Source organism: Phreatobacter sp. (assembly GCF_051860605.1).
Lineage (GTDB): Bacteria > Pseudomonadota > Alphaproteobacteria > Rhizobiales > Phreatobacteraceae > Phreatobacter.
On sequence record NZ_JBHYDR010000005.1, the window covers coordinates 164,938 to 277,611 of the forward strand.

Below are 112,674 nucleotides of genomic sequence, written 5' to 3' on the forward strand. Positions count from 1 at the left end.
CATGGGCGGTCGATGACTGGAGCGGCCGTGTCGCCTGGAACGGGTTGAAGAACGCCGTGGTCACGGCCGACCACCTGTTCCTGTTCATCGGCAAGCTGGAGGCCATCCCGCTGCCCCGTCGCGGTCTGGCGGGCGGCGACTGGGAGGGCTTCCTCGCCTTCGCTACGGAGCGTCTTCCGCAGCCGCCCGTGCGCGGATGAAAAAACGCGGCTGCCGGAGCAGCCGCGTCATGATGCTGTCAGGATGCTTGCGGAAGCAGTCCGTCAGACCACCTTCAGGCTGATCTCGCCGAGACCATCGACCGTCGCAACCATGGTCTGGCCGCGCGTCACCGCGCCGACGCCGTCCGGCGTGCCGGAAAAGATGACGTCGCCCGCGCAGACCTCGAAATAGGTCGACAGGAAGGAGATCTGCTCGGCCACCGACCAGATCATGTCGGCAAGGTCCGCCTTCTGCTTCACCACGCCATCGACGGAGAGCGAGAGCGGGCCGCTGCCCTTGTGGCCGACCATGGCGACCGGATAGAGCGGGCCGACCGGGCCCGACAGGTCGGAGGACTTGCCGAGTTCCCACGGGCGCTTCAGCGCCTTGGCCTCGTCCTGAAGGTCGCGGCGGGTCATGTCGAGGCCGACCGCATAGCCGAACACGCAGTCGAGCGCCTTCTCGACCGGGATATCCTTGCCGCCGCCGGACAGCGCCACGACCATTTCCAGCTCGAAATGGTAGTTGGCGGTCTTGGGCGGGTAGGGGTGGTCGGCGGTCTGGCCGTGGGGAACCGGCTGCAGGGCGTCGGCCGCCTTGTTGAAGAAGAACGGCGGCTCGCGGGTCGGGTCACCGCCCATCTCGCGCGTATGGGCTGCATAGTTGCGGCCGACGCAATAGACCCGGCGCACGGGGAAGAGCTTGTCGGTGCCGACGACCGGCAGGGCCGGACGGGTGGCGGGCTCGAAGACATAGGACAAATCAGCGCTCCGCAGGCGTTTCACGTGGCCGGAACGCGGCCGACAGTGGTGTTGAGGACCGGCGCAAGCTAAACTCCCCCGACCAAATGTCCATGGCGCAGAGGCTCATGTCGCATACCGAAAAGCGGGACCTCGCCCCCCTCCCGAAGCTGGCCCTCGAAATGGGGCCGCTGGTCATCTTCTTCCTGGTCAATTCCTACGGCGACCGCTGGTTCGGTGTCGAGCCGGCCCAGCGGCTGTTCATGGCGACCGGCGTGTTCATCGCCGCCGTGCTGGTGTCGCTGGCGGTGACCTGGACGCTGGTGCGCAAGCTGCCGGTCATGCCGCTGGTCTCGGCGGTGGTGGTCACCGTGTTCGGCGGGCTGACCCTGATCCTGCACGACGAATTGTTCATCAAGCTGAAGCCGACCATCGTCAACACGCTGTTCGGCGTTGTGCTGATCTGGGGCGCGCTGACCGGCCGCAACCTTTTGAAGATCGTGCTCGATTCCGTCTTCGACCTGACGGAGGAGGGCTGGCGGCTGCTGACCTGGCGATGGGGCCTGTTCTTCTTCGTGCTGGCCGCCATCAACGAGGTGGTCTGGCGCACCCAGACGACCGATTTCTGGGTGTCGTTCAAGGTCTGGGGCATCATGCCGCTGACCATGGCCTTTGCCATCGCCCAGATGCCGCTGATCATGCGCCACGATGCCAGCGGCGGGCGCCAGGAAAATCCCTGACCGCAGCCCGGTCGTTCCGCCACGGCCGGTTCCCGTGTAGAAGGCCCGGTCTCCAGCCGGAAGGTCCCCTTGCTCCGCGCCGCCCTCATCGCCGTCGCCTTCGTGCTCGCCGTCGCCATCGCCGTGATCGCCGTGTTTCCGGAAGACGACCTCGCCGTCGCCCGGCTGTTCTTCGCGCCGGAGCGCGGCTTCTGGCTGGCCGACCACGGCTGGGCCCGGTTCCTGCGCCAGGTGAGCATGTGGCCGACGGTCGCGATCGGCGTGGCGGCACTGGTCTCGCTCATCCAGCATGTCGTCGCCCCCCGTACCCGCCAGTTCATGCGCGCGCGGACCGCGCTGTTCCTGACCGCGACGGTGCTCGCCGCCCCTGTCATCCTCGTCAACGGCGTCCTCAAGGAGCACTGGGAGCGGGCCCGTCCGGTCCATGTCGCCGAGTTCGGCGGGCAGGGCAGCTTCACGCCGTGGTGGCGGCCGGGCGACGGGCGGTCGTGCACGACCAATTGCTCGTTCGTCTCCGGCGAATCCTCCGGAGCGGCGTGGCTGGTGGCCCCGGCCATGCTCGCCCCTCCGGCCGTCAGGCCGGCGGCGCTGGCGGCGGCCGGTGTCTATACGGCGGCGATCTCGGCCCTCAGGATCGGCTTCGGCGGGCATTTCCTGTCCGATACGCTGATCGCGACGCTCCTCACCCTGCTGATCGTGGTGTTCGGCTGGCGGCTCGTCTTCGTCCGCGGGCCCGACGAGGTGGTGCTCGCGGCCCGGCTGGCCGCCATCGGCGCGCCGCTGCGCCGGCTCACCGGGCGGGCGGACTGACGCCTGGACGAGGTCATTCACATCGCCGACGGCCCCGCCTTGCGCCGCCTCGCTTGCCACCCGCGCGGCGCTTCTTTATGCGGATCGGCCAGACCCGCCCGCCCTCACGGAAAACCCCCCATGGCCGCGCAAAAATCCGTCAAGAAAGTCGTCCTCGCCTATTCCGGCGGCCTCGACACCTCGATCATCCTGAAATGGCTGCAGACCACCTATGGCTGCGAGGTGGTGACGTTCACCGCCGATCTCGGCCAGGGCGAGGAACTGGGGCCGGCGCGCGACAAGGCGCTGCTGCTCGGCATCAAGCCGGAAAACATCTTCATGGACGACCTGCGCGAGACTTTCGTGAAGGACTACGTCTTCCCGATGTTTCGCGCCAACGCGATGTATGAGGGCCTCTACCTGCTCGGCACCTCGATCGCCCGCCCCTTGATCGCCAAGCGGCAGATCGAGATTGCGGAAGCCGTCGGCGCCGACGCCGTCTCCCATGGCGCCACCGGCAAGGGCAACGACCAGGTCCGCTTCGAGCTGACCTATTACGCGCTGAAGCCCGATGTCACGATCATCGCGCCCTGGCGCGAATGGGACCTGTCGAGCCGCACGAAGCTGATCGAGTTCGCCGAGGCGCATCAGATCCCGATCGCCAAGAACAAGCGCAACGAGGCGCCCTTCTCGGTGGACGCCAACCTGCTGCACGCCTCCTCCGAGGGCATGGTGCTCGAGGACCCGGCCGTGGAAGTGCCCGACTACGTCTATTCGCGCACCGACGGACCGGAGAACGCGCCCGACAAGGCGACCGTCATCAGCATCGACTTCAAGGAAGGCGATGCGGTCGGCATCGACGGCAAGGAACTGTCGCCGGCGACGCTGCTCACGAAGCTCAACGAACTCGGCAAAATCAACGGCATCGGCCGCCTCGACCTCGTCGAGAACCGCTTCGTCGGCATGAAGTCGCGCGGCATGTACGAGACCCCCGGCGGCACGATCCTCTCCATGGCCCATCGCGCCATCGAGAGCATCACGCTCGACCGCGGCGCGGCGCATCTGAAGGACGAGCTCATGCCGAAATATGCCGAGCTCATCTATAACGGCTTCTGGTTCTCGCCGGAGCGCGAACTGCTGCAGCTCCTCATCGACAAGTCGCAGCAGTTCGTGACCGGCACGGTCCGGCTGAAGCTCTACAAGGGCAATGTGATCGTCATCGGCCGCGAGAGCCCCTATTCGCTCTACGACAAGGAACTGGTGACCTTCGAGGAGGGCGCGGTGGCCTATGACCATCGCGACGCCGAGGGCTTCATCAAGCTGAACGCGCTGCGCCTGCGCACGCTCGCCCAGCGCAGGAAGAAGCTGGGGCTCTGAGCGGGCCGCAAACCGGAACGACGAAGGCCGGGGCGACCCGGCCTTTTTCATGCCGCCGGAGCGCTGTTCACCGGGCGACGGCCGCGCCGGCCTTCGGGCCGGGCTGGCCGACGAAGCCGTGGAAGCGGTTGGCCGGACGGGTCAACCGGTGGGCGTCGGTGCCGGCACCCTCATGCGTGCCATATTCGGCGATGGTGCGGATCGACGGGGCGGCAAGGTGGGCGGCCGCTGCGAGCGGGGATGCGTGAACCTGGGAGGCGAACCCGGCAGCCGTCGACAGAACTGCGGCAGCAAGCAGGGTGAGAGCCGACTTTCGAATGTCGCGTTGAGCATGCATGGGTCGCCTCCCTGGTTCCGGCCCCGCGGCGATCGGCCGCGAAGTGACCATGGGTGGCCGCAGGCGGCGAAAAGGTTCAGGACGAGCGCAAACATTCGTGCCTCCCGTGGAACGCCGTTGGCGGACACTGAAAACGACGACGCCCGGCCAGGGTTTCCCCCGCCGGGCGCAGTTTTCGAACATAGCGGGAATCTACCAAACCATCGTCACGTTGTCAAGGCGTATTGTCATATGAAAAGAAAATAATCCGCGTGAGGCTGTTGGCCGCTGTCCGGACTTTGCGTCCTTGGAGGCTCGCTTCGCTCGCACCTCAGGATGAGGACGCACGGGATGGGTGCAGGGCATCCCTTCCCCGAAGGCGAGGCCTCCTCAGCCCAGCGCCTTCAGCCAGCGCCTGGCCTGCGCCCGCACATTCCTCGGCGCCGTGCCGCCATAGCTGACGCGGCTCGCCACCGATTTCGCCACCGACAGCACCGAGAACACGTCCGCCGTGATGCGCCCGTCGACCGACTGCATGTCGGCGAGGGTGAGCCTGTGCAGCGGCACGCCCTTTTCCGATGCGAGCCCCACCGCCCTTGCCGCGATGTGGTGGCTCTCGCGGAACGGGATGCCGAGCGCCCGGACGCACCAGTCGGCGAGGTCCGTGGCGGTGGAATAGCCCTGGCCGGCCGCCTTCTTCATGGTCGCGCTCTGAGCCTGAATGTCGCGCACCATGCCGGCGGTGGCGGCGATCGCCAGCGAGAGCGAGGCGAGCGCGTCCATGGTCGGCTCCTTATCCTCCTGCATGTCCTTCTGGTAGGTCAGCGGCAGGCCCTTCAGCACGACCACGATGGCGTTGAAGGCGCCGAGGATGCGGCCGACCTTGGCGCGCACCAGTTCGGCGGCGTCCGGATTGCGCTTCTGCGGCATGATCGAGGAGCCGGTCGAGAAGGCATCCGACAGCTTCACGAAGGAGAAGGGCGAGGAGCACCAGATGACGATCTCCTCGGCGAGGCGCGACAGGTGCACCGCCGTGATCGTCGCCGCCGCCAGCACCTCCATGACGAAGTCGCGGTCGGCGACCGAATCCAGCGAATTGGCGGTCGGACGGTCGAAGCCGAGCGCCTTCGCCGTCATGTGGCGGTCGATCGGGAAGGACGTGCCGCACAGCGCCGCGGCGCCCAGCGGGCTCTCGTTGAGGCGCCTGCGGGCATCGGCGATCCGCCCTCGATCCCGCCCGACCATCTCCACATAGGCCATCAGGTGATGGCCGAAGGTCGTCGGCTGGGCCACCTGCAGATGGGTGAAGCCGGGCATGACGGTCGCGGCCTCCGCGAGGGCCTTTTCGGCCAGCGCCGTCTGGAGATCCTTCAGCTGGGCGTCCAGGCCGTCGGCGGCATCGCGCACCCAGAGCCGGAAATCGGTCGCCACCTGGTCGTTGCGGGAGCGGGCCGTGTGCAGGCGGCCCGCCGGCGCGCCGATGATCTCCGCAAGCCTTGCCTCCACGTTCATGTGGATGTCTTCCAGGCTGCGCCTGAAGACGAAGGTGCCGCCCTCGATCTCCGCCAGCACCTGGTCGAGGCCCTTGGTGATCGCAGCTTCGTCATCGCGGCTCACGATGCCTTGTTCGGCCAGCATGGCGACATGGGCTTTCGAGCCGGCGATGTCCTGCCTATACAGGCGCCTGTCGAAGTCGATCGAGACGTTGATGTCCTCCATCACGGCGGCAGGGCCGGACGCATAGCGGCCGCCCCACATGGTGTTGCCGGCTTGGTCGGCTGCGGTCATCGTCTCGTCCTCGGGCAAGGGAGATCAGGGAATTGGCGCGCGCTGCAACACTTGTCATCGCTGCTGGCGTGATCGGTCTCGCGGCGGGCGCAGCGGCCTTCTACTGGACCGGAGGCATGGCAGGCAATCCGGCCAGCGCATCCTGCGCCGCCGCCCGGGAGGTCTCGGCCCGCATGGCGCCGCATGCCCGCGGCGAGGTGGCCGCCTTCACGGTGACGGAACGGCCGGCCCCGGCCCCGGACCTTGCCTTCAACACACCGGACGGGCGCGCCGTGACGCTGGCCGATTTCCGCGGCAAGGTGGTGCTGCTCAACCTATGGGCGACCTGGTGTGCCCCGTGCCGCCACGAGATGCCCGCCCTCGACCGGCTGCAGGAAACGCTCGGCGGACCGGGCTTCGAGGTGGTGGCGGTGAATATCGACACGCGCAATCCCGAGCGGGCCCGCACCTGGCTGACCGACACCGGCATCCGCCATATGGCGCATTACAACGACCACTCGGCCAGGATCTTCCAGGACCTGCGCAAGGTCGGCCGGGCCTTCGGCATGCCGACCACGCTGGTCATCGACGCGAAGGGCTGCGAGCTCGGCTATCTGGCAGGTCCCGCGGAATGGGCGAGCGAGGATGCCCTCGCCCTCGTCCGCACCGCTATCGGGACCTCTGCGCCGGCGCGCTGACGCCCTTACCGGAACAGCAGCGAGGACAGCTTGCGGCGGCCGGCAATGGTCGCCTCGTCCATCGGCCCCCAGGCCTCGAAGAACTGGACGAGCTGCTTGCGGGCGCCGTCCTCGTTCCAGTTGCGGTCGCGCTTGAAGATGTCGAGCAACTGGTCGGTCGCCTCCTCCCGCTGGCCCTTGGCATTGAGGGCGACCGCCAGGTCGAACCGGGCCTGATGGTCGGCCGGGTTCTCGACGAGGCGTTGCTCCAGCTCGTGGATCGGCCCGAGATCGGCGGCCTGTTCGGCCAGATCCAGCGCGGCACGGGCGGCAACCACGGCCCTGTCGGTCTGCTTGTCGGCCGGAACCTGGTCGAGAAGCGCCTTCGCCTGTTCCAGTTCGCCGGTCTCGATGGCGCAGCGGGCAAGGCCGGCCAGCGCATGGAGGTTGTCGGGCTCGACGCCGAGGATCTGCGAATAGATCTGCGCGGCGCCGGCCGCATCGCCCTCGACGAGCGCGGCATCGGCCGCAGCCAGCGCCTCGGTCAGGTCGGGATTGGCCGCGCCCCCGGCAAGCTTCTCGACGAAAGCCGTCACCTGGCTCTCGGGCAGGGCGCCCATGAAACCGTCGATGCCCTGGCCCTTGTCGAAGGCGAACACGGCCGGGATCGACTGGATGCCGAGCTGGCCGGCGACCTGCGGGTGGTCGTCGATGTTCATCTTGACCAGCTTGACCTTGCCCTTGAAGGCGCGGACCACCTTCTCCAGCACGGGGGTGAGCTGCTTGCAGGGGCCGCACCAGGGGGCCCAGAAATCGACGATGACAGGCTGCTTCTTCGACTCCTCCAGCACATCCCTGACGAAGTCGCGCGTGGTCGTGTCCTTGATCAGGCCGTCCTCGCCGCCGCCTGCCGCCTGAGGCACCGGTGCGGATGCCGCCGGGGGCGTCATGCCATAGCCGCCGCCATAGGACGCACCGAACTGGCCGCCGATCTTCGCCCCGCCATTGCCGCTCATGAATGTCTCCCTGCGAGCCACCCGCAGGGCCCGCGCTCATGGTTCGTTCGTCCGCATAGATGGCCGCTCGGGCTCAAAATGCAACGCCGAAATGGTCGCGCCAATGGTCACGCCAAGGGTCGCGTGCCCCTCGCATCGGCCTTACGGCGGGGGCCGGCTCCCTTGACTTGAGGGGGACCGTCTTTAGCGTTTCCGCTGGTCCGGCACGATGGTCGCGACATGATTTGCGCGACACGGCATGTGCAGCACCACGATTGCCCCGACGGGCCGGAGGACAGGGTGGCAGGAACCGGACCACTTGCCGGCGTGACGGTGATCGAGTTCCAGGGCCTCGGCCCCGGACCGTTCTGCGGCATGATGCTGGCCGATATGGGCGCCGAGGTCATCCGCATCGACCGGGCAGGCCCCGTGCCGTGGGGCGCGGGCGATGCGCTGGGACGTGGGCGTAAATCCATCGCCGTCGATCTCAAAAAGCCGGGTGCCGTCGATCTCGTGCTGAAGCTGGTGGCCGGCGCCGACGCGCTGTTCGAGGGCTTCCGCCCCGGCGTCATGGAGCGTCTCGGCCTCGGGCCGGATGTGTGCCTCGCCGCCAATCCGCGGCTCGTCTATGGCCGCATGACCGGCTGGGGGCAGGAGGGGCCGCTGGCCTCCGCTCCGGGCCACGATGTCAATTATCTCGCCCTCTCCGGCATGCTCTGGCCGCTCGGGCCGGCCGACCGGCCGCCGGTGCCGCCGCTCAATCTGGCGGCCGATTTCGGCGGCGGCGGCATGATGCTGGCGCTCGGTCTGGTGGCCGGCATCCTGTCGGCACGGACGACAGGGCGCGGGCAGGTGGTGGATGCCGCCATGGTGGATGGCGCGGCCGTGCTCGGCTCGATGATCTTCGGCATGGTCAATGCCGGCCAGTGGAAGGTCGAGCGCGAGGCCAACATGCTGGACGGTCGCGCGCCCTTCTACGGCGTCTATCGCACGAAGGACGGCGGCTATGTCTCCATCGGCTCGCTGGAGCCGCGATTCTATGCCGCGCTCGTGAAGCTCGCCGGGCTGACCGATCCGCGCTTTGCCAATCAGTGGGACACCGCCATGTGGCCCGACCTGAAGGCGGCGCTGACCGCGACCTTCGCCTCCCGGACCCGCGACGACTGGTGCGCGGTGATGGAGGGCACCGACGTGTGCTTTGCTCCGGTGCTGGACATGAACGAGGCGCAGGCCCATCCACACAATGTGGCGCGTGGCACGTTCGGCCCCTCCGATGACGGGCCGATGCCGCGGCCGGCGCCGCGCTTCTCCGGCACGCCTGGCGCCATCGCACCGGCCTCGGGAGCGATCGGTGCCGACAGCGGCGCGGTGCTGCGCCGGGCCGGGTTCACGCAGGCAGACATCGAAACGGCAGCCAATGCCGGCATCATCGCTGGGAGGATCGAGGCATGACGACGACCTACGAGGTGAGCGAGGGGCTGGCGACGCTGACGCTGAACCGCCCGGACCGGCTCAATGCCTTCAACACGGAACTGGTGACCACTGCGCTTGCCGCCATCGAGGAGGCGCGGGTCGATCCCGAAGTGAAGGCGCTGGTGCTGACGGGCGCCGGGCGCGGCTTCTGCGCGGGCGCCGATCTTGCCAGCGGCATCGCGCCGTCCGGCGAGAGCGTCAACGCCGCCATGCGCGATCTCTACAACCCGCTGATCCTCGCCCTCGACACCTTCCCGAAGCCGACGGTTGCCGCCATCAACGGCGTGGCCGCCGGCGCGGGCGTCGGGCTGGCGCTGGTCTGCGACATTGCGGTGGCGGCGCGCTCGGCCTCCTTCGTGCTGACCTTCGGGCCAAGGCTCGGCCTGGTTCCCGATCTCGGCGTGACCTGGTTCCTGCCGCGCGCCATCGGCCGGGCCCGGGCCCGGGCGCTGGCTCTGCTCGGCGACAAGCTGCCCGCAGAGACGGCCGCCGAATGGGGGCTTGTGTGGACCTGCATCGACGACGAGGCCTGCCTGCCGACGGCGCGGGCCCTGGCGGTGCGCCTCGGTGGCGGCTCGGCCGATGCCTTCTTCGGCATCCGGCGGCTGATGGACGCGGCCGAGACCAGCAGCCTTGCCGCCCAGCTCGATGCCGAGCGGGAGACGCAGGTCGGGCTGATCATCCGACCCGCCTTCCGCGAGGGGGTTGAGAACTTCCTCGCGAAGAAGGCAAGCTGATGCCGGCAGGACCGGGCCGGAACCCGGCCGCTTCCGGGAGGCAGGCATGGCAGACGACTTCGACGACATCATCGCACGGGCGCGTCCGCTGATCGCTTCGGCCCCGGTCTCGGACGCCCTCGACGAGCACGGCCTTCACCACCAGATCCTGCCCGCCGCGATCCGCCCGGTGGACGAGGGCGCGGTGCTGTTCGGCCCGGCGCGCACCGGCTCGTACCGCCCGATCTGGGAGAAGATCGAGACCATCTACGATCTCGAGATCGCGCTGGTCGACGACCTGAAGTCGGGCGAGGTCTGCGTCATGGCAACGGCCGGCAATCCGCGCATCGGGCCATGGGGCGAACTGCTCTCCACCCGCGCGCGGCATCTGCAGGCCGCCGGCTTCCTGACCGATGGCGCGGTGCGCGATGTCACCGCCATCCGCGCCATGGGCTTTCCGGTGTTCACTGCGGCGCTGTCGCCGGCCGATACCCAGCACCGGGGCATGATGGTGGCCAAGGACGCGCCCATCCGGATCGGCGAGACCGATATCCGGCCAGGCGACATCATCGTGGGCGATGTCGACGGCGTGGTGGTGATTCCGCGCGGCCAGGCGCTGCCGGTGCTGTCCACGGCGCTTGCCAAGATCACCGGCGAGCGGCGGATGCGGGCCGATATCGAGGCCGGCATGACGCTGGCCGACGCTTTCAGGAAGCACGGGCTTCTCTAGGGCGCGCCGGTCAGGCCACCGAGTCCAGCGGCGGCGCCTCGGCATGGCCGCTGGACGGCCCGCCATCGGTCAGCGTGTCGCCCCATTTGAGCTTCTTGTAGTTGAAGCCGCGCTGGATCGTCGGCTTGACGATGGCGAAATAGGGCGAGATGTCGAAATCGCGCGGGGCATACAGCGAATGATGGCGGATGTGCAGGACCTCGCGCCGGGCAGCCTCGCCCCTGACGCGCATCTCCCCGTCCTTCGCGCTCCGCTCGACCTTGGGCAGGATCGGATAGCGCACCGACTCGAAGGCCTGGGCGATCAGCGTCGAGCAGATGGCGCGCGTCGGGTCGCCCGATCCGAAGGCGATCATCCGCCGCCGCCAGCGGACCGGGATCGGCATGGGAACGAGGAAGCGCATCATGTCGAGGATGTTCTTCACGTCGTAGTCGAGGCCGATACGGTCGATCAGGAAGCAGCAGACCTGCGTCTGGTCCTCGGGTGTCAGGCCCACCGGGCGGCAGATGCGGGTGTGGAAGTCGCGATATTTCGACAGCGGCGCGGAGATGACGCCAACGCCCAGATAGGCCTCGACCAGGACATGCGGCTCGCCGTCCGGCTCGCAGGCGCCCTCGATGGGGCCGACATACATGGCCGCGTGCGACCAGGTCGACTGGGTCAGATATTTGATGACCGCCGAGATGTGCGTGTCGCCCTCGACCAGCAGCACGTCGCCGGGCCTCAGCGAGGCGCGCAGCGCCACAGGGTCGCTCGGTGTGGTCGGCTCGTAGCCGGGCGAGCGCTTGTCGAGGATGGCGGCCACGCGCCGCCCCAAGGCATCGAGAATGCGGTCTCCCATGATGTCCCTCCCCAGGGACCCCCGTCTCCTGGAGGTCAAGTGTCTGTCGCCAACCGTTGCCAAGCGGTTCACAGGCGGGGCCATCAGGCGCGCGACGCTGTCGCAGGGCTGTGATAGGCGTCACGGATGATCGGGATTCGCCGACCAGGATGAACGGACCCTTGATGACACGGCGCCGGCTGCTCGCCGCTTCCGCGCTGCTTGCCCCCGCCGAGGCGCTGGCCCAGCGGGGAGGTGCGCCGCGCCAGCAGGCGCCCGCCGCCGAGGTCGACGTGGTGGTGATCGGCGCAGGTGCCGCCGGTATCGCCGCCGCCCGCCGGCTGGTCGCGGACGGCCGGTCGGTGACGGTGCTGGAGGCCAAGGACCGCACCGGCGGACGCTGCATCACCGACAATGTCCATTTCGGCATGCCGATGGATCTCGGGGCTCACTGGATCCACGCACCCGAGGACAATCCGCTGGTGCCGCTGGCCCGGCAGGCCGGTTTCGACCTCTATGACGACCCCGATCGGCCGCGCCTGCTCATCAAGGGGCGCGATCCGCGCGAGGGCGAGCGCGAGGCCTTCGCCTCGGCCCTGCGCCGCTCCCAGCGGGCGATCCTGGAGGCCGGCGAGGCCGGCCGCGAGATTTCGGTGGCCGAGGCACTGCCGCGCGACCTGCGCGACTGGCGGGTGACCGTCGAGTTCCTGAAGGGCGCCTGGGATTCCGGCAAGGAGGTGGGCGACATCTCCTGCGTCGATTACTACAACGCGCTGGAGACGCGCGACCTGTTCTGCCGGCAGGGCTATGGCGCGATCCTCGCCCGGCTCGCCGAAGGCCTTCCGGTGCGGCTGGCGACGCCGGTGACGCGCATCGACTGGTCCGGGCGGGGTGTGTCGGTCGAAACGCCGGCCGGCACGGTGAGGGCGCGCGCGGCCATCGTCACGGTCTCGACCGCCGTGCTCGGTTCGGGAGCCCTGCGCTTCCATCCGGCCCTGCCGCGCCGCCAGCAGGAGGCGGTGCAGCAGCTGACCTGCGGCGCCTACGAACACCTCATCGTCCGGCTGCCCGGCGACCCGATGGGCGCCAAGCCGGATGAGCCGTTCGTGGTCAAGGCCGATACGGCGGCCACCGCCAAGCCGCTGGCGCGCATCGCCGGCTCGGACTGGTGGTATCTCGACATCGGCGGGCGCTTCGCCCGCGACCTGGTCGCTGCCGGCCCGGCGGCGATGAAGGCCTTTGCCGCCGAGTTCGTCGGCAACGAGTTCGGCCCGCAGGCCCGTCGGGTGATGGAGGACGTGCACGTCACCTCCTGGACCACGGACCCCTTCGTGCGCGGCGCCTGGTCGGTGGCGGGGCCGGGCAGCACGCCGCAGAGGCTGCGTCTCGCCGAGCCGGTCGGCCAGCGGCTGGTGATCGCCGGCGAGGCAACCGACGAGGGCCTGTGGGGCACGGTGGGCGGTGCCTGGGCCTCCGGCGAGCGGGCGGCGGGCCAGGTGCTCGGCTGGCTGCAGCCGGCCGCCGCGCCCCAGCGGCGGCGGCGCTGAACATGCCGTCTCAACGGACCGTTAACGTTAACGGATTATGACCGGGGTGGGGATCGGTCCCCCCGCCGTCCGGAGTTCGCTGATGTCCGTCGCCACCGCCGCCCCTGCCGTCCTCGCCCGTCGGGCCGTCCTGATCGGCCTTGCCGTCGCCTCGCTCGCGCTGGGCGGATGCCAGACATCGGCGCGGCGCGGCGGCGATGTCACCGGCTCGATCTCGAACGTCCGCTATACCGAGCAGCAGGCCCGCACCGAGATCAACACGCTCGCCACCCGCTACCAGTCCAATCCGCAGGATGCCGCCAATGCCATGCGCTATGGCCGCGCCCTGCGCGCCACCGGCCAGGCCGGGCAGGCGGTGGCGGTGCTGGAGCGCGTGGCCGTGCGCAACCAGACCAACATGGCTCTGCTCGGCGAATATGGCCGGGCGCTGGCCGATATCGGCCGCCACGAGCAGGCCCTCGAAGTGCTCGGTCGCGCGCACCGGCCGGACCAGCCAGACTGGCGCATCGTCAATGTCCAGGGCTCGATCTTCGACCAGATGGGCCGCCCGGACGAGGCGCGGCGCCATTACGAGCACGCGCTGAGGATCTCGCCCGGCCAGCCGACCGTGCTGGCCAATCTCGGCCTGTCGCACGCGCTGTCGCGACAGCTGCCGCAGGCCGAGCAGGTGCTGAGACAGGCCGCCGCCCATCCGGAGGCCGACCAGCGCATCCGCCAGAACCTCGCCCTCGTCGTCGGCCTCCAGGGCCGGTTTGGCGAGGCCGAGGAGATTGCCCGCAAGGACCTTCCCCCCGCCGAGGCCGAGCAGAACGTCGCCTATCTCAGGCAGATGCTGTCGCAGCAGAACTCGTGGGCGCAGATCCGCCAGAACGAGCGCCGGCGGCCCGGTGCGCCGCAGCAGGCAGGGGGGTCGGCCCCCGCCGCTCCCGCCCCGCCGCGGGGGTGAGCCAATCGGCTTTCATGCCCCACCCTTAACCCTCCCCGCGCTCCGCGCGGAGAGGGAAACTCTGACCTCGCGTCTCATTGACGACCGTCGTGCCGCGGCTCCCATGGACAAGCCGTCCTGCATCGGGCACCTTGCGTCCTTCGAGGCGCGGGCGAGCCTCGAAGGACGCACCTGGCTGAAGCAGGGCGCAGTACCGGCAAAACGGGACCACCAACGAAAAGGCCCGGCGCGATGGCCGGGCCTTCTCAGTCGGACAGGCTGCAAGCTTACTCGGCCGCGAGGCGCACGGCGGGAGCGGCCGCCTTCACGTCGGCGTCCACATAGGGCTCGAACTTGGCAAAATTCTCCTGGAACATCTCCACCAGCCGGCGGGCCGTGGTGTCGAACTCGGCTTTGTCGCGCCAGGTCTTGATCGGATAGAGCATGTGCGGGGGAACGCCGGGCACGGAAGCGGGCACCGCAAAGCCGAAATAGGGGTCGCGGCGGAAGTCCGCGCGGTTGAGCGAGCCATCCAGCGCCGACCGCAGCAAGAGGCGGGTGATCGAGATGGGCATGCGCCGGCCGACCCCGTGCTTGCCGCCGGTCCAGCCGGTGTTCACCAGCCAGCAGTCGACATGGTGCTTGGCGATCAACTCGCGCAGCAGGTTGCCGTATTCGGAGGGATGGCGCGGCATGAACGGCGCGCCGAAACAGGTGGAGAAGGTCGGCTGCGGCTCGGTGACGCCCTTCTCGGTGCCGGCGACCTTGGCGGTGAAGCCGGAGAGGAAGTGATACATCGCCTCGGCCGGGGTCAGCTTGGCGATCGGCGGCATGACGCCGAAGGCATCGGCGGTCAGCATCACGATGTTCTTCGGATGGCCGGCGCGGCCGGTTTCCGAGGCATTCGGGATGAAGTGCAGCGGGTAGGCGATGCGGGTGTTCTCGGTCTTCGAGCCGTCGTCGAAATCCGGAATGCGGCTGACCGGGTCGATGACCACGTTCTCCATCACCGAGCCGAAGCGCTCGGAGGTGGCATAGATCTCCGGCTCGGCCTCGCGGGAGAGCTTGATCGCCTTGGCGTAGCAGCCGCCCTCGAAGTTGAAGATGCCGTCCTTGCCCCAGCCGTGCTCGTCGTCGCCGATCAGCGTGCGCGAGGCATCGGCCGAGAGCGTGGTCTTGCCGGTGCCGGAGAGGCCGAAGAACACGGCGACATCGCCGTTGGGGCCGACATTGGCCGAGCAGTGCATCGGCATGACCTTCTGCGGCGGCAGCAGGAAGTTGAGCATGGTGAACACGCTCTTCTTCATCTCGCCGGCATAGGAGGTGCCGCCGATCAGCACGATCTTGCGGGTGAAGTCGCAGGCGATCACCGTTTCGGTGCGCACGCCGTAGCGTTTCGGGTCGGCCCTGAACGAGGGCAGGTCGACGATGGTCATGTCCGGCACGAAGGAGGCCAGATCCTCGCGTTTCGGGCGGATCAGCAGGTTGCGGATGAACAGGTTGTGCCAGGCGTATTCGGTGAAGACGCGCGTCTTGATGCGGGTCGCCGGATCGGCGCCGCCATGGAGGTCCTGGGCGAAGAGCTCGCGGCCCTTCGCGTGCTCCAGCATGTCGGCCATGAGCAGATCGAAGGCCTGGGGCGTGATGGCGCCGTTGTTCTCCCACCACACCGTGTTCTCGGTGGTGGCGTCGCGGACGACGAACTTGTCCTTCGGCGAGCGGCCCGTGTGCTGGCCGGTCTCGGCGACCAGCGGGCCGCCTGCGGAGAGCTTCGCCTCGCCGCGGGCCACCGCCTCCTCGACGAGTTGCGGTTCCAGATAGTTCCAGTGGACGGCCTTCAGTCCCGTGAAGCCAAAGGCTTCCGCCCCATGCGCCTTGTTCCAGGTTCCGGTCTCGGCCAAGGAAAGCCTCCCTCAAGAGTCTTCAGGACAGCGCGCCCCGCGCCTGCCAATGCCATGCAATATCGGCGCCGGAACTGGGTCGCAGCGAGAGGGACCCCGTAATCCAAAGGTCCCTGGCCGGCAAGTCCGCCCGTCGGCCAGGGCCGCTTTTTCCGTGCCATTCTTTGGGATGAGGGTGAATGGACGCGGCGGAGCGGGCTTGCCTTCGGCGCGTCGAGGGACCAAGAGGCGGCATGAACCGCAAGGACATGGCCGGCCGCGACCGGACCCTGAAGACCGCCGCAGACCTGGTCGCGGCCGGGCTCATCGCGCCCGGCCGGGCGGACGAGGCCGCGCAGGTCGGTGCCCGCTATGCGGTGGCGGTGACGCCCGCCGTCGCGGCGCTGATCGCGCCCGGCGACCCGGACGATGCCATGGCCCGCCAGTTCCTCCCCGACATCCGCGAGCTCGACATCCGGCCGGAGGAGCGCGCCGATCCGATCGGCGACGAGGCCCATTCGCCGCTGCCGGGCATCGTCCACCGCTATCCGGACCGGGTGCTGCTCAAGATCGTCCATGTCTGTCCGGTCTATTGCCGCTTCTGCTTCCGCCGCGAGATGGTCGGGCCGAAGGGCAAGGGAAGCCTCGGCGAGCCGGAGCTGGCCGCCGCGGTCGCCTATATTGCCGGCAATCCAGGCATCTTCGAGGTGATCCTGACCGGCGGCGATCCTTTTGTCCTGTCCGCCCGCCGGGTCCGGCAGGTGACGCGGGCGCTGGCCGCCATCCCGCATGTGAAGGTCATCCGCTGGCATACGCGCGTGCCCATGGTCGAGCCGGACCGGGTGAGCGCCGATTTCGCGCGCGCGCTGCGGGCGCCCGGCAAGGCGGTCTATGTCGCAGTCCACGCCAATCATCCGCGCGAGTTCACGGCCGGGGCGGAAGCCGCGCTCGCCCGGCTTGCCGATGCCGGCATCGCGCTGGTCAGCCAGTCGGTGCTGCTGAGGGGCGTCAACGACGATGCGGAGACGCTGGAGGCCCTCATGCGCGCCTTCCTCGCCAGCCGCGTGAAGCCCTATTACCTGCACCATCCCGACCTTGCGCCCGGCACCGGTCATTTCCGCCTGCCGATTGCCGAGGGCCGTAGGCTGATGCGTGGCCTGCGCGGGCGGCTCTCGGGCCTTGCCCAGCCGACCTATGTGCTCGACATCCCCGGCGGCGAGGGCAAGGTCCCTGTCGGGCCCGATTATGGCGGGGACGGCGAGGTCGCGGACTGGCGCGGCGGCCGCCACGCCTATCCGCCGCGAGGGCACGAGGACTGACATGGACGCGAGAGATTCGAACGGTGCGGTGCTGAAGGACGGCGACGCCGTCACGCTGATCAAGGACCTGAAGGTCAAGGGCACGTCGGTGACGCTCAAGCGCGGCACGCGGGTGAAGGCGATCCGGCTGACCGCCGACCCGGCCGAAGTCGAGTGCAATGTCGACAAGGTGAAGGGTCTGGTGCTGCGCACCGAGTTCCTGAAAAAGGCCTGAGGCCGGATCGCTAGTCCGCGATTGCCACCGCCCGCTCCACCACGATCTCCTGCGGTGTCAGGCGGCAGGCCCGGGCGAGCATTTCGACGCCGCGCGCGCGGGCCAGGTCGAAGGCCCTGCCATAGGCCGGGTCGAGATCGCGGGCGAGCGCGAAGCGATCCGCCCCGCCATACTGGATCAGGAAGACCATCACCGCCCGGTGGCCGGCCTCGACCATGGCGCCGAGCTCGTCAAGATGCCGCGCCCCGCGGGCCGTGACCGAATCGGGAAACTCGGCAAGGCCCGGACGGCGCATCAGGTGGACATTCTTGACCTCGACATAGCAGTCCGGCCTGCCGCCGCCGGCCAGCACCATGTCGACCCGGCTCGCCCGTCCATAGGCGACCTCGCGCCTCAGGCTCCCGTAGCCGGCAAGCTCGGGAATCGTGCCGGCCCGGACGGCCTCCTCGACGAGGCGGTTGGGATGGGCGGTGTTGATGCCCACCATCTCCGGCCCGCGGCCGAAATCGACCTCGGCCAGTTCCCATGACCAGGCCAGCTTGCGCTTCGGATCGGCCGAGCGCGACAGCCATGTCCGGTTGCCTGCCGCCGTCAGGCCGAGCATGGAGCCGGGATTGGCGCAATGGGCGGTGACCGCTTCCCCGTTCTCCAGCACCATGTCGGCCAGGAAGCGCTTGTAGCGACGCACCAGACGGGCCGGGACCAGCGGGGCGGGAAAGCGCATGCGGTCCTGCCGGGGTCAGCGCGGTTCGCCGGGGGGCTGGTCGCGGTCGCGCTTCAAATAGGGGTAGCGATCGGCGAATTCGCCCGTATAGCCGAGGTTGCGCACGGTCGGCGAGCGCTGCAGCGTCTTCCTGTCGACGATGCGGGTGCCGAACAGCCGGTCGGCAATGGCTGTGGTGATGCCGTAGTTGCGGTTCTCGTCGACATAGTGGTGCAGGGCATGTTCCTGCCGCCGCCGCGTGAAATAGGCCGAGCGCGTCTCGCCATCCATGTGGCAGGCGAAATGGACGATCTCGTAGAAGGCGAACAGCGCAAAGCCGACGGCAACGAGCGGCGCGACCGGTGCGAGGCCGATGAACCAGACGATGCTGGCCACCACGGCGATCAGCAGGACCGCGCTCGCCGGATGGGCGAGAATGACCCGCGTGTCCCTCGGTTCCATGTGATGGGCATAGTGGGCCCGGTTCCAGAACGCGGCGGTCGGCGGCGTGCGGGCCAGTTCCAGCAGGTGCAGCACGTATCTGTGGGTGACGAACTCCACGACCGGCAGAATCGCGATGCCGATGGCGGCCGCGACCAGGGTCCACACCAGTCCGGCGGTCCATAGCGCACCGATGAAGAAGGCCAGCGACAGCACCGAATAGATGACGACCGCGCCGCGCGCGTCGGGATGGCGCATGACCGCCAGCGCGTCGGCGGCAAGGGCTCGGATCTCGGCAAGGATGGGCATGGCGGGTCTGGTCGGGCCGGCGGCGCGGCCCGTTCCGCAGGCTGCGCGCTCTTCCTCCAGCCTTATAGTCGGATGGCCGATTGACCGGAAGAGAGAGTATCGGTCGAGCTGAGGGTTTTCGTGCGGTCGGGCGTGAGGCGGGACGCGCCGGACCCTTGCGGCATCCTCGCCCATGGGCTCGACTTGAACCAGCCGACCACGAATGCCGTGGCGACGACCAGGGCAATGCCGGCAAGGTTCACCATCGTGGAGACGGCAAGGCTCGTGCCGGCCAGCTGGAACACGATGGCGGAGGCACGCGCCGCCACGAGGCTGGCCAGGAATGTCGCGAGGGATTGCTGCCCGACCCGCACGATGATCGCTGCCGCACCCACGGTCAGCCGGTCGCGCCAGGGTTCGATGGCCGACAGGACGAGATAGGCGAGCGCCAGGAAATGGACATAGCGCAGCCAGTGCAGGTCGGTCTTCTCGTTGCCCGGCAGGATCGCGGCGTGAAGCGCCTCGAGAACCGGGCTCTGGGTGCGGATGCCCCAGAACGCCACCGGGACGGACAGCAGCACGATGACTGCGGCCGCAATGACCCCGCGCCGGTCCCGCAGCGGCGGCGGGCGCAGCCAGCCCATGCCGATGGCAAAGCCGGTGAAGAAGACGAGCTGCCAGGCGAAAGGGTTGAAGAACCAGCCGGCGCCCGTCCACGGATAGCCGACGAGATTGATGCCGGTGATCCAGACCGCGGCATGGAGCGCAAACGCGGCCGCCAGCGGAAGCAGCCGATGGATGGCAGCCAGCCCCATCGCGACCGGCACCAGCGCCAGGATGACCAGATACATCGGCAGGATGTCGAGATAGGGCGGGAGCCAGCGCAACGTGACGAGGCCGAAGATCGCGGTGGCCGGGTCGGAGAGGAGTTGCGGCAAGGGGTCGAGATCGAGCCCGCGATCCGGCCAGAAAAGGCCGGCCGCGATCATCAGGCCGATGACGGCCATGACCACGCCAAGCTGGGCCCAGTAGACCTGCCAGATGCGATGCGCGATGCGCGCCGTCCCGAGCCCGAAGCCCTGCCTGACGAAGATCGAGCCGAAGGCCAGCGCGCTGGCGAGGCCCGAGCAGAAGACGAAGAGCTCGGTACCCGAGGAGAAGCCGAAGCGGGCCGGAATCCAGTTGTTCCAGGGATTGAGGTCGGCATGGGCGATGAAGATGATGAACATCGTCAGGCCGCGGAAGAAGTCGAGCCGTTCGTCGCGCGGCCGACGCGCCGGCGCGGACGGCCCGGTGGACCGGTTCCCGGCCGGCGGCGCCTGCCCGTTCGGGGCGGAGGGGGTCGCGGCGATCACGGCATCTCTCATGGTGAGCCGGCGGCAGGAAGGCTGCCCTCGCTCGTCGCCTTGCCATGGGCATCCGCCAGCATCGTCGCCTGCTCCTTCCGACCGGTGACTGGCGCAGCGGCGACATGGCGCCGGTGCCTTCCCGTGGTCATCCCGATTTCGCGGGCAGGCCGCCGGACGTTTCGGTCCGGCGGACGCTGTCACGGGGTTGTGAACGGCCGGCGGCGTCAGCGCGAGGGGGAGGCCCTCTCCAGGCCCTGGAACACCACGGCCAGCACATAGCCGAAGATCGCGTGGCCGATCAGGCTCATGAACGACAGGGGGTTGTTCTCGCCGATCAGCAGGAAGGGCAGGCCGGCGAGCGGGGCCCAGAAGCCGAGCGCGATGAAATAGGTGATGACACCCCAGATCCAGCCATCGGCCGGATGGCCGAAGGGGCTCACCCGCGTCACCAGCCAGTAGCCCAGCGGATAGAACACGACGCCGGTGAGGTAATGCAGGGCCTTGGCCATGATATCGCCCACGCCCCAGCCGAGCTGGTGGTGGAACAGGGCCTTCACCAGGGCGGGAGGCTCGAGCGGATAACCTGCGAACAGGTGGGTCGGCCAGTTGGCCCAGACCTCGTAGAAGCCGGTGGCGGCAAAGCCTCCCAGCACGAGATGCCAGGCCTGCCGTGCCGTCGGCACGAAGCGGGCGGCGGGACTGTCCATCGTGGTCGTCGTCATGCTCATGGCGGCCTCCCTCCAGATCACCGGTCCGGCATCGACACGACGCCGCCCGGTCCTGCCCGGCACAGCGGGTCCTGGATGGCAGTTCGGGCGTCCACGGCCAGCCGTTACGGCGGCGGGGCGATCGCGGCAGAGGCATCGCAGCCGGTCGCCTTGTCGTGGATCAAGGCTGGCTGATGCGCGCTGCCGGCTTCATGATGGCGCCGAAGGTCGGGAAGCGTGGACGGGACGTCAGGTCATGATGGGTTGGTCGATATCGCTGGGACGGATCGCCGGGACCGAGCTGCGCATCCACCTCACCTTCTTCCTGCTCGTGGCCTGGTTCGCCATTGCGGCCGGCATGCGCGGCGGGCAGGAGGCGGCCATCACGGCGGTGCTGTTCGTGCTGTCGGTGTTCGCCTGCGTCGTCCTGCACGAATACGGCCATGTGCTCACCGCCCGCGCCTTCGGCATCGGCACGCGCGACATCACGCTGCTGCCGATCGGCGGTGTCGCCAATATCGAGCGCATGCCCGAGAAGCCGGGACAGGAACTGCTGATCGCGCTTGCCGGCCCCGCCGTGAACGTGGTGATCGCGATCCTTCTTGTCGTGGTCTTCGGGGCGAGCCTGTCCACCGAACGGCTCGCGGCAGCGGTGGAGGACCAGCGCATGGACTTCGCCACGCGCCTTGCCGTGGTCAATGTGGTGCTGGTCCTGTTCAACATGCTGCCGGCCTTCCCGATGGATGGCGGGCGCGTGCTGCGGGCGGTGCTGTCCATGGGCCTCGACCGCGCCCGCGCGACCCGGATTGCCGCCGGCATCGGCCAGACGGTCGCCTTCGGCCTCGGCTTCCTCGGCCTGTTCGGCAATCCGCTGCTGATCTTCATCGCGCTGTTCGTGTTCCTCGCGGCCAGCCACGAGAGCTATGCGGTCGAGCTTGAGGAGGCGACGCGGCAGGCCTCGACCCGGCAGGCCACCATCACCTCCTTCACCTCGCTCGATACCGCCGCAACCGTTGGCGAAGCCACCGAGGCGCTGATCGCCACCTCGCAGCGGGAGTTCCCGGTCACCGACGGCGCCGGCCGCCTGCGCGGGGTGCTGACGCGGGACGGGATGATCCGTGCGCTCTCGGCCAAGGGGCCGTCCACGCCGGTCGTGGAGGTGATGGAGCGCGATCTGCCGGTGATCAACCGGCGCGCGCCGCTGAACCAGGCGGTGGCGCTGCTGCAGCAGAAGGGCGCGCCGCTGGTCGGCGTGATCGACGACGACGAGCGGGTCGTCGGCATCATCACGCTGGAAAATCTCGCCGAGTTCATGATGGTCGACGAGGCGCGGCGGGGCTGGCGCCGCACCGGGGGCGGGGAGGGCTAGCTGCGTTTGCCCGGTCCGGACGGCTTCCGCTAGGCTGCCCGCCCGCCCAACGGGCAAGGCGCGCAGGGTCTCATCCCTCAACGGAGGCAGTCTCATGGACGAGGCGCGGCACGACGGGTTCCGGCCAATGGCCCTGGGCTGCCGTTCAGACTTGATGTCCCATGTCCTTCGCCCCTGACGTCGCGTCCCAGTCACTGCGCCCGGGATGGGACCACGACATTCTGTTCCTTGTCGGCCGCTGGGCCTGGCCAGTCCATGCCGCCGTCGTCGGACTGACCTTCTTCCTGCTCTCGGCGATATACCCCCGGGCAGAGATGGGTCTCTGGCTCATCATCATGATCTCGGTTTCGCTCCTCCAGTTCGTGCTGGCGCTCGACTATGCGTGGCGCCTGCCGCCTCCGGAGCGCGCCAGGCTATATGGGCGGGCGCACCTCCTGCTGACCGGCCTTGCCGCCCTCGGTTGGGGCGTCGGTGCCCTGGCACTGCGAACCGGTCCGGAGACGGCACTGGTCTATTATTCGATGATCCTCGGGGCGACCGCTCTGGCGGCTGTCGGCACGCAACTCACCCGGCCGGCCAGTTGCATGACGTCGATCTGGCTGTCGCTGACGCTGCTGGCCCTGGCCCATGGGCTTCAAGGCTCTGTGGCAGGCGCCTCGATGGCGGTCATGGTGCTGCTGTTCGCGCTGTCGCTGAGTGTTGCAGCCGCCCTGATGCAGCGCTTTCTGGAGCAACGGGCGGTACTCATCGAGCAACTTGGAGAGCAGAACGATCAGCTTCGGACGCTGGCGGGCGAACTGGCCGAGGCACAGTCCGCGCGGCTGCGTTTCCTCGCCCAGGCCAGTCACGACATCCGCCAGCCGATCCATGCGATCAGCCTGTTCGTCGAATGCCTCAAGACCGCCGGGATGTCCGCCGAGGATCGCGGAATCCTCGGGCAGATCGACCGGTCCCTGAAGGGGCTTGCCCTGCTGTGCCGCTCGCTCCTCGACCTGTCGGCGCTGGACGTGGGCCGCATTCGTCTCGCACCATCCGATCTGCCGCTGCAGGATCTGATCGACGATGTTCTGAGGCAGGCTGGCGAAACCGCGCGCGAGCAGAACGTCCGGCTGCGCAGCCGGCCAAGCCCGCTCTGGGTCCATGCCGATCCCGCCCTGCTGCACAATATGCTCCAGAACCTGGTTTCCAATGCTGTCAAATACGCGCCGGGAGGAACGGTTCTCGTGGCCGCAAGGCATGTCGGCGGCCGCATCGCCGTCGATGTCGTCGATACGGGCGGAGGCATCCGTACCGAGGATCAGGCTCGCGTCTTCGACGAGTTCGTGCGCCTGGCCGGGCGTGAGAATGGCGCCATCGAGGGGCTTGGCCTTGGCCTGACCATCGTGCAGCGGCTTGCCCATATGATGGGGCTGGTGCTTACCCTGCGGTCGTGGCCAGGCCGAGGAACGCGGTTCAGGATCGGCGGGTTGCGGGCTTCTCCCGCGCCCGCCCGCCCGCGTGAAAGCCCAACTGACCGCTACACCCGCCAACTGGAGGGCCTGCGCGTCCTGGTGATCGATGATGATCCCGCCGTCCTGCTGGCAACAACCCGGCTGCTGGCCCGCTGGGGCTGCGTCGTGCTGCCGATGGACATCGTACCCGAAACCGAAAGCCGGGCCCCGGGTCGCGACTTCGACCTGGTCCTCTGTGACGAGAATTCGGGCCGAAGCAGCGGGTTGGCCTATATCGCGGAGGTCAAGAAACGCTGGCACCGCGCGTTCCCGGCCATCGTGGTCACCGGACAGGATGTCGAGCGGCTGCGCGCCGATCCGGGGGCACGCGGCATTCACGTCCTGTCCAAGCCGCTGAACGCCGCGCGCCTGCGCAGTCTGCTGCAATCACTCCATGCCGACAGCCGGATCGAACCGCTCGACGTCAGATAAGGCCACGCTCGGCAGCCACGCTGACGGCACCGGCCCGAGTGCTGACCTGCAGCGCGCGCATCAAGCCAGAGACGTGAACGCGCACCGTAAAGGGTGATATGCCGAGTTCACGGGCGATCTGCTTGTTCGTCTGGCCCTGTCCGACGAGGCGCAGGACCGTCATCTGGCGTGGCGACAGCGGCATGGCGGGAGATTGTCGGACGCCGACGATGCCGAGTTCCGACGCGGTCCTCAGCACGATCTCCCCCGCCATGATCTGGACGAAGCCGTCCGCAATGTCCGCCGCCGGAATTGCTTTGGACAGGAAGCCGTTTGCTCCGGCGTCCATCACGGCCTCGATCTGGTCCGGATCATCCACCATCGAGACAACGACCAGCGCAGTGTCCTGGAGATTGCTGCGCAATCGCGCCACGCTGTCGGCGCCGGAAAAGCCTGGAAAGACGAGGTCGACCACCAGCATCAGCGGCGGTGCGCCTTGTCCGATGGCATCCAGCAGGTCGTCGAAGGTTCCCACCTCCGAGACATGGGCCTCGGGCGATGCGCGCTGGACAATCCGGCGCAGACCATCGCGGAAGATCGGATGATCGTCGGCAACGATGATGCGGTCCGGCATCGGCGGGCCTCTTCCAGCGAGTCTCTCTTCCGCAAAAGGCGATCCGATCCGGTCCAGGGCGCCTACGGGTCGGGTCAGTCAATCCAGGCACCGTCAGACACGTCAACTAGCACATCTGTGCGAATTGCCCGGACGGGTCGCCGACCGGACACTCGTGCCAGCCACAGAGGGCTCGCCAGCCCGATTGAGGTTTGCCGGAGGGAGTGAAAGATATGCGCATCTCAACGATCGGTGTGGTAGCGGTTCTCGCCACGCTCGCGGTACCGGCCCTCGCCCAGAACAATTTCCGAATCCTGCGGGAGTTCCACCAGCCCCAGGCACCCAATGTCGAGCGCGCCGACATCACGATCGTCCAGTGCCAGCGCAATCAGTACTACATCTACCGCTACTATCGCTCGCGCGGCCCGAACTACCGGGCAATTGCTCCAGGCTACTGGGGCAACGCCATTGGCGGACGCGATCACCATACCTTCGATTCGGCCGTGCGCGCGGCCTGCAACTGGTAGCTGTCAGGCTGCGACCGGCGTCCCGAACTGGAGACGGAGAGACCCGATGTCCCTGTACCGGATGCTGTGCCTTGGTGGTGCCCTGCTCATCGTCGTCACTGCTCCGGCCGGGGCGCAGACCCAGCGCTCCGCCCGCCAGGTCCTCAGCGTCTTCAACGACATCTGTCTCGCAACGATCGGCGATGCTTTTGCATCAGCCGGTGAGAAGGCACGCGAACTTGGGTTTCGGACAGTCAGCGCGAGCCCCTTCGTTGAACTCCATGCCCGCGGTTACTCGGGGGGCTGGTCGCAGCCTTCGGTGCCGCGGGCTGAAAAATACTGTGAGATCGGCTCATCAACCGCCAGTCGCAGGGAACTCGCCGGGCTCATCCAGCAACGTTTGCGCGAGAACAGCGGACGCGAGCCGCGCAGGGCGCGCCACCCCGATCCGCAATCCCTAGCCTGGTGGATCTCCTCCGAGGGGCGCCGGCTCTACTATACGGTCACGGTCGGCATGAACGACGACCCCGCCACCGGCGCTACTGCCCGGATCACATTTGACCTGCCGGGCAATTAGGCGATTGCAGCCAAACGGTCCGTTTCCCTTCAGGGGCCGACGGGGGAGGAGCGGTCGCCCTCGCCGAGCGGGCGCTGCATCAGCACGCAATCGACCCAGCGGTCCAGCTTCCAGCCGATGGAGGGCAGGACGCCGACCACTGTGAAGCCGCAGGCCCGGTGCAGGGCGATGGAGCCGTGATTGCCCAGATTGCCGATCACCGCGATCATCTGCCGGTAACCGAGCGCGGTGCAGTCATCGATCAGCTGGTCGAGCAGGGCGCGCCCGACGCCCCGGCCCTGCGCGGCAGGCGAGACATAAACCGAGTTCTCGCAGGCGAAGCGGTAGCCGGGCCGGGTGCGGTAGGCGCTGGCATAGGCATAGCCGACGACGGCGCCGTCGATCTCGGCGACCAGATAGGGATAGCCGCCGGCGAGGATCGCCGCCTGGCGCCTTTCCATCTCGGACGCGTCCGGCACGTCATATTCGAACGAGGCGATGCCGTCCCGCACGTTCGGACCGTAGATGGCGGTGATGGCGGGGATGTCGGCGCCCGTTGCCGGGCGGAGGATCACGTCGCGTCCGGCTGACACGGCGGCGCCGCAGGACGGCGTCAGCTCACGCGGACGAAGCGGCGGATGCGGGCGCGCGGCCGGGCCGAACGGCGGCTGATCGTGATGCCGCGCGAGGCGATCTCGATGCGACGGTCGGGCGACAGGACGAAGAACCGGGCGGTCTCGGAGGCGCCGTCGACGCGGATGGCGTCGCCATCGAGCGCGCGCATGAACGACTTCATCGAACCGAAGGTCATGGACCGACTCCGCCCAACAAGCGTGACGAAAGAAAACTGGAGCGGGCGAAGGGATTCGAACCCTCGACCCCAACCTTGGCAAGGTTGTGCTCTACCCCTGAGCTACACCCGCATCCGTGGGTCCGCCGGCACCGGGGCGCCGGGGAGGCGTTCCTATGCCAAAGGACGCGGCCGAATGCAATGGCCCGCTTCGGCTTTTTTTGGCGCCTGCTCCAGTCGGCCTTTGACGCGCCGCGGCATGCCGGGCTATTTCCGGGCACTGCGGCGCCGCTGCCGGCGCCGGCACGATGTGCGACGCCGCGGGAGACGTGCATGGGATCGGGCTTTGCGTCCCTGCCTCGGACCGGCCGTTACCGGCTGGTGCGGGCAAGTGTTCCAGTCAGCCTTGCCGATGGCGCCACGCTGGCGTCCGACGGCGACGGGCTGGCCCTTGCGGACATCGTTGTCGCCGACGGGCGGATCGAGGCGGTCGGGCCGCATGAGGTCGCCGGTGGGCCGGGCGACGCCCCCGAGGTCGATCTCGACCGCGGCATGGTGCTGCCCTGTTTCGTCGATGCCCATACCCATCTCGACAAGGGCCATATCTGGCCCCGCGCGGCCAATCCGGACGGCACCTTTCCCGGCGCGCTGGCGGCTGTCGGCGCCGACCGGGAGGCCAACTGGTCGGCGGCGGATGTTGCAGCGCGCATGGATTTCTCCCTGCGCTGCGCCTTCGCCCACGGGACGGCCGCGATCCGCACCCATATCGATTCGCTGCCTGCTCAGGCCGCCATTTCCTGGCCGGTTTTCGACGCCATGCGCGCGGCCTGGGGCGGTCGCATCGCGCTGCAGGGCTCCTCGCTGTGCGGCATCGATGTCGCGGTGGAGGCGGGCTACCTGCCGGCCATGGCCGGGCTGCTGAAGCGCCATGGCGGCGGGCTCGGCTGCGTCACCTACATGTCGCCGAACCTGCCCGGCGGACTGGAGGCGATTGTCCGCACGGCGCTCGATGCCGGTCTGCCGCTCGATTTCCATGTCGACGAGACCCTGGACGCGGGCGCCTATTCCCTGCGCCTGATCGCCGAGGCGGCGATCCGGCACGGCTGGTCGGGCGCTGGCAACGGCCCCATCGTGGTCGGCCATTGCTGCTCGCTGTCGACCCAGGATGCGGCCGAGGTGGACCGCACGCTCGATCTCGTCGCCGAGGCCGGCATTGCCGTGGTGTCGCTGCCGATGTGCAACATGTATCTGCAGGACCGTAACCCCGGCCGCACGCCGCGGCGACGGGGCGTCACGCTGCTGCACGAGATGAAGGCGCGCGGCATCGCCGTCATGGTGTCGTCCGACAACACCCGCGATCCGTTCTACGCCTATGGCGACCTGGACGTGCTGGAGGTCTATCGTGAGGCAACCCGCATCCTGCATTTCGACCACCCGGTGGGCGACTGGCCGCGCAGCGTGACGGCGACGCCCGCCGCGGTCTGCGGCTTCGACGGGGTCGGTTCGATCCGGGCCGGCGCCCCTGCCGACCTTGTCCTGTTCCGCGGTCGGACCTGGACCGAACTCCTGTCCCGCCCCCAGTCCGACCGGACCGTGGTCCGCGCCGGCCTTGCCATCGACACGACACTGCCCGACCACCGCGAACTCGACCCCTTGTGGAGCTGATCCGATGACCGAGGCCGAACCGAAGCCTGCCGCCGCGCCCGTTCGCCCGGCCTATGACATCACCGGGCTGAAATCGCGGCTCGCCGGCATCAAGACCGAGGACAATCCGGCCCTCGTCAAGCAGAAGAGCCGCGATTTCTACTGGTATTCGCCCACTCTCAAGCGCCAGCTCGACCATGTGGTCGGCGACATCATCGTCTCGCCGACCAGCGAGCAGGAGGTGATCGAGACGCTGGGGGCAGCCTTCGAGCTCGGCATTCCGGTGACGCCGCGCGGCACCGGCACCGGCAATTACGGACAGGCCATGCCGCTGTCGGGCGGCATCGTTCTGGACCTTTCCGGCATGAACCGGGTGAAGGCGGTGCAGCCCGGCCGCTTCGTCGCCGAGGCGGGTGCGGTGATCGCCGAGATCGACAAGGTGGCGCGGCCGCAGAACCAGGAAATCCGCATGCATCCCTCGACCTATGCCACGGCATCGGTCGGCGGGTTCATCGCGGGAGGCTCCGGCGGCATCGGCTCGATCACCTGGGGGGGATTGCGCGATGCCGGCAATGTCATCCGCCTGAAGGTGGTGACCATGGAGGAGGAGCCGCGCGTCCTCGAACTGAGCGGCGACGACCTGGCGCGGGTGACCCATGCCTATGGCACCAACGGCATCATCACCGAGGTGGAGATGCCGCTCGGGCCGGCCTATCGGTGGGTCGATCTGTTCCTCGGCTTCGACACGTTCGAGCGGGCGGCCGCCTTTGCCAACGAACTGGGCGAACAGGACGGGATCGCCAAGAAGAACATCGCCGTGGTGGCAGCCCCCGCGCCGCGGACCTATTTCCTGCGCCATCAGGACTACATTGCCGAGGACCAGCATGTGGTCATCGCCATCATCGCCGATTTCGCGGTGGATGCCGCGCTGAACCTTGCCAGGCGGGCCGGCGCCGAACTGCTGCTGCGTTCGGACAAGGTGCCGGAGGAGGAGCGCAAGAAGCTGCCGCCGGGTTTCGAACTGACCTGGAACCACACGACGCTGCGCGCGCTGCGCGTCGACCCGGCCATCACCTATCTGCAGGTGCTCTATCCGTTCCCCGACCAGGTGAAGCTGGCCACGGCTCTCCACGAACGGTTCGGCGAGGAGGTGATGGGTCACCTCGAATTTGTCCGTTTCGACGGCAAGGTGACCTGTTTCGGCCTGCCGCTGGTGCGCTTCACCACCGAGGAGCGGCTGGAGGAGATCATGCGCATCCACGAGGACCTGGGCGCGCCGATCTTCAATCCGCACCGCTACACGCTCGAAGAAGGCGGCATGAAGCAGACCGACGAGGTGCAGCTTGCCTTCAAGCGCGAGGCCGATCCCAAGGGCCTGCTCAATCCCGGCAAGATGATCGCCTGGGAGGACCCGGACTACGACTATCGCTCGGGCAAGACCTTCCTGTTCAAGAGCCTGGCGGCCGCGGGCGTCTCGCCCTGATGCGGGCGACGGCTGCTCCTTCCCGGCTGCTGCAATTCGTCATCTCCGGCCGAGCGCAGCGAGGGGAAGGGGATCCAGACGTGCAACCTCTCACCTCCGGCCGATTCTGGTGGCTGTCTGTGGACCCCCTTCCCTCGCCCATGGCATCGCGCGGACGCTGGCAGCGTTCGCGTCTCGCCACGGGCCTCGCCGGGGGTGACGGCTGGCGCCGTGCCCGAGTGTTGTCCTGATGCGGATCCTCGTCCTCTACTGTCATCCGAACCCGGAAAGCTACGGGGCGGCGCTGCACCGGGCGACGGTCGAGTCGCTTGAGGCGGCGGGCCATGACGTGGACGACTGCGACCTCTATGCCGAGGGCTTCGATCCGGTGCTGAGCCGGCAGGAGCGGCTCGGCTACCACGACCTCGCCACCAACACGGCGCCGGTTCAGGCCCATGTCGACAGGCTGAAGGCGGCCGAGGCCCTGGTGCTGGTCTTCCCGGTCTGGAACTTCGGGTTGCCGGCCCTGCTCAAGGGCTATCTGGACCGGGTGTTCCTGCCCGGCGTGTCCTTCGGTCTCGTCGACGGGCGCACCCAGGGACTGCTGAGCCATATCCGCAAGGTGGCGGTGGTGACGACCTATGGCGCCACCCGCTGGCGCGCCTTCCTGATGGGCGATCCGCCGCGCCGCTACTGCACGCGCGTGCTGCGAGCGGTGACGCGCTTCACGGCTTCCGTTACCTATCTCGCCCATTACGACATGAACCGGGCGACCGATGAGACGCGGGCGGCATTCCTCGAACGGGTGCGGTCGCGGCTCTCCGCTTTGTGAGCCGGCTCGCACCCGTCACGCTCTTGTCACCTTTGCCGAGGAAACATGCGCCGGCTGCCAAGTCGAGGCGCCCGCGGGCCGCAGCCGGTCCGCATCCTGGGGGGAACCTGCATGTCACGCAGCAAGGACGGCGAGGGGGCGGCACGCGATCCCTACCGCAAGACGATCGGTGCCCACCTCCAGCACGCCGCGCGGCTGCACCGCTCGCTGGTGGCCCGCAAGCTGGCGATCCTCGGCCTCTATCCGGGCCAGGAACAGGTGTTGAAGATCCTGGCTGACAATGGCGAGATGAAGATGGGCGACCTCGCCGCGGCGTTGCGCGTGCGCCCGCCGACGGCTTCCAAGACGGTCGGCCGGCTCGCCGCCCAGGACCTCGTCGAGCGGCGGAGTTCCACGGGTGGCGACGGCCGGCTGGTGCGCGTCGCGCTGACCGAGACCGGCGAACGCAGGGCCGCGGATCTGGACGACCTGTGGTTCGCCGCAGAGGACGAGATGCTGGCGGAGTTCGACGGCAAGGATGTCAGGCGGCTGCGCAAGCTGCTGCGGCGCGTCGAGAAGACGCTGCTGCCCCATACCGAGGCCGAAGAGGCGGCCGAGGACGAGGACGAGGCCGAGGAGGCCTGACCGCCTCGCCGCGCGCGCAGGTCCTGCGCGCCGGGACCCGGTTCCACCGCGGGAGACTGCGCACTAGACTGCGGTCCAAATCGTTTCAAACGAAGAGGACACGCCCGTGCATATCCTGATCATCGGAGCGGCCGGCATGATCGGCCGCAAGCTCACCGACCGTCTCGTCAGGGACGGCCAGCTCGGCGGCAAGCCGGTCACCGCGCTGTCGCTCGTCGACGTGGTGGCGCCCGAGGCGCCGGCCGGCTTTGCCGGCAAGGTGACCAGCTGGGCCGTCGATATCTCTCAGCCCTCCACCGCCGGGCCCATGGTGGCGGATCGCCCGGAGGTGATCTTCCACCTCGCCGCCATTGTCTCCGGCGAGGCCGAGGTCGAGTTCGACAAGGGCTATCACATCAATCTGGATGGCACGCGCCAGCTGTTCGAGGCGATCCGGCAGGAGGGCGTGAAGGCGCCCTATCATCCGCGCGTCGTGTTCACCTCGTCCATCGCCGTCTATGGCGCGCCGTTCCCGGACGCCATTCACGACGAGTTCTTCCTCACCCCGCTGACCAGCTACGGCACGCAGAAGGCGATCGGCGAGCTGCTGCTCGCGGACTATTCGCGCAAGGGTTTCTTCGACGGCATCGGCATCCGCCTGCCGACCATCTGCGTGCGCCCGGGCAAGCCCAACAAGGCCGCATCCGGCTTCTTTTCCAACATCATCCGCGAGCCGCTGGCGGGCCTCGAAGCCGTGCTGCCGGTGGGCGAGGACGTGGTCCACACCCATGCCAGCCCCCGCTCGGCGGTCGGCTTCCTCATCCATGCCGCCACCATGGATACGGGCCTGCTCGGCTGGCGCCGCAGCCTTGCCATGCCGGGCGTTGCGGCCTCGGTGGGCGAGCAGCTGGAGGCGCTGCGACGGATCGGCGGCGAGAAGGCCCTCAAGCTGGTGCGTCGCGAGCCCGACGAACTCATCATGCGGATCGTCGGCGGCTGGTCGAAGCGGTTCGATGCACGGCGCGCGGCCGAGCTCGGCTTCACCGCCGAGACGAGCTTCGACGACATCGTGCGCGCGCATGTGGAAGACGAACTCGGCGGCAAGGTGGCCTGAGACTTGGCGAGCGCTGGCCGTTGACAGGCGCGCCCGCGCGCGCGATGGCCTGATGCCGTGAACCATCGCCAGCTCGAAGCCTTTACCGCGGTCATGCGCACGGGAACCGCCTCGCGCGCGGCCGAGCTCATGGGCGTCACCCAGCCGGCGGTCAGCCGGGCGTTGTCGGAGCTTGAGCGGTCGGTGGGCTTTGCGCTGTTCGCGCGGGTGCAGAACCGGCTGTTGCCGACCCCCGAGGGCCGGCAGTTCTTCGAGGAGGTGGACGCCTCGTTCCGCGGCGTCGACAGGCTGAGGGCGGCAGCGGCCCGCATCCGCGATCGCGGGCAGGGCGCGCTGCGGCTTGGAACGCTGTCTGCGCTCGGCTCCTCGCTCGTGCCGAAGGCCGTGAAGCGGTTCCGGGACCAGCACCCCGACATCGCCGTCACCGTCATGGTGGCAGCCTCGCGCAGCATCCGCGACGGCGTTGCCGACGGCGCCTTCGACCTCGGGCTGGCGGCCGAGGAGATCGACCTGACAGGCATCGTCCACCAGCCCTTCCTGGCGCCGGAGGCACTCTGTGCCCTGCCGGCAGCGCATCGTCTGGCGGGACAGGCGGTCATCACGGCGGCGGATCTCGATGGTGAGGACTATGTCGCCTATGTGCCCGAGGACCGGGCGCGCCAGCGGCTCGACCGCGTGCTGGCGGAAGCCGGTGCCGCGCCGCGCGTCGTCGTCGAGACCATCTATGCGGCCACCGTCTGCGCCCTGGTCTCGGAAGGGGCGGGTTTCGGCTTCGTCTCATCCTATGCGGCCGGCGGCATGGATCTGTCGCGGCTGGTCCTGAAGCCCTTCGTGCCGGCCGTGCCGATCCGGACGCTGCTGATCCTGCCGCCGGACCGGCCGAAATCGCGGCTGGTGCGCGACATGATCGACGCGCTGATGGCCTGCCGGTGAAACGGGCGGCTCGGTCGGTCAGGGCGCCTTGAGCCCGTCAAGGAAGGCGACGACCCGCTTCAGCGCCAGGCGCCCGGCGTCGGTATCCAGATTGAACTGGTACTCGTGGGGCAAGGCCGGGCGGGTATCGTCGGGAAAGAACAGCGCGTCGACCCTGATGCCGCGGCGGCCTGCCTCGGTGACCAGCAGCCGGGAGTGGGCGAGGAGGAAGTCGCCGTTGCCGGCCGAGACGAACAGGGGCGGCAGGTCGGGCGACAGGTGGCGCGCGACCGAGAAACCTGCCGGCTCGGGGGGCGTGGTCAGGTCGCGCCGGCCGGTATAGGCCCAGCCGGTGGCGGCGAAGAACAGGCCACCGAGACCGCTGCGGTCGACGATGGCGATGTCGTAAGGCCCGCAGAACAGCACCGCACCGACGAGCCGCGCCCTGTCCATGCCCGGCGTCACGCCGACCAGCCGGGCATAGTCGGCGGAGACTAGGCTGTTGGCGGTCTGGGCGGCGATATGGGCGCCGGCCGAATCGCCGGCGAGCACGACGCGCTCCATGTCGATGCCCAGCCGCGCGGCGTGACCGACCAGATGGGCAAGTGCCGCATGGGTCTGGCGCACCGGCGTCGGATAGCGGTGTCCGGGAGCGATCGAATAGCGGATGCCGACCACGACGAAGCCCTGGCCGGCGAGCACCTTCAGGTAGTTCCCGATCTCCTCCTTGCTGCCGGAGACGAAGCCGCCGCCGTGGATCCAGACGATGGTCGGCCGCTGCCCCGGCGGCGGGGTCGCCGGGCGGTGGATGTCGAGATAGGCCTCCGGGTCGGACGGATCGTAGCGCTCGTTGGCGCGGGTGGTCACGCCGGGCGGCACGTGGCGGGCGAGGGCGGCGGCCGTGCGGGCGCCGCCGGCCTCGAAGGCCCAGCGGATCACCGTGGCGGATGGCCATGGGCTGGCGAGAAAGGCCGCGGCCGTGACGGCTGCGAGCACGGCCAGCACCGCCAGCGTCCGGACGATGATCCGTGCAAGGCGCCCCATGTCCTGTCTCCTCCGTTTGAATGCAGCAAGTGGCCAGAGCGGGTGATTGCGCAAGCCGGGGTCATTCCAGAGACACGCCGCGGTTGCCCTCGCCGCCGGGCACGGTCAGGTTGCAGTCCCTGCCCCGCTGATGGCGAGCCGATGACCGAACCTTCTCCGACCCGTGACATTCTGGAAGCCGCCGCGCGATGCTTCATGGAGCAGGGCTTCCACGCCACCAGCATCGACGATGTGGCGCGCCGGTTGAAGGCGACCAAGGGGCGCATCTACTACCATTATGCGTCCAAGACGGACCTGTTCTTCGATGTCCACCGCGAGGGCATGCGGCGGCTGTTCGCGGCCGTCGAGCCGGCTGCGCAGGCGGACGGCAATGGCCTTGCGGTGCTCTCCGCCATGCTGCGTGCCCATGCCATGGCCATGATGGACAACCTGACATTCGAGACCGTCGTCGCGCAGGGTGTGCAGTTGCACCGGTTCGGCGCGACCACACCGGCCCAGCGCGCCGTGCTCGACGACCTGATTGCCAGCCGCGACCGGTTCGAGGGCCTGTTCAAGACGGCGGCGCAGCGGGCCCGCGACGACGGATCGCTGGGAGCGCTGGAGGTCTCGGTGGCAGTGAAGACCATGCTCGGCGCGCTGCAATGGACCGTCATCTGGTACCGGCCCGACGCCGACCAGGGGCCGGACGGCCGGCGGATGCTGGCCGAGGCCATGGTGCGCACGCTGGTGGAGGGGCTGAGGACGCGCCAGGAGCCGGCTTGATTGAACATGATACCGAGTAGTATGTTCCTTTTGCGCCGACGATGGCGCAGCGAGAGCCGGGGACGGGAATGAGAGTGGTTGTGACCGGCGCGGCAGGCTTTCTCGGCCGCCGACTGGTGGAGGACCTGGCGCGCCGCGGCGTGCTGGCCGGTGCGGATGGCCATGAGCAGGTGATCTCGGAGATCGTGCTCGTCGACCGCGTGGCGCCGGCCCTGCCGCGCGGCGGGGCAACGGTGCGGATGATGACCGGCGATATCCGCGACCCCGCCCTCTCCGCCCGGCTGGTCGACGAGGGCTTCGACAGCCTGTTCCACCTCGCCTCCAGCCTGACGCTGGAGGCCGAGACCGATCCCCTCTCCGCCCATGCGGTCAATGTCGAGCCGCTGCGCCGGATCGTCGAGGGATGCAGGGGCTGTCCCCGCGTGGTGTTCACCAGCTCCATCGCCGTGTTCGGCGGGCCGCTGCCCGACATCGTCGATGACGCCGTGCGGCCGGCACCGGCGACCACCTACGGCACGCACAAGGCCATCAACGAACTCCTGATCGCCGATGCCAGCCGAAGGGGGCGCGTCGACGGCCGCTCGCTGCGCCTGCCCATCGTGCTGGTGAGGCCGGGCTCGGCGGTGCCGGCCATCTCCGACCGGATCGCCGCGATCCTGCGCGAGCCCCTGCAGGGCAAGCCGGCGGTGTCCCCGCTCAGGCCCGAGACGGTCCTGCCGCTCGTCTCGGCTGGCGCCGTGGTGCGCGCGCTCCTCGCCCTGCACGACGTTGCCGCACCGGACCTGCCGGCCAACCGGGCCATGAACCTGCCCGCCCTGTCGGTCACCGTCGAGGAGATGGTCGAGGCCCTTGCCCGCCATGGCGGGCGGGAGGTGGCGGCCCGCGTGACCATCGCGCCCGATCCGGCGCTGCAGGCTATCGTCGATGGCTGGCCGAGACACTTCGTCTCGGGCGCCGCCTTCCGGCTCGGCCTTCAGTCGGATGCGGGCATGGCGGCCCTCATCGAGGACCATCTGGCCGACATGCAGGGGATCGGCGATGGCGGATGACAAGCCCCTGGCCAGCGACCGCGCATCCATCTGCATCATCGGCGCCGGCTCGTCCGGCGTTGCGGTCGCCAAGGCGCTGAAGGAGCGCGGCCTTGCCTTCGACTGCTTCGAGAAGGGCTCGGACATCGGCGGCATGTGGCGCTACGAGAACGACAACGGCCTGTCCTCGGCCTATCAGTGCCTGCATATCGACACGAGCCGCGACAATCTCGGCTATTCCGATTTCCCGATCGCGGCCGACCAGCCGGACTATCTGTCTCACACGGCCTTCCTGAAGCATCTGGAAGCCTATGCCGACCAATTCGGCATCCGCCCGCTGGTCACCTTCCGCACGTCGGTGGAGCGGGTGGAGCCGGACGGGGAGGGCGGATGGGCGGTGACGCTCGACACCGGCGAGGTTCGCCGCTACGCGCAGGTCATCGTCGCCAACGGCCATCTCTGGGACCCGCGCTGGCCGGACTTTCCCGGCGCCTTTGCGGGCGAACAGATCCATTCGCACCATTACCGCACGCCCGCGCCCTTCGAGGATCGCGACGTGCTGGTGGTCGGTCTCGGCAATTCGGCCGTCGATATCGCGGTCGATCTGTCCCGGCGTGCGCGCAGCGTCACCGTCTCGACCCGGCGCGGCGCCTGGCTCATGCCCAAATACATCATGGGCATTCCCACCGACCGCTGGTCGGCCTTCCTGTCCCGCCGCATCGGATTGCCGACCCGCATCACCCGCACGATCATGGCCCGGCTCGGGCGCATTGCGCTCGGCGACCAGCGCCGCTTCGGCCTGCCGCGCCCGTCCCACCCGATCTGGCGGGAGCATGCCACGCTGAGCCAGGACCTCCTGAACGCCATCGGCCACGGACGCATCACGGTGAAGGGCAATGTCGCCCGCCTCGACGGCGAGGACGTGACATTCGCCGACGGCAGCCGCCGGCGATTCGACGCCATCATCCATGCCACCGGCTATCGGACCAGCTTCCCCTTCCTCGACCCGGCCCTGTTCCGCGCCGACCGGGCACCCGTGAGGCTCTACCGGCGCCTGCAGCCGCCGGCGCTGCCGGACCTGTTCTTCCCAGGCCTGGTCCAGCCCATAGGCCCGACCATTCCGCTGGTCGAACTGCAGGCGAAATGGATCGCCGGGGTGATCTCGGGACACGTCCAGCCGGCGGATGCCGCCACCATGGAGCGCGAGATCGATGCCCATCTCGCCTACGTGCGCGACACTTTCCTCGACAGCGACCGCTATGTGCTGGAGGTCGACTTCAAGGCCTATGCCGGGCAGATCCGCGCCGATCTGGCCGCCGGGCGATGCGGCGCCTGAACGCTGCAAGCTTTCCAAACTGTCATGTGATCGGCCCGTGCGGCCGTGGTAATCTGGCGGCGTACACTGTGCCGGAGAGCCTGTTCGTTCCATGCGCCGCCTGACCCTGTTCCTTGTTCTTGCCGCGGCCCTCGGGGCTGGCGCCTGGTGGTTCGCCGGGCCGGGGACCCTCGCGGTCGCAGACCAGCCGGCCTGGCGGACAGCCCGCGCTGATCGCGGCGATCTTGTTGCGGCGGTGAATGCCACCGGCACGATCAACCCGATCTCCACGGTGGTGGTGGGTTCGCAGGTTTCCGGGCAGGTCATCCAGATTCTGGCAGATTTCAACACCCAGGTGGCCCAGGGCCAGGTGCTCGCCCGGCTGGACCCGACGCAGGTCAAGGCCCGGCTCGACGGCGCGCGCGCCGACCTTGCCAATATCCGCGCCCAGCGCGGTGTCCAGGCTGCGCAGGTCGAGCAGGTCCGCGCCGACATCGCCCGCGCCGAGGCGGCCCGGCTCGACGTCGTCGCCAAGCTCGCCCAGGTCGAGGCCCAGCTTGCCGAAGCGGACCGTGCGCTGGCGCGCCAGACCGAGCTCGGCCAGCGCGGTGTCTCCTCGCAGATCCAGGTCGAGCAGGCGCGCACCGCGGTGGTGACGCAGCGCGCCGCGCGCGATTCCGCCCGCGCCCAGATCGCCTCGGCCGAGGCGGCCAAGCGCTCCATCGAGGCCGGGCTCGGCGTGACCCAGGCCCAGATCGCCGGCATCGACGCCCAGATCCTCCAGCGCGAGGCGATGGTGCGGCAGATCGAGGTGGACCTTGCCAATACCGAGGTGCGTTCGCCGGTGGTCGGCACCGTGGTGCAGCGGCAGGTCGAGCTCGGCCAGACGGTCGCCGCCTCTCTGCAGGCGCCGACCCTGTTCCTCGTGGCCCAGGACCTCCGGTCGATGGAGATCTACGCCAATATCGACGAGGCCGATGTCGGCCGCGTCAAGCCGGGGCAGGCGGTGACCTTCTCGGTCAATGCCTATCCGAACCGGCAGTTCCGCGGCGAGGTGAAGCTGGTTAGGCTCGGCTCCCAGACCATCCAGAACGTCGTCATCTACACGGCCATCATCTCGTTCCAGAACCCGCGCATGGAGCTGCTGCCGGGCATGACGGCAACGCTCAGGATCATCACGGACCGGCGCGACGGCGCGTTGCGCGTTCCCAATGCCGCGCTGCGCTGGCGTCCGGCCGGCACGAGCGCGCAGCCGCAGGCCGCGGCCGGGCCGGCGGGTCCCTTCGGTGCGCCGATGGGACGCGGTCTTGGCCGCCGCGGTGGTGGCGGGGGCGAAGGCGGCGGCCGGGCGGCCGGCGAATTCATCGAGGCGATCAAGACCGAACTGAAGCTCGACACCGCGCAGGCCGCGCGGGTCGATGCGGTCATCGAGGAGATGCGGCCGCAGTTCCGCGCGCTGTTCGGGCCGGGCATGGAGCGCGCGGAACGGCTCGACCAGATGCGGCGCCTGCGCGCGGAGATGGTGACGCGCATCGAGGCCGTGCTCACCGCCGAGCAGCGCGAGGGCCTCGCCGCCATCCGCGCCCGCTATGACGGCCGGCGCGATCGCGATGGCGGCCAGCCGGGCCGGGTCTTCGTGGTCGGTGCCGATGGCAGTGCCGAGGCCGTGACGCTCAGCCTCGGCATCAGCGATGGCGTTATGACCGAGGTGCTGTCGGGCGATCTGGACGCGGGCCGTGAACTGATCGTCGGTGGCGGGCCGGCGCCGCAGGCGAGCCCCGCGGCGCGGCGCGGCTTCCGGATGTTCTGATGGCGCTGATCGAGACCCGCGACCTTGCCCGGCACTATACGCTCGGCGACCAGGTAGTGACGGCGCTGGCCGGGGTGTCGGTCGTCGTCGAGGGAGGCGAGTTCGTCGCCGTCATGGGGCCGTCGGGTTCAGGCAAGTCGACCTTCATGAACCTCGTCGGCTGCCTCGACCGGCCGACCGCCGGCCGCTACGTGCTCGACGGCGAGGAGGTGTCGGCGCTCTCCGCCGACGGGCTGGCGGCGATCCGCAACCGCAAGATCGGCTTCGTGTTCCAGCAGTTCAACCTGCTCGACCGGCAGGACGCGCTCTCCAATGTCGAGCTGCCCATGGTCTATGCGGGACTGCCTCGCCGCGAGCGCCGCCGCCGGGCCCAGGAGGCACTGGAGCGCGTCGGCCTCGGCGAGCGGGTCCACCACCTGCCAACCCAGTTGTCCGGCGGCCAGCAGCAGCGCGTGGCCATCGCCCGGTCGCTGGTCAACGACCCGAAGGTCCTGCTGGCCGACGAGCCGACCGGTGCGCTCGACAGCCGCACCTCTCTCGAGATCATGGCCCTGTTCCAGGAGTTGAACCGGCAGGGCATGACCGTTCTGGTCGTCACGCACGAACCGGACGTGGCCACCTTTGCCGGCCGGGTCGTCCGGTTCCGCGACGGGCGGGTCGTCTCGGATGCGACGCAGCGCCCGAAGGATGCCGCCGAGGCACTCGGCGCGATCGTCGAGGAAGCGGCCTGAACGGGCGGATGCCCTCAATGCAAAACGGGGCCCGAAGGCCCCGTTCCAATGTCCGTCAGAACAGTGTCCGGCAGAATTCGCGGATCAGGCGTTGCGGTCGCTCCGGTCCACGCGCTCGGCGATGCGGGCCGACTTGCCGCGACGGTCGCGCAGGTAATAGAGCTTGGCGCGGCGGACCTTGCCGCGGCGCACCAGCTTCACGGAATCGATGGCCGGCGAATAAACCGGGAACACGCGCTCCACGCCCTCGCCATAGGAGATCTTGCGGACGGTAAAGCTCTCATTGAGCCCGCCGCCGGACCGCGCGATGCACACGCCCTCATAGGCCTGCACGCGGGTGCGCTCACCCTCGCGGACCTTGACGTTGACGATCACGGTGTCGCCGGGACCGAAGACGGGAATGGTCTTGTCGCCAATGACGCGGGCAGCCTCTTCGGCCTCCAGGGTCTGGATCAGGTTCATGTTTCGTCATCCTTCTGGCCGCACCCTTGAGGGTTCCGGCATCTTGTTGGTCTTGGTTCTGCGGAATGGTCCGGAACCCGCAGAAACCCGCCGGTCCGGATTCGACGCGGCGCTGTGGGCGACCCTCGTCGGAAGGCGGCTCGATAGTCGAAAATGCGGGCCTTGTCACCCCTTTTCTGCGGTTGCAGCAGGGGACGATGCCCGGCGCCAGCGCCTATCCGGGCTTGCGCCTCGCCCACAGGTCGGGCCGGCGTTCGCGGGTCAGCCGCTCGGCCTCCCGGCGGCGCCAGGCCGCGATCTTCGCATGGTCGCCGGAGACCAGCACGTCGGGGATCGGCATGTCCTCGAAGATCTGGGGGCGGGTGTAGTGGGGATATTCGAGGAGGTTGTCCTCGAAGCTCTCCTCCGTGCCCGAGGCCTCGTGGCCCATCACGCCGGGCAGCAGGCGCACCACGGCGTCGAGCAGCACCATGGCGCCAAGTTCACCGCCCGACAGCACGTAGTCGCCGATGGAGACTTCGCGCAGCCCGCGCGCCGCGATCAGCCGTTCATCGATGCCCTCGAAGCGGCCGCACAGGATGACGGCACCCGGGCCGGCCGAGAGTTCCTTGACGAAACCCTGTGTCAAGGGAGCGCCGCGCGGCGACATACAGAGGCGCGGGCGCTGATCGCCCGCGGGCGCGGCATGGTCGATCGCCCGGGCCAGCACATCGGCCCGCATGACCATGCCCGGCCCGCCGCCGGCTGGCGTGTCGTCGACGGCCCGGTGCCTGCCGGTGGCAAAGTCGCGCAGAAACAGGGTCTCCAGCGACCAGGCCGTGCCGAGAGCGCGGCCGGCCAGGCTGGCGCCCAGCGGGCCCGGGAACATCTCGGGATAGAGGGTGAGGACCGAGGCGCGGAACATCAGTCGTGGTCGTCCGGCCCGCGCGGGGTGTCGTCCAGCAGGCCCTCGGGCGGGTCGATCACCACCCGGCGGCCGGCAAGGTCGACGGTCGGCACGATCGCGCGGGTAAAGGGGATGAGCACCGCCTTGCGACCGGGACGGGCGACATCGAGCATGTCGCCGGCCCCGAATTCGTGGATGGCGATGATGGTTCCGATCGTCTCGCCGGTGACGGCGACGACCGCCATGCCGATCAGGTCGGCATGCAGGAACTCGTCCTCGTCGGAGGGCGCCGGAATGCGCGCGCGTGGCACGAACAGGTCGAGATTGGTCACGGCCTCGGCAGCCGTGCGGTCCTTCAGTTCGGCGATGCGGGCGATCAGGACCTCGCCGGCCGGACGCAGCGTCTCGACGGTGAAGGCGCGCCCGTCGCGGGACAGCAGCGGCGAATAGTCGCCCACCGCCATCGGGTCCTGGGTAAAGGATTTCACCCGCACCTCGCCGCGCACCCCGTGCGGGGCGCCGAACTTCGCGACGAGGATGAGGTCGGCAGGCATCGATCCAGCACGCCTTGCGGAACGGAGGTGCGTCCTTCGAGGCTCGCCCCTCGGGATGAGGATGTGTGTGTCTGGCGCCAAGGGGCGGCAAGCGACCACCTGAGTGCTCCCGACATCTTCGATGCCACTTGCCGCCGCTCCTCAGCCTGAAGGGCGAGCGTCTAGCGAGCCGCGAAGGACGCAGGGTCTCCGTGCAGGTCGCCCTGCACGGAGAGCCGCAACAGGTCAGCCTTCGGCCGGAGCCGCGGCGCCGGCCTTCTCGGCCCGGGCGGCGGCCCGCTCGACAGCCTTGCGGCCGGGCTTGGCCTTCTCGGGATTGCTGCGCGCCTCGCGCGTCATCAGGCCCTCGGCGTCGAAGAAACGCGCGACCCGGTCGGTCGGCTGGGCGCCCTTGGAGAGCCAGGCCTTGGCCTTCTCGACATCGACGTCGTGGCGCTTCTGGTCCTTGCCGAGCATCGGGTTATAGGTGCCGAGCTTCTCGATGAAGCGGCCGTCGCGCGGCGAGCGGGCGTCGGCGACGACGATGGCGTAGAACGGGCGCTTCTTGGTGCCGCGGCGGGCGAGGCGGATCTTGAGGGACATGCGTTGCTCCGTAGGGGGTCGTTCGAGTGTGTCGGGATGGGCAGCCGGCTGAACGGGACCGGCCTATTTCTTCTTGCCGAACGGAAAGCCCGGCAGGCCGGGCAGCTTGCCGCTGCCGAGGCCGGGGAAGCCGGGCGGCAGACCGCCGGACAGTCCCGGCGGCAGGGCCGGCATCTTGTCGGGAAGCCCGCCGGGCATCTTCTTCTGCAACTCGGCGAGCATTTCGGGGGTCGGCTGGGGCATGCCGCCGCCACCGCCCAGACCGAACATGTTGGCGAGGCCGGCCATGGGGCCGCGCTTGCCCTGGGCTCCGCCCATGGACTTCATCATGTCGGCCATGGTGCGGTGCATCTTGAGCAGCTTGTTGATGTCTTCCGGCTGGGTTCCGGAACCACGGGCGATGCGGCGGCGGCGTTTGCCGTCGATCTCCTTCGGGTTGCGCCGCTCCCACGGCGTCATGGCATGGATGATGGCGCGCTGGCGCTTGATCACCTTGTCGTCCATGGCGCCGGCCATCTGCTTCTGCATGTTCTTGACGCCCGGCAGCATGCCCATCAGGCCCTGCATGCCGCCGATCTTCATCATCTGGTCGAGCTGGTCGCCGAGGTCGTCCATGGTGAACTGGCCGGCCTGCATGCGCCTGGCGATCGCCATGCCCTTCTCGGCATCGATCGATTCCGCTGCCCGCTCGACCAGCGAAACGATGTCGCCCATGCCAAGGATGCGGTTGGCGACACGGGAGGGGTGAAACTCCTCCAGGCCGTCCATCTTTTCCGATGTGCCGAGCAGCTTGATCGGCTTGCCGGTGACGGCGCGCATGGACAGTGCGGCACCGCCGCGCCCGTCGCCGTCGACGCGGGTCAGGGCCACGCCCGTGACATTGACCCGGCCGGTGAAGGATCGCGCCACATTGACCGCGTCCTGGCCGGTGAGGCTGTCGACGACCAGCAGGGTCTCGTGCGGACTGGCGGCCTTCTCGACCTCGGCCACCTCGATCATGAGGGCCTCGTCGACATGGGTGCGGCCGGCCGTGTCGAGCATGACCACGTCGTAGCCGCCGAGCTTTGCCGCCTCGATCGCCCGGCGGGCGATCTGAACCGGCGACTGGCCGGCGACGATGGGCAGGGTGTCGACGCCGATCTGTCTGCCGAGGACGGCAAGCTGCTCCATCGCGGCCGGGCGGCGCGTGTCGAGCGAGGCCATCAGCACCTTCTTCTTCTGGCGTTCGAAGAGGCGCTTGGCGAGCTTGGCGGTGGTGGTCGTCTTGCCGGAGCCCTGCAGGCCGACCATCATGATCGGCACCGGCGGCACGGCCTGGAGGTCGATGGCGACGCCCTCGGTGCCGAGCGTGTCGATCAGCGTGTCATGGACGATCTTGACGACCATCTGGCCGGGGGTCACCGACTTGATGACCTCGGCGCCGATGGCGCGATCGCGCACCTTGTCGGTGAAGGAGCGGACGACCTCCAGCGCGACATCGGCCTCGAGCAGGGCGCGGCGTACCTCGCGCATCGCCTCCTGGACATCGGCCTCGCTCAGCGCGCCGCGGCCCTTGAGGCGGTCGAGAATGCCGGACAGGCGCGTCGACAGGCCTTCGAACATGATCGCTCCAGAGTTCACCGTCAGGTTGTCCCGAAGGTGGTCCCGGTCCGCCGGATCCGCAACGCCTTTCGCGCCCGAGGGCGCACGCTGCGCTGTCGGGCGGGAACCTCCGGGGTCAGGCCCCGGTCGGCGAAGACAGGTCTCGGATGAGCGAGAGTGGGAGGGCGATTAGGCCCGATGACGCCAAAAGTCAAGGAATGCGGCACGGGCGCTGCGCGACGCGGTGGTTGCGACCAACTGTCGCCGGGCGCAACCAACCCTGCCGGCGGGCGTTGACCGGTTGCCATTGCCTCGGACCAAAGGAGATTTGCCCGTGTCCCATCATTCCCGACGCACGCTTCTGGCCACCACGTTCGGCATTGCGGCATTGCCCATGCTTGCCGTGCTGCCGGCCCGCGCCGACGACCGCAAGCCGACCGCGCAGGAGCGCCAGCAGATCGAGGCCGTTCTGCGCCGCGAGGGTTTCGTGCGCTGGGGCGATATCGAGATGGATGACGGGCGCTGGGAGGTCGACGACGCCGTGGCCGCCGACGGACGGAAATATGATCTGGAACTCAGCCGGCAGGACTTCTCGATCCTGAAGCGCGATCTGGACGACTGATCAGCCGCGCCGGCACAGGCGCGACACGTCGGCCGCCGTCGCCTGGATCGCCTGCTCCGTGCGGGCGATCATGCGGCGGCCGTCGGGGCTCGTGCAGTCCCAGCGCAGGCGTGCCCGCGACGAGACCGCGCGGCGGAAATGTCCGGCGATGGTGTTCACCGACTGCGCGTGGATGCAGCCCTGGACGAGCCGGCGGAAGCGGGTCTCGAGTGCAGGGCGCCGGCCGCAGGCCTTCAGGAAGGCCTCGACCACCGCATAGCGCTCGACGTGCTGCAGCAATTGCTGGCGCTGGTCGGACGAGAGCATTTCCAGCCGGTAATGGCCCTCGGTCGACGGCACAGACGCCACCGACTGGGCCGTCGCCGGACCCGACGCGGCCGCGAGCCCGAACGCGATGACGGCTGCGGCAGGAACGGAGCGGAGAGTACGCTGGAAAGTGAACATCATCGCTGTCGGCACGAGCTGGATTCGGCAAGATTTTATTCAAGCCGCGCGCCGGCGCAATGGGCCCTGTCAGCCTGTCCCGGCCATCCGCGAGGGTGCAGGGCGCGCCTGTGCGATGATCTGACCGAAGGTGACGAAATCCGCCTTGCGCGGGGACGTGGCGCGCCAGGCGAGCCCGAGCGTCCGGCTCGGCTCCGGCTCGGCGAAGCGCATGATGTTGAGCTCGGCCCGTGCGGCCTCCACCTCCAGGCAGATCTCCGGCAGAAGCGTGAGGCCGAGGCCGTTCGCCACCATCTGCACCAGGGTGGTGAGCGAGGACGCCCCGAACGTGTCGATGGTCTCCACCGTGCGCAGGTCGCAGAAGGTCAGGGCCTGGTCGCGCAGGCAGTGGCCTTCCTCCAGCAGCAGCAGGCGGTCGCCCTTGATGATGTCCGGGGTTGCCCGCACGCGGCTGTCGATGCGCCGGGACGCCGGCAGGGCGAGCAGGAACCGGTCCTCGAACAGGCGGATGGTCTCGATGTCGGGATTGTCGATCGGCAGCGCCACGACCAGCAGGTCCAGATGGCCGTCGAGCAGTTCGCGGGTCAGCTGGGCGGTCTGCGTCTCGCGAATATGGACGTCGAGGTCGGGATAGCGCGCGCGCAGCTTCGGCAGGAAGCGCGGCAGCAGATAGGGCGCGACCGAGGGGATGACACCGAGCTGCAGCGTGCCGGTCAGCCCCTCGGACAGATGCTGGGCATAGTCCTTGAGGTCGCGCACGCCGGCGAGGATGCGGGCTGCCCGCCGGGCGATCTCCCGGCCTTCGCTGGTGAGCTTGACCCCGTTGCGCCGGCGCTCGAGCAGCTTCAGCCCAAGCTCCCGCTCCAGCTCCTGGATCTGCATGGACAGGGCCGGCTGGGTCACCGCGCAGTCGTCAGCCGCCCGGCCGAAATGGCCGTTGCGGGCGAGCGCGTCGAAATAGCGAAGCTGCTTGAGGGAGACCATCGTTATCAGAAAAGCTGATCGGACAGGCAGGATAATACGATTGGCATTGATCGTGAAGGCCTGATTAGAACGAGTCCACCCCCAAATGGAACCGAACCCGGAGACGCCCGATGGCCGAGAAAAAGATCATGACCACGGCGGGTGGTGCGCCCGTCGGCGACAACCAGAATTCGCTGAGCGCCGGCCCGCGCGGTCCCCTGCTGATGCAGGATTTCCACCTCCTGGAGAAGCTCGCCCACCAGAACCGCGAGCGGATTCCGGAGCGCACCGTCCACGCCAAGGGCTCGGGCGCCTATGGCAAGCTGACCATCACCGGCGACATCTCGAAATATACCAGGGCTTCGGCACTCCAGCCGGGCAAGGTGACGGAGGCCTTCCTGCGCTTCTCGACCGTGGCCGGCGAGCGCGGCGCGGCCGATGCGGAGCGCGACGTGCGCGGTTTCGCCCTGCGCTTCTACACGGAGGAGGGCAACTGGGACATCGTCGGCAACAACACGCCGGTCTTCTTCGTCCGCGACCCGCTGAAGTTCCCGGACTTCATCCACACGCAGAAGCGCCATCCGCGCACCAACCTGCGCTCGCCGACCGCCATGTGGGACTTCTGGTCGCTGTCGCCGGAGAGCCTGCATCAGGTCACGATCCTGATGAGCGACCGCGGCCTGCCGCAGTCCTACCGCCATGTCGACGGCTTCGGCTCGCACACCTATTCGTTCATCAACGCGGCGGGCGAGCGGTTCTGGGTGAAGTTCCACTTCAAGACGAAGCAGGGCATCCGGAACTGGACCAATGCGGAGGGCGCGGCCGTCATCGCGGAGGACCGGGAGTCGGCCCAGCGCGACCTCTACGAGGCCATCGAGAGGGGCGATTGCCCGAAATGGACCTTCTCGGTGCAGATCATGCCGGAGGCTGACGCCGGCAAGCACTGGTACAACCCCTTCGACCTGACCAAGGTCTGGCCGCATGGCGACTATCCGCTGATCGAGGTCGGCGAGCTCGAGCTGAACCGCAATCCCGAGAACTATTTCGCCGAGGTGGAGCAGGCGGCCCTCGCCCCCTCCAACATCGTTCCGGGCATCGGCCACTCGCCCGACAAGATGCTGCAGGCGCGCATCTTCGCCTATGCGGACGCCCATCGGTATCGCGTCGGCGTCAACCATCACCAGCTGCCGGTGAACCAGCCGCGCTGCCCGGTCCATCACTACCATGCCGACGGCGCCATGCGCTTCGCCGGCCATGCCAATCCGGACGCCTATTACCAGCCGAACTCGATGGGCGGACCGGTGGACGATCCGCGTTTCGTCGAGCCTGCGCTGCAACTCGACGGGGCCGCTGCGCGTTACAACCACCGTGATGGCAATGACGACTACCGGCAGCCGGGAGATCTGTTCCGGCTGATGTCGCCGGACCAGCAGCGCCAGCTGATGGACAATATCGCAGCCTCGATGCAGGGCGTTCCGGCGGAGATCATTCGCCGCCAGGTGGCGCATTTCTACCGCTGCGATCCGAACTACGGCATCGGCGTCGCCACCCGCATGGGTCTGTCGGTCGACGACCTGCCGCGAGCGGTGGCCGCCGAATAACCGCCTTCCGAAAGGACCTGCTCCGGCTGCATCGGGCAGGTCCCCGGCGGCGCCGGCATCGCGAACTGCCGGCGCCGCATTTTTCTCGAACCAAGCAGGAGATCCGCCATGGCTGCCCTTGCCACCCAGACCCCCACCAACCGTGCCGCCGCCGTCGGCGAGATCGTCACGGAGGCCGATGTCGGCGCGCTGAACGCGGCCCTGGCCGACCGGGGTATCGCTGCCGAGCGGATCATCTCGATCCTGCCGGTTGCGGCCCAGACCCTTGCCGTCGCCAGCCCGGCGCGTTTCCGCGTTCTCTATCGCCTGCACTGACTTTATCGCCTGTACCGACTTCGGGATTGCCAGGCGAGCCGAGGCGCGGCATGCGGAGGTGACGGCACCGTGCCGTCGCCCCGTCCCGTCCGAAGGTCCGCGTGCCACCGATGACCAGCGCCCGACAATCCGCCGTGGATGTGCTCGTCGTCGGGGCGGGAGCGGCGGGCATGATGTGCGCCATCGAGGCCGGCCGGCGCGGCCGGTCGGTGCTCGTGGTGGACCATGCCGACGCGCCGGGCGAGAAGATCCGGATCTCCGGCGGCGGGCGCTGCAATTTCACCAACCTCCATTGCAGCCCGAAGGCGTTCCTGTCGCGCAACCCGCATTTCGCGCGCTCGGCGCTGGCCCGCTACAGCCAGCATGACTTCATCGAACTGGTCGACCGCCACGGCATCGCGTGGCACGAGAAGACCCTCGGCCAGCTGTTCTGCGACGGGTCGGCCCGTCAGATCATCGCCATGCTGCTCGCCGAAATGGAGCGGGCAGGGGCGCGACTCGACCTGTCCACAAGCGTCGATGCCATCGACCGCGACGAAGCGGGCTTCACCGTGCGGCTGTCCACCGGGCCGGTGCGGTGTCAATCGCTGGTCATTGCCACGGGCGGCAAGTCGATTCCGAAGATGGGCGCCACCGGCTTCGGCTATCAGGTTGCGGAGCGCTTCGGCCTCGCCGTGGTCGCGCCGCGCCCCGGGCTCGTGCCGCTGACCTTCGGCCCCGACCTGCTGGAGCGCCTGACGCCGCTGGCCGGTGTCTCGGTCGAGACCGCCGAGGTCGCGCATGGCCGGACCCGCTTTCGCGAGGGGCTGCTGTTCACGCATCGCGGCCTGTCCGGGCCCTCGATCCTCCAGATTTCGTCCTGCTGGCACGAGGGCGAGGAGGTCGTGGTCGCGCTGGCGCCCGATGTCGATGTCATCGGCCGGCTGAAGGCCGCCCGCTCGGCCCATGGACGGCAGTCGGTTGCGGCCATGCTGGCCACGCTGCTGCCGCGCAGGCTCGCCCAGGCGGTCTGCGACATGGAGGCGATCGGCGGCAATCTCGCCGATTGCTCCGACCGGGTGCTGGAACGGGTCGCTCTGGCCGTGAACGGCTGGCGCATCAGGCCCGAAGGCTCGGAGGGCTATCGCACGGCCGAGGTGACGCTGGGCGGGGTGGATACGGCCGGGCTGGACCAGAAGACCATGGCGGCCCGATCCGTGCCCGGGCTCCATTTCATCGGCGAGGTGGTGGACGTGACCGGATGGCTTGGCGGCTACAATTTCCAGTGGGCCTGGTCGTCCGGATGGGTGGCAGGGCAAGCGGTGTGACCTTGAGGTCCGAGCATGGCGCCGCAAGGCGCAAGCCACTAGGCTGGCACAGCTTCCTCCCTGGCCCGGATTGCCGATGCACCCGCTCCTGAGACCCGCCGGCTCTGCCGGTGCCATTGCCGTCACCTTCGTCACGCCGCAGATCTGGCCGTCCGTTCGCGACCGCCTCAAACCAGCCCAGAAAGCGTTCCTTGGCGCCACGGGATACGAACCGAAGCCGGGCAAGGCGGCCGTCCTGCCCGACGCCAAGGGCGAGATCGGGGCCGTGCTGTTCGGCATCGAGGCAGAGGATGCCGCGCATCGCGACCCGCTGCTCGTCGGCCGCCTGCCGGGCCTGATCCCGGCGGGACTCTACCGGTTTGCCAATGATCCCGGCGATGCCGAGCAGGCGGTGCTGGCCTGGATTACCGGCCAGTACCGTTTCACCCGCTATGGCAAGGCGCCGACGAAGGAGGCCCTTCTCGTGCTGCCGGCGGGCGTCGACGAGGCGGCCGTGACCCGCGCCGCCGAAGCCGTGACGCTGGCCCGCGACCTGGTCAACACGCCGGCCAACGACCTCGGGCCGGCCGAACTCGAGGAGGCCGTCCGGGCTCTGGCGAAGCGCCACCGGGCGAAGGTTTCCGCGATTGTCGGCGAGGAGCTGATCCGCGCCGGTCTGCCGATGATCCATGCCGTCGGCATGGGCTCGCCGCGCGCGCCGCGCCTGATCGACCTCACCTGGGGCCGCGCCAACGATCCCCGGGTGACGCTGGTCGGAAAGGGCGTGTGCTTCGACACGGGCGGCCTCGACATCAAGCCGTCATCCGCCATGCTACTGATGAAGAAGGACATGGGCGGGGCGGCAGCCGCCATCGGCCTTGCCCACATGGTCATGGCGGCCAAGCTGCCGGTGCGGCTGCGCCTGCTGGTGCCGGCAGTGGAGAATGCCGTGTCGGGCCGGGCCTTCCGGCCGGGCGACGTGTTCCCCACCCGCAAGGGCCTGACCGTGGAGATCGGCAATACCGATGCCGAGGGCCGGCTGGTCCTGGCCGATGCGCTGGCGCTGGCCGACGAGGAGGCGCCGGAGCTGATCGCCGATTTCGCCACGCTGACGGGCGCTGCCCGCGTCGCGCTCGGCCCGGACCTGCCGCCGGTCTACACCCATGACGATGCGCTCGCCGCCGAACTGATGGCAGCCGGGCTGAAGGTCGGTGATCCGGTCTGGCGCCTGCCGCTCTGGAAGCCCTATGCGGCCGGCCTCGACAGCAAGATCGCCGACCTCAACAACGTGACGAGCGGCGGCTTTGCCGGCTCGATCACCGCCGCGCTGTTCCTCGACCGCTTCGTGGAGAAGGCGAAGGCCTGGCTGCATGCCGACGTCTATGCCTGGGTGCCTGCCGAGAAGCCCGGCCGGCCGCAGGGCGGCGAGTTGCAGGCCGCGCGCGCGCTGTTCGAGGTGCTGAAGGCGCGGTTCGGGTGACTTGCAGGATGCGACTGCGGCCTCGATCGAGGATGGGTTGATGACCGGCCCAGCCGGCCACGAGCTGTTCCCGATGGCTGCCTGACCGGCCGGTTCCCTCCGCGCTTTGCTCATCCTGACGGCCCGTTGCCCGTTCCCCGCCCATTCCCTATGGTCGCCCTCCCCACGAGGACGCGCAAAGAAACCAGGGCACATGGCGACCGACCAGACCTCCGGCCGACGCAACCGGCCGACCATCACCGATCAGGAGGCGCTGGCCTTCCACCAGACCGGCCGGCCGGGCAAGCTGGAGATCGTTCCGACCAAGCCGATGGCGACGCAGCGCGACCTGTCGCTGGCCTATTCGCCTGGCGTCGCCGTACCGGTGCTGGCCATTGCCGAGGACCCGGCCCGCGCCTTCGACTACACGACACGCGGCAACATGGTGGCGGTGATCACCAACGGCACCGCCATCCTCGGCCTCGGCAATCTCGGCGCGCTCGCCTCCAAGCCGGTGATGGAAGGCAAGGCGGTGCTGTTCAAGCGCTTCGCCGACGTGGATTCCATCGATCTGGAGATCGATACCGAGGATTCCGACAAGTTCATCGATGCTGTGCGCTATCTCGGTCCCTCGTTCGGCGGCATCAATCTGGAAGACATCAAGGCGCCCGAGTGCTTCATCATCGAGCAGCGCCTGCAGGAGCTCATGGACATCCCGGTCTTCCATGACGACCAGCATGGCACGGCGATCATCGCCGCCGCCGGCCTGATCAATGCCATGGACCTGACCGGCCGCGACCCCAAATCCACGAAGCTGGTGGTCAACGGCGCCGGTGCGGCCGGCATCGCCTGCGTCGAGCTGCTCAAGGCCATGGGCTTTGCTCCCGACAACGTTATTCTCTGCGACACCAAGGGCACCATCTGGCGCGGCCGCACGGATGGCATGAACCAGTGGAAGTCGGGCCACGCGGCGGTGACCGATGCCCGCACGCTCGCCGAGGCGGTGAGCGGGGCCGACGTGTTCTTCGGCCTGTCGGTGAAGGGCGCGCTGACCCGCGAGATGGTCATGTCGATGGCGCCGAAGCCGATCATCTTCGCCATGGCCAATCCCGACCCGGAGATCACGCCGGAGGAGGTCCATGCGGTGCGCTCCGACGCGATCGTCGCCACCGGCCGCTCCGACTATCCCAACCAGGTCAACAACGTTCTCGGCTTCCCCTTCCTGTTCCGCGGGGCGCTCGACGTGCGCGCCACCAAGATCAACATGGAGATGAAGATCGCCGCCGCCGAGGCGCTGGCGGCGCTGGCGCGCGAGGATGTGCCGGACGATGTGGCAGCCGCCTATGGCGGCGGGCGGCCCAAATACGGGCCGGAATATATCATTCCCGTGCCCTTCGATCCGCGCCTCATGTATGCGGTGCCGACGGCTGTCGCCAAGGCGGCGATGGAGACCGGCGTCGCCCGCCGGCCGATCGTCGACATGAACGGCTACAAGGCGCAACTCACCGAACGGCTCAATCCGGTGGCCGGCGTGCTCTCGCGCATCTTCGAGCGGGCGCGCCGCTCGCCGCGGCGCATCGTCTTCGCCGAGGGCGAGGAGGAGCAGGTGATCCGCGCCGCCCTGAGCTTCGTCAACCAGGGCCTCGGCACGGCCATCCTGGTCGGCCGCGAGGACCGGGTGCGGGAAACCGCCCAGGCGGCCGGGATCGAACTGCGCGATGGCATCGAGATCGCCAATGCGCGCCTGTCCACGCGCAATGCGGATTATGCCAGCCAGCTCTACGAGCGGCTGCAGCGCGAGGGCTACCTGTTCCGCGACTGCCAGCGCCTCGTGAACCAGGACCGCAACGTGTTCGGCGCCGCCATGGTGGCGGCCGGCGATGCCGACGGCATGGTCACGGGCGTCACGCGCAACTATTCCTCGGCGCTGGAGGATATCCGCCGGGTCATCGACACCAAGCCGGGGCACCGGCTGATCGGCTGTTCCATCGTGCTGTCGCGCGGGCGAACCGTGCTGGTGGCCGACACCGCCATCACCGAGATGCCGGGCGCGGAAGACCTTGCCGAGATCGCGGTCGAGGCGGCCCATGCCGCCCGCCGGCTCGGCACCGAGCCGCGCGTCGCGCTGCTCGCCTTCTCGACATTCGGCCAGCCCAAGGGCGAGCGCTCGGAGAAGGTGATCGAGGCCGTGCGCATTCTCGACGGCCGGCGCGTCGATTTCGAGTATGACGGCGAGATGGCGGCGGACGTGGCCCTGAACCGCGACCTGATCCAGGCCTATCCGTTTTGCCGCCTGTCGGGACCGGCCAATGTGCTGGTCATGCCGGCGTTCCACTCGGCCTCCATCTCCACCAAGATGATGCAGGAACTGGCCGGAGCCACCGTCATCGGCCCGCTGCTGGTCGGCCTCGACAAGCCGGTGCAGATCGTTCCTCTCGGGGCGAAGGATTCCGACATCGTCAACATGGCGGCGCTGGCCGCCTATAATGTCGGCGGATGAGCCCTTCCGGCAGCCTGACCGGCTGCCGGTAACCACCCGTCAACCCTGCCTCTTTACCCTCCCGTCATCATCAGGTGATGTTGCGGGAGTTGCGCGGTGGACGGATTGGCTCTGCTTGCGGGCGGTGCGGTCGCGCTGGTGGTTGCCGCGGCCGCCATCATCGCCCGCCTTGCCCACGCCCGCCGGGCCCTTGCCCGCAAGGTGGTGCTGCTGGAGGAATCGGTCGAGCATCTCACCGACCGGGTCTTCGAACTGGCCGAGAGCGAGGAGCGGCATCGCGGCCTGATCGACACGCAGGGTGACATCATCGTGCGCCGCGACCGCGAGGGGCGCATCACCTATGCCAACCGTGCCTTCGCCGAGCTTGTGGGGCTCGGTGCTGATCAACTGGTCGGCTCGGGATCCGGCGTCGACGTGCGCGCCCGCTCCGACGAGCGCCGCGAGGCGGACGGATCGGTCAGCGTGGACGAGTTCGTCGCCACGGCCCATGGCGGTCGCTGGATCGCCTGGCGCCACCATCCGGTGCGCGACGGCGAGGGGCGCTGCGAGGAGACCCAGTCGGTCGGCCGCGACATTACCGAACGCAAGGTTGCCGAGGTGGAGCTTGCCCGCTCGCGCGCCCGCGCGCAGGGCGCCAACGAAGCCAAGTCGCGCTTTCTCGCTACTATGAGCCACGAGATCCGCACGCCGCTGAACGGCATCATGGGCATGGCCGACCTCCTGCTCGACACGCCGCTGACACCCGAACAGAAGAGCTATGCCGGGGCAGTGAAGGCGTCCGGCGAGGCGCTGCTGACGCTGATCGACGACATCCTCGACTTTTCCAAGATCGAGGCCGGCCGGCTGGACCTGGAGCCGGCGCCCTTCGACCTCCTGCCGCTGGTGGAGGGGGTTGCCGAACTGCTCGGGCCGAGGGCGCAGGCCAAGGGTCTCGACCTCGTCGCCGCCGTCGATCCGGCGCTGCCCGGCCGGCTCGTGGGCGATGCCACGCGGCTGCGCCAGGTGCTGCTCAACCTGGTCGGCAATGCGGTGAAGTTCACCGAGAAGGGCGGCATCACCGTCACCGTCAGGGGTGAGGACGGGGTGCTTGCCATCGACGTCGCCGATACCGGACCGGGCATCGCGCCCGATGACGTGAAGCGCATTTTCGGCGAGTTCGAGCAGGGCGAGACGACGCTCGCCCGCCGCCATGCCGGCACGGGCCTGGGGCTTGCCATCTCCCGCCGGATCATCGCGCTCATGGAGGGCGAACTGTCGGTCACGACCGAACTGGGCCAGGGCTCGCGCTTCGGCTTGCGTGTGCCGCTGGCCCCGGCCGAGACCATGCCGCGGGCCCTGCCATCCCTCCACGGGCTGTCGGTTCTGGTGCTCTCGCCATCGGTGGTCGAGGCTCCGGTTCTCGCGGAGCGCCTGCGCGCGCGCGGGGCCTTGGCCCTCGCTGTGTCTGACGAAGCGGCAATTCCTGCCGAAGGCCGGTTCGACACCGTCATTCTCGACAACCGGCTGGGGGAGGACGCGATTGCCGCCTGCCTTGCCGGGCTTGGCGAGCGCGCCGGACGCACGGTGCTTCTGGTGACGCCAGCCGCCCGCAGCCAGGTGGCGATCTGGCGCCGGCGCGGCGTGACAGGCTGGCTGGTTTCGCCGGTGCGCGAGGCTTCGCTCTGCATGCAGGTTGCGCCGGGCGGGATGGTCGATGCCCCGCCGCTTGCACCAGATGCGGAACCGGATCGCCCCGCAGCCGCGATGCCGGCCCGGCCACTGACCATTCTGGTGGCCGAGGACAACGAGATCAACGCGCTGCTCGCCCGCAAGCTGGTGGAATCCATGGGCCACCGCCCGCTCTGGGCGCGCGACGGCCGCGCCGCCGTGGACATGGCCCTCGATCCCGAGCAGGGCGTGGACCTGGTCCTGATGGACATGCAGATGCCGGATTGCGACGGCCTGTCTGCGGCCAAGATGATCCGCGCCCGCGAGGCCGCCGGCCGCCGGATGCCTATCGTTGCGCTGACGGCCAATGCCTTCGTCGAGGACCGCGCGGCTGCGATCGCCGCCGGAATGGATGCCTTCGTCACCAAACCGCTGGATCGCGACCGTCTCGCCGAGACGATCGCCGAACACGCGGTGCCTACCAGTTCAGACCCCGGGCGCGAAGATCGTCGGAAAGCGAAGCGGCGTCGGTGAACAGCAGGGCATCCATGCCCTCGGCTCGTGCCGCCTCCACGTTGCGCCCGCTGTCGTCGATGAAGATGCAGGCGCCAGGCGTCAGGCCGTGACGCTGGCACAGGATCCGGTAGATGCGCGGGTCGGGCTTGTTGATGCCGACATCGCCTGACAGGACCAGGCCGGTGAAGTCTGCGAGAAACGGATAGGCCGGCACGGTCCTGTCAAACAGCTCGCGCGAGAAGTTGGAGATGCCGTAGACCGGGCCGCGCCGGGCAAGGCCCTCAAAAATGGCGCGCGTGCCCTCGACCTCGCCCGGAATGCTGTCCAGCCAGTCTGCATAGAAGCCGGTGATGGCCGCGCGATGATGGGGAAATCGACCAGCGAGATCAGCCACCGCCACCTCGACCGACCGGCCGGCATCCTGCTGCGCGTGCCAGCGGGCAAAGTCGATCTCAGCCATGAACCGCTCGATGGCCGTTTCGTCCGCAAAATGGCGGGCCAGGCCGCGCTTCGGGTCCCACCTGACCAGAACCTGGCCAATATCGAAGACGGGAATGGGTGCTTCGGGCATGTCTTTCTCGCGAATGTGTTCTTTCTGAACGCGGATTCTGACCTTGGAGGGCCGGCGCCGTAACCAGTTGCTAATGCGCAGCCGGGACAATGGTCTTTGGGCATTTGGTCACGGAAACATGACGGGCATCAAGCCTTCGACCGGGCGGCAGGAGGATCGGAGGCGTCCAGCGCTGCGGAGCGCGGAAGCCGGATTGCTCGCGCGCGCCTTGAAAATTGCCCGCATGGGCTACTGGCGGTGCGACGAGCGCGACAGCGGAACGCTGTGGATATCGCCGGAACTGGCCCTGATGTATCGCCTGCCGACCGAAGAGGGGCGGGTGACTTTCGAGGCCGTGCGCAGGGGCTATCTGGACGATGCTCCCGCCGAGCTTGCCCGCAATCTTGTCAGGTGCTGGACGGATGGGCAGCCCTATGTCGTGCGAGGCCGCTTCCGCGGCGAGAACGATGCGATCCTCGACTATGCCGTGCATGGCGAGGCCGAGCGTGACGAATATGGCCGCGTGGTCCAGGTGTCGGGCATCGTCCGCGATGTGACCGACGAGACGGCTGCCCTCGCGCGGCTGGCCCAGAGCGAGCAGCGGCTCGCCGATTTCGTCAGCACGGCCTCGGACTGGTGCTGGGAAACGGACGAGCAGCACAGGTTCCGGGAAACCCGGATCGATTCCTCCGAGGGCACGGTTGTTCGCGAGTTGCGGGTGGTGGGCATGCGCCGCTGGGATCTCCCGGTCGTGCCGCAGGACCGCGAGCGCATGGAGCAGCACCGCCGGGATGTCGAGGCGCACCAATCCTTCCGTGACTTCGTCTACACGGTCCGGTTCGCCGATGGCGTCGGCCGGACGGTCCGGTCCAGCGGCAAGCCGGTGTTCGATCCGTCGGGGAGCTTTGTCGGCTATCGCGGCACGGCGACGGATATCAGCACGCTGCGCGAGACTCAGGCCCTGCTGGACCAGCGGACCGATGCGCTGCGCGAGGCCCAGCGCATGGGCAAGATCGGGACCTGGTCATACCGGCTCGGCGAACCGCGCGTCCTGTGGGCGCCGGAGGTCTTCGCGCTGGTCGGCCTGGACCGCGAGACCTTCGACACCACCCACGAGAATGTCCTCGCCCGCTTCCTCGACGACAGCGGCGAGCGTCTCATCGCAGCGCAGAAGCGCGTGATGCGCACCGGCGGGACGGAATCGCTCGATGTCCGTGTGATGCGTGCGGACGGCCGGGCCGCCGACTTCGCCATCACCTGCAAGGCCGAGATGTGCGACGGCGCCGTGGCCGGCGTGATCGGCACGATGCAGGACATCACCGAGCGCAAGGAGACCCAGCGGCAGCTTGAGGAACTGGCCTACAGCGACCCGCTGACGGGCCTTGCCAACAGGGCGCTGTTCAAGCGGCAGCTCGCCTCGGTGCTCGATGCCTGCTTCCGGCAGGGCACGGCCTCCTCGCTCATGCTGATCGACCTCGACCGGTTCAAGGAGGTCAATGATTCGCTCGGTCATGCCGCCGGCGACGAATTGCTGACGCGCGTTGCGATCCGCCTGCGCGATGCATTGGGCCCGCAGGCCTTCATCGCCCGTCTCGGCGGCGACGAGTTTGCCGTCATTCCCCAACGCGGCGATGCCGGCCAGGACATGCTGGAACTGGGCGAGACCATCGTCGAGGCACTGACCGGTCCGATCGATCTTGCCAATGGCGAGGCCTTTGTCGGCGCCACGGTCGGTGTCGCCAACCTGCCGGAAGATGGTTCGACGGTGGATGACGCCATGCGCAACGCCGACCTCGCCCTCTACATGGCCAAGGAGGCCGGCCGCGGCCGCGCCATGGTGTTCGCGCCCGCCTATGCCCAGGCGGTGGAGCAGCGCCTGGACCTTGGCCGTCATCTGCGCCACGCGGTCGATGCCGGCACCCTTCACGCCCACTACCAGGCGCAGGTGGAGCTCGCGACCAACAAGGTGGTCGGCTTTGAATCGCTGCTGCGGTGGAACCATCCCGAGCGTGGGCCAATCTCGCCGGCGGAATTCATCCCGGTGGCGGAAAGCTCCGGCCTGATCGTCGATCTCGGCCTGTGGGTGCTGCGGGAATCGTGCCGCCAGGCCCGGTCCTGGCTCGACCAAGGCTATCCGACGCGAACCGTATCGGTCAACGTTTCGCCGGCTCAGTTCTGGAACATGGATTTCGAGACGGCGGTCTCCGCGGTTCTGGCCGAGACCGGCCTGCCGCCCAACCTCCTGTGCCTCGAACTGACCGAGAGCCTGTTCCTCGACCATTCCGAACACAGGCTGAACCGCACGCTGTCGGCGCTGGTCGGGCTCGGGGTGCGGCTGGCACTCGACGATTTCGGGTCCGGCTATTCCTCGCTCGGCTACCTCACCCGCCTGCCCTTCGACCGTCTCAAGGTCGACCGCTCCTTCGTCGAGGGCGTGGCGACGCGGCCGGAGAAGCGCAAGCTGCTCGGTGGCATCATCGCGCTGTCGCGCGGCCTCGGCCTGACCGTTGTCGCGGAAGGCGCCGAGCGCCAGTCGGAGGTTCGCGTTCTCGCCGAACTCGGCTGCGACCTCGTCCAGGGCTTCGTCTTTGCCCGTCCGGTGGCGCCCGAGGCCGCACCGCTCGTGGCAAGCGCCATCGAGCGCCAGGTCGTCGCCGCACCGGCGCCGTTGCCGGCGGCGCCCGTGCGGCAGGCCTCGCCGCCTCTGGCTCCGCTTGAGCCGGATGACGGGCTGCAAGCCGATGCCGACTACGGGGCGGCGCCGATCGGGGTCTGACCGGCGCGCATCGGTCGCGGTCGACAAGACAATCCCCCCCGGCGCCCGTCAGGCCGCGCGGTTTACCCGGTCCGGCGTTCCCCTGTAGCTCAGGGCCTCGGCGAGGTGAATGCGGCCGACCTGGGCCGCGCCATCGAGATCGGCGATGGTGCGGGCAACCTTGAGCACCCGGTGATAGCCGCGGGCACTGAGGCGCATGGCCTCGGCAGCCTGGCCGAGGAGGGCCCGCCCCGCCGCATCCGGTTCCGCCACCAGATCGAGCGCCGACGGCGGCGCCCTGGCATTCAGACGCGCGTCGAGGCCGAGCGCTGCATAGCGATCCCGCTGCATGGCGCGCGCGCGCGCGACACGCTCGGCGACTTCGGCGCTGCCCTCGCGCGGGGCGGGCAGCATCAGGTCGGCGGCCGAGACCGACGGCACTTCGATGACGAGGTCCATGCGGTCGATCAGCGGGCCGGACAGCCTTGCCTGGTAGTCGGCCATGCAGCGCTCGTTGGGCATGCGCCTGCAGGCAAATCCCGGTTCGGTGGCATGGCCGCAGCGGCACGGGTTCATCGCCGCGACCAGCTGGAAGCGGGCCGGGAAGCTGACGCGCTGGTTGGCGCGCGCGATTACCGCCTCGCCGGATTCCAGCGGCTGGCGCAGGCCGTCCAGAACCTGCGGCTGGAACTCGGGCAGTTCGTCCAGGAACAGCACGCCATGATGGGCGAGCGAGACCTCGCCGGGACGGACCCGCAGGCCGCCGCCGACCAGGGCTGCCATGGAGGCCGAGTGGTGGGGATTGCGAAACGGCCGGCGGGTGGTGAGCTGTCCGCCTTCCAGTTCGCCGGCCACCGAATGGATCATCGAGACTTCCAGCAGTTCGGCCGGAGCGAGCGGCGGCAGGATGGAGGGCATCCGGCTTGCCAGCATGGACTTGCCCGCGCCGGGAGGCCCGTTCATCAGCAGGGCGTGGCCGCCGGCCGCCGCGATTTCAAGCGCGCGCCGGGCGCTCTCCTGGCCGCGGATGTCCTTGAGGTCGGAATCGGTGCCGCCGGCCCGGCGGATACCGGGCACCGGCCGCGAGAGCACCTGCGTGCCGCGGAAGTGGTTGACCAGTTGCAGCAGGCTGTCGGGCGCCAGAACCTCGACATCCTCGCCTGCCCAGGCCGCCTCCGGCCCGCAGGCCGCCGGGCAGATCACACCCTTGCCCATGGCATTGGCCGCCATGGCCGCGGGCAGGACGCCGGCAACCGGCGTGATGCGCCCGTCGAGCGCCAGTTCCCCCAGCACCACGAAGCCGGCCAGTGCATCCGGCGGGATCGCGCCGATCGCCGCCATCAGGCCGAGCGCGATGGGCAGGTCGAAATGCGACCCTTCCTTCGGAAGATCGGCGGGCGCCAGATTGACCGTGATGCGCTTGCCCGGCAGGGCCAGCCCCGAGGCGACAAGGGCGGAGCGCACGCGTTCGCGCGCCTCGCTCACCGCCTTGTCGGGCAGGCCGACAATCGAGAACACCACCTGTCCGGACAGGACGTGGACCTGGACATCCACGGCCTTGGCCTCGATGCCCTCGAAAGCGACGGTTGCAACGCGCTGGACCATGGACCACCCCCGCGTGCAGTCTGCACGTTCCGGAGGTCGGAACAATAAGGGAACATCCGGAGGCGGGCCCCGTCGCCGGTTGGGGGTCAGCCGCGCCGCTTCGCCTCGATCACGTCCCACACACGCCCGGCAATGTCCGGCCCGCCGAGACGCCGGATGGCCCGGATGCCGGTCGGGGCGGTGACATTGATCTCGGTGAGGTTGCCACCGATCACGTCGATGCCGGCCAGGATGATGCCGCGCTCCTTCAGCGTCGGTCCGATGGTCTCGCAGATCTCGCGCTCGCGCGCCGAAATCTCGGTGGTCTCGGCCGCGCCGCCGCGCACCATGTTGGAGCGCAGGTCGTCGGGTGCCGGCACGCGGTTGACCGCGCCTGCAAACTCGCCGTCCACGAGCAGGATGCGCTTGTCGCCGTCGCGCACCGCCGGCAGATATTGCTGGATGACCCAGGGCTCGCGGGTCAGCGCTGCGAATGTGTCGAGGAACGAGCCGAAATTCTCGTCATCCTTGCGGATGCGGAACACGCCGGCGCCGCCATGGCCGTAGAGCGGCTTCATGACGATGTCGCCCTTGTCCTTCCGGAAGGCGCGGATTGCGGCGAAGTCGCGGGTCACCAGGGTTGCGGGCATCAGCTGCGGGAAGGTGGTGACGAGGATCTTCTCCGGCGCATTGCGCACCTGGAAAGGATCGTTGACCACCAGGGTCCGCGGATGGATGCGCTCGAGGAAGTGGGTGGCGGTGATGTAGTGCAGGTCGAAGGGCGGGTCCTGCCGCATCAGCACCACGTCGAAGCCTTCCAGTCGTTCGCGCCGGCCTTCGCCAAGGGTGAAATGGTCACCGGCGACGTCGCGAACCGCCAGCGGGTAGACCAGGGCGGTCACGACGCCGTCCTCCAGGGCCATGCTGTCGGGGTGATAGAAGTGCAGGTCGTGGCTGCGCGCCTGCGCCTCCAGCATCAGGGCAAAGCCCGAATCGCCGACGATCTTGATGGAATCCATCGGGTCCGTCTGGACCGCGACCTTGAGGCGCATGGGGCATTCCTTTCAACTGTCGGCGTCGAACGCGCCCTCTATATGGCGCGGCCAGCCGCCGCGCGATACCAGCACGAGGTCGTAGCGCCTGTCGCCTGCCGCATGGCGGGGATGCCGGGCGCACCAGAACTCCGCCGCACGCGCGATCCGCAGGCGTTGGGCGCGTGTCAGGGCAAGGTCGGCATCGGCGCTTGCCGCCCGCGCCTTCACCTCGACGAAGACGAGCGTCGCCCCCCGCCGGGCGATCAGGTCGATCTCGGCGCCCGGTGCCCGCCAGCGCCGCGCCAGGATGCGATAGCCTTTCAGCAGGAGCAGCGCAGCCGCCGCCAGTTCCGCCAGCCGGCCACGTCCCCAGGCGGCCGAGCGCTTCGGGTCGGCCTCGCGCCGTGCCGCCTGCCGCCGGGCCATCTCAGTCCTCGCGGCGGGCGAGGACAAGCGCCCGCTGGTAGAGATCGCGGCGCGCGAGGCCCGTCGCCTCGGCGACGGCCGCCGCAGCATCCTTCACCGAAGCCGTTTCCAGCGCGTGAATGAGCCGGGCATCGATATCCGCCTCGTCGGGCGGGGCGGCGGGTTGGGGCGGGCCGATGACCAGCACGATCTCGCCCTTCGGGGCTCCGGCCTCGGCGTAGTGACCGGCCAGCGCATCAAGCCGGCCTCGGCGGACCTCCTCGTGCGCCTTGGTCAGTTCCCGGCAGACCGCGGCCTCGCGCGGGCCGAGCACCGCGGCGAGGTCGGCGAGCGATGCGGCAAGACGGGGACCCGTCTCGAAGACGACGAGCGACCCCGGCACGGCGGCCAGCACGGCGGCGCGCTGGCGGCGGCCGGCGCTCCTGGGCGGCAGGAACCCGTCGAAGAAGAAGGCGTCGGTCGGCAGGCCGGCGGCCACCAGGGCGGCGAGCAGGGCCGAGGGGCCGGGGACCGGGATCACGGCGTGACCGGCCTCGCGTGCCGCCTCGACCAGCTTGAAGCCGGGATCGGACACCAGCGGCGTGCCGGCATCGGAGACCAGCGCCACCGCCTCTCCGGCGGCGAGCCGGGCGAGCAGCTTCGGACGCATCTCGGCGGCATTGTGCTCGTGATAGGGCACCAGCTTTGCCGACAGGGCGAAATGGTCGACCAGCCGCCGCGTCATCCGCGTGTCCTCGCAGGCGACGACATCCGCCGCCGCCAGCGTTTCGATGGCGCGGATGGTGATGTCGCGCAGGTTTCCGATCGGCGTGGCGACGACGTGCAGGCCCGGCTCCGGCTGCCGGGCCGTGAAGGTCGTCCCCCCCAGCGCATAGCGCCGGGAGGGTGCGGCCGGGCTCTCGCCTGCGGCCGGCGTGGCCAGGATGGACCGGGGGTCCGGGCGGTGGGGCATGGGCTGACTTCGGATGACCTGAGACAGACTAGGCGGTAGCACCAAGTAGCGTCCACCGGCGGCTGGGACCATGATATCCACAGCGTCCGTGTTGCGATTCGGCCACAAATTCCGGTTCTGCTGGTTTGACCTTGGCACACCGACGCGGCTATTCGGGTCCGGGGCGGGGCGTTCTGGGCAGTGGAGGTCTTCCGAGATGACGAGAACGGCAGACGGACGGCACGGCGTGGACCTCAGAACCGGCGGGCCGCTTCTGTCCGTACGGACCTTTCTTCTCGGCGGTGCCGGGCTTGCGCTCGCGGGCTGCTCGGGAACCACCCTGCCCGGTGCCGGATCGCCGCTGCCCTCGCCCGTGGGCGCGCAGGCGACGGCTGCTCCCGGTTCGACCATCGGAACCGGTTCGGTCAAGATCGCCATGCTGCTGCCCCTGTCGGCAGGCGGCGCGGCCGGCAACACCGCCACCCAGTTGCGCAACGCCGCCGAAATGGCGGTCGCCGAGTTCCAGGGCCCCGACATCACCATCCTGGTCAAGGATGACGGCGGCAGCGCCGCCGGTGCCCAGGCCGCCGCGCAGGCGGCCCTGCAGGAGGGCGCCGAGATGTTCCTCGGCCCGCTGCTCGCCGATGCCGTGCGTGGTGCCGCCGCTGTCGCCCGGCCCGCCGGTCGGCCGATCATCGCCTATTCGACCGACACCAGCGTCGCTGCCCGCGGCGTCTATCTGATGAGCTTCACGCCGCAGAACACGGTGGACCGGATCGTCCAGCACGCGGCGCAGACCGGCAAGCGCTCCTATGCCGCCTTCGTGCCGGAATCGGCCTTCGGCCAGGTGGTGCAGGGGGCCTTCCAGGAGGCTGTCAGCCGCTCGGGTGGCCGGGTCGTCGCCATCGAGAAGTTCCCGCTCGACCCCAACGGCGTGACGGCCGCGGCCTCGCGCATGTCGGGCATTTCCGGCCAGATCGACGCCATTTTCGTGCCGGACCCCTATGACGGTGCCGCTATCCGTGCCCTTTCGAGCGCGGGCATCGATACCCGCCGCGTGCAGGTGCTCGGCGTCGGCCCCTGGGTCGGAAACCGGGCCGCCGCGCAGGCGGCGCCGACCGCGCTCTATTCGGCGCCGGACGAGGCCGGTTTCCAGAGCTATGCCGGCCGCTATCGCGCCCGCTTCGGCTCGGACCCGGCACGCATCACCTCGCTGGCCTACGACTCGGTCTCGCTGATCGCCGCGCTCGTCCGCACCCAGGGTTCGCAGCGCTTCTCCGAGGCCGTGCTGACCAATTCGTCCGGCTTCAACGGTGTCGACGGGCTGTTCCGCTTCCGCGCCGATGGCTCGCCGCAGCGCGGCCTGGCCGTGATCCAGGCCGGCGGCCGGGTGGTCAGCCCGGCGCCGCGCACCTTCGCGGGCTCGTGACCGTCAGGGGAGCGTCAGCCTGACGGCAACCCCAAGCGCCGCCATGATGGCGACCAGCGGCACGACGGTCAGTTTCGCCCGGAAGGCGAGCAGGAAGGCGATGGCTGCAAGCCCTGCGGCCTTCCAGTCCAGGGCTATGACGTCGACCGTCGGCAGCCTCACGGGGCCGAACGCGGCTGCGCCGACCCGTCCGAAGAAGACGTGCAGCGCGAACCAGACCGCCAGATAGAGAATCACGCCGACCACCGCCGCCGTGATGCCCTGCAGGGCGGCGGCCAGGCGCCGGTTGTGGCGCAGGTTCTCGACATAGGGCGCACCCGCGAAGATCCACAGGAATGACGGGGCAAAGGTGACCCAGGTGGTCATGGCCGCGCCGAGAATGGCGGCGGTCATCGGCGCGAAGGGCTCGGGCAGGCGCCAGGCGGCCAGGAAGCCGACGAACTGGGTGACAAGGATGGTCGGCCCCGGCTTGGTCTCGGCAAGCCCGAGGCCGTCGGCCATTTCCGCCGCCGTGACCCAGGCTTTCTGCTCGACCGCCGCCTGGGCGAGCCAGACGAGCAGCGCATAGGCGCCGCCGAAGGTCACGACGGCCAGCTGCGAGAAGAACAGGCCGATCTGGGTGAGGATATGCGTGGGGCCAAGCAGCAAGGCGGCCGCCAGCACGGGAGCCCACCAGATGGCGCCCCATATCGCTGCCGCCGTGAGGCTTTCGCGCAGGCGCCCCGGCCGGGGCGGCGGGGGCGGCTCGTCGTCGGGCCTTGCGGGCAGGAGCAGGACGCCGGCCAGCGCCGCGGCGATCACGACCAGCGGATAGGGCACGGCGAAGGCGAAGATGGCGAGGAAGGAGCCGGCGATGATCGCGTAGATCACCGGCGAATGGCCGACGCGCCGGGCGATCTTGACCACGGCATTGGCGACGATGACCAGCACCGCCGCCTTGATGCCGAAGAAGATGCCCTCGACCACCGGCACACCGGCGGCGAGGACATAGAGCATCGAAAGCCCGAGCACGATGAGCGCGCCCGGCAGCACGAAGAGCAGGCCGGCGGCCAGGCCTCCCCGCACCCCGTGCAGGAGCCAGCCGATATAGGTGGCAAGCTGCTGCGCCTCCGGGCCCGGCAGCAGGGTGCAGTAGTTGAGCGCGTGCAGGAAGCGCTTCTCGTCCAGCCACTTCTTCTCCTCCACCGCGATGGTGTGGAGCATGGCGATCTGGCCGGCGGCGCCGCCGAACGACAGGAAGCCGACCTTGAACCAGACGGCCAGCGCCTCCGAGAACGGCACCTGTCCTGTGGCATCGGCGGGGCGGTCGATGGCGGTCATGCGCGGTGGGTCCAGCTGTGGGTTTCCGCGCGGGCGCGGATGATCCAGGTGTAGAGCCCATCCAGCACGACGGATCCATGACGTACCATAGCCCGGTCGTCGTCGCCCGACAGGGCCGACAGGCCGAGCGAGGCGGCGAGGTAGCCCGCAGCCTGAGGGCTCAATGCCAGATCGTCGGTATCGGCCGCGCGCACGATGGTGGCAAGGGCCGTCAGCGGCGCGAAGCCGTCAAGGCCGACAGCCTGGAGAAGCGTATCGAACGAGCAGCGCGGCCCGTCGTGCTCGATCGGTGCGCCGGGCGTATCGAAGGCGATGCCGCCGACATCGGCCGCGACCTCCAGCACCTGCGGTGGATCGACGAACAGAAACACCGCGTCGGGGTCGAGGAAACGGCGGATCAGCCAGGGGCAGGCGACGCGGTCGATCTTCGGACGCCTGCGCGTCACCCAGATACGGCCGGGGCCGCCAAAGGCATGGGCGGCGGCGCGCGGCAGCACTGGATGGCCGGCGGCGGCCCAGGCGTTGGAGCCCCCCTCAAGCACCATGGCCGGGATCCCTCCCGCGCGCAGCGCCGCAACCGCGCGCTGGCTGCGATTGAGCGCGGCCTTGCAGGCGACGACCACGGGGCGGGCAGGATCGAGGCCGGCGGCCCAGCCGGCCGGGTCGGGGCTGTCGACCCAGCGGGAGGCCGGCAGGTCCGGCTGGGTTGCGCGGATGTCGGCGGCGCGCACGTCGATGACCTGGGGCCAGTGCGGCGTGCCGAGATGCGCGGCAAGCTGATCGGGAGTGATAGAAAAGGGGCGTTCTGACAAGCGAGCCTCCACCGCATGGCGGTCGGAGACGGTGCTTGGGTCCCGGCGAGGCCGAAGTCCTGACGGGGCGACCGTCATCGGCCCCGTAGCTCCGTCTATGTCACCGCCTCCGGCCGCAGGCAAGCCCGCACGGCTCCCATGCGGGGGCAGGGACCTGCCGGGCGGCCAAATCGGCTAGAGAGGACCGAAGAGCACGGGAGACAAGGCCTTGGATGCCCCCGCCGCGCGGCCGGCCGCCGCGACGACCGACGCCGCGCAGGCAGCTGCCCGCAACCGCCTCAAGGGCATCGGCCTGATGTGCGCGGCGCTGGCCTGCTTTGCCTGTCTCGATGCGCTCGCCAAGTGGCTCGGTTCGCACATGGACCCGATCCAGGTCGTGTGGACCCGCTACACGACCGCGCTGATCATGGTGCTCATCATCTTCAATCCCTGGCAGAACCGCGGTGTGCTGGTCACCCGCCGGCCATGGATCCAGGCCATCCGCTCGGCGCTGCTGTTCGGCTCCACCGCGCTCAATTTCTTCGCTCTCCAGCATCTGCAACTCGACCAGACCGTCTCGATCATGTTCGCCACGCCATTCCTGGTGGCGATCCTGTCGGGCCCTTTCCTGGGCGAATGGATCGGCCCGCGCCGCTGGGCGGCGGTGATCGTCGGCTTCATCGGCGTGCTTGTCGTCACGCGGCCGTGGGGCGGGGCCATCCACTGGGCCATGCTGCTGTCGATGGTCGGCGCCTGCTGCTATGCCGTCTACAACCTGCTGACGCGGCTGCTGGCCGGGCAGGACTCGGCCGCCACCACCTCCATCTATTCGGTCGCCTTCGGGGCCATCGTCGCGACCGCGCTGGTGCCCATGGTCTGGGTGACGCCGGACAGCGTCTGGGTGGTTGCCGGGATGATCGCCATCGGCGCACTCGGCGCTTTCGGCCACTGGTTGCTGATCATCGCGCATGGCTATGCGCCGGCCGGCATCCTGGCCCCGTTCATCTATTCCCAGATCGTCTGGATGGTGACGCTCGGCTGGCTGGTCTTCGCCCAGGTGCCGGCCGCCAACACGCTCGCCGGCGCTGGCATCGTCATCGCCTCCGGACTTTATCTGCTCTATCGCGAGCGGGTGGTCGGTCGCGCCGCCTGACAGTTTGACGGGCAATTTGTCACATACGTATAATTCCTGAGGGGTCGGTGGAAACCCTTCGGGCAGCATGACAGCCCGCTGACTGTTGACGAACACCGGATGACCTGAAGAAGGGCGTCAGACGTGTCCATCCCGACCGGCCCTTCGCTCGAAATCTTCATCGTCGACGATGATGCGCCGGTCCGTGAGGCGCTGGCCCTGCTGTTCGAGATGCAGGGCTTCGGTGTCGTGGCGCTGTCCGATGGTCCGGGCTTGCTCCAGGCCGTTCAGCATCGCCTGCCGGACGTGATCCTGCTCGACGTGCGCCTGCCGGGGCCGGGAGGCTTCGAGGTGCTGCGCCAGCTTGCCGCCCGCCGCTTCGAAGGCCCGGTCGTCATGATGTCCGCCCATGCCGACATCCCCATGGCGGTGGCCGCCATCAAGGCCGGCGCCATCGATCTCATCGCCAAACCTTTCGATTCCGACAAGGTGGTGCTCCAGGTTCGTCAGGCGGTGGCCTCCCATGGGCGCCAGCGGGCGGCAAGCTCCGACCCGGTGGCCGCCCTCGGCCCGGAAGGGGCAAGCCTGCTGACGCCGCGCGAGCGCGACGTGCTGCAGGAGCTGGTGCGCGGGGCCTCCAACAAGGAGGCGGGGCGCAGCCTCGGCATTTCGCCGCGCACGATCGAGGTCCACCGGGCCCGCATTATGGAGAAGCTCGGCGCACGCAATGCCGCCGATCTGGTCCGGGTCATCTATGACGAGCGTCGGCCGCAGGGGCGGTGAGCCGACCTCATCCCGAGGTCGGGGTTGATCGGGGCTTATGGAGCCCCGTAAGCTTCGCAGTGTATGGCGAACGACCCGGTTCATGAGGGGCCGTTCGTGGGTGCTTTGCCTGCATTCCCGCGACGAACGAGGCCGTCCATGTCCGAGGAACCCGTCATCTATGCGCGCCTGCACGGCGACGTGCTGGAGGTTGTCACCGATCGCCTGACCTTGAGGACGGCGTCGGGGGCTCTCGTCCCGATCGAGGACCATGTGCGTTCGATTTTCAGCCATGTGCCCGAAGTCCGCATCATGACGCTGGAGGAAGCCCCCTGGGTGCTGTCGCGCCACGTCATCGCGCCACCGCTCCAGCGCGCGGCCTGAACCAGACGCCCCGCCTCGCAGCCGTTCCGCCCCGGCCCTGCCCGGGCGCATCCGGTCATCGGATGTTCATGCGCGCGGTGGCATGGGCCTTGCCTCGATCGTCGGTGGTCGGACACCTGTCCGCCGGCCGCCCGCCGCCACCTGAAGAGAGCCCGCCGACGCATGTTTCCCAAACCCGTCGCCAGTCTGAAGCCCAATACCGCGGCCTATGAGTCGCTGCCGATGGTGAAGCCGACCGGCTTCCGCGAATACGACGCCCGCTGGTTCTTCGGCGAGGAGTTGAACCTGATGGGCGTGCAGGCCGTCGGCATGGGCCTCGGCACGCTGATCGGCCGCATGGGGGTGAAGCGCGAGATCGTCGTCGGGCATGATTTCCGCGGCTACTCGGCCTCCATCAAGATGGCGCTCGTCACCGGACTGATGGCGGCCGGCTGCAAGGTGCGCGACATCGGCCTTGCCATGTCGCCCATGGCCTATTTCGCCCAGTTCGAGCTGGACGTGGCCTGCGTGGCCATGGTCACGGCCAGCCACAACGACAATGGCTGGACCGGCGTGAAGATGGGCGCGCAGCGACCCGTCACTTTCGGCCCCGACGAGATGGGGGCGCTGAAAAAGATCGTGCTCGAGGCCGATTTCGACCTGATCGGCGGCGGCTCCTACCTGTTCGTCGAGAATTTCGCCGCCCGCTACATCCGCGATCTCACCGAACGTCCGAAGGTGACGCGCAAGCTGAGGGTCGTGGCGGCCTGCGGCAACGGCACGGCAGGCGCGTTCGCCCCGCAGATCCTCGAGAAGCTGGGTGTCGAGGTCATCCCGCTCGATGCCGAGCTCGACCATTCCTTCCCCCGCTACAATCCCAATCCCGAGGACATGAAGATGCTTCATGCCATGGCGGATGCGGTGAAGGAGCACGGCGCCGATGTCGGCCTCGGCTTCGATGGCGACGGCGACCGCTGCGGCGTGGTCGACAACCATGGCGAGGAGATCTTCGCCGACAAGATCGGCGTCATGCTGGCGCGTGACCTGGCGCGCGTCCACGGACCCTCTCAGTTCGTGGTCGACGTGAAGTCCACGGGCCTGTTCGAAACCGACCCGGAACTGAAGCGGCTGGGTGCGAAAACCGACTACTGGAAGACCGGCCATTCCTACATCAAGCGCCGGGTGCGCGACCTGAATGCGCTCGCCGGCTTCGAGAAATCCGGACACTTCTTCTTCAACGCGCCGGTCGGCCGCGGCTATGACGACGGCGTCGTCACCGCGATCGCCGTGCTCGACATGCTCGACCGCAATCCCGACCGCTCCATGGCGGAGCTCTACGCCGAGGTGCCGAAGACCTGGGGCTCGCCCACCATGTCGCCGAAATGTGCCGACGAGGTGAAATACGAGGTGGTGGAGCGTGTCGTGAAGCGCTTCGAGGCGATCCAGGCGACGGGCGAGGAGGTGGCGGGCCAGCCGATCGCCTCCCTTGTCACCGTCAATGGCGTGCGGATCACCGCGCCCGATGGCACGTGGGGGCTGGTGCGGGCCTCCTCCAACAAGCCGGAACTGGTCGTGGTGGTCGAGAGCCCGGTCTCGGAAGCCCGGATGCACGAGATGTTCAGGGGCGTGGACGCCGTCCTGCGCGAGAATCCGGAAGTCGGCGCCTACAACCAGACGATCTGATCCGCCCGTCCTCACAGTAAAACGTGAAAGGCGCAGCTGCTTCCAGCTGCGCCAGTCCTGTGTTCCGCGCTTATTGAGCGGGCTCGGTCACCTGGGCCACGCAGACCCGAACTTGCGGTTCAAGGATCGTGGGATCAAAACCGATCCGTACGATTTCGGCGAACGAAAGCGTTGAAACATGCCGGGTCATGCAACCGCAGAAGGCCATTGCGACGGACACTTGCGTGCCGCCCGCCTGAAGACTTTCCGTACATTCCCTCTGCATTTCGGTATAAAACGAGCGCGTGAACTCGCTGTAGAAGGTGGCCGGAGCAGGGTCGGCGACCTGGGGGATGGAGGGGGTCGTCGATGCGGACGCCGGGGGCGTTGCATCTGATGCTTGAGCCGGTGCGGTCACTTGAGCCCGGCAGACCCGAATCTGGGGTTCAAGGATCGTGGGATCAGCGGCGATCTGTTCGAGTTCGGCGGACGGAAGCGTTGCGGCATGTTGGGTCAGGCAGCCGCAGAAGGCGACTGCGATCGAAGCTGGCGCGCCCCGCGCCTGAGCGACTTTCACGCATTCCGTCTGCATTTCGGTCAGAAACGCGCGCCTGAGCTCGCTGTGGTCGATGGCCGGAGCAGGGTCGGCGACCTGGGGGATGGAGGGGGTCGTCGATGCGGACGCCGGGGGCCTTGCATCCGCCATGGCTGCAACAGGTCCGAACAGGCCGCCGAGGGCGACAAATCCAGCCAGAATGATCGCTCCGGCGGTGCACTTTGCAACAGTCTTCTCGGTGATCATCGTCAGCTCCCATGGCTGTGGTTTCGATGGGATGACGCTAGCGATCCGCTGCCGGACCGGGCATTGCGGCGCGTTGCAGCCTCTTGTGTCCAATTCCCCGGACTTGGACGAGCGCGTCTTCACCACTCGTTAACCATGCCGTGCAAGCCTTCCGGCGAACCGGACCTTGGGGGGCCTGCCGTGGGTGAACTTGCCGCTGCGACCGAAGGCGCCACGCGCCCGAACGGACTGAAGGAGCTCGAGCTCCTGAGGACCATCACCTCCGGCTTCGCCTCATTCGGGTCGGCGGTGCGCGAGAGCGGGCTCAGCGATGTCCAGAAGTCGCGGGTGCTGGCCGGCCTTGCCGAGGCCTCGCGCTCCATGATGGACGCGACCAACGCCTATCTGTTCGAGCTGAACGCCGCCCGCCGCTCCGAGAAGCCTGCGCAGGAGGTGGCTGCGGCTGTTCCGGTCGCGGCTCTGGTTTCTGCCCCAGCAGCCACTGCGACAACCGCAGCCGGCTGACAAACCGGCCCATTGCGCCTATCTGCTCATCGTCATTGATCCGTCGCGGGACCGTCATTGCGCTGTCTGCCGATTGCGCGACGACGGTCACATCGCTGCCCGTCCGATTCGCGACGGGGGTGTGTGGGAGGGGCAGATGGCCGAAGGCGCAGCACAGAGCGTTGACCGGGCCGCGCGTGCAAGCGCCCAGCCTTTCGCCTGGCATTTCAATCCGGCCGTCTGGGCCGACCAGGGCCGCCGGATCATCCCGATGATGCGGGCCTATGGCGGTCTCAGCCTGCGCCAGCAGGACGTTTCGCTGCCGCGCACGCTCGGCCGCATCGGCTCGCTCGAGGTCAGGCTGGCCGCCAATGCCGCGGAGGTGCGGCGGGCGCAGAAGCTGCGCTGGCGCGTGTTCTACGAGGAGATGCGGGCCATTGCCGATGCCCCCTCCAAGCTCGCCCGCCGGGACATCGATCCGTTCGACGCGATCTGCGACCATCTGGTGGTCATCGACCATGCGGTGATGGAGAAGCCGGCCTTCGGCATGCCGCGCCCGGCCATCGTCGGCACCTACCGCCTGCTCCGCCAGGAGGTGGCCGACCGTCACGGCGGCTTCTACACGACGGGCGAGTTTGCCATCGAGGGCCTGCTGTCGCGCCATCGCGGGCTGCGCTTCCTGGAGCTCGGACGGTCCTGCGTCCTGCCGGCCTATCGCAACAAGCGCACGGTCGAACTGCTCTGGCACGGGATCTGGACCTATGTGCTCAGCCACCGGATCGACGTGATGTTCGGCTGCGCCAGCCTTGAGGGCACCGACCCGAAGACCCTGTCGCTGGAACTGTCCTTCCTGCACCACAATGCCCGCGCGCCGGCGGAATGGTCGGCCGGACCGGTGCCCGCCCGGCATGTCGAAATGGGTCGGCTGTCGCGCGACGCCATCGACATGAAGAAGGCGCTGCATGCCCTGCCGCCGCTCATCAAGGGCTACCTGCGGCTTGGCGCCCATGTCGGTGACGGGGCGGTGGTCGACCACCAGTTCGGCACCACGGACGTCCTGATCGTGCTGCCGGTCTCTTCAATCAACCCGCGCTATATCGGCCATTTCGGCGCCTCGGCCGAGCGCCACGCGGCCTGACGCCGGCCCTCAGCCGCCCCGATAGAGCAGCCGGGCGCGCACCGTTCCCGGCAGGCCGCGGATCTGCTCGAGAATGGCATCGGCCTCTTCCACCCGGCCGTCGGCGTCCAGGACGACGTAACCGACCTCGCCGTCGGTCTGGTAGTACTGCGCGGCGATGTTGATGCTGCGCTCGGCGAAGACGTCGTTGAGGCGGCGAAGCTCGCCCGGCAGGTTGCGCTGGACCTGGATGAAGCGGGTCCCGGCCGGGCGGACCGGCAATTGCACCTGCGGGAAGTTCACGGCGCCCCAGGTGGAGCCGCCATCGGAATAATCGACGAACTTGCGGGCAACCTCCGCGCCGATGCGCTCCTGCGCCTCCTCCGTGGAGCCGCCGACATGCGGTGACAGGATCACGTTGTCCAGCCCCTGCAGGGGGGTCACGAAACGGTCGGCATTGGAGGACGGCTCGACGGGAAAGACATCGACCGCCGCGCCGCGCAGGTGGCCCGAACGCAGCGCGTCGGCCAGCGCGTCGAGATCGAGTATGGTGCCGCGGGCATTGTTGATCAGATAGGCGCCCTGCTTCATCGCGGCGATCTCGCGGGCACCGATCAGGCCCTGCGTGGCGGGCGTTTCCGGCAGGTGCAGGGAGACCACGTCGGCGCGCGCCAGCAGGTCCATGAGATCGTCCGACGGCTCGACATTGCCGTGGCGCAGCTTGTCGGTGTGGTCGTAATAGATGACGCGCATGCCCATGGCCTCGGCCAGCATGGCAAGCTGCGAACCGATATTGCCATAGCCGACGATGCCGAGCGTCTTGCCGCGGATCTCGTAGCTGGCCGCCGCCGACTTGTCCCACTGGCCGGCATGGGCCTTCACCGATTTCGGGAAGATGCGGCGCATGAGCATGACGATTTCGGCAATGGTCAGTTCGGCGACGCTGCGGGTGTTGGAGAAGGGCGCGTTGAACACCGGCACGCCGGCGCGGTTGGCGGCGACGAGATCGACCTGGTTGGTGCCGACCGAGAAGCAGCCGATGGCGATCAGACGGTCGGCGGCCGCCAGCGCCGCGGCGGTGATCTGCGTGCGCGACCGGATCCCGAGCAGGTGCACGCCCCGGAGCGCCTTCGCCAGCGCCTCGCCATCGAGCGCCGTGGGCAGCCGCTCGATATTGGTGTAGCCGGCCTGGACAAGCGCGGCGGTCGCCGTGTCGGAAATGCCTTCCAGCAGCAGGATGCGGATGCGGTCCTTCGGCAGGGACAGGGCGACGGTCATGGGGTGGCCTTCGGTCATGACGCCGGCAGCGGCCCGGCGCGCGAGACGCGGGCATAGGAACAAACGCAAGCCGCCGCAAGGGCGCTCGGCCCCGCGACGGCTTGCCGCCTGCGACATCCCCTCGCATGCACGAACGAATCAGCCTCCGCCGGACGACGGAGGCGATGGGGCGTGATCAGGAAAGGCGAGAAGGGTATCAGGCCTTCGTCTGGCCGATCATCTGGGAGATCGTGTCGTGGGTGCGGCGCAGCTCGAGAATCGCTTCCTCGATCTCGCGCTTCTGCTGCTCGAGATGCGCGATCTGCTCCAGGCACTTCTCGCGGGACAGCTTGAGCTGATGCTCGGCCCCGCCGTCCTGCCGCTCATGCGCCTCGATCATCTCGGCGATCTCGGCCAGGGTGAAGCCAAGCCGCTTGCCCTTCAGGATCAGTTGCAGGCGAATCCGGTCGTTCGGGCTGTAGAGACGCGCCAGACCATCGCGGCGCGGCGACAGCAGGCCCTTGTCCTCGTAGAAGCGCAGGGCCCGCAGCGTCACGTCGAACTCACGAGCGAGGTCGCCGATCGTGTAGACGGCGGGGCCGGCCTTGGCGGCTTCCGCGTCGTCCTCGATCCAAAAGACGTCTTCGTCGTTCTTCCGGGTCATCAATGCCTTCCGTTCCATATCCTACTCCACCCTCGCTGGCGAGGAAACCTCGGGATGGTCGGCCTCATATCGGAAGTCGGGGGCGTCTGGGGAGGGTGACCCCGGCTTCGGCATGTTAGTTACCGTTAGGACAAACCGGACAGCCGTTCGGTTGCATGCCCGGCGAACACACGTTGCGAGACTACCAGTTAACGGACTGGAACCAAAGTTAATAAAGTTCCGGGCCGTTAACCGTCCCTTTACCATGATTGCCAAGATTGCGAGTCCGGAGCGTCCGCGAAGCAAGGTGAGGATTCGCCAAGCAGGATGCCCCCGGCCAACGGCCCCTTGCCAGCAACGGGCGGTTGCGTTCCGGACAATCTGAGCAGCGTGTGGAACCGTGATGCGACACACCGTCCCCTGGAGCGTGAAAGGCGTCGATCAGGACGCCCGGGAGGCCGCAAAGGATGCGGCCCGGCGCTCTGGAATGTCGCTGGGCGAATGGCTGAATGCCATGATCGCCGACCAGGCGGTGCAGCGCGAGGCGGAGGCCGAGGCGGGCCTTGCCTCGGTGACGCGCCGGCTCGACGAGATTACCCAGCGCCTCGACCAGGCGACCCGCAGGCAGGGCGACACCGCCATTCCCCGCACACGCCTGCCCGCGCCCGAGACGGGCGAGATCGTCCGCGCCCTCGACGCCGTGGCAAGGCTCGCCGAACTGTCCGAGCGCCGCTCGCAGGCCGCCATCGAGGCGGTGGAGAAGCTGGGCAGCCGCCCGCCGCCACCCGCCGCCGCGTCCTTCGCCGCTTCGCCCGCCATGGCGCCGCCGATGCCGCCCGCCCTCTCCCCCGCCCAGTCCGCACGGGCGGAGGCGCAGGCGCGGCTCGAGGAGATCGCCCGGTCCATTCGCGACCTCGACCATGCCACCGGCCCCGCACAGGACCAGCATGCCGAGCCCGCGCGGCCGCGCAGCCTTGTCCGCGACATCGACGCCACGGTCGCCGAGATCGCCGCCCGCAGACGTGCGCTGGAGACAGGGCAGTTTCCCGGTTTTGCCGAACCGTCGGCGCCGCCGCCGCCGCGCCATGAGGCGGCGGCCGCCCCGCCTGTGCGGACATCCGCACCGCCACCGGATTTCGGGCCCATATCGGACCGGATCGATCAGTTGTCGCGGCAGATCGAGGGCGTGCTGGCGCGTCCGGCGCCGCGCCAGCCCGAATCAGACCCGGGCCGCAACCAGATCCTCGGCGAGATTCGCCGTCTGTCGCAGCGGATCGAGGACCTCGACCGGCCGGCCGACACGGATCCCGGCCGTGACCAGATTCTTGGCGAGATCCGCCGGCTGTCGCAGCGCGTCGAGGCGATCGATCGCCCGGCCGATGACGGCCTTGCGCGCGAACTGTCGGCGCTCTCCGGCCGCATCGAGCAGATGCGCGCCGAGATGGCCAGCGGCGGCGAGCGGCGCGAGACCGCAGCCCTTGCCGGATTGCGGGCCGACATTGCCGCCATTGCCGGCGAGCTTGGGCACCTGGCGCCGCGCCGGGCGGTCGAATCGCTCGAGGCCGAGATCCATGCCCTGGCCGGCCGGCTCGACACGTTCCGTTCGGAGGGCCTGTCCGCAGGCCCCATCGGCCAGCTCGTCGCGGAATTCGAGCGCACCGTTGCCAGCCTGATGCCGGCGGAGGGCATTGCCGAGGAGCTTCGTTCGCTGTCGGCGCGGCTCGACATGCTGAGCGGCGCGCGCAGCACCGACGGTGATGCGATCGCGCATCTCTCGGACCAGATCGGGTCGCTGCGGGCGATGCTCGCCGGAACCGTCACCCGCGATGCGGTGGATGCGCTGTCCGACCGGATCGCCATGCTGGCGGGCCGCATCGAGGATCTGGCGGCCACCCGTCACGACGCCGACCGGGAGGCCCTGTCAGGGGCCGGCGTGGAGGCTTTCGCAGCCGCCATCGAACAGCGGATCGAGGAGATTGCGAGCCGCCTGGAGAGCACCCACCGCGCCCCGCAGGCTGACCGCGGCCCTGCCGCCAGCCCGCAGCTCGAGGAGGCCCTGCGCCGTCTGACCGATCGGCTCGAGGCAAGCCATGCCCGGCCGGACGATGCCGGCGCGCTCGCCGATATCGAGCGGCACCTGCTGGCGCTCGCCACCAAGATCGACGCCGCCGACGCACGCTTCGTCCAGCTCGGTACCATCGAGCAGGGCCTGTCGGACATCTTCGTCCAGATGGAAGAGATGCGCGCGAGCGCCATCGACGCCGCCGAGCGGGCCGCACGCGGAGCCGTGGCCGATCTGGCCGATCGCGCCACCGCGCGCGGGCGGGTGCCCGACCCGCAGCCGACCGAGGTGGTCCGCGAGACCCTCGACCGGGTGGTGCGGCGCATTGCCGAGATCGAGGCGCCGCCCTCCCAGCCGTCCATGGCGCCGGCCGCGCCGCTGCAGGCCGCCGAGATCGTTGCCCCGCCCGCCCGCGAGCCAGCGGCCGCCGCCCATGCCGCAATGGCCCCGGTCGTCGCCGAGCGTGCGGCGTCCCCGGTTTCGCGCCGCCTGCCGCCGGACCGTGCGCCCGGCAGCGTGGATGAACCGCTCGAACCCGGCCTCGGCAGCCCGCGCCTGCGCCCGCCGCAGCCCGGCTCCGGCCAGGCGCCCGGCACCAAGACCGACTTCATCGCCGCCGCCCGCCGCGCCGCCAAGGCAGCGGCCGCCGCGGGGCCGGACGAGAGCCCGGCGCCGGACGTTGCGGAACGCCCCTCGCTGTTCGCGCGCCTGCGCGGCGCCGGCCGTGGCCAGGGGGAAACGGCCGTCGAGGCCCGGATCGCCAGTGCCGTCCAGCGTCCGGAGCGCAGCCCGCAGGCCCGGATCGCGTCCGGACCGGCAGCCTCAGGCAGGTCCGCTTCCCCCGTCGATGCCGAGATGCGCCCGGCTCCGCCGCCGATCGCCGTCGACCGCCCGATCGAGCCGCCCGCCGCCGATGCCGCCGAGGACGGGGAGGGCGCCGGCAGGAGCCTCGCCGCCCGCCTCAATGCCAACCGTCGCACCATCCTGATGGGTCTTGCCGCGGCCCTGCTGCTGCTGGCGGCCGGGGTCACCGCCCTGCCCAAGCTGCGCGGCGCGCCGCCCGCCCCGACGCCCGCCATCCAGCACGTTGCACCGGCTGCCACGCCGCCTTCGTCCGCCGATCCGGCAGCATCGGCCGTCGCGCCTCCGGCGCAGGATCCCGCGCTGGCCGCCCCCGCCTCAGGCGGCGCCGCGACAGGTGACCCGCCTCCCGCCGTCACGCCGGTTCCGGCCATGGACCCGCCGCCCGCGCAGCCGGACGGCTCGGGGGCCGCCGATCCGGCAGCCGCACCTGCCACGACCGGCACCGTCAGCCCGCGCCAGCCGCTCGCTCCGCCCGGCTCGGCCGTGTCCGCCACGGGCTGGCAGCCGGTCGGCGGCGGCCAGCGCGCCGGCACGTCGGTTCCGCCCGCCCTGCGCGAAGCGGCCGACAAGGGCGATCCGCAGGCTGCCTTCGAAATGGGAACGCGGCACCTCGAAGGCCGCGGCGTGCCGGTCAATGCCCAGGAGGCCGCACGCTGGTATCAGCGCGCCGCCGATGCCGGCATCGTGCCCGCCCAGTACCGGCTCGGAAGCCTCTACGAAAAGGGAACCGGCGTGCTGCGCGATTTCGAGCGCGCCCGCCGCCTCTACGAGCGCGCCGCCGAGGCCGGCAACGGCAAGGCCATGCACAATCTGGCGGTCATGCATGCGCAGGGCCAGCATGGCGGCAACCGTCCGGACTACCGCACCGCGGCCCAGTGGTTCCGCCGCGCCTCCGACCATGGCGTGACCGACAGCCAGTATAATCTCGGCATCCTCTACGGCCGCGGCCTCGGCGTCGATCAGAGCCTGGCGGAGAGCTACAAGTGGTTCTCGCTGGCGGCCCTCGGTGGCGATCAGGATGCGGCCAAGAAGCGCGACGAGGTGGCCGGCCGCATCGACGCCCAGACGCTGGCCGCCGCGCGCCTCGCCGTGCAGACCTTCACGGCAAAGCCGGAACCGGAGACGGCCGTCCGCGTCGCCACGCCGGCGGCCTGGGCCGACGAGCCGGCCCGCCCCGCCCGCCAGACGCCCCGGCGCGCCCAGTCCAACCAGCGTTGACGCTACGGACGGCTGGCTTCGGCGACGCGCCCTGCACGCGCGGTTGACAGGGCTCGCGCAGCCCCCCTCAATGCCCGAAAACCATTGAGGGAATGCCATGGCTGCCGCGAACGCGCTCGCTCCCATCCCGCATCCGCCGAAGAAGCCGATCGTCGGCAACATGCTGACGGTGGACAGCGACACGCCGCTGCAAAGCCTGATGGAGCTGACGCGCCAGAACGGCGGCATCTACTGGCTCGACATGATGGGCACGCCGCTGGTCGTCGTGTCGGACGCCGCGCTGGTCGACGAACTGTGCGACGAGAAGCGCTTCGACAAGGCCGTGCGCGGCTCGCTCAGGCGCATCCGCGCGATCGGCGGCGACGGCCTGTTCACCGGCGACACCCAGGAGCCGAACTGGGCGAAGGCGCACAACATCCTGCTGCCGACCTTCTCGCAGCGGGCCATGGCCGGCTACCTGCCGATGATGCTCGACATCGCCTCCCAGCTCTGCATGAAGTGGGAGCGGCTTAATGCCGACGACGAGATCGACGTCGTCCATGACATGACCGCGCTCGCCCTCGACACGATCGGCGTCTGCGGCTTCGACTACCGGTTCAATTCGTTCTACCGGCAGGACTACCATCCCTTCATCGACGCGCTGACCCGCACGCTCGAGACCTGCATGATGCAGCGTGGCCTGCCGCTGGAGAACCTCTTGCTGTCGCGGCGGCTCGGACAGCTCAAGACCGACGTGAACTTCATGAACGCGCTGGTCGACGACATCATCCGCGAGCGGCGGCGCTCGGGCGGCGACCAGAAGGACCTGCTCAACTACATGCTCGCAGGCGTCGACAAGCAGACCGGCGAGACGCTGTCCGACGAGAACATCCGCTACCAGATCAACACGTTCCTGATCGCCGGCCACGAGACGACATCGGGCCTCCTGTCGTTCACGCTCTATTTCCTGCTGAACAATCCGGACGTGCTGGCGAAGGCCTATGAGGAGGCCGACCGGGTTCTGGGCAACGATATCGGCGCCCAGCCGACCTATGCGCAGGTCAACCAGCTCACCTATATCCAGCAGATCCTGAAGGAGGCGCTGAGGCTGTGGCCGACCGCGCCCGCCTTCGGCCTCTACCCCTACAAGGACGAGGTCATCGGCGGGAAATATCCGCTGAAGGCCCGCACCTTCGTCACGGTTCTGGCGCTGATGCTGCACCGGGACCCGAATGTCTGGGGTCCGGAGCCGGAAAAGTTCAATCCCGACAATTTCTCCCGCGAGGCGGAGGCGGCCCGGCCGGTCAACGCCTACAAGCCCTTCGGCAATGGCCAGCGCGCCTGTATCGGCCGGCAGTTCGCCATGCAGGAGGCAACGCTCGTGCTGGGCATGATCCTGCAGCGCTTCCAGCTGTTCGATCACGCCAACTACAAGCTGAAGATCAAGGAGACGCTGTCGATCAAGCCGGACGGCTTCATGATCAAGGTGAAGCCGCGTCCCGGCCGCACGCGCGGCACGACGATCCCGGCATCAGGCGCGCCGCAGGCGGCAAGCGCCGCCGCGGCCGTTGCCGCAAGGCCGAAGCATGGCGCGAAGCTGACGGTGCTCTATGGCTCCAACCTCGGTGCGACGGAGGAGGTGGCGCGTGCCATCGCTACGGCGGGCGAGGTCAACGGCTTCGACGTGACGCTCGCCGAGATGGACGAGATGGCAGGAGAGCTGCCGACCGAGGGCGCGGTGGTGTTTGCCTGCGCCTCCTACAATGGCGGCCCGCCCGACAATGCGGCGCGCTTCGTGAAGTGGCTGGAGGAGGCGGACGATCCCACCCTCCTGTCGGGCGTGCGCTACACCGTGTTCGGCTGCGGCAACCGCGACTGGGCCTCGACCTATCAGGCCGTGCCGCGCCGGCTGGACGACCGGCTTGCCGCGCTTGGTGCCACGCGCATTCGCGAGCGCGCCGAGGGCGATGCCCGCGAGGATCTTGACGGGCAGTTCCAGGACTGGCTTGCCGGGCTCTGTCCGGTGGTCGGCGAGGCGCTCGGCCTCGACATCGATTTCTCGACCCAGGCCCGGGCTGCCCCGCTTTACGAGGTGGACGAGGTTTCGGCCGCGTCTGCCGCGCCGGTCGTCAATGCCGCCGGTGCGCGGCCGATGCAGGTGGTCGAGAACCGCGAATTGCAGGTCCAGTCGGGCGATCCGGCCGTCGATCGCTCCACCCGCCATGTCGAGGTGGCGCTGCCGGAGGGTGTCACCTACCGGCCGGGCGACCATCTGTCGGTCGTGCCGGTCAATCCGGACGCGCTGGTGAAGCGGGTCGCCGCGCGGTTCGGCATGACGCCGGAGACGCAGGTGCGGCTTCGGGCCGAGGCCGGGCGGCGCGCGGCCCTGCCGGTCGGGGAGCCGATCGCGCTGTCCCGCCTGCTCGGGCACTATGTCGAGCTTCAGGCGGTAGCCACCCGCAAGCAGGTGGAGGCTCTGGCCGAGGCGACGCGCTGCCCGATGACCCGGCCGAAGCTGGTGGCGCTCGCCTCCGAGACCGAGCCGGGCGGCTATCGCAGCGAGGTCTGGGTGAAGAGGCGTTCGGTGCTGGACCTCATGGAGGATCACCCGGCCTGCGAACTGACCTTCGGCAGCTATCTGGAAATGCTGCCGCTGATGACGCCGCGCTATTATTCGATCTCGTCCTCGCCGCTGGCCTCGCCCGACCGCTGTTCGGTGACGGTCGGGGTGGTGCGCGGTCCGGCGCGGTCCGGCCATGGCACCTATGAGGGCGTCTGCTCGACCCATCTGGGAGCCTGCCCGGAGGGCGCGACCGTCCAGGCGCTGGTGCGCGAAACCAAGGCCGGGTTCCAGCTTCCCGCCGATCCGAATGTGCCGATCATCATGGTCGGTCCCGGCACCGGCCTTGCCCCGTTCCGCGGCTTCTGCCAGCACCGCGCCGCGCTCAAGTCGCGGGGTGAGACGCTCGGTCCGGCGACGCTGTTCTTCGGCTGCCGGCATCCGGACCAGGATTATATCTACCGCGAGGAGCTGGAAGGCTTCGCGCGCGACGGCATATGCGACCTGTTTGTCGCCTTCTCCCGCCACAATGGCTCGCGCACCTATGTGCAGGACCTGATCAAGGCCGAGGCGGCGCGGCTGTGGCCGATGATCCAGGCCGGCGCGGTGATCTTCGTCTGCGGCGACGGCAGCCGCATGGAGCCGGACGTCAAGCGGGCGCTGGTCGGCATCTGGTGCGACGAGAACGAGGCCTCCCTCGAGGAGGGCGAGGCCTGGATCGAGCGCATGGGCCGGGAAGGCCGCTACGTCCTCGATGTCTGGGCGGGAAGCTGAGACGCGCGCGGCCGGTTCCCCGTTTACCATGCCGGACTGACTTTGCTGCAATGCAAGATAGACGCATTGACAGTCATGGTGCGGCGCACAATATTGGGGCTCTAGGGAATGAGCGTCCTCGGGACATGTCCACGAGGAAACCACCATGGCACGAGCCCCCCATCCGCTCGGCACGATCCGCGCCCTCGGGCGCACTGACCAGACCCTGCACCGCGACCACCTGCTGCGCCTCGATGCCGATGGCCGGCGGGACCGGTTCAACGGGGTTGCCGACGACCTGTTCATCACGCGTTATTCGGAGCGGTGCTTTGCCGGGCCGACGCGCGTGTTCGCGCTGGTCGACGCGAGCGGCGCGGTGCGCGGCACCGCCGAACTGCATCCGCCGCTGGCGGACGAGCCTGCGGACATCGCCTTCTCGGTGGAGCCGCACCTGCGCCGGCGGGGAATTGCCACTGCCCTGTTCGAGGCGGTGATCGCGGGCGCGCGCGCGGACGGGTTCGGCGCGCTCAGGATCACGTCCTCGGCCGGCAATGTCGCCATGCGCGCGCTGGCGCGGAAGTTCGGCGCGCGCTTCACCTTCGAGGCCGGCGAGGCGACCGGGCTGCTGCCGCTGGCGGCACCGGACGCGCCTGTCGCGCGCGAGGCCCGGCGGAACGAGGTTCTGCCGGCGGCCTGACGCGCTTCGCCCGCATGGGGGCGCGCTGCATGACGCTTATGGGCCTGCGGCGGTTGCCAAGCCGGCGCGGCTGGGGATGATCGGGCAGCTTTCGCCATCATGGACCCGACATGACCCCAGCGTTTCCCGCCGCCTCCGAGCTTGTCATCGGCTTTGGCCATTCCGCCTACCAGCTGGGCGATGAATTCGCCCGCCGGAACACCGGCATCCGCTTCGAGGAGTTCCGCACGGCGGCCGATTTCCATGCCCGCCTTCCCGCCTTCGACGTGGTGGTGGCATCCGGCTTCTGGCGCGGCGCGCCGCTGGAGGCGGCTTCGCGGCTGCGCTTCATCCAGTCGGTGAGCGCCGGCGTCGACATGTTCGACCAGGCCGCCCTGAAGGCGCGCGGCGTTCGGCTCGCCAGCGCCAAGGGCGCCAATGCCAATGCCGTGGCCGAACATGCCATGGGCCTGATCCTCGCCTTCAGCCGCATGATCCATACGGGCCGCGACAACCAGTCGCGCAAGGTCTGGCGCGGCATGATCGGCGACCCGTCCGCGCGCGAGTTCGAGCTGGCCGGCAAGACGCTGCTGATCGTCGGGCTCGGCGGCATCGGCGCGCGGCTCGCCCGTTTCGCAAAAGCCTTCGACATGACCGTGGTCGGACTGAAGCGCGACACCTCGGCCCGCGTGGAGGCGGTCGACCGGCTGGTCGGCCCGGCCGATCTTGACGCCTCGCTCGCCGATGCCGACATCGTGGCGCTGACCTGCCCGCTGACCGCCGAGACCGAGGGTCTCATCAATGCAGGCAGGCTGGCGGCGATGAAGCCGACGGCGCTGCTGGTCAATTGCGCGCGCGGCCGCGTGGTGGACGAGGACGCCCTGGTGGACGCCCTGAAGGCCGGCCGGATCGCCGGTGCGGCGCTCGACGTCACCCGCGAGGAGCCGCTTCAGGAGACCTCGCCGCTCTGGTCGATGGAGAATGTCATCATCACGCCGCACACCGGCGGGGAGACAGCGGACTACGAGCGGCTCGTCGTCGACATGCTGATCGAAAACCTCGGCCGGCTGACGCGCGGCGAGGCGCTGCTCAACCCCGTGGTGTGACGTTCGGTCACCCGCCCTTTCGCCGGCTGCGAATCGTGTCAGGATATCTGCGGTCTCTTCGCGGGACCGGCGATTCACACGGGCTGCGATGGGGTTCAGACTGCTCCCGCCGGTGCTTGCCGCCTGTTTCTGGCTCGGTGCCTCAGTGCCGGGGGCGGCGCAGGACGTGCAGACCCGCTCGTTCCAGACGGTCGATGGCGACCGCACCGTGCTCATCACCGATTTCAGCCGCGGCCAGCGGGCACCGCTCGTGGTGGTTCTGCACGGCGCGCTCGGCACCTCCGCCCAGATCCGCGGCTACATGGCCTGGGACGTGGTGGCAGCCCGCGAACGCCTCGTCATCGCCTATCCTCAGGGCCGGGCCCAGTCCTGGAACGACGGCAGCCCGCCCGACGGCCGCCGGTTCAGCGCCAGCCAGACCTCGGACGACGTGGCGTTCATCCGCCGGGTGGTGACCGAACTCACGGCCGATGGCCGGATCGACCGCAACCGGGTCTTCATCGCGGGTCTCGGCAGCGGCGGCCTCATGACGTTTCGCCTGATGTGCGAGGCGGGTGACCTGTTCGCTGCCGCCGCGCCGCTTCTCGCCAATCTCGCCATCCGCTGGACCCGCGCCTGCCCCGGCCGGCCGATGCCCGTGCTGATGATGATGGGCACGCAGGACCGGATCGCCCCCTGGGCGGGACGGATCCATAGCGGCGATCCGGATTCGACCCTCCTCTCCGCCGTCGACAGCTTCACCTTCCTGCGTCTTCGCAACGGCTGCTCGGGCGCCGGCGAGCGGCCCCTGCCGGACTCGGTGGACAGCGACGGCTCGACCGTATTCCTGACCGACGGCACCGGCTGCCGCCATGCCACGCAGCTCTACCGGATCGAGGGCGGCGGCCACCAGACGCCGACGCGGGCCGGCCGCCGGATCGTGCCCCTGACCGGCACCATGCTGGGCAACCACAACAACGATATCGAGGCGGCGGAGGAGATGTGGCAGTTCTTTGCCACCAACAGCCGCCAGGGCGGCTGATCTGGCCCCGGACTTGCCTCAGGATTGCCGGGTGGCCGCAGGGCCATCGGCCTGCACAGATCCTGGGCTGACCGTTGCTGCGGCCGGCCCGGTGGGAAATTGGGGGGTGTCATGAGACAGCAAGACCTGACTGCGGACGAGGCCGGCCGGATCATCGATGCGGTGGCGCCCCTGGTGGGGCTTGAGGTTGCGCCCGACTATCGACCCGGCGTCGTGCTGAACCTGACGATTGCCGCCCGCATGGCCCGGATCGTGGCCCGCGTGCCGCACGGCGACCACGCCGACCAGGCCCCGGTCTTCGAGGCCTGACATGGCGGATGTCCTGACCAGCCTTCCGGCAACCGCGCTGGCGCTCGGCGTCCGCGAGGGCCGCTTCACCGCCCGTGCCGTCGTCGAGGCGCATCTGGCCCGCATCGCCGCCCATGACGGCCGGCTCGGGGCCTTCACCGCCGTGACGGCCGAGCGGGCGCTGGCCGAGGCCGACGCCGTCGATGCCAAGCGCCGTGGCGGCGTGCCGCTCGGCCCGCTGGCCGGCGTGCCCTATGCGGTCAAGAACCTGTTCGACATTGCAGGGATGGCGACGCTGGCCGGAGCCCGGATCAACCGCGACCATCCGCCCGCCGGGCGCGATGCCTTCCTGATCCGCAAACTGGCCGCGGCCGATGCCGTGCTCCTCGGCGCACTCAACATGGGCGAATATGCCTATGACTTCACCGGCGAGAACGCCCATGACGGCGCCTCGCGCAATCCGCACGATCCGGACCACATGACCGGCGGATCGTCCGGCGGCTCGGGGGCGGCGGCCGCCGCCGGCTTCGCGGCGGTGACGCTCGGCTCGGACACGAATGGCTCGATCCGCGTTCCGGCCTCGCTGTGCGGCCTGTTCGGGCTGAAGCCGACCTATGGGCGGCTGTCGCGGGCCGGCACCTTTCCCTTCGTGGCGAGCCTCGACCATCTGGGGCCGCTGGCGCGCTCGACCGCCGATTGCGCCGCCTTCCACGACGCCATGGTCGGCCATGACCCCGACGATCCGGCCTGCCAGCCGCGGCCGTCCGTGCCGCTGCTGCCCGAGGTTGATCGCGGCATTGCCGGCTTGAGGATCGTCCGCGCCGACGGCTATTTCGCGAAGATGCAACATCCCGCCGCGACAGAGGCCCTCGACCGGGTGGCGTCTGCCCTCGGTGCCGGCACGGTGCAGGTGCCGATGGCCGAGGAGGCGCGGGCCGCCGCCTTCCTCATCACCATGTCGGAGGGCGGTACGCTGCACCTGCCGCGCCTGAGGGAGCGGCCGCAGGACTTCGATCCGGATACTCGCGACCGGCTGATCGCCGGGGCGCTGCTGCCGGCCGCCTGGGTGGCCAATGCCCAGAAGGTGCGGCGCGCCTACCGGGCCGCCATTCTCGACCTGTTCCGGGAGGTGGATGTCATCCTTGCGCCCGCCACACCGACGCGCGCACCGGCCATCGGCCAGAAGGTGTTCGAACTGGACGGCCAGCAGGTGCCGGTGAGGGCCAATCTCGGCCTGTTCACCCAGCCCTTTTCCTTCGTCGGCCTGCCGATCATGGCCGTGCCGGTCTGGACGGAGGGCGAGCGCCTGCCGATCGGCGTGCAGGTCATCGCGGCGCCATGGCGGGAGGATATCGCGGTGCGGGTCGCCGGCCACCTCGAGCGGGCCGGGGTCGTCGCCTCACCGGTGGCGGCGCTCGGCTGACCGGGCGGCAAGGGACGGTTCACCATGATCGGGACACTTGTTCGAAAATCCGACCGATCGCCGGGGCGAATGGCGCAGGTCGCGCGTTGGTCCTGCGTCCCGGAGGTGCGTATCATGCCCCGTTCTTTCGTCCTGATTGCGGTTGCCGTTACCGCCTGCGCCATCGCGACCCTCGTCGCGGCGGCCGGCATGCCCATCCATCACTGGGCGGTCCCCTGAGCCGCCCGACACATCGTGCCGAAGAGGTTGACACCGTGATCATCAACGACCCGGACACCCATGCCGAGGTGAGCGCCGTGTTCGCGGCCTACGAGACGGCGCTGACCAGCAACGATGTGGCGGCGCTCGACGCCCTGTTCTGGCCGTCGGACCACACGATCCGCTACGGGATCGGCGAGAACCTCTATGGCTATGGCGAGATCGCCGCCTTCCGGGCCGGACGCTCGCCTGTCGGGCTGGACCGGACGCTGGACCGCACGGTGATCACCACCTTCGGCAGCGACATGGCGACCGCCTCGACCCTGTTCCGGCGCGCCAGCATGGAACAGGGCAAGGTCGGCCGGCAGATGCAGACGTGGCTGCGCACGCCGGAGGGCTGGAAGGTGGTGGCCGCCCATGTGAGCATCATCACCCTGAAGGAGTGAGGGGCAGGAGCGGGCCCGGCAATAAGCCTTTTGTCCTTCTAGGAGAAAATATGCCTTGACAGCGTGACGCTGGTCTGGCACTTTCCGGCTATGTTCGAAAACTGCGCCCGGCGGGGGACACTCCCGCCGGGCGTCGTCGTTCCGGCCGGTCGCGGTCCCGTTCGCACCCGTCCCGAAACCGCAGAGCGGCTCGGCCCTTCGGCACATTTACACGCGGCGCCTGCGTGCTAGCGTTCGCCCCCCGACCGACAAAACGGCCTGAAACAGGCGCCCTGCCAGCCCGAGAGGAACCGTCATGCAAGACTTCACGCCCGCCCGCACGCAGTCCTGGCGCCTCAACATGTCCTGCGAACCGCTGGTGCTGACGGAGGAGGAGCGTCCGGTGCCGAAGGGCAAGGAGGTTCTGGTGCGCGTGACCCATTGCGGCGTGTGCCATTCGGACCTGCATATCCGCGAGGGCAAGTACAATATCGGCGGCGGCAAGACCCTGGATCTGCAGGCGCGCGGGCTCAAGCTGCCGCTGACGCTCGGTCACGAGATTCTCGGCACGGTCGAGGCGGTCGGGCCGGACGTGACCACCGTGAAGCCCGGCGACCGGCGCCTCCTGCACACCTGGATCGGCTGCGGCGAATGCCCGCTGTGCAAGTCGGGCGACGAGAATCTCTGCGCCGCCCCGCAATTTCTCGGCGTGCAGGCGCGGGGCGGCTTTGCCGACCATGTGCTGGTGCGCGACGAGGAGTTTCTGGTCGATGTCGACGGCATGGACCCGGCCGTGGCCGCGACCTATGCCTGCTCGGGCGTGACCGTGTTCAGCGCGGTGAACAAGATCCGGCCGCACCGCGAGGGCGAGAAGATCGCCGTGTTCGGCTGCGGCGGGCTGGGGCAGACGGCCCTGCAGCTTCTGAAGGCGCTCGGCATGGGGCCGGTGATCGCAGTCGATCCCTCGCCGGAAAAGCGCCGGCAGGCGGAGGCGATCGGCGTCGCCGCCACGCTTGATCCGGCTGCGCCGGACGCGGCGAAGCAGCTTGCCGCCTTTGCCGGCGGGCAGCTGGCCGCAGCGCTCGACTTCGTCGGCTCGGAGGACACCACCACGCTCGGCATCAATGCCGTGCGCAAGGGCGGGCAGGTGATCATCGTCGGCCTGTTCGGCGGCGAGCTGCGCTATCCGCTGCCGTTCATTCCGATGCGGGCGCTCAGCGTGCGCGGCTCCTATGTCGGTTCCCTGAAGGAACTGAAGGAGTTCGTCGCGCTCGCCCGCAGCGTGAAGCTGCCGCCGATCCCGATCGAGCGGCGGCCGATGAGCCAGGTCAACGAGGCGCTGCACGACCTGGAGGCCGGCAAGGTCGCCGGCCGCATCGTGCTGGAAGCGGCCCCGGCCTGAGCCGGGCCGGCACCGATGGCCTTCCTCACGGGCGTTGCGGTCACCGCCTTCGGCAAACATGCCGGACGGGGGCCGGTCGACCTCATGGAGGAGGCCGGCCTTGCCGCGCTCGCCGATGCCGGCCTGCCGCGCGAGGCGGTGGACGGGCTGATCGCTGGCTATGCCACCACATTTCCGCACCTGATGATGGGCACGGTGATGGCCGAGCGGCTGGCCATCCGTCCGCGCCATGCCCATGAGGCGCGGGCTGGCGGCGCGACCGGGGCGGTCGCCATCGTGCTGGCAAGCCACCTGATCAAGGCCGGCGCCTGCCGCAACGTGCTGGTGCTGGCCGGCGAGAACCGGCTGACCGGCCAGAGCCGCGACGACGCGATGCGGACGCTGGCCGGCGTCGGCCATCCCGACCACGAGGTGCCGCTGGGCGCCTCGATCCCCGCCTATTACGCGCTGCTGGCCGCCCGGTACCTGCACGAGACCGGCGCCAGCGCGGCGGATCTGGCCGAACTCGCCGTGCTGATGCGCCGCCATGCCGCCGGCCATCCCGGCGCGCAGTTGCGGACACCGGTGTCGGTAGAGGACGTGCTGGCATCCAAGCCCATCGCGCGGCCGCTGAAATTCCTCGACTGCTGCCCGATCTCGGACGGCGCGGCGGCGGTTGTCGTTTCGGCGGAGCCGTCCGGGCGCGCGGCCATCCGCATTGCCGGCACGGGCGAGGCGCATACCCACCAGCACATCTCGGAAATGCCCGACGATCTCGGCCTCGGCGCGAAGATTGCCGCGGCCAGCGCCTTCGCGGCGGCCGGGCGGAGCCCTGCCGACATGCGCCTCATCGGCCTCTATGACAGCTTCACCGCGACGCTCGCCATCTTCATCGAGGCGCTCGGCTTCGCAGCGCCGGGCCAGGCCGGCCGGGCCGCGCGCGAGGGGCGTTTTGCCCGCGACGGTGCGCTGCCGCTCAACCTGCATGGCGGCCTTCTGTCCTATGGCCATTCGGGCGTTGCCGGCTTCCTCGCCCATGTGGTCGAGGTGGTGCGCCAGATGCGCGGCGAGGCGGGCGGGCGGCAGGTGAAGGATGCCCCGCTTGCCTATTGCCATGCCGATGGCGGGGTGCTGTCGAGCCATGCCGGTTTCGTGCTGGAGCGCGTGGCATGAGCGGCCTCATGCTCCTTGCCTGCGGGTCCTGCGGCCATCGCTGGCAGTTCCGCCGGATCGCCTGCCCGGCCTGCGGGGCGGGGGATCCGCAGCCGGTCGAGGCGGGCGGCGGCGGCACGGTCTGGTCGGCCACGGTGGTGCACCGCGCGCCCCTGCCGGAATGGCAGGTGGAGGGCGGCTACGGCATCGCGCTGGTGACGCTCGACGAGGGGCCGCGGGTCATGTGCCGGGGGCCGGTGGACCTTGCCATCGGCGCGCGGGTGCGGGTGATGGTGGTGGACGGGCTGGCCGTGGCCGAGGCGGATGGCGGGCATTAGGCTGCTGGACCGTGCACGAGGGTCTTGCGTCCTTCGAGGCTCGCTTTCGCTCGCACCTCAGGATGAGGGGGTTGGTGGGTGGCATCAGCCGCGAAGGGGCTCATGCGTCGCGCATGGGCCGTCGGTCGGGCAACCTGCCGTCCTCCTCATCCTGAGGTGCGAGCGAAAGCGAGCCTCGAAGGACGCACGCCGTTCATGCAGGCCTGCCCGGAAGCCTGCACACCCGCCGCCCTTGACCCGCCCCCGAAAATGCGGTGCGACAGCAGACCACCCGACGAGCCAGCGCAGGACCCGACCATGCCCGATATCGACCTCGCCATCCGCGGCGGCACCGTGGTGACCGCCACCGACACGACCCGGTGCGATGTCGGCATCCGCGGCGGGCGCATCGTGCTGCTCGCCGAGGCCATCACGGATGCGGCACGGACCATCGACGCCTCGGGCCTCCTGGTCATGCCCGGCGGCATCGACAGCCATGTCCACCTCGACCAGCCCTCGGGCCCGGGCATCCGCATGGCGGACGGCTTCGAGAGCGGCACGCGCGCGGCGGCGGCCGGCGGCAACACCACCGTCATCCCCTTCGCGATGCAGGTGAAGGGCGAGAGTTTGCGCGCCTGCGTCACCGACTATCACGCCAAGGCCGAGGGCAAGGCCTATATCGACTACGGCTTCCACCTCGTGGTCTCCGACCCGACCCCCACCGTGCTGAACCAGGAACTGCCCGCCCTGTTCGCCGACGGCTGCACCTCGTTCAAGGTGTTCATGACCTATGAGGATCTGGTGCTGTCCGACCGCCAGATGCTCGAGGTCTTCGAGGTGGCGCGGCGCGAGCAGGCGCTGGTGATGGTCCATGCCGAGGGCTACGACAACATCCGCTTCCTGACCGAGCGGCTGGAGGCGGCCGGCAAGACCGCGCCCTATTATCACGGGCCCTCGCGGCCGCAGGTGATCGAGCGCGAGGCGACCCACCGCGCCATCAGCCATGCCGAACTGCTCGACGTGCCGCTGATGATCGTCCACGTCTCCGGCCGCGAGGCGATGGAGCAGATCCGGTGGGCGCGGCAGCGCGGACTGAAGGTCTATGCCGAGACCTGCCCGCAATACATCACCCTCACCGAGGATGACATGAAGGGCCTGAACATGGACATGTCGGGCGCAAAATATGTCTGCTCGCCGCCGCCGCGTGACACCGACAGCCACAAGGCCATCTGGGAGGGCCTGCAGCAGGGCGTGTTCCAGACCTTCTCCTCCGACCATTGCCCGTTCTTCTACGACAGCCCGGAAGGCAAGCTGAACCCGAAGGGCCGCACCTCGTTCAAATGGGTGCCGAACGGCCTGCCGGGCGTGGAGACGCGACTGCCCGTGCTCTGGTCGGAGGGCGTGGCCAAGGGCCGGATCAGCGCCAACGACTTCGTTGCGCTGACCTCGACCAACCACGCCAAAATGTATGGCCTCTATCCGAAGAAGGGCACGATCGCGGTCGGTGCCGATGCCGACATCGTGCTGTGGGACCCGAACCGCAAGGAAACCATCCGGCAGGAGATCCTGCATCACGGCTCCGACTACACGCCGTGGGAGGGGTTCGCAGTCACCGGCTGGCCGGTCATGACCATCGCGAAGGGACGGACCGTGGTCGAGGATGGCCGCGTCACCGGCAGCCCCGGCGACGGCGCCTTCCTGAAGCGCGACAAGAGCCCCTTCGCGCTGCCGGCGGGGGCATGAGGCCGGGCGCGGCTGCTGCATGGTGCCGCAGCGCAGCAAGATTGTCGCCTGATACGCAGATTTCCGTATGCCGCAGGATTGGGCCTGCCTCCTAGAGTGCAGGCAGCGGCGGACCGTTTCCGGCAACCGCCCCCAGAGGAGAACGAACATGACGTCACGGTCCCTAGCGCGCCGCGTGCTTGCCGGCTGCGCCCTTGTCGCGGGCCTTGCCCTCGCCGGCCCGGCCAGCGCCCAGACCAAGGTCAATATCGGCATTTCCGGCTGGACCGGCTTTGCCCCGCTGACGCTGGCCAAGGAAGCCGGCATCTTCGCCCGCAACGGCCTCGACGTGACGATCCGCAAGATCCCGCAGGCGAGCCGGCACCTCGCCATCGCCTCCGGCGATATCCAGTGCGCCGCCACCACGGTGGAGACCTGGATCGTCTGGAACGCCAACGGGATTGCCACCACCCAGCTGTTCCAGCTCGACAAGAGCTACGGCGCCGACGGCATGGCCGTGCGCAACAACATCAATTCCATCCGCGACCTGCGCGGCCGCACGGTGGCCGCCTCCGCCCCCGGCACGGCGCCCTATTTCACGCTGGCCTGGATGCTCAAGGAGAACGGCATGTCGATCCGCGACGTGACCGTGGTCAACATGGAGCCGGGTCCGGCGGCGCAGGCCTTCGTGGCCGGCCAGAACGATGCCGCCATGACCTATGAGCCGTTCCTGTCCGCGGTGCGCAATGCGCCGCAGGCCGGCAAGATCATCGCCACCACGCTCGACTATCCCATGGTCATGGACACGTTCGGCTGCACGCCGGCCTTCATCCAGGCCAATGAGGCGGCCGTGCGCGCGCTCGCCAAGAGCTATTTCGAGGCGCTGGAGATGATCCGCACCAACCAGGCCGAGGCCTACCGGATCATGGGCGCGGACGTGCGCCAGACGGCCGAGCAGTTCGGCAATTCGGCGCAGTATCTGCGCTGGCAGGACCGCGAGGCCAACCGGACCTTCTTCGCCGGCGAGTGGCGCACCTTCACCGAGAAGGCCGCCGACCTGCTGATGGAGATCGGCATCATCCGGAGCAAGCCCAACTTCGACACGATGGTCGATACGCGGTTCATCCAGTAGGGGCGCACTCCCAACCGTCGTCATGCCCGGCCTTGTGCCGGGCATCCACGAATTCCTGCCGGGCGTGTTCAAGTCGTGGATGGCCGGGCCAAGCCCGGCCATGACGCGTTGAAGGTCGCGCCTATGCATGCTGCGGAACGGATGATCCGATGAAACCCCTCGAGCCTGTCTCTTCCGGCGCCCGGATCGTCCTCGGCATCGCCTTCTTCGTCATCTTCTTCGCGGCCTGGTCGGCGGTGACCTTCGGCGGGCTTGTGCCGAAGATCTTCCTCGCCGACCCGCTGACCATGCTGCGCGAAGGCTGGGCGCTGATCACCGACCACGGCTTCCTGAAGGATATCGCGGTCACCGTCTGGCGGGTCGTCGGCGGCTTCATCATCGCCGCGCTCGTCGCTGTGCCGCTCGGGCTCGCCATGGGCGCCTACAAGCCGGTGGAGGCCTTCTTCGAGCCGTTCGTCTCGTTTGCCCGCTACCTGCCGGCCTCGGCCTTCATCCCGCTGTTCATCCTGTGGGCGGGCGTCGGCGAGGGGCAGAAGCTGCTGGTCATCTTCGTCGGCTCGGTGTTCCAGATCGTGCTGATGGTGGCGGTGGCGGTCGGCTCCATCCGCCGCGACCTGGTGGAAGCCGCGCTGACGCTCGGGGCGCGCGATGCCGGCATTGTCGGGCGCGTCATGGTGCCCTATGCGGCGCCGCAGATCGCCGAGATCCTGCGTCTCGTTCTCGGCTGGGCCTGGACCTATGTGATCGTCGCCGAGCTGATCGGGTCGTCCTCGGGCATCGGCCATATGATCATCGAAAGCCAGGCGCTGCTGGCCACCGGGCAGATGATCTTCGGCATCATCGTCATCGGCGTGATCGGGCTGATCTCCGACTTCGCGTTCAAGGCGGTGAACCAGAAGCTGTTTCCCTGGAGCACGATATGACCGGGGCAGAGGTGAGGACTGTGCCGGGCGACCTGCATCCGGGCGCCCTGCATCCGGGCTTTGCGTCCTTCGAGGCTCGCTGCCGCTCGCACCTCAGGATGAGGGGGGTGGTGGGCCGCGCGACTGAATTTCGGATGGTCCGGGCGCGCCGCGACAGCCCTGATGTCATCCTCCCCGCTCCTCATCCTGAGGTGCGAGCGGCAGCGAGCCTCGAAGGACGCATCTCTCCGATGCAGCGCCGCCCGGCAGAAGGAACCGCAGCATGACCGGCGTTGTCATCAGGGGCGTGTCGCGCACCTTTCCGGGCGTGCGCGGGGGCCAGCCGACCCATGCGCTGGCGCCGGTCGATCTGTCGGTCGCCGACGGCGAGTTCGTCGCCATCCTCGGCCCCTCGGGCTGCGGCAAGTCGACCCTGCTGAGGATCGTCGCCGGTCTCGACAGGCCGACCGCCGGCACGGTGACGCTCGACGGCCGGCCGGTGACCGGCCCCGGTGCCGACCGGGGCATGGTGTTCCAGAGCTACACGCTGTTCCCCTGGCTGACGGTGGCCGAGAACATCCAGTTCGGCCCGCGCGAGCGCGGCGTTCCGGCCGCAGAGCGCCGCGCCATTGCCGAGACGCTGATGGCGCAGGTGGGCCTGACCCAGTTCGCCGGCCACTATCCCAAGCAGCTGTCGGGCGGCATGCAGCAGCGCGCCGCGCTCGCCCGCGCGCTCGCCAACGACCCGAAGGTGCTGCTGCTCGACGAGCCGTTCGGCGCGCTCGACCACCAGACCCGCTCGCTGATGCAGGAGCTGCTGTTGTCGATCTGGGAGAAGCACCGCAAGACCGTGCTGTTCGTCACCCACGACATCGAGGAGGCCGTGTTCATGGCCAACCGCGTGCTGGTGATGAGCGCCCGGCCCGGCCGGTTCAAGAGCGAGGTGACCGTGCCCTTCGCCCATCCGCGCTCCTACAAGCTGAAGACGACGGCGGATTTCACGGTTCTGGAAGAGCAGCTCACCGAGGATATCCGCGGCGAGACCATCATCGCCGTGGAGGCGGGGTTCTAGGCCTCAGCCATCGGCCAGGCGGCGCAGGGCGGCAAGATCGGTTGCCAGTTCGTGCAGGTCCTGCGCGCTGCGGTTCTCCGGCGCGTTGCGCTCCGAGAAGTCAAGCGTAGCGAAGACCATGATGGCCGCCGGCGAGGCGATGCCGATGGCCATGTGCCAGTCGGGGAACAGCCGCCGGTCGGCCGGACCCTGCTCGATCAGCCGGACGTCGTGATGACGCGGATCGCGGGCGATCGCCTCGTAGAGCTTGCCGATGCTGTCCGCCGGACCCTCGATGATCTGCGCGAACCAGGAGCGCGCGCAGATCAGGAAGCCGGTGATGTCGAGCGTGGCATTGGTCAGCACGGCCACCTGCTCGATCGTGGTGAAGGCCGGATGGAAGCCGTGTCCGTCGCAGTCGAAATCGTGCCGGCTCACATAGGTCAGCCGTACGATCGTTCCGTCACTCATTCTTGCCCCCGGGCCAAATCCGCCTATTGACGGCCCTTTTCGCGCGGATACCCGCCGCTCGACGTGTCTTTTGACATGGTGCGACGGTCTGGACCTGTGCGGCTCTCAGACGATCAGCCGGCCGGGCGCATCCGCATCCAATGGCCATATGGGCCGGGCGATGCGGGTATAGGCGTGCTTCTCGTAGCGCTGGGTGGAGGGCCCCTGCGTCTCCGAGTAGAAGACGTGCGAGGCGAGCGCACCATAGCCCGACATGAAGTGCTGGGCCGATTTCAGCACCAGCAGGCGGTAGGAGGCCGGGTCGAGCCCGAGTTCGGTGAACAGCTCGCGGCCGAGCGCCTGGCAGCGGTTGGTGTTCATGATGACGGTGATGCCGCCGACCCGCACCGCGGCCAGATCGCCGACCGCCGCCTTGGCATCGCCGAAGCTCTGGTGGCAATCGGTGGCGACCGCGATCACCTCGCAGTCGGCATCGACCGGATCGCCGGATTCGGACGAGACCTTGCCGCCGATCCGGAGCTTCAACCGCCCGCCGGGGCCGACCGCGTGGCAGAAGGCGACCGCGCCGGGGTCCCAGATCGGCGCCACGGCGGCATTCTCGACACCGCGGGCGATGAGTTCGCGCAGCGACATCGTGTTGTCGGAGGCCGAGCCGCCGCCGGCATTGTCGGCCGGCTCGGCGATGATCGCCGGTCCCTTCGCCGTGTCGGCGGCCAGCGCCTGGTCGAGCGCATCGGCATAGTCGAGATTGGGCGGCGCGGTGCGGCCGCGCAGGGCGATGATCTCCTCGCCCAGCATCTGCGCCAGCGCGTCGCCCTCCGCCTTGCGGTTGTCGGTATAGACCAGCACGCGCGAACCCATTTCCGGCACGTCGGCATGGGGGAAGCCGTGGACGAAGGAGACCGAGAGCACGCCGTCGCGGCCCTCGAAGCTCTTCTGGCGGGCGACGAAGGAGCAGATCGGCTCGGAGGTGGTGGGATAGAAGGCGATCATGCCGCAGTCATAGAGCGAGGCGACCGGTCTGATCTCCTTGCGGATGGTCTTCAGCACCAGCGTCACCAGTTCCTCGGCTCGCGGCAGGATGTCGGTGTGCGGATATTCCTTGAAGCAGATGATGATGTCGGCAAGGCCGACGCGCTTCAGCGTCATGTGGTTGTGCGGGTCGAGCTCGACGCCGATCACGCAACCGGGACCGACGATCGCCCGCACGCGCTCGAGGATGTCGCCCTCGCAGTCGTCATAGCCGTCCGCCACCATGGCGCCGTGCATGCCGAGCAGCACGCCGTCCAGCGGCATGGCGGCCTTCAGCTGCTCCAGCACCTCCTCGCGCATGGCCTCATAGGCGCGGCGCGTGGTGATGCCGGCCGGCTGGGCGAAGAAGCAGGAGCCCTCGATCAGCGTGAAGCCCTCCTGCTTGGCGCGCTGGCGGGCCACGAACAGCGGTGCGGTGCAGAGCGAGGGCTTGTCGGTCGGGTGGTCGCCGGGCCGTGCCACGAAGCAGGTCAGGTAGCTCTCCAGCGAGGTGGGGATCGGCGAGAAGGTGTTGGTCTCGGTGGCGATGCTCGCCGTGAAAATGCGCATGACGGGGTCCCGGACTGGCCTGATGTGCCATTCGACCCTGACCGCCCCGCCGGCTCAAGGGCCACTCAGCACATGGCTTGCATGTAGCGGCGGGTGAACGCCGTTCTGCGACCGGCCGGCAGCGTCGGGGGAGCCCCGCCGTCCGGCGGGCTGCCGGATGGATCGGCGGATGCTATCGTTCCGGCACAAGAGCCCCGGAACGCGCCAATCATGACCAGCCCAACCTCCCTCGGACCGCACCTTGCCGCTGACGGCCGCGTCGTCTGCCAGCCCCTGTCGCGCCGGGTCATGAACCTTGCCGACCTGCTGTTCGGCACGGCCCGCCGCCTTCCCGACCGGCCGGGGCTGGTCTGGCGGGAGAGGACCTGGACCTGGCAGGAGATGGCGGCGCGGGTCCGGGCGGCGGCGGCCGCACTGAAGCTGCGCGGCGTCGGCAGGGGCGACCGCATCGTCACCCAGGCGCGCAATTCCAACGCCATGTTCGAGAGCATGTTCGTGGCCTGGACGCTGGGGGCGATCTGGGTGCCGACCAATTTCCGCAACACGGCGCAGGAGGTGGCCTATATCGCGCAGGCCGCCCGCGCGAAGGTCCTGATCTGCGAACAGATCTTTCCCGATCACGCGGCGGCGGTGAAGGCGGCCGATGCCGACCTCGCGCTGACGGTGTCGATCGGTGCCTGCGACTTCGCCGATGCCGAATGGGAGGCGCTGGTCGCCGAGGGCGAGGCGATGATGGCGGGCGGGGCGACGGTGAGCCCGGAGCCGGCCGACCATGACGATCCCTGCTGGTTCTTCTTCACCTCCGGCACCACCGGCAAGCCCAAGGCGGCCGTGCTGACCCACGGCCAGATGGGCTTCGTCGTCACCAATCACCTGGCCGATCTGGTGCCCGGCACGACCGAGCACGATGCCTCGCTGGTGGTGGCGCCGCTGTCGCATGGCGCCGGCATCCACCAGCTGAACCAGGTCGCGCGGGGCGCGCGCACGGTGCTGCTCTCCACCGAGCGGCTCGACTGCGAGGAGGCCTTCAAGCTGATCGCCGAGCACCGGGTGACCAACATGTTCACCGTGCCGACCATCCTCACCATGCTGGCCGGCCACGAGGCCGCCGACCGGCACGACCATTCCAGCCTGAAACACGTGATCTATGCCGGCTCGCCGATGTACCGCGCCGACCAGCAGATGGCGCTGACCCGGCTCGGCAAGTGCATCGTGCAATATTTCGGCCTCGGCGAGGTGACCGGCAACATCACCGTATTTCCGGCGCGCGAACACGCGATCGACGACGGCGCGCAGGGCCGGATCGGCACCTGCGGCTATCCGCGGACGGCGATGGACGTGCGCATCTTCGACGAGGCCGGAGCGGAGCTGGCCCCCTTCGAGACCGGCGAGATCTGCGTGGCGGGGCCAGCCGTCTTTGCCGGCTATTTCGACAATCCGGAGGCCAATGCGAAGGCGTTCCGCGACGGCTTCTTCCGCACCGGCGACCTCGGCCACAAGGATGCGGACGGCTATGTCTACATCACCGGGCGGGCCTCGGACATGTACATATCCGGCGGCTCGAACGTTTATCCGCGAGAGATCGAGGAACTGATCCTGACCCATCCGGCGGTGTCGGAGGTGGCAGTGCTCGGCGTGCCGGACCGGCGCTGGGGCGAGGCGGGCGTGGCGGTTGTCGTCGCGCGGGCGGGCGCGCAGGTGGACGACGGCGAGATCCTGACGCATCTCGACGGAAAGCTGGCGCGCTACAAGATGCCCCGCCAGGTGTTCGTCTGGCAGGAACTGCCCAAATCGGGCTACGGCAAGGTGCCGAAGAAGCTGATCCGCGAGATGCTCATCGAGCAGGGCGCCGTCAGCCCGGAGGGCTGACGGGCAGGGCTGGACCACGCCGTCAGCCCGGAGGGCTGACGGGCAGGTTCGCGGACCGGGACCTCAGGCGCGCAACGTCGCGCCGGTCTTCTTCATCACCTCGGCGACGATCTTCGCGGCGACCGCGTCGATCTCGACATCGGTGAGGGTCTTGTCCTTCGGCTGCAGCGTCACCGCGATGGCAACCGACTTGCGGTCCGTCTCGATGCCCTTGCCCTCGTAGACGTCGAAGACCTCGACACCGGCGACGAACTGCCGGTCGGCGGCCTGCGCCGCCTTCACGATGTCGGCCGCCTTGACCTCGCGCCCGACGAGGAAGGCAAAGTCGCGCTCCACCGGCTGGAAGGGCGAGAGCGCCAGTGCCGGCTTGGTGCGGGTCGGGCGGGCCTTGGGCGGTGGCAGCCGGTCGAGGATCACCTCGAAGGCGACGACCGGCCCCTTGACGTCGAGCGCCTCGAGCACGCGCGGATGCAGTTCGCCGAACCAGCCGAAAATGTTCTGCGGGCCCATCTGGAACGTGCCCGAGCGGCCGGGATGCAGCCAGGCCGGGCCGCCGGGCACGACCTGGATGCCGGCGACCGGAGCGCCGGCCGCGGCCAGCACGGCCAGCGCATCGGCCTTGGCGTCGAACACGTCGACCGGTGCGCTCCCCTGCCAGTGGCGGCCGTTGCCGGCGAGCCGGGCAAGGCCGCGGCGGACACCGGAGGCGGCGATGAACTGGTCGTCCGGCTGGTCGCCGCGGAACACCTGCCCGACCTCGAACAGGGCGACATCGCCATGGCCGCGGTCGGCATTGCGCTGGGCGGCCGTGGCCAGCCCGACGAGCAGGCTCGGCCGCATGTCGGACAGATCCGAGGCGATCGGATTGGCGAGGGCGAGCGCCGGCTGTCCGCCGCCGAACAGCTCGGCCTGCGCCTTGGAGATGAAGCTCCAGGTCAACGCCTCGACCATGCCGCGGGCCGCCAGCGCGCGCTTGGCGGCGCGCGTGCGCTTCTGGATCAGGGTGAGGACCGGCTTCGGCACCGTGCCGCCCCGGTCGAGCGGCGTGGAGGGCACGCGGTCGACACCGGCGATGCGCATGATCTCCTCGGTGAGATCGGCCTTGCCGTGGATGTCGGGCCGCCAGGAGGGCGGCGAGACCTTGACCACGGGGCCGGAGCCGGAGACGTGGAAGCCGAGCCCTTCGAGGATGCGCCGCGCCTCCCGTTCCGTCACGTCGAGGCCGGTCAGGCGCCTGGTCTCGGACAGCGGGAAGGTGATGACGGCGCTGGTGTCCGGGATCGCGCCGGCGAGCGTCACGTCCGACGGCGAGCCGCCGCACAGGTCCATGACCAGCTTCGTTGCCAGTTCCACGCCGGGCAGGGTGAAGTTCGGATCGACGCCGCGCTCGAACCGGTAGCGCGCATCGGTGACGATGCCGAGATTGCGCCCGGTCCGGGCGATGTCCAGCGGGTCCCAGAGCGCCGATTCGATCAGCACGTCGGTGGTTGTCTCGTCGCAGCCGGAATGCTCGCCGCCCATGACGCCGGCGATCGATTCGACGCCGTTGTCGTCGACGATGACCGTTTCGTTGCCGGTGAAGCCGTAGATGCGGCCGTCGAGGCCGAGCACGGTCTCGCCGGAGGTGGAGCGGCGCACGACGAGGTCGCCCTTGACCTTGGCGGCGTCGAAGACGTGCAGCGGCCGGCCGCGGTCGAAGGTGACATAGTTGGTGATGTCGACGAGGGCGTTGATCGGCCGCAGCCCGATAGCCTTCAGCCGGCGTTGCATCCATGCGGGCGAGGCGCCGTTGGTCACGCCGCGCACCAGACGCAGGGCGAAGGCCGGGCAATAGTGCGCCTCGCCGGCCGCGAATTGCAGGCGCACCTTCTGCGGGTTGGCATAGGCGCCCTTGACCGGCCGGATCGGGTCCGGCTTGAGGCTGCCGAGGCCGGCGGCGGCGAGGTCGCGGGCAATGCCGTGGACCGAGGTGCAGTCCGGCCGGTTGGGCGTCAGGTTGATCTCGATGACCGGGTCGGCGATGTCGGCCCATTCGGCATAGCGCATGCCGAGCGGGGCATCCGCCGGCAGGTCGATGATGCCGTCATGGTCGTCGGAGATTTCCAGCTCCGCCGCCGAGCAGAGCATGCCGCAGCTCTCGACGCCGCGGATCGTGCCGACGCCGAGCGTGATCTTCTTGCCCGGTATGTAGGTGCCGGGCGGGGAGAAGACACTCATCATGCCGGTGCGGGCATTGGGCGCGCCGCAGACCACCTGCACAGCGTCGCCCGATCCGGTATCGACCATGCAGACGCGCAGCCGGTCGGCGTTGGGATGCTGCTCGGCCGAGATGACGCGGGCGATGGTGAAGTCCTTCAGCCGCGCGCCGGGATCGTCGATGCCCTCGACCTCCAGCCCGATCCGGGTCAGCGTCTCGGTGATGTCGGCAAGGGAGGCCTCGGTGTCGAGGTGGTCCTTGAGCCAGGAGAGGGTGAATTTCATCGTTCGGCCCCGAAATAGTCGCCAGGGTGGTCGGGCGTCTGGCGTGCGATGGTGAAGAGACGCGACAGGAGGTTGGCGTAGCCGCGCGCGTCGTCGATGGCGCTATGGGTATGCTCGACATGGCCGAGCCATTCGGCCGGCAGCGGCCCGCCCCGGTCTGCGACCGCGGTGCGGCCGAAAATGCCCATGGCATAGGAATCGATGTCGATGGCCTGACCATCGAACAGCGTCGAGCCCCAGAAGGACACGCCGAAGATGTCTTCCCGGGAAAACAGCCTGAGATACTGGTCGATCCAGAGACCGTCGAACAGGAGCGGGCGGGCCGCAAAGCCGCGCCGCCCGTCAAAGCTTCCGACCCAATCGGTGAAGCGCCGCATTTCGACAGCGGGATCCACGGCGTTCTCCGTCGCGGCCTTCCAGGCCGCCGGCTGGGTTCCCCACCAGGCCAAGGTGGCGGGATTGGCCTCGCGATCCTGCATGGGTTCCAGCACCGCCTCGAACTCGCCGCAGATGTGCCCGTCGTCGCGCAAGACCACGCTCGCGAAGCTCAGCATCGAGTTCCGCAAGGGATTGGGACCATCGGCCTCGATGTCCGTCACGAAATAGTAGGCGCTGGCCGTCACGCGCTCAGCCTGCGACTTCGCGGACGAAACGGCGGTGAACCCATCCGGACCGGCACGGGCCGGCATAGGGACGGGCGGCAGGCCAGGGGGTGGCCACGCCGCAGCGCCGGCTGAACGGATAGATGATGCCGATCCAGTCGCCCCGCTCGGCGCAGGAATAGACCTGGTTGCCGTTGAACAGGCGGTCGATCTCGGCATGGCCGGTGCCAGGTCCCGAGCGGACCGACAGGAACCCGTCGCCGCGCGGGTTCAGGCCGCGGATCTGGCTGAGCGTGGCGCAGGCGTCGAGGTCGGCGTCGCCGCCGACCACCACCGGCACCGAGGGCCGGGTCTGGGCCATGGCCGGCGTGGCGAGAACGCCGAATGCGAGCAGCAGGGTGCCGACGATGCGCATGTCTGTCTCCTCAGGTTGACAGGCCACCCGCCAGGGTTGGCAAGTCGAGTGGCCGGAAGCCGTAGTGCGACAGCCAGCGCACATCCGCCTCGAAGAACTGGCGGAGGTCGTTGATGCCGTATTTCAGCATGGCGATGCGGTCGATGCCCATGCCCCAGGCGAAGCCCTGGTAGATGTCCGGGTCGAGGCCGCAATTGCGGATGACGTTCGGGTGCACCATGCCGCAGCCGAGGATTTCCAGCCAGTCCTCGCCCTCGCCGAAGCGCACCTCGCCGCCCTGGCGGTTGCACTGGATGTCGACCTCCATGGAGGGCTCGGTGAAGGGGAAGAACGAGGGCCGGAAGCGCATCTTCACGCTGTCGACCTCGAAGAAGGCCTTGCAGAACTCCTCCAGGATCCATTTCAGGTGGCCGATATGGCTGTCCTTGTCGATGACAAGGCCCTCGACCTGATGGAACATCGGCGTGTGGGTCTGGTCGCTGTCGCAGCGATAGGTGCGGCCCGGACAGATGACGCGGATCGGGGGCTTCTGGCTCAGCATGGTGCGCACCTGAACCGGCGAGGTGTGGGTGCGCAGCAGCAGGCGGCTGCCGTCCTCCTTCGGATTGAAGAAGAACGTGTCGTGCATCTCGCGGGCCGGATGGCCCTCTGGGAAGTTCAGCCGGGTGAAGTTGTAGTCGTCGGTCTCGATGTCCGGACCTTCGGCAATGGCAAATCCCATGTCGGCGAAGATGGCGGTCAGTTCGTCCATCACCTGGCTGATCGGATGGATGCGGCCGGTTTCCGCCGGGCTCTCGCGAACGGGCAGCGTGACGTCCACGGCTTCGGCGGCGAGGCGGGTGTCGAGGGCGGCGGCCTTCAGCACGTCGCGGCGCTGGCCGAGCGCCTCGCTGACCCGGTCCTTCACCTGGTTGATGGCGGCGCCCGCCGTGCGGCGCTCGTCGGGCGCCATCTGGCCGAGGCTGGCGAGCAGGGCCGAGACGGAGCCCTTCTTGCCGAGGGCCGCGATGCGGACGGCCTCGAGCGCCGCCTCGTCGCTGGCTGACGCCACCTGGGACAGAAGATCGCTTTCGAGCGCGGCGAGATCGGTCATGGCTGATGGATGCCCGGTTGTCGTTGCGGTGAGATCGGGTTCGTTTGGAGGCCTGCGGCGGTTGCAGTCAAGCACCGAACGAAAAAGCCCGCGCTCCCCCGTGGAGGGGCGCGCGGGCCGGAATGTTCTGGACCTGCGAGTGAGGTCAGGCGTTCGCCGGCAGCGCTCCCTTGGCCTTTTCGACCAGGGCCGCAAAACCGTCGGGGGCGGTGATGGCAAGGTCCGAGAGAACCTTGCGGTCGACCTCGATCCCGGCGCCGGTCAGGCCGGCGATGAAGCGCGAATAGGTCAGGCCGTGGCCACGGACCGCGGCGTTGATGCGCTGGATCCACAGGGCACGGAAGGTGCGCTTCTTGTTGCGGCGGTCGCGCGTGGCATACTGCATCGACTTGTCGACGGCAGCCTTCGCGGCGCGGATGGTGTTCTTGCGGCGGCCCCGGAATCCGGCGGCGGCCTTCAGGACTTTCTTATGCTTGGCGTGGGACGTAACGCCCCTTTTGACGCGGGCCATGGCTGATCTCTTTTCAATATCTGAAGGGGTGGTCCTGGAGCCGGCGATCAGCCGTTCGGCAGGAAGTACCGCTTGATGTTGTAGGCGTCGGTCTCGAACAGGACCTTGGTGCCGCGATGGTCGCGGATCTGGCTGTTGGACCGCTTGATCATGCCGTGGCGCTTGCCGGACTGGGCGTAGAGCACCTTTCCGGTCGCCGTAATCTTGAAGCGCTTCTTGGCGCCCGACTTCGTCTTCATCTTGGGCATTTGGCTCTCTTCAATCGTTGCGGACCGGCAGCGCTGCGGGGCGAACCCCGCATGAACCCGTCCTGAAAGCTCGGTGTGAGCAATCGGGATCGCCACGGCAGCCCTTGATCAGCCGGGCGATCCGAAGCGCGGGCCTATACAGGAAGACGCCGGGACCGGCAAGAGCCCGTTCCGGCCTGGCGGCCTTCCGGTTCAGCCCAGGCGGCGCTGGGTGACCGTCATGAAACGGTTCCAGCTGCCGTCCGGCATCAGCACCTGGCCCGAGAAGCTGCGCTCGTTCTGGCCGATGATGGTGATGATGTCCTGATATTTCGCCATCGTGCCGTCGCCCGACATGCTCGGCCCCTCGCTGTCGAGCGTGAGCACCTTGCCGGTTGCGTCCAGGTGGCCCTCGTAGAGCCACATGCGATGCATCATCGAACCCACCCAGGAGCCGACAAAGCAGCCACGGGCCGGGTCATAGCCGAGCGTGATCTGCGTCAGGGCCGTGCCGCCGCCGGGCATCTCGCCCTCGCCGGCGCCAACCACCCACATGCCGCCGAGCGAGCGGAAGCTCTCGCGGCCGCGCATGACCTGGTCCGGCTCGCCGGGGCCGCCGGGGCAGGAGCCCTCCGTCTCCCAGTCGCCGACAAGCTGGTCCAGCCAGCGATGTTCCTGCTGCGGTTCGCCGATCATCGGTCTCTCCCTGCGATATGGATGTGGACTGGGGTGGTCAGGCTTCCGCGGCCGCCTTCATGCGGCCGAGCCCGGTCTCGAAATCGCCGCCCACCATGCGGTCCATGCTGAAGACGAGGCCCATCAGCCTGGCGATGAAGGGCTGGGGCCCGAACATGGCCCAGGTGATGCGCGTGCCGCCGGCCTCGGGCGTCAGGACGAATTCGGCGGTGTTCTGCGCAGCGAAGGGCTTGATGAAATCGAGCCGGATGGCGATGCGCTGCGGCTCGTCCGCGAGGATCTCCATGCGGCCTTCCCCGGCCTGGCTGTTGCCGCGCCAGGCATAGGTCGCGCCCCGGCCGGACGGGTTGCCCGCATAGCTGCGCTCGAGGTTGGGGTCCCTGTCCTCCCACGGCGACCAGGCGCGCCAGTTGCGGAAATCGGCGATCAGGGGATGGATGCGCTCGGCCGGCGCGTTGACGATGATCGAGCGTTCGATGCGGAAGTGGTCGGCGCGTGTTGCCGCGAAGCCGAGCATGGCGACAACGACCGCGACGAGGCCCGAGATCACGTACCACATGGCGGTGCTCCGCGTAGTTAGTAAAAATAACTCAATAGTTCTCTAAGGCGACTCCCATGCCATGTCAATCGCACCGACGGGGCGCGGGCACATTGCTCCGCGGCGCCGGCTGCGTCATCAATGGCGCCGTGGAGGAGCCTGTCATGCCCAAGGGATACTGGATCGCCCGCGTCGATGTCCGTGACGCCGAGTCCTACAAGAACTATGTGGCCAAGAACGGCATCGCCTTCGCCAAGTTCGGCGGGCGGTTTCTCGTGCGCGGCGGGACGTTCGAGCCGGTGGTCGGCTCCAGCCGCTCGCGCAACGTGGTGATCGAGTTTCCGAGCTACGAGCAGGCGCTCGCCTGCTGGAATTCGCCGGAATACCGGGATGCCCGCGCCGAGCAGAAGGGCGGCGCCGACATGGATGCCATCGTCATCGAGGGCTATGAGGGTCCGCAGCCGGGCTGATCAGCCGGGCTGGCGGCCGGGGCCGGCCGCCTGAACCTGTTCCGTTCAACCTCCGCCGGTCGCCTCGATGACGTCGTCGAGCGTGCGCAGGCCCGGCCGCGGCGAGTTGACGAGAACGGCCATGTTGCCGGGCGCATGCTTGTTGGCATGCATCAGGGCGTGGGCGGCCGGGATCTTGTCCCAGGGGAACAGTTCGCTCATGCAGGGATCGACCCGCCGGTCGAGCACGAACTGGTTGGCCGCCGCGGCCTGTTTCAGATGGGCGAAATGCGAGCCCTGGATGCGCTTCTGCCGCATCCAGACATAGCGGGCATCGAAGGTGATGTTGAATCCGGACGTGCCGGCGCAGAACACCACCATGCCGCCGCGCTTCACCACGAGGCAGGAGACGGGGAAGGTCGCCTCGCCCGGATGTTCGAACACCATGTCGACATCCTTCTTGCCGGTGATGTCCCAGATCGCCTTGCCGAACTTGCGGGCTTCCTTGGTCCAGGCGGCATATTCGTCGGAATTCACCGTGGGCATCTGGCCCCAGCAGTTGAAATCCTTGCGATTGATGACGCCCTTGGCGCCGAGCTGGAGCACGTAGTCGCGCTTGCTCTCGTCGGAGATGATGCCGATGGCGTTGGCACCGGCGGCGGCGACCAGCTGGACGGCGAACACGCCGAGTCCGCCGGAGGCGCCCCAGACCAGCACGTTGTCGCCGGGCTTCAGCGTATGGGGCGGGTGTCCGAACAGCATGCGGTAGGCGGTGGCCAGCGTCAGCGTGTAGCAGGCGGCCTCCTCCCAGGGCAGGTGCCGGGGCTTTTCCATCAACTGGCGCGACTGGACGCGGCAGAACTGCGCGAAGGAGCCGTCCGGCGTCTCGTAGCCCCAGATCCGCTGGGAGGTCGAGAACATCGGGTCGCCGCCATTGCACTCCTCGTCGTCGCCGTCGTCCTGGTTGCAGTGGACGATCACCTCGTCGCCGACCTTCCAGCGCTTCACCTTGGCGCCCACCGCCCAGACGATGCCCGAGGCATCCGAGCCGGCGATGTGGAAGGGGTGCTTGTGGCCGTCGAGCGGGGAGATCGGCTGGCCGAGGCCGGCCCAGATGCCGTTGTAGTTCACGCCGCCGGCCATGACGTAGATCAGCACCTCGTCCTCGCCGAGGCTCCAGGTCGGCACGACCTCGACCTTGAACGACTGTTCCGGCGGGCCGTGGCGGTCCTTGCGGATGGCCCAGGCATACATGTTCGCCGGGACATGGCCGAGCGGCGGGACTTCGCCGAACTCGTAGAGGTCCTTCAGCGGGCGGGAAGCGGGCGCGGGGGCAGCGGCAGCCATGGTGTCACCTCTTGGGTCGTCATGAGCCTTCTTGGCCGGGCTCGTGGGAGGCGGAGTATGTGCAGTGCAACATGGAGAGGCAAGACAGAATCCACAGGCCGGACGGGAAATATCGCCACGCCCGGCTCAGACTTTCGGCAGATTGCGCTTCCAGCCTGCGGTGTCCGGCCGTCCCGGTCAATCGCCGTGGCAAGCGGGCGGCCGGGGCGCTAAGCTGTCGTCCCCGGTGCCCCCGGCCCGGCAGAACAGCGGAGACATGCCCATGCCCATCGAAAGCCTGCTCATCCTGATCATCGTCGGAGCGATCGCCGGCTGGCTGGCCGGGATCATCGTCAAGGGATTCGGCTTCGGCCTCGTCGGCAACATCGTGGTCGGCATCATCGGCGCCCTGATCGCGACCTGGCTGTTCCCGCGCCTCGGCATCGCCATCGGCGGCGGCATCCTCTCCGCGATCATCTCCGCGACGCTGGGTGCCGTCATCCTCCTCTTCCTCATCAGCCTGGTCAGGCGCGCCTAGCGCCTCCGTCGGCGCGCTCGGCCCTCCCCCGGACGGCCGAGCGCGGGCGACTTTCGCTGCATTGCAATAAATCGTCACACGGCACAGAATGGACGCCAAGAACCCAGTCGGGAGGCGACCATGGGCAGCACGACGAAGCGCGACCGGCCCTGGCTGATCCGCACCTATGCCGGCCATTCGACGGCCGCCAAGTCGAATGCGCTCTACCGGGCGAACCTCGCCAAGGGCCAGACCGGCCTGTCGGTTGCCTTCGACCTGCCGACGCAGACCGGCTACGACGCCGACCATGTGCTGGCGCGCGGCGAGGTCGGCAAGGTCGGCGTTCCGGTCTCCCATCTCGGCGACATGCGCACGTTGTTCGACGGCATCCCGCTGGCCGAGATGAACACGTCGATGACCATCAATGCCTGCGCGGCCTGGCTGCTGGCGCTCTATGCGGCGGTGGCCGACGAGACCGGCGCGCCGCGCGACCAGCTCTCCGGCACCACGCAGAACGACATCCTCAAGGAATATCTGTCCCGCGGCACCTATGTGTTTCCGCCCGAGCCGTCGCTGCGGCTGACCAAGGACACGATCCTGTTCACGACGGCCGAAATGCCGAAGTGGAACCCGATGAACGTCTGCTCCTACCACCTGCAGGAGGCCGGCGCGACGCCGGTGCAGGAACTGGCCTTCGCGCTCGCCAATGCCACCGCCATCCTCGACACTGTGAAGGCCTCGGGAGAGGTTCCGGAGGCGGATTTCGGCGAGGTGGTCGGCCGCATCTCGTTCTTCGTCAATGCCGGCATGCGGTTCGTGACGGAGATGTGCAAGATGCGCGCCTTCGTCGACCTGTGGGAGGAGCTGGTCGAGACCCGCTACGGCGTCACCGACCCCAAGCACAAGCTGTTCCGCTACGGCGTGCAGGTGAACTCGTTGGGACTGACCGAGCAGCAGCCCGAGAACAACGTCTATCGCATCCTCATCGAGGCGCTGGCGGTGACGATCTCGAAGAAGGCGCGCTGCCGCGCCCTGCAGCTTCCCGCCTGGAACGAGGCGCTCGGCCTGCCGCGGGCCTGGGACCAGCAATGGTCACTGCGCCTGCAGCAAATCCTCGCCTACGAGACCGACCTGCTGGAGTTCGGCGACCTGTTCGACGGCAATCCGGCGGTTGCCGCCAAGGTGGAGGAGCTGAAGGCCGAGGCGCGCGCCGAGATGGCGCTGATCGCCGGCATGGGCGGGGCGATCGCGGCCGTGCCCTACATGAAGTCGAAGCTGGTGGAGAGCAATTCGCGGCGGCTGGAGGCGATCGAGAGCGGCGAACTGACCGTCATCGGCGTCAACCGCTTCACCGAAACCGAGCCCTCGCCGCTGACCACCGGAGAAGGCTCGATCATGGTGGTCGACCCGGCGGTGGAGGCCGACCAGATCGCCAGCATCCGGGCCTGGCGCGAACAGCGCGACGCAAAGGCCGCCGACCGCGCGCTTGCCGACCTGCGTTCGGCCGCCCAGGAGGGCCGCAACATCATGGAGCCCTCCATCGCCGCGGCGAAGGCCGGCGTGACCACCGGCGAATGGGGTCAGGTGCTGCGCGAGGTGTTCGGCGAATATCGCGCGCCGACCGGCGTCGGCCGGGCCGCCCGCGCGGATGCCGGTGACCTTGCCCCGATCCGCGAGGAGGTCGAGAAGGTCTCGCGTGTGCTCGGCCGGCGCATCAAGTTCCTGGTCGGCAAGCCCGGGCTCGACGGCCATTCCAACGGCGCCGAGCAGATCGCCGTGCGGGCACGCGACTGCGGCATGGAGGTCGTCTACGAGGGCATCCGCCTGACACCGGCCGAGATCGTCAATGCGGCGCTGGAAGAGGGCGTCCACGTCGTCGGCCTGTCGATCCTGTCGGGCAGCCACATTCCGCTGGTCACCGAGGTGATGGAGCGGATGCGTGCGGAGGGCCTGGACGGCGTGCCGGTCATCGTCGGCGGCATCATCCCGCCCGAGGACGAGGTGGTGCTGCGCGAGGCCGGGATCGCGGCGGTCTATACGCCGAAGGATTTCCAGCTGAACGCCATCATGGCGGACATCGTGCGGATCGTCGGCGCCGGGGCCCGTCAGGCGGCCTGAGGGGGCGAGGTTTGCGCTCGCTGAACAGAATTCCCCACCCTTACCCTCCCCGCTGCGCGGAGAGGGGGACTTTGACGTCGCGCCTTATCCCGGCCGCAGGGCCTGGCGCGACGGGTTCAGCATCGGGTGTAACGCCATAGTCCCCCTCTCCGCGCAGCGGGGAGGGTGAGGGTGGGGCCTGCGATCCGCACGGCGGCAAGCGCGTTTGGGGTCAGCGATCCGCACCACGGCAAGCGCGCTGCCATATATCGCCTCCGCCCCGCACGGTTGTGCCCGTCCGGCCTGCCCAACGGATCCGCGTCTTTCGAGGCTCGGGCTAATGTCCTCGCACCTCAGGATGAGGAGGGATGTGAATTGTAGCCGGCGAGCGAGGCTCCGCGCCCTTGCCGCGCCGCCCATCGATATGCTGCTAGACGACTGCAACATGTATGAGGCTGGGATCGATATGACTGCTGGGAATCCAATTCGCCGCCTCCATTTTCGGCACGGAAATCTTTTTTGAATACTGATGACTGATGGGCGCCGCCTCCTGGCTACCGATGCAGCCGGGGCTCTGGATCAATGCGGATGAGACGGTGCGGGACGGGGTGAATGTGGAGGCCAGCGCGTAGGAGTTGGCGAAGTGCAAGCACTGGTTGACACCGTGGCTGATGTTCACGCTGAATGGCTTGACCGACGAAGCGCAAGGACTGGCAGCGTGATGCCAAAGAAACCCAGCAGACCTGCGAAGCCCAAAACGACATCAAGTCTCGACCCAAAAATTGGTGTTGGACAGACAATCGGGGCAGCTGTTGGGCCGGCTGCCAAGAATTTTGGAAAGGAGATCGCGCCGCTTGGGTCAACAGCCGGTCAATTGGTGAATCGTGCAGCTCATGTTCTGATGAGGCCAGTATTTGGCGTTATATGGGGCGCAGAACGACTATCTGATTGGATAAATGAGAAAATAGAACCAAGGGTTCATAATATTCCAGAAGAAAATAGAGTCGAGCCGGACATGCAGATTGCCGCCTCCGCATTAGAGGCGGTCAGAACGTTAGATGGAAAAGAAAATCTACGGGACATGTTCGCAAATTTACTCTCAAATGCCATGGATTCTCGCGTTAAAGGGGAAATTCACCCGTCCTACGTCGAAGTATTGAAGCAAATTTCTGTCGATGAAGCGAAAATCATAATGAAGCTGCATAATGGCCCGTCATTGCCAATCATGACGCTGTCAAAAAAGAAAGAGGGAACGTCAATAGTTCCTATTGTTGTGCATTATTCTGATATTGCCTTGCAAAGCAAATGTGAAAATCCGATTATGACAAGGGTTTACATTGAAAATCTAGATAGGCTAGGTGTTTTATCTGCAAAGTATACGGGCAATTATCACTTTGACATAGTAGGCACTAGTGGTAGAAGAAACTGGACAGGCCGGCACTGCTGAGATTGATGTCACTCCAGCCATGATTTCGGCGGGTGTTAAAGTGCTGCGAACTCATGTGGCCTCAGAGGGCCGCTTCACGAGGCGCGATGGGCAGATCGTCCTTGCCATACATCGAGCGATTTTAGGGGCTCGTGATTCTGAGGAGCAGTCTTTGGAAGCGTTCATTGACGACTGCGATGTCCTCGAAAAATGCTTTCGCAGATAGCTCGGTTTCGTACACGAGTTGTTTCCCAGAGAGGGTGCGCGTCGGGTCGATCCTCACGATGCGCCCTTTGCCGCCAGCCGCCCACATGTGGTGCATGAACTCGTTCCGCCGATCGGTGACACGCTTCACGTGCTCATCAATGAATGAGATGGCCTCATCAGCAAGCGCCTTATCGTCGATTTCGGCCAGAAGCGCTTTGAGTATCTCGCGCCTACGTCTTGCGGCGAATTCGTAGAACGTCAGTTGCGCATTGGAGCGACTGATACGCAGCAGGCTGGCGTATAGCCTGCACATTTGGTCTTCGAGGAGCGCGAAGTGCCCCGCAACGAACCCGACATACGTTGCTATATTGGGGGAGCCTTCGAGGGGGATAATTGCGCGGTGAGGCTTTGTCATGTCTGATGGTCCCGATCGGCTAGGGGCGACTCGAAATGATGCGGGTCGCCTCTGCTTCGAGAGCGTCCACGACGCGGCTAACTTCGGTAAACGCTTGGCGCAGGAATCCCGTAACTGGCACGCCTGTCAGCCCCCTCGATGGGCCGAAGGCTACAAGTCCGGCGATCTTGAACTGGTAGTCGAGGTGTCCGTTCGGGGCTGTGACGCCAATAATCATCTCGTTTTTGTCCCAGTCCCATTCGGGGGGCAGGCCGATGGAGATAACGTTGGTGCCGCGAATGTTGTCGTCTCTGTATTGGGTGATCCGCCCCCCCACTTTGTAGGTGACGCTGTGTTTGTTCGGGCCGGCGGCCTCAATGAGGGCGCACAGGGTGTGGTTCCCGCCTGGCGCTCCATTTTGAGTTGGGTATGTTTCGAACGACTGGAAAATGGGGTGCAATTCGGTCGGAATTTTTCTCCTGAGCCGCCCGAGAAGGTCGGAGGGCGTTTCTCCCTTGGGGAAGAAAACGTCACCGGGTTCCGCGCCGGTAACAACGGCAACGGCGGCGCAGGCGGCCTGATCCAGAGCGTGTCGAATGTCGTTGAGAGCAGTGGTCGCGAGGTGCCTCGCCTTGGCCGGGAGCGGGTTTCTGAACGCGACCTTGAAAACCTTGTTTCCGGTCTCCGGCTCTATATCCACGACGTTGGTGTATCCATTCTTTGTGAGAAAGGCTTCGCAGAGGCCTTCGAATTTCGAGATGTTTTCGCTCGATTGCGTCAGCAAAAACCGGGGGCTTTCGAATGCGTCGGCCATTGAGTGACACCAAGAAGGAGGGCGAGAAGCTCGACGAGCGCCCCGATGGCTGGGATCGTTTCGAGCGCGCGGTTGATGCTGCAATCAAGAGCGGGCCGAAGCACAAGCCGGCGCCCAAGCCGATCAAGAAGGATTGAGAAAGAGGCGCGGCAGTCGCCCACCGCGCCTCCCCGTATTCACCGCTACGCAGCGGCCGGGATATCGCCGTAACGATGCCCGTTCTTGATCTCGCTCACCCGCCCGGGGTTCACGTCGTAGTCGGCGGCGATGCGGTTCAGAAACTCACCCTCACGGATGCGCTTCTTGATCATCGCCACGTCCCACGGAGTGAGACGACGGGAAGGGGAACGAATGCCGCGCTGCGGCGTCTGCCTATCAGCCATGAGTAGTGACCTTTCATGGTGGCTGATGGTCTGAACCGTCTTGCACGCGATCCCCAAATCAGCGTAGTGAAACGCTGTGGGTAGTGACCACGTGGCAGGTGCCCGGTTCAGACAGACACTCTGCCTCGCCTCAATTCAAACGGCTCGGAGCGCCAACTCCGGGCCGTTCGTTTTTTCCGAGG

General features: G+C 68.5%; 108 protein-coding genes and 1 tRNA gene (1 of these 109 only partly in view). 63 read left to right on the top strand and 46 right to left on the bottom strand.

Annotated features, from left to right (window positions below; all coding sequences use genetic code 11):
• On the top strand, positions 1–200 hold the end of the coding sequence (locus ACTIFS_RS10655) for a YcxB family protein (protein WP_439574067.1). The gene continues 340 nt to the left of window position 1, outside the view; the window shows 200 of its 540 coding nt (coding positions 341–540); the start codon falls outside the window, past its left edge; it ends in the stop codon at positions 198–200.
• A gap of 63 nt (positions 201–263) precedes the next feature.
• Here the strand turns inward: ACTIFS_RS10655 and ACTIFS_RS10660 are convergent, their stop codons facing one another.
• Positions 264–962 carry a fumarylacetoacetate hydrolase family protein gene (locus ACTIFS_RS10660; protein WP_439574068.1) on the bottom strand — a complete coding sequence of 233 codons (699 nt, stop codon included), beginning with the start codon at positions 960–962 and terminating at the stop codon, positions 264–266.
• A 107-nt stretch (positions 963–1,069) separates the two neighbouring features.
• Between ACTIFS_RS10660 and ACTIFS_RS10665 the strand changes: the two genes are divergently transcribed.
• The 3 genes from ACTIFS_RS10665 to ACTIFS_RS10675 all read left to right on the top strand — a co-directional run bounded on the left by ACTIFS_RS10665 (position 1,070) and on the right by ACTIFS_RS10675 (position 3,847).
• Entirely contained in the window at positions 1,070–1,681 is a 612-nt protein-coding gene (locus ACTIFS_RS10665) for a septation protein A (RefSeq protein WP_439574069.1), read from the top strand.
• Positions 1,682–1,750: 69 nt separating this feature from the next.
• Positions 1,751–2,491 (top strand): phosphatase PAP2 family protein, encoded by a 741-nt coding sequence (locus tag ACTIFS_RS10670; RefSeq protein ID WP_439574070.1) that lies wholly within the window; start codon positions 1,751–1,753, stop codon positions 2,489–2,491.
• A 120-nt stretch (positions 2,492–2,611) separates the two neighbouring features.
• Positions 2,612–3,847: an argininosuccinate synthase gene (locus ACTIFS_RS10675; RefSeq protein ID WP_439574071.1), complete on the top strand. Its 1,236-nt coding sequence runs from the start codon at positions 2,612–2,614 to the stop codon at positions 3,845–3,847.
• Positions 3,848–3,914: 67 nt separating this feature from the next.
• On the opposite strand, the gene ACTIFS_RS10680 is transcribed toward ACTIFS_RS10675, so the two are convergent.
• Entirely contained in the window at positions 3,915–4,184 is a 270-nt protein-coding gene (locus ACTIFS_RS10680) for a hypothetical protein (RefSeq protein ID WP_439574072.1), read from the bottom strand.
• 369 nt (positions 4,185–4,553) lie between these two features.
• Positions 4,554–5,951: an argininosuccinate lyase gene (gene argH / locus ACTIFS_RS10685; protein WP_439574073.1), complete on the bottom strand. Its 1,398-nt coding sequence runs from the start codon at positions 5,949–5,951 to the stop codon at positions 4,554–4,556.
• Between the two features lie 32 nt (positions 5,952–5,983).
• Between argH and tlpA the strand changes: the two genes are divergently transcribed.
• Positions 5,984–6,628: a thiol:disulfide interchange protein TlpA gene (tlpA, locus tag ACTIFS_RS10690; RefSeq protein WP_439574074.1), complete on the top strand. Its 645-nt coding sequence runs from the start codon at positions 5,984–5,986 to the stop codon at positions 6,626–6,628.
• A 5-nt stretch (positions 6,629–6,633) separates the two neighbouring features.
• Here tlpA and trxA read toward each other — a convergent pair whose 3' ends face one another.
• Entirely contained in the window at positions 6,634–7,557 is a 924-nt protein-coding gene (trxA, locus tag ACTIFS_RS10695) for a thioredoxin (RefSeq protein ID WP_439574263.1), read from the bottom strand.
• A 285-nt stretch (positions 7,558–7,842) separates the two neighbouring features.
• Here trxA and ACTIFS_RS10700 point away from each other — a divergent pair, with 285 nt between their 5' ends.
• The 3 genes from ACTIFS_RS10700 to ACTIFS_RS10710 are packed head-to-tail and all read left to right on the top strand — an operon-like array spanning position 7,843 to position 10,521.
• On the top strand, positions 7,843–9,054 hold the full coding sequence (locus ACTIFS_RS10700; protein ID WP_439574075.1) for a CaiB/BaiF CoA transferase family protein: 1,212 nt from the start codon (positions 7,843–7,845) through the stop codon (positions 9,052–9,054).
• Positions 9,051–9,812 (top strand): enoyl-CoA hydratase-related protein, encoded by a 762-nt coding sequence (locus tag ACTIFS_RS10705; protein ID WP_439574076.1) that lies wholly within the window; start codon positions 9,051–9,053, stop codon positions 9,810–9,812. Before ACTIFS_RS10700 ends, ACTIFS_RS10705 begins: the two co-directional genes overlap by 4 nt.
• Before the next feature lie 46 nt (positions 9,813–9,858).
• Entirely contained in the window at positions 9,859–10,521 is a 663-nt protein-coding gene (locus ACTIFS_RS10710) for an RraA family protein (protein WP_439574077.1), read from the top strand.
• A gap of 10 nt (positions 10,522–10,531) precedes the next feature.
• Here the strand turns inward: ACTIFS_RS10710 and ACTIFS_RS10715 are convergent, their stop codons facing one another.
• On the bottom strand, positions 10,532–11,362 hold the full coding sequence (locus tag ACTIFS_RS10715) for a lipo-like protein (RefSeq protein WP_439574078.1): 831 nt from the start codon (positions 11,360–11,362) through the stop codon (positions 10,532–10,534).
• A gap of 164 nt (positions 11,363–11,526) precedes the next feature.
• Between ACTIFS_RS10715 and ACTIFS_RS10720 the strand changes: the two genes are divergently transcribed.
• Positions 11,527–12,888, top strand: a complete 1,362-nt coding sequence (locus tag ACTIFS_RS10720; protein WP_439574079.1) for a flavin monoamine oxidase family protein — start codon at positions 11,527–11,529, stop codon at positions 12,886–12,888.
• 82 nt (positions 12,889–12,970) lie between these two features.
• Positions 12,971–13,834 carry a tetratricopeptide repeat protein gene (locus ACTIFS_RS10725; RefSeq protein ID WP_439574080.1) on the top strand — a complete coding sequence of 288 codons (864 nt, stop codon included), beginning with the start codon at positions 12,971–12,973 and terminating at the stop codon, positions 13,832–13,834.
• A 266-nt stretch (positions 13,835–14,100) separates the two neighbouring features.
• Here ACTIFS_RS10725 and ACTIFS_RS10730 read toward each other — a convergent pair whose 3' ends face one another.
• On the bottom strand, positions 14,101–15,714 hold the full coding sequence (locus tag ACTIFS_RS10730) for a phosphoenolpyruvate carboxykinase (protein WP_439574081.1): 1,614 nt from the start codon (positions 15,712–15,714) through the stop codon (positions 14,101–14,103).
• Positions 15,715–15,947: 233 nt separating this feature from the next.
• Here ACTIFS_RS10730 and ACTIFS_RS10735 point away from each other — a divergent pair, with 233 nt between their 5' ends.
• Together ACTIFS_RS10735 and ACTIFS_RS10740 are read left to right on the top strand one after the other, a co-directional pair.
• Positions 15,948–17,012 carry a lysine-2,3-aminomutase-like protein gene (locus tag ACTIFS_RS10735; protein ID WP_439574082.1) on the top strand — a complete coding sequence of 355 codons (1,065 nt, stop codon included), beginning with the start codon at positions 15,948–15,950 and terminating at the stop codon, positions 17,010–17,012.
• A 1-nt stretch (position 17,013) separates the two neighbouring features.
• Positions 17,014–17,226 (top strand): alkylphosphonate utilization protein, encoded by a 213-nt coding sequence (locus ACTIFS_RS10740; RefSeq protein WP_439574083.1) that lies wholly within the window; start codon positions 17,014–17,016, stop codon positions 17,224–17,226.
• A 10-nt stretch (positions 17,227–17,236) separates the two neighbouring features.
• Here the strand turns inward: ACTIFS_RS10740 and sfsA are convergent, their stop codons facing one another.
• The 4 genes from sfsA to ACTIFS_RS10760 all read right to left on the bottom strand — a co-directional run bounded on the left by sfsA (position 17,237) and on the right by ACTIFS_RS10760 (position 20,735).
• Positions 17,237–17,950 carry a DNA/RNA nuclease SfsA gene (sfsA, locus tag ACTIFS_RS10745; RefSeq protein ID WP_439574084.1) on the bottom strand — a complete coding sequence of 238 codons (714 nt, stop codon included), beginning with the start codon at positions 17,948–17,950 and terminating at the stop codon, positions 17,237–17,239.
• Positions 17,951–17,965: 15 nt separating this feature from the next.
• Positions 17,966–18,679 (bottom strand): sterol desaturase family protein, encoded by a 714-nt coding sequence (locus ACTIFS_RS10750; RefSeq protein WP_439574085.1) that lies wholly within the window; start codon positions 18,677–18,679, stop codon positions 17,966–17,968.
• A gap of 62 nt (positions 18,680–18,741) precedes the next feature.
• Positions 18,742–20,013 carry an OpgC family protein gene (locus tag ACTIFS_RS10755; RefSeq protein ID WP_439574086.1) on the bottom strand — a complete coding sequence of 424 codons (1,272 nt, stop codon included), beginning with the start codon at positions 20,011–20,013 and terminating at the stop codon, positions 18,742–18,744.
• Positions 20,014–20,231: 218 nt separating this feature from the next.
• Positions 20,232–20,735: a hypothetical protein gene (locus ACTIFS_RS10760; protein ID WP_439574087.1), complete on the bottom strand. Its 504-nt coding sequence runs from the start codon at positions 20,733–20,735 to the stop codon at positions 20,232–20,234.
• A 238-nt stretch (positions 20,736–20,973) separates the two neighbouring features.
• Between ACTIFS_RS10760 and ACTIFS_RS10765 the strand changes: the two genes are divergently transcribed.
• Together ACTIFS_RS10765 and ACTIFS_RS10770 are read left to right on the top strand one after the other, a co-directional pair.
• Positions 20,974–22,083 (top strand): site-2 protease family protein, encoded by a 1,110-nt coding sequence (locus ACTIFS_RS10765; RefSeq protein WP_439574264.1) that lies wholly within the window; start codon positions 20,974–20,976, stop codon positions 22,081–22,083.
• Positions 22,084–22,667: 584 nt separating this feature from the next.
• Positions 22,668–24,005 (top strand): ATP-binding response regulator, encoded by a 1,338-nt coding sequence (locus tag ACTIFS_RS10770; RefSeq protein WP_439574088.1) that lies wholly within the window; start codon positions 22,668–22,670, stop codon positions 24,003–24,005.
• On the opposite strand, the gene ACTIFS_RS10775 is transcribed toward ACTIFS_RS10770, so the two are convergent.
• Positions 23,998–24,618, bottom strand: coding sequence for a LuxR C-terminal-related transcriptional regulator (locus ACTIFS_RS10775; protein WP_439574089.1), 621 nt, complete (start codon positions 24,616–24,618; stop codon positions 23,998–24,000). The genes ACTIFS_RS10770 and ACTIFS_RS10775 overlap by 8 nt on opposite strands.
• 212 nt (positions 24,619–24,830) lie before the next feature.
• On the opposite strand from ACTIFS_RS10775, the gene ACTIFS_RS10780 reads away from it, so the two are divergent.
• A complete protein-coding gene (locus tag ACTIFS_RS10780; protein ID WP_439574090.1) occupies positions 24,831–25,124 on the top strand; it encodes a hypothetical protein in 294 nt (97 codons plus the stop codon).
• 46 nt (positions 25,125–25,170) lie between these two features.
• Complete coding sequence (locus tag ACTIFS_RS10785; RefSeq protein WP_439574091.1) at positions 25,171–25,680, top strand: hypothetical protein; 510 nt, start codon at positions 25,171–25,173, stop codon at positions 25,678–25,680.
• A 29-nt stretch (positions 25,681–25,709) separates the two neighbouring features.
• On the opposite strand, the gene ACTIFS_RS10790 is transcribed toward ACTIFS_RS10785, so the two are convergent.
• From ACTIFS_RS10790 to ACTIFS_RS10800, 3 genes are all read right to left on the bottom strand, one after another.
• Complete coding sequence (locus ACTIFS_RS10790; protein ID WP_439574092.1) at positions 25,710–26,234, bottom strand: GNAT family N-acetyltransferase; 525 nt, start codon at positions 26,232–26,234, stop codon at positions 25,710–25,712.
• Positions 26,235–26,272: 38 nt separating this feature from the next.
• On the bottom strand, positions 26,273–26,470 hold the full coding sequence (locus tag ACTIFS_RS10795; RefSeq protein WP_439574093.1) for a hypothetical protein: 198 nt from the start codon (positions 26,468–26,470) through the stop codon (positions 26,273–26,275).
• A gap of 37 nt (positions 26,471–26,507) precedes the next feature.
• Positions 26,508–26,582 (bottom strand) — tRNA-Gly (locus ACTIFS_RS10800).
• Positions 26,583–26,782: 200 nt separating this feature from the next.
• On the opposite strand from ACTIFS_RS10800, the gene ACTIFS_RS10805 reads away from it, so the two are divergent.
• From ACTIFS_RS10805 to ACTIFS_RS10830, 6 genes are all read left to right on the top strand, one after another.
• Positions 26,783–28,114: a cytosine deaminase gene (locus ACTIFS_RS10805; protein ID WP_439574094.1), complete on the top strand. Its 1,332-nt coding sequence runs from the start codon at positions 26,783–26,785 to the stop codon at positions 28,112–28,114.
• 4 nt (positions 28,115–28,118) lie between these two features.
• Positions 28,119–29,576, top strand: coding sequence for an FAD-binding oxidoreductase (locus ACTIFS_RS10810; RefSeq protein WP_439574095.1), 1,458 nt, complete (start codon positions 28,119–28,121; stop codon positions 29,574–29,576).
• A 229-nt stretch (positions 29,577–29,805) separates the two neighbouring features.
• Positions 29,806–30,387, top strand: coding sequence for an NAD(P)H-dependent oxidoreductase (locus ACTIFS_RS10815; protein WP_439574096.1), 582 nt, complete (start codon positions 29,806–29,808; stop codon positions 30,385–30,387).
• 111 nt (positions 30,388–30,498) lie between these two features.
• Positions 30,499–31,011, top strand: a complete 513-nt coding sequence (locus tag ACTIFS_RS10820) for a MarR family winged helix-turn-helix transcriptional regulator (protein WP_439574097.1) — start codon at positions 30,499–30,501, stop codon at positions 31,009–31,011.
• A 106-nt stretch (positions 31,012–31,117) separates the two neighbouring features.
• A complete protein-coding gene (gene denD / locus ACTIFS_RS10825) occupies positions 31,118–32,104 on the top strand; it encodes a D-erythronate dehydrogenase (protein ID WP_439574098.1) in 987 nt (328 codons plus the stop codon).
• Positions 32,105–32,161: 57 nt separating this feature from the next.
• Positions 32,162–33,037, top strand: coding sequence for a LysR substrate-binding domain-containing protein (locus ACTIFS_RS10830; RefSeq protein WP_439574099.1), 876 nt, complete (start codon positions 32,162–32,164; stop codon positions 33,035–33,037).
• Positions 33,038–33,055: 18 nt separating this feature from the next.
• Here ACTIFS_RS10830 and ACTIFS_RS10835 read toward each other — a convergent pair whose 3' ends face one another.
• A complete protein-coding gene (locus ACTIFS_RS10835) occupies positions 33,056–34,060 on the bottom strand; it encodes an alpha/beta hydrolase (RefSeq protein ID WP_439574100.1) in 1,005 nt (334 codons plus the stop codon).
• 141 nt (positions 34,061–34,201) lie between these two features.
• Between ACTIFS_RS10835 and ACTIFS_RS10840 the strand changes: the two genes are divergently transcribed.
• The 5 genes from ACTIFS_RS10840 to ACTIFS_RS10860 all read left to right on the top strand — a co-directional run bounded on the left by ACTIFS_RS10840 (position 34,202) and on the right by ACTIFS_RS10860 (position 39,706).
• Positions 34,202–34,822 (top strand): TetR family transcriptional regulator, encoded by a 621-nt coding sequence (locus ACTIFS_RS10840; RefSeq protein WP_439574101.1) that lies wholly within the window; start codon positions 34,202–34,204, stop codon positions 34,820–34,822.
• A gap of 68 nt (positions 34,823–34,890) precedes the next feature.
• Entirely contained in the window at positions 34,891–35,871 is a 981-nt protein-coding gene (locus tag ACTIFS_RS10845; protein WP_439574102.1) for an NAD-dependent epimerase/dehydratase family protein, read from the top strand.
• Positions 35,861–37,186, top strand: a complete 1,326-nt coding sequence (locus ACTIFS_RS10850; protein WP_439574103.1) for a flavin-containing monooxygenase — start codon at positions 35,861–35,863, stop codon at positions 37,184–37,186. The genes ACTIFS_RS10845 and ACTIFS_RS10850 overlap by 11 nt, the downstream gene beginning before the upstream one ends.
• A 91-nt stretch (positions 37,187–37,277) precedes the next feature.
• Entirely contained in the window at positions 37,278–38,975 is a 1,698-nt protein-coding gene (locus ACTIFS_RS10855; protein ID WP_439574104.1) for an HlyD family secretion protein, read from the top strand.
• The gene (locus ACTIFS_RS10860) at positions 38,975–39,706 is read left to right on the top strand and encodes an ABC transporter ATP-binding protein (RefSeq protein ID WP_439574105.1); all 732 of its coding nucleotides are present in this window, start codon (positions 38,975–38,977) and stop codon (positions 39,704–39,706) included. Before ACTIFS_RS10855 ends, ACTIFS_RS10860 begins: the two co-directional genes overlap by 1 nt.
• A gap of 84 nt (positions 39,707–39,790) precedes the next feature.
• Here ACTIFS_RS10860 and rplS read toward each other — a convergent pair whose 3' ends face one another.
• The 5 genes from rplS to ffh all read right to left on the bottom strand — a co-directional run bounded on the left by rplS (position 39,791) and on the right by ffh (position 43,792).
• Positions 39,791–40,168 carry a 50S ribosomal protein L19 gene (rplS, locus tag ACTIFS_RS10865; protein WP_439574106.1) on the bottom strand — a complete coding sequence of 126 codons (378 nt, stop codon included), beginning with the start codon at positions 40,166–40,168 and terminating at the stop codon, positions 39,791–39,793.
• A gap of 214 nt (positions 40,169–40,382) precedes the next feature.
• Positions 40,383–41,075 (bottom strand): tRNA (guanosine(37)-N1)-methyltransferase TrmD, encoded by a 693-nt coding sequence (gene trmD / locus ACTIFS_RS10870; RefSeq protein ID WP_439574265.1) that lies wholly within the window; start codon positions 41,073–41,075, stop codon positions 40,383–40,385.
• Positions 41,072–41,608 carry a ribosome maturation factor RimM gene (gene rimM, locus ACTIFS_RS10875; protein ID WP_439574107.1) on the bottom strand — a complete coding sequence of 179 codons (537 nt, stop codon included), beginning with the start codon at positions 41,606–41,608 and terminating at the stop codon, positions 41,072–41,074. Before rimM ends, trmD begins: the two co-directional genes overlap by 4 nt.
• Before the next feature lie 225 nt (positions 41,609–41,833).
• Positions 41,834–42,190, bottom strand: coding sequence for a 30S ribosomal protein S16 (gene rpsP, locus ACTIFS_RS10880; RefSeq protein WP_439574108.1), 357 nt, complete (start codon positions 42,188–42,190; stop codon positions 41,834–41,836).
• Between the two features lie 63 nt (positions 42,191–42,253).
• Entirely contained in the window at positions 42,254–43,792 is a 1,539-nt protein-coding gene (ffh, locus tag ACTIFS_RS10885) for a signal recognition particle protein (protein ID WP_439574109.1), read from the bottom strand.
• Between the two features lie 313 nt (positions 43,793–44,105).
• Between ffh and ACTIFS_RS10890 the strand changes: the two genes are divergently transcribed.
• Entirely contained in the window at positions 44,106–44,393 is a 288-nt protein-coding gene (locus tag ACTIFS_RS10890) for a PepSY domain-containing protein (RefSeq protein WP_439574110.1), read from the top strand.
• Here ACTIFS_RS10890 and ACTIFS_RS10895 read toward each other — a convergent pair whose 3' ends face one another.
• Together ACTIFS_RS10895 and ACTIFS_RS10900 are read right to left on the bottom strand one after the other, a co-directional pair.
• Positions 44,394–44,852, bottom strand: coding sequence for a hypothetical protein (locus ACTIFS_RS10895; protein ID WP_439574111.1), 459 nt, complete (start codon positions 44,850–44,852; stop codon positions 44,394–44,396). It lies immediately after the preceding gene.
• 54 nt (positions 44,853–44,906) lie between these two features.
• A complete protein-coding gene (locus tag ACTIFS_RS10900; RefSeq protein WP_439574112.1) occupies positions 44,907–45,821 on the bottom strand; it encodes a LysR substrate-binding domain-containing protein in 915 nt (304 codons plus the stop codon).
• Positions 45,822–45,931: 110 nt separating this feature from the next.
• Between ACTIFS_RS10900 and ACTIFS_RS10905 the strand changes: the two genes are divergently transcribed.
• The 6 genes from ACTIFS_RS10905 to ACTIFS_RS10930 all read left to right on the top strand — a co-directional run bounded on the left by ACTIFS_RS10905 (position 45,932) and on the right by ACTIFS_RS10930 (position 55,142).
• On the top strand, positions 45,932–47,401 hold the full coding sequence (locus ACTIFS_RS10905) for a catalase (protein WP_439574113.1): 1,470 nt from the start codon (positions 45,932–45,934) through the stop codon (positions 47,399–47,401).
• A gap of 108 nt (positions 47,402–47,509) precedes the next feature.
• On the top strand, positions 47,510–47,716 hold the full coding sequence (locus tag ACTIFS_RS10910) for a hypothetical protein (protein WP_439574114.1): 207 nt from the start codon (positions 47,510–47,512) through the stop codon (positions 47,714–47,716).
• Positions 47,717–47,826: 110 nt separating this feature from the next.
• Positions 47,827–49,023 (top strand): NAD(P)/FAD-dependent oxidoreductase, encoded by a 1,197-nt coding sequence (locus ACTIFS_RS10915; protein ID WP_439574115.1) that lies wholly within the window; start codon positions 47,827–47,829, stop codon positions 49,021–49,023.
• 76 nt (positions 49,024–49,099) lie between these two features.
• A complete protein-coding gene (locus ACTIFS_RS10920; protein WP_439574116.1) occupies positions 49,100–50,482 on the top strand; it encodes a leucyl aminopeptidase family protein in 1,383 nt (460 codons plus the stop codon).
• A gap of 193 nt (positions 50,483–50,675) precedes the next feature.
• Positions 50,676–52,961, top strand: coding sequence for an NADP-dependent malic enzyme (locus ACTIFS_RS10925; protein WP_439574117.1), 2,286 nt, complete (start codon positions 50,676–50,678; stop codon positions 52,959–52,961).
• A 96-nt stretch (positions 52,962–53,057) separates the two neighbouring features.
• Positions 53,058–55,142 carry an ATP-binding protein gene (locus tag ACTIFS_RS10930; protein ID WP_439574118.1) on the top strand — a complete coding sequence of 695 codons (2,085 nt, stop codon included), beginning with the start codon at positions 53,058–53,060 and terminating at the stop codon, positions 55,140–55,142.
• Here ACTIFS_RS10930 and ACTIFS_RS10935 read toward each other — a convergent pair.
• A complete protein-coding gene (locus ACTIFS_RS10935; protein WP_439574119.1) occupies positions 55,087–55,695 on the bottom strand; it encodes an HAD family hydrolase in 609 nt (202 codons plus the stop codon). The genes ACTIFS_RS10930 and ACTIFS_RS10935 overlap by 56 nt on opposite strands.
• 193 nt (positions 55,696–55,888) lie before the next feature.
• Here ACTIFS_RS10935 and ACTIFS_RS10940 point away from each other — a divergent pair, with 193 nt between their 5' ends.
• Positions 55,889–58,450: a sensor domain-containing protein gene (locus ACTIFS_RS10940; RefSeq protein ID WP_439574120.1), complete on the top strand. Its 2,562-nt coding sequence runs from the start codon at positions 55,889–55,891 to the stop codon at positions 58,448–58,450.
• A gap of 48 nt (positions 58,451–58,498) precedes the next feature.
• On the opposite strand, the gene ACTIFS_RS10945 is transcribed toward ACTIFS_RS10940, so the two are convergent.
• The 4 genes from ACTIFS_RS10945 to rsmI form a co-directional block, all read right to left on the bottom strand.
• Positions 58,499–60,034 (bottom strand): YifB family Mg chelatase-like AAA ATPase, encoded by a 1,536-nt coding sequence (locus ACTIFS_RS10945; protein ID WP_439574121.1) that lies wholly within the window; start codon positions 60,032–60,034, stop codon positions 58,499–58,501.
• Between the two features lie 86 nt (positions 60,035–60,120).
• Complete coding sequence (gene gshB / locus ACTIFS_RS10950) at positions 60,121–61,065, bottom strand: glutathione synthase (RefSeq protein ID WP_439574122.1); 945 nt, start codon at positions 61,063–61,065, stop codon at positions 60,121–60,123.
• A 12-nt stretch (positions 61,066–61,077) separates the two neighbouring features.
• Complete coding sequence (locus ACTIFS_RS10955) at positions 61,078–61,473, bottom strand: YraN family protein (RefSeq protein ID WP_439574123.1); 396 nt, start codon at positions 61,471–61,473, stop codon at positions 61,078–61,080.
• Position 61,474: 1 nt separating this feature from the next.
• The gene (gene rsmI, locus ACTIFS_RS10960; protein ID WP_439574124.1) at positions 61,475–62,425 is read right to left on the bottom strand and encodes a 16S rRNA (cytidine(1402)-2'-O)-methyltransferase; all 951 of its coding nucleotides are present in this window, start codon (positions 62,423–62,425) and stop codon (positions 61,475–61,477) included.
• Between the two features lie 226 nt (positions 62,426–62,651).
• Here rsmI and ACTIFS_RS10965 point away from each other — a divergent pair, with 226 nt between their 5' ends.
• Complete coding sequence (locus ACTIFS_RS10965) at positions 62,652–63,833, top strand: penicillin-binding protein activator (RefSeq protein WP_439574125.1); 1,182 nt, start codon at positions 62,652–62,654, stop codon at positions 63,831–63,833.
• A 3-nt stretch (positions 63,834–63,836) separates the two neighbouring features.
• Here ACTIFS_RS10965 and chrA read toward each other — a convergent pair whose 3' ends face one another.
• Both chrA and ACTIFS_RS10975 read right to left on the bottom strand, forming a co-directional pair.
• Positions 63,837–65,153 (bottom strand): chromate efflux transporter, encoded by a 1,317-nt coding sequence (gene chrA, locus ACTIFS_RS10970; RefSeq protein ID WP_439574126.1) that lies wholly within the window; start codon positions 65,151–65,153, stop codon positions 63,837–63,839.
• Positions 65,150–65,965 carry a chromate resistance protein ChrB domain-containing protein gene (locus ACTIFS_RS10975; protein WP_439574127.1) on the bottom strand — a complete coding sequence of 272 codons (816 nt, stop codon included), beginning with the start codon at positions 65,963–65,965 and terminating at the stop codon, positions 65,150–65,152. Before ACTIFS_RS10975 ends, chrA begins: the two co-directional genes overlap by 4 nt.
• 208 nt (positions 65,966–66,173) lie before the next feature.
• Between ACTIFS_RS10975 and ACTIFS_RS10980 the strand changes: the two genes are divergently transcribed.
• From ACTIFS_RS10980 to ACTIFS_RS10995, 4 genes are all read left to right on the top strand, one after another.
• Positions 66,174–67,097, top strand: coding sequence for a DMT family transporter (locus tag ACTIFS_RS10980; RefSeq protein ID WP_439574128.1), 924 nt, complete (start codon positions 66,174–66,176; stop codon positions 67,095–67,097).
• A 123-nt stretch (positions 67,098–67,220) separates the two neighbouring features.
• Entirely contained in the window at positions 67,221–67,859 is a 639-nt protein-coding gene (locus tag ACTIFS_RS10985; protein ID WP_439574129.1) for a response regulator transcription factor, read from the top strand.
• Between the two features lie 138 nt (positions 67,860–67,997).
• On the top strand, positions 67,998–68,222 hold the full coding sequence (locus ACTIFS_RS10990) for a hypothetical protein (RefSeq protein WP_439574130.1): 225 nt from the start codon (positions 67,998–68,000) through the stop codon (positions 68,220–68,222).
• Positions 68,223–68,384: 162 nt separating this feature from the next.
• Positions 68,385–69,884 (top strand): phosphomannomutase/phosphoglucomutase, encoded by a 1,500-nt coding sequence (locus tag ACTIFS_RS10995; RefSeq protein ID WP_439574131.1) that lies wholly within the window; start codon positions 68,385–68,387, stop codon positions 69,882–69,884.
• A 70-nt stretch (positions 69,885–69,954) separates the two neighbouring features.
• On the opposite strand, the gene ACTIFS_RS11000 is transcribed toward ACTIFS_RS10995, so the two are convergent.
• Entirely contained in the window at positions 69,955–70,665 is a 711-nt protein-coding gene (locus ACTIFS_RS11000) for a hypothetical protein (RefSeq protein WP_439574132.1), read from the bottom strand.
• Positions 70,666–70,845: 180 nt separating this feature from the next.
• On the opposite strand from ACTIFS_RS11000, the gene ACTIFS_RS11005 reads away from it, so the two are divergent.
• Together ACTIFS_RS11005 and ACTIFS_RS11010 are read left to right on the top strand one after the other, a co-directional pair.
• Complete coding sequence (locus ACTIFS_RS11005) at positions 70,846–71,169, top strand: hypothetical protein (protein ID WP_439574133.1); 324 nt, start codon at positions 70,846–70,848, stop codon at positions 71,167–71,169.
• Positions 71,170–71,305: 136 nt separating this feature from the next.
• Positions 71,306–72,286: a GNAT family N-acetyltransferase gene (locus ACTIFS_RS11010; RefSeq protein WP_439574134.1), complete on the top strand. Its 981-nt coding sequence runs from the start codon at positions 71,306–71,308 to the stop codon at positions 72,284–72,286.
• A gap of 9 nt (positions 72,287–72,295) precedes the next feature.
• Here the strand turns inward: ACTIFS_RS11010 and serA are convergent, their stop codons facing one another.
• On the bottom strand, positions 72,296–73,543 hold the full coding sequence (gene serA / locus ACTIFS_RS11015; RefSeq protein ID WP_439574135.1) for a phosphoglycerate dehydrogenase: 1,248 nt from the start codon (positions 73,541–73,543) through the stop codon (positions 72,296–72,298).
• A gap of 196 nt (positions 73,544–73,739) precedes the next feature.
• Positions 73,740–74,186, bottom strand: a complete 447-nt coding sequence (locus tag ACTIFS_RS11020) for a MerR family transcriptional regulator (RefSeq protein ID WP_439574136.1) — start codon at positions 74,184–74,186, stop codon at positions 73,740–73,742.
• A 382-nt stretch (positions 74,187–74,568) separates the two neighbouring features.
• Here ACTIFS_RS11020 and ACTIFS_RS11025 point away from each other — a divergent pair, with 382 nt between their 5' ends.
• The 15 genes from ACTIFS_RS11025 to ACTIFS_RS11095 all read left to right on the top strand — a co-directional run bounded on the left by ACTIFS_RS11025 (position 74,569) and on the right by ACTIFS_RS11095 (position 94,416).
• Complete coding sequence (locus ACTIFS_RS11025) at positions 74,569–78,309, top strand: hypothetical protein (protein ID WP_439574137.1); 3,741 nt, start codon at positions 74,569–74,571, stop codon at positions 78,307–78,309.
• Positions 78,310–78,406: 97 nt separating this feature from the next.
• On the top strand, positions 78,407–81,622 hold the full coding sequence (locus ACTIFS_RS11030) for a bifunctional cytochrome P450/NADPH--P450 reductase (RefSeq protein WP_439574138.1): 3,216 nt from the start codon (positions 78,407–78,409) through the stop codon (positions 81,620–81,622).
• A gap of 145 nt (positions 81,623–81,767) precedes the next feature.
• Positions 81,768–82,298 (top strand): GNAT family N-acetyltransferase, encoded by a 531-nt coding sequence (locus ACTIFS_RS11035; RefSeq protein WP_439574139.1) that lies wholly within the window; start codon positions 81,768–81,770, stop codon positions 82,296–82,298.
• A 110-nt stretch (positions 82,299–82,408) separates the two neighbouring features.
• The gene (locus ACTIFS_RS11040; RefSeq protein ID WP_439574140.1) at positions 82,409–83,383 is read left to right on the top strand and encodes a D-2-hydroxyacid dehydrogenase; all 975 of its coding nucleotides are present in this window, start codon (positions 82,409–82,411) and stop codon (positions 83,381–83,383) included.
• An 88-nt stretch (positions 83,384–83,471) separates the two neighbouring features.
• Positions 83,472–84,404: an alpha/beta hydrolase family esterase gene (locus ACTIFS_RS11045; protein WP_439574141.1), complete on the top strand. Its 933-nt coding sequence runs from the start codon at positions 83,472–83,474 to the stop codon at positions 84,402–84,404.
• Between the two features lie 111 nt (positions 84,405–84,515).
• Positions 84,516–84,713, top strand: coding sequence for a DUF4089 domain-containing protein (locus tag ACTIFS_RS11050; protein ID WP_439574142.1), 198 nt, complete (start codon positions 84,516–84,518; stop codon positions 84,711–84,713).
• A 1-nt stretch (position 84,714) separates the two neighbouring features.
• Positions 84,715–86,115 carry an AtzE family amidohydrolase gene (locus ACTIFS_RS11055; protein ID WP_439574143.1) on the top strand — a complete coding sequence of 467 codons (1,401 nt, stop codon included), beginning with the start codon at positions 84,715–84,717 and terminating at the stop codon, positions 86,113–86,115.
• A gap of 254 nt (positions 86,116–86,369) precedes the next feature.
• Entirely contained in the window at positions 86,370–86,759 is a 390-nt protein-coding gene (gene hpxZ / locus ACTIFS_RS11060; protein ID WP_439574144.1) for an oxalurate catabolism protein HpxZ, read from the top strand.
• A 295-nt stretch (positions 86,760–87,054) separates the two neighbouring features.
• A complete protein-coding gene (locus tag ACTIFS_RS11065) occupies positions 87,055–88,140 on the top strand; it encodes an alcohol dehydrogenase (protein WP_439574145.1) in 1,086 nt (361 codons plus the stop codon).
• Between the two features lie 15 nt (positions 88,141–88,155).
• Positions 88,156–89,292 (top strand): thiolase family protein, encoded by a 1,137-nt coding sequence (locus ACTIFS_RS11070; RefSeq protein ID WP_439574146.1) that lies wholly within the window; start codon positions 88,156–88,158, stop codon positions 89,290–89,292.
• Complete coding sequence (locus ACTIFS_RS11075) at positions 89,289–89,609, top strand: Zn-ribbon domain-containing OB-fold protein (protein WP_439574147.1); 321 nt, start codon at positions 89,289–89,291, stop codon at positions 89,607–89,609. Before ACTIFS_RS11070 ends, ACTIFS_RS11075 begins: the two co-directional genes overlap by 4 nt.
• Before the next feature lie 297 nt (positions 89,610–89,906).
• Positions 89,907–91,331: a dihydropyrimidinase gene (gene hydA / locus ACTIFS_RS11080; RefSeq protein WP_439574148.1), complete on the top strand. Its 1,425-nt coding sequence runs from the start codon at positions 89,907–89,909 to the stop codon at positions 91,329–91,331.
• Between the two features lie 148 nt (positions 91,332–91,479).
• Positions 91,480–92,442 carry an ABC transporter substrate-binding protein gene (locus ACTIFS_RS11085; protein WP_439574149.1) on the top strand — a complete coding sequence of 321 codons (963 nt, stop codon included), beginning with the start codon at positions 91,480–91,482 and terminating at the stop codon, positions 92,440–92,442.
• 149 nt (positions 92,443–92,591) lie between these two features.
• Entirely contained in the window at positions 92,592–93,365 is a 774-nt protein-coding gene (locus tag ACTIFS_RS11090; RefSeq protein ID WP_439574150.1) for an ABC transporter permease, read from the top strand.
• 262 nt (positions 93,366–93,627) lie between these two features.
• Positions 93,628–94,416 carry an ABC transporter ATP-binding protein gene (locus ACTIFS_RS11095; RefSeq protein WP_439574151.1) on the top strand — a complete coding sequence of 263 codons (789 nt, stop codon included), beginning with the start codon at positions 93,628–93,630 and terminating at the stop codon, positions 94,414–94,416.
• Between the two features lie 3 nt (positions 94,417–94,419).
• Here ACTIFS_RS11095 and ACTIFS_RS11100 read toward each other — a convergent pair whose 3' ends face one another.
• Together ACTIFS_RS11100 and ACTIFS_RS11105 are read right to left on the bottom strand one after the other, a co-directional pair.
• Complete coding sequence (locus ACTIFS_RS11100; protein ID WP_439574152.1) at positions 94,420–94,866, bottom strand: BLUF domain-containing protein; 447 nt, start codon at positions 94,864–94,866, stop codon at positions 94,420–94,422.
• Between the two features lie 105 nt (positions 94,867–94,971).
• On the bottom strand, positions 94,972–96,447 hold the full coding sequence (locus ACTIFS_RS11105) for a M81 family metallopeptidase (protein ID WP_439574153.1): 1,476 nt from the start codon (positions 96,445–96,447) through the stop codon (positions 94,972–94,974).
• Positions 96,448–96,657: 210 nt separating this feature from the next.
• Here ACTIFS_RS11105 and ACTIFS_RS11110 point away from each other — a divergent pair, with 210 nt between their 5' ends.
• Positions 96,658–98,316 (top strand): acyl-CoA synthetase, encoded by a 1,659-nt coding sequence (locus ACTIFS_RS11110; RefSeq protein ID WP_439574154.1) that lies wholly within the window; start codon positions 96,658–96,660, stop codon positions 98,314–98,316.
• A gap of 63 nt (positions 98,317–98,379) precedes the next feature.
• Here the strand turns inward: ACTIFS_RS11110 and pheT are convergent, their stop codons facing one another.
• The 8 genes from pheT to ACTIFS_RS11150 form a co-directional block, all read right to left on the bottom strand.
• Positions 98,380–100,797, bottom strand: a complete 2,418-nt coding sequence (pheT, locus tag ACTIFS_RS11115; protein ID WP_439574155.1) for a phenylalanine--tRNA ligase subunit beta — start codon at positions 100,795–100,797, stop codon at positions 98,380–98,382.
• Positions 100,794–101,420, bottom strand: a complete 627-nt coding sequence (locus tag ACTIFS_RS11120; protein WP_439574156.1) for a DNA polymerase III subunit epsilon — start codon at positions 101,418–101,420, stop codon at positions 100,794–100,796. Before ACTIFS_RS11120 ends, pheT begins: the two co-directional genes overlap by 4 nt.
• 4 nt (positions 101,421–101,424) lie before the next feature.
• On the bottom strand, positions 101,425–101,814 hold the full coding sequence (locus tag ACTIFS_RS11125; RefSeq protein WP_439574157.1) for an integron: 390 nt from the start codon (positions 101,812–101,814) through the stop codon (positions 101,425–101,427).
• Positions 101,815–101,824: 10 nt separating this feature from the next.
• Positions 101,825–102,907 carry a phenylalanine--tRNA ligase subunit alpha gene (pheS, locus tag ACTIFS_RS11130; protein WP_439574158.1) on the bottom strand — a complete coding sequence of 361 codons (1,083 nt, stop codon included), beginning with the start codon at positions 102,905–102,907 and terminating at the stop codon, positions 101,825–101,827.
• Positions 102,908–103,052: 145 nt separating this feature from the next.
• Entirely contained in the window at positions 103,053–103,418 is a 366-nt protein-coding gene (gene rplT, locus ACTIFS_RS11135; RefSeq protein WP_439574159.1) for a 50S ribosomal protein L20, read from the bottom strand.
• Between the two features lie 47 nt (positions 103,419–103,465).
• Positions 103,466–103,666 carry a 50S ribosomal protein L35 gene (rpmI, locus tag ACTIFS_RS11140; protein ID WP_439574160.1) on the bottom strand — a complete coding sequence of 67 codons (201 nt, stop codon included), beginning with the start codon at positions 103,664–103,666 and terminating at the stop codon, positions 103,466–103,468.
• Between the two features lie 192 nt (positions 103,667–103,858).
• Positions 103,859–104,341 (bottom strand): DUF1579 domain-containing protein, encoded by a 483-nt coding sequence (locus ACTIFS_RS11145; RefSeq protein ID WP_439574161.1) that lies wholly within the window; start codon positions 104,339–104,341, stop codon positions 103,859–103,861.
• A 37-nt stretch (positions 104,342–104,378) separates the two neighbouring features.
• Positions 104,379–104,900 carry an SRPBCC family protein gene (locus ACTIFS_RS11150; protein WP_439574162.1) on the bottom strand — a complete coding sequence of 174 codons (522 nt, stop codon included), beginning with the start codon at positions 104,898–104,900 and terminating at the stop codon, positions 104,379–104,381.
• Between the two features lie 143 nt (positions 104,901–105,043).
• Here ACTIFS_RS11150 and ACTIFS_RS11155 point away from each other — a divergent pair, with 143 nt between their 5' ends.
• Positions 105,044–105,349, top strand: coding sequence for a DUF1330 domain-containing protein (locus ACTIFS_RS11155; protein WP_439574163.1), 306 nt, complete (start codon positions 105,044–105,046; stop codon positions 105,347–105,349).
• A 45-nt stretch (positions 105,350–105,394) separates the two neighbouring features.
• Here the strand turns inward: ACTIFS_RS11155 and ccrA are convergent, their stop codons facing one another.
• Complete coding sequence (ccrA, locus tag ACTIFS_RS11160; RefSeq protein ID WP_439574164.1) at positions 105,395–106,675, bottom strand: crotonyl-CoA carboxylase/reductase; 1,281 nt, start codon at positions 106,673–106,675, stop codon at positions 105,395–105,397.
• Positions 106,676–106,937: 262 nt separating this feature from the next.
• Between ccrA and ACTIFS_RS11165 the strand changes: the two genes are divergently transcribed.
• From ACTIFS_RS11165 to ACTIFS_RS11175, 3 genes are all read left to right on the top strand, one after another.
• Positions 106,938–107,192: a GlsB/YeaQ/YmgE family stress response membrane protein gene (locus ACTIFS_RS11165; protein WP_439574165.1), complete on the top strand. Its 255-nt coding sequence runs from the start codon at positions 106,938–106,940 to the stop codon at positions 107,190–107,192.
• 120 nt (positions 107,193–107,312) lie between these two features.
• The gene (locus tag ACTIFS_RS11170) at positions 107,313–109,289 is read left to right on the top strand and encodes a methylmalonyl-CoA mutase family protein (protein WP_439574166.1); all 1,977 of its coding nucleotides are present in this window, start codon (positions 107,313–107,315) and stop codon (positions 109,287–109,289) included.
• A gap of 622 nt (positions 109,290–109,911) precedes the next feature.
• Positions 109,912–110,715, top strand: a complete 804-nt coding sequence (locus ACTIFS_RS11175; protein WP_439574167.1) for a DUF4393 domain-containing protein — start codon at positions 109,912–109,914, stop codon at positions 110,713–110,715.
• Between the two features lie 121 nt (positions 110,716–110,836).
• Here the strand turns inward: ACTIFS_RS11175 and ACTIFS_RS11180 are convergent, their stop codons facing one another.
• Positions 110,837–111,316, bottom strand: coding sequence for a hypothetical protein (locus ACTIFS_RS11180; RefSeq protein WP_439574168.1), 480 nt, complete (start codon positions 111,314–111,316; stop codon positions 110,837–110,839).
• 19 nt (positions 111,317–111,335) lie between these two features.
• Positions 111,336–112,109, bottom strand: coding sequence for a hypothetical protein (locus tag ACTIFS_RS11185; RefSeq protein WP_439574169.1), 774 nt, complete (start codon positions 112,107–112,109; stop codon positions 111,336–111,338).
• Between ACTIFS_RS11185 and ACTIFS_RS11190 the strand changes: the two genes are divergently transcribed.
• Positions 112,109–112,246 (top strand): hypothetical protein, encoded by a 138-nt coding sequence (locus ACTIFS_RS11190; protein ID WP_439574170.1) that lies wholly within the window; start codon positions 112,109–112,111, stop codon positions 112,244–112,246. The two genes, ACTIFS_RS11185 and ACTIFS_RS11190, sit on opposite strands and share 1 nt — an antisense overlap.
• Before the next feature lie 45 nt (positions 112,247–112,291).
• Here ACTIFS_RS11190 and ACTIFS_RS11195 read toward each other — a convergent pair whose 3' ends face one another.
• On the bottom strand, positions 112,292–112,420 hold the full coding sequence (locus ACTIFS_RS11195) for a hypothetical protein (protein ID WP_439574171.1): 129 nt from the start codon (positions 112,418–112,420) through the stop codon (positions 112,292–112,294).
• Positions 112,421–112,674: the final 254 nt, after the last annotated feature.

Coding starts and splice junctions, on each gene's coding strand:
- ACTIFS_RS10665 (WP_439574069.1), top strand. CDS start 1,070: ATGTCGCATACCGAAAAGCGGGACCTCGCCCCCCTCCCGAAGCTGGCC.
- ACTIFS_RS10675 (WP_439574071.1), top strand. CDS start 2,612: ATGGCCGCGCAAAAATCCGTCAAGAAAGTCGTCCTCGCCTATTCCGGC.
- ACTIFS_RS10680 (WP_439574072.1), bottom strand. CDS start 4,184: ATGCATGCTCAACGCGACATTCGAAAGTCGGCTCTCACCCTGCTTGCT.
- argH (WP_439574073.1), bottom strand. CDS start 5,951: ATGACCGCAGCCGACCAAGCCGGCAACACCATGTGGGGCGGCCGCTAT.
- trxA (WP_439574263.1), bottom strand. CDS start 7,557: ATGACGCCCCCGGCGGCATCCGCACCGGTGCCTCAGGCGGCAGGCGGC.
- ACTIFS_RS10700 (WP_439574075.1), top strand. CDS start 7,843: ATGATTTGCGCGACACGGCATGTGCAGCACCACGATTGCCCCGACGGG.
- ACTIFS_RS10705 (WP_439574076.1), top strand. CDS start 9,051: ATGACGACGACCTACGAGGTGAGCGAGGGGCTGGCGACGCTGACGCTG.
- ACTIFS_RS10710 (WP_439574077.1), top strand. CDS start 9,859: ATGGCAGACGACTTCGACGACATCATCGCACGGGCGCGTCCGCTGATC.
- ACTIFS_RS10715 (WP_439574078.1), bottom strand. CDS start 11,362: ATGGGAGACCGCATTCTCGATGCCTTGGGGCGGCGCGTGGCCGCCATC.
- ACTIFS_RS10720 (WP_439574079.1), top strand. CDS start 11,527: ATGACACGGCGCCGGCTGCTCGCCGCTTCCGCGCTGCTTGCCCCCGCC.
- ACTIFS_RS10725 (WP_439574080.1), top strand. CDS start 12,971: ATGTCCGTCGCCACCGCCGCCCCTGCCGTCCTCGCCCGTCGGGCCGTC.
- ACTIFS_RS10735 (WP_439574082.1), top strand. CDS start 15,948: ATGAACCGCAAGGACATGGCCGGCCGCGACCGGACCCTGAAGACCGCC.
- ACTIFS_RS10740 (WP_439574083.1), top strand. CDS start 17,014: ATGGACGCGAGAGATTCGAACGGTGCGGTGCTGAAGGACGGCGACGCC.
- sfsA (WP_439574084.1), bottom strand. CDS start 17,950: ATGCGCTTTCCCGCCCCGCTGGTCCCGGCCCGTCTGGTGCGTCGCTAC.
- ACTIFS_RS10750 (WP_439574085.1), bottom strand. CDS start 18,679: ATGCCCATCCTTGCCGAGATCCGAGCCCTTGCCGCCGACGCGCTGGCG.
- ACTIFS_RS10760 (WP_439574087.1), bottom strand. CDS start 20,735: ATGAGCATGACGACGACCACGATGGACAGTCCCGCCGCCCGCTTCGTG.
- ACTIFS_RS10765 (WP_439574264.1), top strand. CDS start 20,974: ATGGGTTGGTCGATATCGCTGGGACGGATCGCCGGGACCGAGCTGCGC.
- ACTIFS_RS10770 (WP_439574088.1), top strand. CDS start 22,668: ATGACGTCGATCTGGCTGTCGCTGACGCTGCTGGCCCTGGCCCATGGG.
- ACTIFS_RS10775 (WP_439574089.1), bottom strand. CDS start 24,618: ATGCCGGACCGCATCATCGTTGCCGACGATCATCCGATCTTCCGCGAT.
- ACTIFS_RS10780 (WP_439574090.1), top strand. CDS start 24,831: ATGCGCATCTCAACGATCGGTGTGGTAGCGGTTCTCGCCACGCTCGCG.
- ACTIFS_RS10785 (WP_439574091.1), top strand. CDS start 25,171: ATGTCCCTGTACCGGATGCTGTGCCTTGGTGGTGCCCTGCTCATCGTC.
- ACTIFS_RS10795 (WP_439574093.1), bottom strand. CDS start 26,470: ATGACCTTCGGTTCGATGAAGTCGTTCATGCGCGCGCTCGATGGCGAC.
- ACTIFS_RS10805 (WP_439574094.1), top strand. CDS start 26,783: ATGGGATCGGGCTTTGCGTCCCTGCCTCGGACCGGCCGTTACCGGCTG.
- ACTIFS_RS10810 (WP_439574095.1), top strand. CDS start 28,119: ATGACCGAGGCCGAACCGAAGCCTGCCGCCGCGCCCGTTCGCCCGGCC.
- ACTIFS_RS10815 (WP_439574096.1), top strand. CDS start 29,806: ATGCGGATCCTCGTCCTCTACTGTCATCCGAACCCGGAAAGCTACGGG.
- ACTIFS_RS10820 (WP_439574097.1), top strand. CDS start 30,499: ATGTCACGCAGCAAGGACGGCGAGGGGGCGGCACGCGATCCCTACCGC.
- ACTIFS_RS10835 (WP_439574100.1), bottom strand. CDS start 34,060: ATGGGGCGCCTTGCACGGATCATCGTCCGGACGCTGGCGGTGCTGGCC.
- ACTIFS_RS10840 (WP_439574101.1), top strand. CDS start 34,202: ATGACCGAACCTTCTCCGACCCGTGACATTCTGGAAGCCGCCGCGCGA.
- ACTIFS_RS10845 (WP_439574102.1), top strand. CDS start 34,891: ATGAGAGTGGTTGTGACCGGCGCGGCAGGCTTTCTCGGCCGCCGACTG.
- ACTIFS_RS10850 (WP_439574103.1), top strand. CDS start 35,861: ATGGCGGATGACAAGCCCCTGGCCAGCGACCGCGCATCCATCTGCATC.
- ACTIFS_RS10855 (WP_439574104.1), top strand. CDS start 37,278: ATGCGCCGCCTGACCCTGTTCCTTGTTCTTGCCGCGGCCCTCGGGGCT.
- ACTIFS_RS10860 (WP_439574105.1), top strand. CDS start 38,975: ATGGCGCTGATCGAGACCCGCGACCTTGCCCGGCACTATACGCTCGGC.
- rplS (WP_439574106.1), bottom strand. CDS start 40,168: ATGAACCTGATCCAGACCCTGGAGGCCGAAGAGGCTGCCCGCGTCATT.
- rimM (WP_439574107.1), bottom strand. CDS start 41,608: ATGCCTGCCGACCTCATCCTCGTCGCGAAGTTCGGCGCCCCGCACGGG.
- rpsP (WP_439574108.1), bottom strand. CDS start 42,190: ATGTCCCTCAAGATCCGCCTCGCCCGCCGCGGCACCAAGAAGCGCCCG.
- ffh (WP_439574109.1), bottom strand. CDS start 43,792: ATGTTCGAAGGCCTGTCGACGCGCCTGTCCGGCATTCTCGACCGCCTC.
- ACTIFS_RS10900 (WP_439574112.1), bottom strand. CDS start 45,821: ATGGTCTCCCTCAAGCAGCTTCGCTATTTCGACGCGCTCGCCCGCAAC.
- ACTIFS_RS10905 (WP_439574113.1), top strand. CDS start 45,932: ATGGCCGAGAAAAAGATCATGACCACGGCGGGTGGTGCGCCCGTCGGC.
- ACTIFS_RS10910 (WP_439574114.1), top strand. CDS start 47,510: ATGGCTGCCCTTGCCACCCAGACCCCCACCAACCGTGCCGCCGCCGTC.
- ACTIFS_RS10915 (WP_439574115.1), top strand. CDS start 47,827: ATGACCAGCGCCCGACAATCCGCCGTGGATGTGCTCGTCGTCGGGGCG.
- ACTIFS_RS10920 (WP_439574116.1), top strand. CDS start 49,100: ATGCACCCGCTCCTGAGACCCGCCGGCTCTGCCGGTGCCATTGCCGTC.
- ACTIFS_RS10925 (WP_439574117.1), top strand. CDS start 50,676: ATGGCGACCGACCAGACCTCCGGCCGACGCAACCGGCCGACCATCACC.
- ACTIFS_RS10935 (WP_439574119.1), bottom strand. CDS start 55,695: ATGCCCGAAGCACCCATTCCCGTCTTCGATATTGGCCAGGTTCTGGTC.
- ACTIFS_RS10945 (WP_439574121.1), bottom strand. CDS start 60,034: ATGGTCCAGCGCGTTGCAACCGTCGCTTTCGAGGGCATCGAGGCCAAG.
- gshB (WP_439574122.1), bottom strand. CDS start 61,065: ATGCGCCTCAAGGTCGCGGTCCAGACGGACCCGATGGATTCCATCAAG.
- ACTIFS_RS10955 (WP_439574123.1), bottom strand. CDS start 61,473: ATGGCCCGGCGGCAGGCGGCACGGCGCGAGGCCGACCCGAAGCGCTCG.
- rsmI (WP_439574124.1), bottom strand. CDS start 62,425: ATGCCCCACCGCCCGGACCCCCGGTCCATCCTGGCCACGCCGGCCGCA.
- chrA (WP_439574126.1), bottom strand. CDS start 65,153: ATGACCGCCATCGACCGCCCCGCCGATGCCACAGGACAGGTGCCGTTC.
- ACTIFS_RS10990 (WP_439574130.1), top strand. CDS start 67,998: ATGTCCGAGGAACCCGTCATCTATGCGCGCCTGCACGGCGACGTGCTG.
- ACTIFS_RS10995 (WP_439574131.1), top strand. CDS start 68,385: ATGTTTCCCAAACCCGTCGCCAGTCTGAAGCCCAATACCGCGGCCTAT.
- ACTIFS_RS11000 (WP_439574132.1), bottom strand. CDS start 70,665: ATGATCACCGAGAAGACTGTTGCAAAGTGCACCGCCGGAGCGATCATT.
- ACTIFS_RS11010 (WP_439574134.1), top strand. CDS start 71,306: ATGGCCGAAGGCGCAGCACAGAGCGTTGACCGGGCCGCGCGTGCAAGC.
- serA (WP_439574135.1), bottom strand. CDS start 73,543: ATGACCGTCGCCCTGTCCCTGCCGAAGGACCGCATCCGCATCCTGCTG.
- ACTIFS_RS11020 (WP_439574136.1), bottom strand. CDS start 74,186: ATGACCCGGAAGAACGACGAAGACGTCTTTTGGATCGAGGACGACGCG.
- ACTIFS_RS11025 (WP_439574137.1), top strand. CDS start 74,569: ATGCGACACACCGTCCCCTGGAGCGTGAAAGGCGTCGATCAGGACGCC.
- ACTIFS_RS11030 (WP_439574138.1), top strand. CDS start 78,407: ATGGCTGCCGCGAACGCGCTCGCTCCCATCCCGCATCCGCCGAAGAAG.
- ACTIFS_RS11035 (WP_439574139.1), top strand. CDS start 81,768: ATGGCACGAGCCCCCCATCCGCTCGGCACGATCCGCGCCCTCGGGCGC.
- ACTIFS_RS11040 (WP_439574140.1), top strand. CDS start 82,409: ATGACCCCAGCGTTTCCCGCCGCCTCCGAGCTTGTCATCGGCTTTGGC.
- ACTIFS_RS11045 (WP_439574141.1), top strand. CDS start 83,472: ATGGGGTTCAGACTGCTCCCGCCGGTGCTTGCCGCCTGTTTCTGGCTC.
- ACTIFS_RS11050 (WP_439574142.1), top strand. CDS start 84,516: ATGAGACAGCAAGACCTGACTGCGGACGAGGCCGGCCGGATCATCGAT.
- ACTIFS_RS11055 (WP_439574143.1), top strand. CDS start 84,715: ATGGCGGATGTCCTGACCAGCCTTCCGGCAACCGCGCTGGCGCTCGGC.
- ACTIFS_RS11065 (WP_439574145.1), top strand. CDS start 87,055: ATGCAAGACTTCACGCCCGCCCGCACGCAGTCCTGGCGCCTCAACATG.
- ACTIFS_RS11070 (WP_439574146.1), top strand. CDS start 88,156: ATGGCCTTCCTCACGGGCGTTGCGGTCACCGCCTTCGGCAAACATGCC.
- ACTIFS_RS11075 (WP_439574147.1), top strand. CDS start 89,289: ATGAGCGGCCTCATGCTCCTTGCCTGCGGGTCCTGCGGCCATCGCTGG.
- hydA (WP_439574148.1), top strand. CDS start 89,907: ATGCCCGATATCGACCTCGCCATCCGCGGCGGCACCGTGGTGACCGCC.
- ACTIFS_RS11085 (WP_439574149.1), top strand. CDS start 91,480: ATGACGTCACGGTCCCTAGCGCGCCGCGTGCTTGCCGGCTGCGCCCTT.
- ACTIFS_RS11090 (WP_439574150.1), top strand. CDS start 92,592: ATGAAACCCCTCGAGCCTGTCTCTTCCGGCGCCCGGATCGTCCTCGGC.
- ACTIFS_RS11095 (WP_439574151.1), top strand. CDS start 93,628: ATGACCGGCGTTGTCATCAGGGGCGTGTCGCGCACCTTTCCGGGCGTG.
- ACTIFS_RS11100 (WP_439574152.1), bottom strand. CDS start 94,866: ATGAGTGACGGAACGATCGTACGGCTGACCTATGTGAGCCGGCACGAT.
- ACTIFS_RS11105 (WP_439574153.1), bottom strand. CDS start 96,447: ATGCGCATTTTCACGGCGAGCATCGCCACCGAGACCAACACCTTCTCG.
- ACTIFS_RS11110 (WP_439574154.1), top strand. CDS start 96,658: ATGACCAGCCCAACCTCCCTCGGACCGCACCTTGCCGCTGACGGCCGC.
- pheT (WP_439574155.1), bottom strand. CDS start 100,797: ATGAAATTCACCCTCTCCTGGCTCAAGGACCACCTCGACACCGAGGCC.
- ACTIFS_RS11125 (WP_439574157.1), bottom strand. CDS start 101,814: ATGCGCATCGTCGGCACCCTGCTGCTCGCATTCGGCGTTCTCGCCACG.
- pheS (WP_439574158.1), bottom strand. CDS start 102,907: ATGACCGATCTCGCCGCGCTCGAAAGCGATCTTCTGTCCCAGGTGGCG.
- rplT (WP_439574159.1), bottom strand. CDS start 103,418: ATGGCCCGCGTCAAAAGGGGCGTTACGTCCCACGCCAAGCATAAGAAA.
- rpmI (WP_439574160.1), bottom strand. CDS start 103,666: ATGCCCAAGATGAAGACGAAGTCGGGCGCCAAGAAGCGCTTCAAGATT.
- ACTIFS_RS11145 (WP_439574161.1), bottom strand. CDS start 104,341: ATGATCGGCGAACCGCAGCAGGAACATCGCTGGCTGGACCAGCTTGTC.
- ACTIFS_RS11150 (WP_439574162.1), bottom strand. CDS start 104,900: ATGTGGTACGTGATCTCGGGCCTCGTCGCGGTCGTTGTCGCCATGCTC.
- ACTIFS_RS11155 (WP_439574163.1), top strand. CDS start 105,044: ATGCCCAAGGGATACTGGATCGCCCGCGTCGATGTCCGTGACGCCGAG.
- ccrA (WP_439574164.1), bottom strand. CDS start 106,675: ATGGCTGCCGCTGCCCCCGCGCCCGCTTCCCGCCCGCTGAAGGACCTC.
- ACTIFS_RS11165 (WP_439574165.1), top strand. CDS start 106,938: ATGCCCATCGAAAGCCTGCTCATCCTGATCATCGTCGGAGCGATCGCC.
- ACTIFS_RS11170 (WP_439574166.1), top strand. CDS start 107,313: ATGGGCAGCACGACGAAGCGCGACCGGCCCTGGCTGATCCGCACCTAT.
- ACTIFS_RS11180 (WP_439574168.1), bottom strand. CDS start 111,316: ATGACAAAGCCTCACCGCGCAATTATCCCCCTCGAAGGCTCCCCCAAT.
- ACTIFS_RS11185 (WP_439574169.1), bottom strand. CDS start 112,109: ATGGCCGACGCATTCGAAAGCCCCCGGTTTTTGCTGACGCAATCGAGC.
- ACTIFS_RS11195 (WP_439574171.1), bottom strand. CDS start 112,420: ATGATCAAGAAGCGCATCCGTGAGGGTGAGTTTCTGAACCGCATCGCC.